The sequence below is a fragment of the Streptomyces sp. NPDC014907 genome, from assembly GCF_055562975.1.
The window spans coordinates 344783-459153 of record NZ_JBVHEG010000001.1 but is presented as its reverse complement, the minus strand read 5'-3'; the positions used below and the strand labels follow the sequence as shown (position 1 = coordinate 459153).

General features: G+C 72.7%; 96 protein-coding genes, 1 tRNA gene and 3 pseudogenes (1 of these 100 cut by a window edge). 62 read left to right on the top strand and 38 right to left on the bottom strand.

Annotation, left to right across the window (positions count from 1 at the left end; translation table 11 throughout):
• Positions 1–784, bottom strand: partial view of a diacylglycerol/lipid kinase family protein gene (locus ACZ3IL_RS01985; protein ID WP_467385620.1) — the 5' portion only. It extends 185 nt beyond the left edge of the window; 784 of the gene's 969 nt are visible here — the first part of the coding sequence; the start codon lies at positions 782–784; its stop codon lies off the left edge, out of view.
• A gap of 223 nt (positions 785–1007) precedes the next feature.
• On the opposite strand from ACZ3IL_RS01985, the gene ACZ3IL_RS01980 reads away from it, so the two are divergent.
• The gene (locus ACZ3IL_RS01980) at positions 1008–1427 is read left to right on the top strand and encodes a hypothetical protein (RefSeq protein ID WP_467385619.1); all 420 of its coding nucleotides are present in this window, start codon (positions 1008–1010) and stop codon (positions 1425–1427) included.
• Positions 1428–1441: 14 nt separating this feature from the next.
• Here ACZ3IL_RS01980 and ACZ3IL_RS01975 read toward each other — a convergent pair whose 3' ends face one another.
• From ACZ3IL_RS01975 to ACZ3IL_RS01965, 3 genes are all read right to left on the bottom strand, one after another.
• Positions 1442–2470 (bottom strand): RNA polymerase sigma factor SigF, encoded by a 1029-nt coding sequence (locus tag ACZ3IL_RS01975; protein WP_467385618.1) that lies wholly within the window; start codon positions 2468–2470, stop codon positions 1442–1444.
• Positions 2467–2880 carry an ATP-binding protein gene (locus ACZ3IL_RS01970; protein ID WP_019889334.1) on the bottom strand — a complete coding sequence of 138 codons (414 nt, stop codon included), beginning with the start codon at positions 2878–2880 and terminating at the stop codon, positions 2467–2469. Before ACZ3IL_RS01970 ends, ACZ3IL_RS01975 begins: the two co-directional genes overlap by 4 nt.
• 272 nt (positions 2881–3152) lie before the next feature.
• Positions 3153–3413 (bottom strand): UBP-type zinc finger domain-containing protein, encoded by a 261-nt coding sequence (locus ACZ3IL_RS01965; protein WP_467385617.1) that lies wholly within the window; start codon positions 3411–3413, stop codon positions 3153–3155.
• A 43-nt stretch (positions 3414–3456) separates the two neighbouring features.
• On the opposite strand from ACZ3IL_RS01965, the gene ACZ3IL_RS01960 reads away from it, so the two are divergent.
• Positions 3457–5055: a Na+/H+ antiporter gene (locus ACZ3IL_RS01960; RefSeq protein WP_467385616.1), complete on the top strand. Its 1599-nt coding sequence runs from the start codon at positions 3457–3459 to the stop codon at positions 5053–5055.
• Here ACZ3IL_RS01960 and ACZ3IL_RS01955 read toward each other — a convergent pair.
• Together ACZ3IL_RS01955 and ACZ3IL_RS01950 are read right to left on the bottom strand one after the other, a co-directional pair.
• Positions 5031–5951, bottom strand: coding sequence for a 1-aminocyclopropane-1-carboxylate deaminase/D-cysteine desulfhydrase (locus ACZ3IL_RS01955; protein WP_467385615.1), 921 nt, complete (start codon positions 5949–5951; stop codon positions 5031–5033). The two genes, ACZ3IL_RS01960 and ACZ3IL_RS01955, sit on opposite strands and share 25 nt — an antisense overlap.
• Positions 5952–6079: 128 nt before the next feature.
• Entirely contained in the window at positions 6080–6670 is a 591-nt protein-coding gene (locus ACZ3IL_RS01950; RefSeq protein WP_467385614.1) for an N-acetylmuramoyl-L-alanine amidase, read from the bottom strand.
• A gap of 255 nt (positions 6671–6925) precedes the next feature.
• Here ACZ3IL_RS01950 and ACZ3IL_RS01945 point away from each other — a divergent pair, with 255 nt between their 5' ends.
• Entirely contained in the window at positions 6926–8341 is a 1416-nt protein-coding gene (locus ACZ3IL_RS01945) for a family 2B encapsulin nanocompartment shell protein (protein WP_467385613.1), read from the top strand.
• A 105-nt stretch (positions 8342–8446) separates the two neighbouring features.
• Positions 8447–9490 carry a family 2 encapsulin nanocompartment cargo protein polyprenyl transferase gene (locus tag ACZ3IL_RS01940; RefSeq protein WP_467386767.1) on the top strand — a complete coding sequence of 348 codons (1044 nt, stop codon included), beginning with the start codon at positions 8447–8449 and terminating at the stop codon, positions 9488–9490.
• A 117-nt stretch (positions 9491–9607) separates the two neighbouring features.
• Here the strand turns inward: ACZ3IL_RS01940 and ACZ3IL_RS01935 are convergent, their stop codons facing one another.
• Positions 9608–10183: a TetR/AcrR family transcriptional regulator gene (locus ACZ3IL_RS01935; RefSeq protein ID WP_467385612.1), complete on the bottom strand. Its 576-nt coding sequence runs from the start codon at positions 10181–10183 to the stop codon at positions 9608–9610.
• A 127-nt stretch (positions 10184–10310) separates the two neighbouring features.
• Between ACZ3IL_RS01935 and ACZ3IL_RS01930 the strand changes: the two genes are divergently transcribed.
• From ACZ3IL_RS01930 to ACZ3IL_RS01920, 3 genes are all read left to right on the top strand, one after another.
• Positions 10311–10892, top strand: coding sequence for a dihydrofolate reductase family protein (locus ACZ3IL_RS01930; protein ID WP_467385611.1), 582 nt, complete (start codon positions 10311–10313; stop codon positions 10890–10892).
• A 114-nt stretch (positions 10893–11006) separates the two neighbouring features.
• The gene (locus ACZ3IL_RS01925) at positions 11007–11264 is read left to right on the top strand and encodes a hypothetical protein (RefSeq protein WP_467385610.1); all 258 of its coding nucleotides are present in this window, start codon (positions 11007–11009) and stop codon (positions 11262–11264) included.
• A gap of 42 nt (positions 11265–11306) precedes the next feature.
• On the top strand, positions 11307–11720 hold the full coding sequence (locus tag ACZ3IL_RS01920) for a DUF6304 family protein (RefSeq protein WP_467385609.1): 414 nt from the start codon (positions 11307–11309) through the stop codon (positions 11718–11720).
• A gap of 117 nt (positions 11721–11837) precedes the next feature.
• On the opposite strand, the gene snpA is transcribed toward ACZ3IL_RS01920, so the two are convergent.
• Complete coding sequence (gene snpA, locus ACZ3IL_RS01915) at positions 11838–12491, bottom strand: snapalysin (protein WP_467385608.1); 654 nt, start codon at positions 12489–12491, stop codon at positions 11838–11840.
• A gap of 183 nt (positions 12492–12674) precedes the next feature.
• Between snpA and ACZ3IL_RS01910 the strand changes: the two genes are divergently transcribed.
• Complete coding sequence (locus ACZ3IL_RS01910; RefSeq protein ID WP_467385607.1) at positions 12675–13643, top strand: LysR family transcriptional regulator; 969 nt, start codon at positions 12675–12677, stop codon at positions 13641–13643.
• A gap of 133 nt (positions 13644–13776) precedes the next feature.
• On the opposite strand, the gene sodN is transcribed toward ACZ3IL_RS01910, so the two are convergent.
• On the bottom strand, positions 13777–14172 hold the full coding sequence (sodN, locus tag ACZ3IL_RS01905; RefSeq protein ID WP_467385606.1) for a superoxide dismutase, Ni: 396 nt from the start codon (positions 14170–14172) through the stop codon (positions 13777–13779).
• 173 nt (positions 14173–14345) lie between these two features.
• On the opposite strand from sodN, the gene sodX reads away from it, so the two are divergent.
• The gene (gene sodX, locus ACZ3IL_RS01900; protein WP_467385605.1) at positions 14346–14780 is read left to right on the top strand and encodes a nickel-type superoxide dismutase maturation protease; all 435 of its coding nucleotides are present in this window, start codon (positions 14346–14348) and stop codon (positions 14778–14780) included.
• Here the strand turns inward: sodX and ACZ3IL_RS01895 are convergent.
• Positions 14684–15313, bottom strand: coding sequence for a CGNR zinc finger domain-containing protein (locus ACZ3IL_RS01895; protein WP_467385604.1), 630 nt, complete (start codon positions 15311–15313; stop codon positions 14684–14686). The genes sodX and ACZ3IL_RS01895 overlap by 97 nt on opposite strands.
• Positions 15314–15407: 94 nt before the next feature.
• On the opposite strand from ACZ3IL_RS01895, the pseudogene ACZ3IL_RS01890 reads away from it, so the two are divergent.
• From ACZ3IL_RS01890 to ACZ3IL_RS01870, 5 genes and pseudogenes are all read left to right on the top strand, one after another.
• Positions 15408–15767: pseudogene (locus ACZ3IL_RS01890) on the top strand (class I SAM-dependent methyltransferase); the annotation flags it as partial.
• 49 nt (positions 15768–15816) lie between these two features.
• Complete coding sequence (locus ACZ3IL_RS01885) at positions 15817–17397, top strand: recombinase family protein (RefSeq protein ID WP_467385603.1); 1581 nt, start codon at positions 15817–15819, stop codon at positions 17395–17397.
• A 274-nt stretch (positions 17398–17671) separates the two neighbouring features.
• A complete protein-coding gene (locus tag ACZ3IL_RS01880) occupies positions 17672–18085 on the top strand; it encodes a hypothetical protein (protein ID WP_467385602.1) in 414 nt (137 codons plus the stop codon).
• 499 nt (positions 18086–18584) lie between these two features.
• Entirely contained in the window at positions 18585–18923 is a 339-nt protein-coding gene (locus tag ACZ3IL_RS01875) for an HNH endonuclease (RefSeq protein WP_467385601.1), read from the top strand.
• A gap of 813 nt (positions 18924–19736) precedes the next feature.
• Positions 19737–20672 (top strand): major capsid protein, encoded by a 936-nt coding sequence (locus ACZ3IL_RS01870; protein WP_467385600.1) that lies wholly within the window; start codon positions 19737–19739, stop codon positions 20670–20672.
• A gap of 69 nt (positions 20673–20741) precedes the next feature.
• Here ACZ3IL_RS01870 and ACZ3IL_RS01865 read toward each other — a convergent pair whose 3' ends face one another.
• Entirely contained in the window at positions 20742–22082 is a 1341-nt protein-coding gene (locus ACZ3IL_RS01865) for a tetratricopeptide repeat protein (RefSeq protein ID WP_467385599.1), read from the bottom strand.
• Positions 22083–22634: 552 nt separating this feature from the next.
• Here ACZ3IL_RS01865 and ACZ3IL_RS01860 point away from each other — a divergent pair.
• The 3 genes and pseudogenes from ACZ3IL_RS01860 to ACZ3IL_RS01850 form a co-directional block, all read left to right on the top strand.
• Positions 22635–23078, top strand: a complete 444-nt coding sequence (locus ACZ3IL_RS01860; RefSeq protein WP_467385598.1) for a glycine-rich domain-containing protein — start codon at positions 22635–22637, stop codon at positions 23076–23078.
• 75 nt (positions 23079–23153) lie between these two features.
• Positions 23154–23981: a protein kinase family protein gene (locus ACZ3IL_RS01855; RefSeq protein WP_467385597.1), complete on the top strand. Its 828-nt coding sequence runs from the start codon at positions 23154–23156 to the stop codon at positions 23979–23981.
• 105 nt (positions 23982–24086) lie between these two features.
• Positions 24087–24491 (top strand): annotated as a pseudogene (locus ACZ3IL_RS01850) (SAM-dependent methyltransferase); the annotation flags it as partial.
• Between the two features lie 126 nt (positions 24492–24617).
• Here ACZ3IL_RS01850 and ACZ3IL_RS01845 read toward each other — a convergent pair.
• From ACZ3IL_RS01845 to ACZ3IL_RS01835, 3 genes are read right to left on the bottom strand one after another with little or no spacing between them, the layout of a single operon-like run.
• Positions 24618–25385 carry an amino acid ABC transporter ATP-binding protein gene (locus ACZ3IL_RS01845; RefSeq protein WP_467385596.1) on the bottom strand — a complete coding sequence of 256 codons (768 nt, stop codon included), beginning with the start codon at positions 25383–25385 and terminating at the stop codon, positions 24618–24620.
• Positions 25382–26329 carry an amino acid ABC transporter permease gene (locus ACZ3IL_RS01840; protein ID WP_467385595.1) on the bottom strand — a complete coding sequence of 316 codons (948 nt, stop codon included), beginning with the start codon at positions 26327–26329 and terminating at the stop codon, positions 25382–25384. The genes ACZ3IL_RS01845 and ACZ3IL_RS01840 overlap by 4 nt, the downstream gene beginning before the upstream one ends.
• A 45-nt stretch (positions 26330–26374) precedes the next feature.
• A complete protein-coding gene (locus ACZ3IL_RS01835; RefSeq protein ID WP_467385594.1) occupies positions 26375–27334 on the bottom strand; it encodes an ABC transporter substrate-binding protein in 960 nt (319 codons plus the stop codon).
• Between the two features lie 536 nt (positions 27335–27870).
• On the opposite strand from ACZ3IL_RS01835, the gene ACZ3IL_RS01830 reads away from it, so the two are divergent.
• From ACZ3IL_RS01830 to ACZ3IL_RS01820, 3 genes are all read left to right on the top strand, one after another.
• Complete coding sequence (locus ACZ3IL_RS01830; protein WP_467385593.1) at positions 27871–29082, top strand: NAD(P)-dependent malic enzyme; 1212 nt, start codon at positions 27871–27873, stop codon at positions 29080–29082.
• Positions 29083–29367: 285 nt separating this feature from the next.
• Positions 29368–30333 (top strand): zinc-binding dehydrogenase, encoded by a 966-nt coding sequence (locus tag ACZ3IL_RS01825; RefSeq protein WP_467385592.1) that lies wholly within the window; start codon positions 29368–29370, stop codon positions 30331–30333.
• 306 nt (positions 30334–30639) lie between these two features.
• On the top strand, positions 30640–31923 hold the full coding sequence (locus ACZ3IL_RS01820) for a cellulase family glycosylhydrolase (protein ID WP_467386765.1): 1284 nt from the start codon (positions 30640–30642) through the stop codon (positions 31921–31923).
• 21 nt (positions 31924–31944) lie between these two features.
• Here ACZ3IL_RS01820 and ACZ3IL_RS01815 read toward each other — a convergent pair whose 3' ends face one another.
• Positions 31945–32898, bottom strand: a complete 954-nt coding sequence (locus ACZ3IL_RS01815) for a PadR family transcriptional regulator (protein WP_467385591.1) — start codon at positions 32896–32898, stop codon at positions 31945–31947.
• Between the two features lies 1 nt (position 32899).
• On the bottom strand, positions 32900–33769 hold the full coding sequence (locus ACZ3IL_RS01810) for a DUF4097 family beta strand repeat-containing protein (protein WP_467385590.1): 870 nt from the start codon (positions 33767–33769) through the stop codon (positions 32900–32902).
• Positions 33770–33918: 149 nt separating this feature from the next.
• Here ACZ3IL_RS01810 and ACZ3IL_RS01805 point away from each other — a divergent pair, with 149 nt between their 5' ends.
• Complete coding sequence (locus ACZ3IL_RS01805) at positions 33919–34773, top strand: hypothetical protein (protein WP_467385589.1); 855 nt, start codon at positions 33919–33921, stop codon at positions 34771–34773.
• 262 nt (positions 34774–35035) lie between these two features.
• Here ACZ3IL_RS01805 and ACZ3IL_RS01800 read toward each other — a convergent pair whose 3' ends face one another.
• Entirely contained in the window at positions 35036–35218 is a 183-nt protein-coding gene (locus ACZ3IL_RS01800) for a DUF6104 family protein (RefSeq protein WP_003961784.1), read from the bottom strand.
• Positions 35219–35355: 137 nt separating this feature from the next.
• On the opposite strand from ACZ3IL_RS01800, the gene ACZ3IL_RS01795 reads away from it, so the two are divergent.
• The 7 genes from ACZ3IL_RS01795 (at position 35356) to fxsT (ending at position 47516) form a co-directional block, all read left to right on the top strand.
• Complete coding sequence (locus ACZ3IL_RS01795; RefSeq protein ID WP_467385588.1) at positions 35356–35958, top strand: CU044_2847 family protein; 603 nt, start codon at positions 35356–35358, stop codon at positions 35956–35958.
• Entirely contained in the window at positions 35955–38000 is a 2046-nt protein-coding gene (locus ACZ3IL_RS01790; RefSeq protein WP_467385587.1) for a VMAP-C domain-containing protein, read from the top strand. The genes ACZ3IL_RS01795 and ACZ3IL_RS01790 overlap by 4 nt, the downstream gene beginning before the upstream one ends.
• A 121-nt stretch (positions 38001–38121) precedes the next feature.
• Positions 38122–39135 (top strand): AAA family ATPase, encoded by a 1014-nt coding sequence (locus ACZ3IL_RS01785; protein ID WP_467385586.1) that lies wholly within the window; start codon positions 38122–38124, stop codon positions 39133–39135.
• A gap of 7 nt (positions 39136–39142) precedes the next feature.
• Positions 39143–42301, top strand: coding sequence for an SAV_2336 N-terminal domain-related protein (locus ACZ3IL_RS01780; protein ID WP_467385585.1), 3159 nt, complete (start codon positions 39143–39145; stop codon positions 42299–42301).
• Between the two features lie 165 nt (positions 42302–42466).
• Complete coding sequence (locus ACZ3IL_RS01775) at positions 42467–42664, top strand: hypothetical protein (protein WP_388698150.1); 198 nt, start codon at positions 42467–42469, stop codon at positions 42662–42664.
• 495 nt (positions 42665–43159) lie between these two features.
• A complete protein-coding gene (locus tag ACZ3IL_RS01770) occupies positions 43160–44437 on the top strand; it encodes an HEXXH motif domain-containing protein (RefSeq protein WP_467385584.1) in 1278 nt (425 codons plus the stop codon).
• Positions 44438–44495: 58 nt separating this feature from the next.
• On the top strand, positions 44496–47516 hold the full coding sequence (gene fxsT / locus ACZ3IL_RS01765; RefSeq protein WP_467385583.1) for an FxSxx-COOH system tetratricopeptide repeat protein: 3021 nt from the start codon (positions 44496–44498) through the stop codon (positions 47514–47516).
• 76 nt (positions 47517–47592) lie between these two features.
• Here the strand turns inward: fxsT and ACZ3IL_RS01760 are convergent, their stop codons facing one another.
• The 5 genes from ACZ3IL_RS01760 to ACZ3IL_RS01740 form a co-directional block, all read right to left on the bottom strand.
• Positions 47593–51393, bottom strand: a complete 3801-nt coding sequence (locus ACZ3IL_RS01760) for a multifunctional oxoglutarate decarboxylase/oxoglutarate dehydrogenase thiamine pyrophosphate-binding subunit/dihydrolipoyllysine-residue succinyltransferase subunit (protein WP_467385582.1) — start codon at positions 51391–51393, stop codon at positions 47593–47595.
• Positions 51394–51662: 269 nt separating this feature from the next.
• The gene (locus ACZ3IL_RS01755; RefSeq protein ID WP_467386763.1) at positions 51663–52715 is read right to left on the bottom strand and encodes a HAMP domain-containing sensor histidine kinase; all 1053 of its coding nucleotides are present in this window, start codon (positions 52713–52715) and stop codon (positions 51663–51665) included.
• A 119-nt stretch (positions 52716–52834) separates the two neighbouring features.
• Complete coding sequence (locus ACZ3IL_RS01750) at positions 52835–53572, bottom strand: response regulator transcription factor (protein ID WP_467385581.1); 738 nt, start codon at positions 53570–53572, stop codon at positions 52835–52837.
• Between the two features lie 71 nt (positions 53573–53643).
• The gene (locus ACZ3IL_RS01745) at positions 53644–54315 is read right to left on the bottom strand and encodes a spermidine synthase family protein (protein ID WP_467385580.1); all 672 of its coding nucleotides are present in this window, start codon (positions 54313–54315) and stop codon (positions 53644–53646) included.
• A gap of 225 nt (positions 54316–54540) precedes the next feature.
• The gene (locus ACZ3IL_RS01740) at positions 54541–55065 is read right to left on the bottom strand and encodes a hypothetical protein (RefSeq protein WP_467385579.1); all 525 of its coding nucleotides are present in this window, start codon (positions 55063–55065) and stop codon (positions 54541–54543) included.
• Positions 55066–55420: 355 nt separating this feature from the next.
• On the opposite strand from ACZ3IL_RS01740, the gene lon reads away from it, so the two are divergent.
• Together lon and ACZ3IL_RS01730 are read left to right on the top strand one after the other, a co-directional pair.
• Positions 55421–57832, top strand: a complete 2412-nt coding sequence (gene lon / locus ACZ3IL_RS01735; RefSeq protein WP_467386761.1) for an endopeptidase La — start codon at positions 55421–55423, stop codon at positions 57830–57832.
• A 195-nt stretch (positions 57833–58027) separates the two neighbouring features.
• On the top strand, positions 58028–58621 hold the full coding sequence (locus ACZ3IL_RS01730) for a DUF4240 domain-containing protein (protein ID WP_467385578.1): 594 nt from the start codon (positions 58028–58030) through the stop codon (positions 58619–58621).
• A gap of 91 nt (positions 58622–58712) precedes the next feature.
• Here ACZ3IL_RS01730 and ACZ3IL_RS01725 read toward each other — a convergent pair whose 3' ends face one another.
• On the bottom strand, positions 58713–59543 hold the full coding sequence (locus tag ACZ3IL_RS01725) for a lysozyme (protein WP_467385577.1): 831 nt from the start codon (positions 59541–59543) through the stop codon (positions 58713–58715).
• A gap of 258 nt (positions 59544–59801) precedes the next feature.
• Between ACZ3IL_RS01725 and ACZ3IL_RS01720 the strand changes: the two genes are divergently transcribed.
• On the top strand, positions 59802–60281 hold the full coding sequence (locus tag ACZ3IL_RS01720) for a MarR family winged helix-turn-helix transcriptional regulator (RefSeq protein WP_467385576.1): 480 nt from the start codon (positions 59802–59804) through the stop codon (positions 60279–60281).
• 57 nt (positions 60282–60338) lie between these two features.
• Here ACZ3IL_RS01720 and ACZ3IL_RS01715 read toward each other — a convergent pair whose 3' ends face one another.
• The gene (locus ACZ3IL_RS01715; protein WP_467385575.1) at positions 60339–61238 is read right to left on the bottom strand and encodes a hypothetical protein; all 900 of its coding nucleotides are present in this window, start codon (positions 61236–61238) and stop codon (positions 60339–60341) included.
• A 359-nt stretch (positions 61239–61597) separates the two neighbouring features.
• Between ACZ3IL_RS01715 and ACZ3IL_RS01710 the strand changes: the two genes are divergently transcribed.
• The 5 genes from ACZ3IL_RS01710 (at position 61598) to ACZ3IL_RS01690 (ending at position 67500) form a co-directional block, all read left to right on the top strand.
• Complete coding sequence (locus ACZ3IL_RS01710) at positions 61598–64624, top strand: sensor histidine kinase (RefSeq protein WP_467385574.1); 3027 nt, start codon at positions 61598–61600, stop codon at positions 64622–64624.
• Positions 64621–65112, top strand: coding sequence for a roadblock/LC7 domain-containing protein (locus ACZ3IL_RS01705; protein ID WP_467385573.1), 492 nt, complete (start codon positions 64621–64623; stop codon positions 65110–65112). The genes ACZ3IL_RS01710 and ACZ3IL_RS01705 overlap by 4 nt, the downstream gene beginning before the upstream one ends.
• Positions 65109–65540 carry a DUF742 domain-containing protein gene (locus tag ACZ3IL_RS01700; protein WP_467385572.1) on the top strand — a complete coding sequence of 144 codons (432 nt, stop codon included), beginning with the start codon at positions 65109–65111 and terminating at the stop codon, positions 65538–65540. The genes ACZ3IL_RS01705 and ACZ3IL_RS01700 overlap by 4 nt, the downstream gene beginning before the upstream one ends.
• Before the next feature lie 154 nt (positions 65541–65694).
• Positions 65695–66234 (top strand): GTP-binding protein, encoded by a 540-nt coding sequence (locus tag ACZ3IL_RS01695; RefSeq protein WP_467386759.1) that lies wholly within the window; start codon positions 65695–65697, stop codon positions 66232–66234.
• A 30-nt stretch (positions 66235–66264) separates the two neighbouring features.
• Positions 66265–67500 carry a styrene monooxygenase/indole monooxygenase family protein gene (locus tag ACZ3IL_RS01690; RefSeq protein WP_467385571.1) on the top strand — a complete coding sequence of 412 codons (1236 nt, stop codon included), beginning with the start codon at positions 66265–66267 and terminating at the stop codon, positions 67498–67500.
• Between the two features lie 18 nt (positions 67501–67518).
• Here the strand turns inward: ACZ3IL_RS01690 and ACZ3IL_RS01685 are convergent, their stop codons facing one another.
• The 4 genes from ACZ3IL_RS01685 to ACZ3IL_RS01670 all read right to left on the bottom strand — a co-directional run bounded on the left by ACZ3IL_RS01685 (position 67519) and on the right by ACZ3IL_RS01670 (position 70764).
• Positions 67519–67944: a HEAT repeat domain-containing protein gene (locus ACZ3IL_RS01685; RefSeq protein ID WP_467385570.1), complete on the bottom strand. Its 426-nt coding sequence runs from the start codon at positions 67942–67944 to the stop codon at positions 67519–67521.
• A 53-nt stretch (positions 67945–67997) separates the two neighbouring features.
• The gene (locus ACZ3IL_RS01680; RefSeq protein WP_467385569.1) at positions 67998–69434 is read right to left on the bottom strand and encodes a C40 family peptidase; all 1437 of its coding nucleotides are present in this window, start codon (positions 69432–69434) and stop codon (positions 67998–68000) included.
• 74 nt (positions 69435–69508) lie between these two features.
• Positions 69509–69808: a hypothetical protein gene (locus tag ACZ3IL_RS01675; protein ID WP_467385568.1), complete on the bottom strand. Its 300-nt coding sequence runs from the start codon at positions 69806–69808 to the stop codon at positions 69509–69511.
• A 233-nt stretch (positions 69809–70041) separates the two neighbouring features.
• Positions 70042–70764 (bottom strand): TetR/AcrR family transcriptional regulator, encoded by a 723-nt coding sequence (locus ACZ3IL_RS01670; RefSeq protein WP_467385567.1) that lies wholly within the window; start codon positions 70762–70764, stop codon positions 70042–70044.
• Positions 70765–70988: 224 nt separating this feature from the next.
• On the opposite strand from ACZ3IL_RS01670, the gene ACZ3IL_RS01665 reads away from it, so the two are divergent.
• A complete protein-coding gene (locus tag ACZ3IL_RS01665) occupies positions 70989–72095 on the top strand; it encodes a ferritin-like domain-containing protein (RefSeq protein ID WP_467385566.1) in 1107 nt (368 codons plus the stop codon).
• A gap of 95 nt (positions 72096–72190) precedes the next feature.
• Here the strand turns inward: ACZ3IL_RS01665 and ACZ3IL_RS01660 are convergent, their stop codons facing one another.
• The 8 genes from ACZ3IL_RS01660 to ACZ3IL_RS01625 form a co-directional block, all read right to left on the bottom strand.
• On the bottom strand, positions 72191–73669 hold the full coding sequence (locus ACZ3IL_RS01660; RefSeq protein WP_467385565.1) for a penicillin-binding transpeptidase domain-containing protein: 1479 nt from the start codon (positions 73667–73669) through the stop codon (positions 72191–72193).
• Positions 73666–75045, bottom strand: coding sequence for an FtsW/RodA/SpoVE family cell cycle protein (locus tag ACZ3IL_RS01655; protein WP_467385564.1), 1380 nt, complete (start codon positions 75043–75045; stop codon positions 73666–73668). Before ACZ3IL_RS01655 ends, ACZ3IL_RS01660 begins: the two co-directional genes overlap by 4 nt.
• 232 nt (positions 75046–75277) lie before the next feature.
• Positions 75278–77401: a HEAT repeat domain-containing protein gene (locus tag ACZ3IL_RS01650; RefSeq protein ID WP_467385563.1), complete on the bottom strand. Its 2124-nt coding sequence runs from the start codon at positions 77399–77401 to the stop codon at positions 75278–75280.
• Positions 77402–77990: 589 nt separating this feature from the next.
• Positions 77991–78557 (bottom strand): hypothetical protein, encoded by a 567-nt coding sequence (locus ACZ3IL_RS01645; RefSeq protein ID WP_467385562.1) that lies wholly within the window; start codon positions 78555–78557, stop codon positions 77991–77993.
• Between the two features lie 131 nt (positions 78558–78688).
• Positions 78689–79258: a hypothetical protein gene (locus ACZ3IL_RS01640; RefSeq protein WP_467385561.1), complete on the bottom strand. Its 570-nt coding sequence runs from the start codon at positions 79256–79258 to the stop codon at positions 78689–78691.
• 4 nt (positions 79259–79262) lie between these two features.
• Complete coding sequence (locus ACZ3IL_RS01635) at positions 79263–79562, bottom strand: hypothetical protein (RefSeq protein WP_467385560.1); 300 nt, start codon at positions 79560–79562, stop codon at positions 79263–79265.
• Between the two features lie 98 nt (positions 79563–79660).
• Positions 79661–86392, bottom strand: a complete 6732-nt coding sequence (locus tag ACZ3IL_RS01630) for a DNRLRE domain-containing protein (protein ID WP_467385559.1) — start codon at positions 86390–86392, stop codon at positions 79661–79663.
• Between the two features lie 933 nt (positions 86393–87325).
• The gene (locus tag ACZ3IL_RS01625; RefSeq protein WP_467386834.1) at positions 87326–87514 is read right to left on the bottom strand and encodes a hypothetical protein; all 189 of its coding nucleotides are present in this window, start codon (positions 87512–87514) and stop codon (positions 87326–87328) included.
• Here ACZ3IL_RS01625 and ACZ3IL_RS01620 point away from each other — a divergent pair.
• Positions 87467–87678, top strand: a pseudogene (locus ACZ3IL_RS01620) (tyrosine-type recombinase/integrase); the annotation flags it as partial. The gene ACZ3IL_RS01625 and the pseudogene ACZ3IL_RS01620 overlap by 48 nt on opposite strands.
• A gap of 56 nt (positions 87679–87734) precedes the next feature.
• Here the strand turns inward: ACZ3IL_RS01620 and ACZ3IL_RS01615 are convergent.
• Entirely contained in the window at positions 87735–88196 is a 462-nt protein-coding gene (locus ACZ3IL_RS01615) for a hypothetical protein (protein WP_467385558.1), read from the bottom strand.
• A 234-nt stretch (positions 88197–88430) separates the two neighbouring features.
• Positions 88431–88502: transfer RNA gene (locus tag ACZ3IL_RS01610), tRNA-Arg, on the bottom strand.
• 160 nt (positions 88503–88662) lie between these two features.
• Here ACZ3IL_RS01610 and ACZ3IL_RS01605 point away from each other — a divergent pair.
• The 24 genes from ACZ3IL_RS01605 to ACZ3IL_RS01490 all read left to right on the top strand — a co-directional run bounded on the left by ACZ3IL_RS01605 (position 88663) and on the right by ACZ3IL_RS01490 (position 114125).
• Positions 88663–89238: a response regulator gene (locus ACZ3IL_RS01605; RefSeq protein ID WP_467385557.1), complete on the top strand. Its 576-nt coding sequence runs from the start codon at positions 88663–88665 to the stop codon at positions 89236–89238.
• Between the two features lie 364 nt (positions 89239–89602).
• A complete protein-coding gene (nrtL, locus tag ACZ3IL_RS01600; protein ID WP_467385556.1) occupies positions 89603–90664 on the top strand; it encodes an ArgS-related anticodon-binding protein NrtL in 1062 nt (353 codons plus the stop codon).
• A gap of 16 nt (positions 90665–90680) precedes the next feature.
• Complete coding sequence (gene lysA / locus ACZ3IL_RS01595; protein WP_467385555.1) at positions 90681–92072, top strand: diaminopimelate decarboxylase; 1392 nt, start codon at positions 90681–90683, stop codon at positions 92070–92072.
• Positions 92073–92216: 144 nt separating this feature from the next.
• Positions 92217–93518, top strand: coding sequence for a homoserine dehydrogenase (locus ACZ3IL_RS01590; protein ID WP_467385554.1), 1302 nt, complete (start codon positions 92217–92219; stop codon positions 93516–93518).
• 6 nt (positions 93519–93524) lie between these two features.
• Positions 93525–94595, top strand: a complete 1071-nt coding sequence (gene thrC / locus ACZ3IL_RS01585) for a threonine synthase (protein WP_467385553.1) — start codon at positions 93525–93527, stop codon at positions 94593–94595.
• Between the two features lie 329 nt (positions 94596–94924).
• Positions 94925–95845 (top strand): homoserine kinase, encoded by a 921-nt coding sequence (gene thrB, locus ACZ3IL_RS01580; RefSeq protein WP_467385552.1) that lies wholly within the window; start codon positions 94925–94927, stop codon positions 95843–95845.
• Positions 95846–96328: 483 nt separating this feature from the next.
• The gene (rho, locus tag ACZ3IL_RS01575; protein ID WP_467385551.1) at positions 96329–98422 is read left to right on the top strand and encodes a transcription termination factor Rho; all 2094 of its coding nucleotides are present in this window, start codon (positions 96329–96331) and stop codon (positions 98420–98422) included.
• A gap of 563 nt (positions 98423–98985) precedes the next feature.
• A complete protein-coding gene (gene rpmE / locus ACZ3IL_RS01570) occupies positions 98986–99207 on the top strand; it encodes a 50S ribosomal protein L31 (protein WP_367822033.1) in 222 nt (73 codons plus the stop codon).
• Positions 99208–99302: 95 nt separating this feature from the next.
• Complete coding sequence (prfA, locus tag ACZ3IL_RS01565; RefSeq protein WP_467385550.1) at positions 99303–100379, top strand: peptide chain release factor 1; 1077 nt, start codon at positions 99303–99305, stop codon at positions 100377–100379.
• Positions 100380–100415: 36 nt separating this feature from the next.
• On the top strand, positions 100416–101297 hold the full coding sequence (gene prmC, locus ACZ3IL_RS01560) for a peptide chain release factor N(5)-glutamine methyltransferase (protein ID WP_467385549.1): 882 nt from the start codon (positions 100416–100418) through the stop codon (positions 101295–101297).
• Positions 101298–101397: 100 nt separating this feature from the next.
• The gene (locus tag ACZ3IL_RS01555) at positions 101398–102045 is read left to right on the top strand and encodes an L-threonylcarbamoyladenylate synthase (RefSeq protein ID WP_467385548.1); all 648 of its coding nucleotides are present in this window, start codon (positions 101398–101400) and stop codon (positions 102043–102045) included.
• Entirely contained in the window at positions 102042–102689 is a 648-nt protein-coding gene (locus ACZ3IL_RS01550; protein ID WP_467385547.1) for an arsenate reductase/protein-tyrosine-phosphatase family protein, read from the top strand. Before ACZ3IL_RS01555 ends, ACZ3IL_RS01550 begins: the two co-directional genes overlap by 4 nt.
• A gap of 114 nt (positions 102690–102803) precedes the next feature.
• Positions 102804–104051, top strand: a complete 1248-nt coding sequence (locus ACZ3IL_RS01545) for a serine hydroxymethyltransferase (RefSeq protein WP_467385546.1) — start codon at positions 102804–102806, stop codon at positions 104049–104051.
• Between the two features lie 107 nt (positions 104052–104158).
• Positions 104159–105478, top strand: coding sequence for an MraY family glycosyltransferase (locus ACZ3IL_RS01540; RefSeq protein WP_467385545.1), 1320 nt, complete (start codon positions 104159–104161; stop codon positions 105476–105478).
• A gap of 262 nt (positions 105479–105740) precedes the next feature.
• Positions 105741–106154: a hypothetical protein gene (locus tag ACZ3IL_RS01535; protein ID WP_467385544.1), complete on the top strand. Its 414-nt coding sequence runs from the start codon at positions 105741–105743 to the stop codon at positions 106152–106154.
• Positions 106155–106376: 222 nt separating this feature from the next.
• Positions 106377–107186: a F0F1 ATP synthase subunit A gene (gene atpB, locus ACZ3IL_RS01530; RefSeq protein ID WP_467385543.1), complete on the top strand. Its 810-nt coding sequence runs from the start codon at positions 106377–106379 to the stop codon at positions 107184–107186.
• Between the two features lie 91 nt (positions 107187–107277).
• Positions 107278–107535: an ATP synthase F0 subunit C gene (gene atpE / locus ACZ3IL_RS01525; RefSeq protein ID WP_093874070.1), complete on the top strand. Its 258-nt coding sequence runs from the start codon at positions 107278–107280 to the stop codon at positions 107533–107535.
• A gap of 41 nt (positions 107536–107576) precedes the next feature.
• Positions 107577–108122 carry a F0F1 ATP synthase subunit B gene (locus ACZ3IL_RS01520; RefSeq protein ID WP_467385542.1) on the top strand — a complete coding sequence of 182 codons (546 nt, stop codon included), beginning with the start codon at positions 107577–107579 and terminating at the stop codon, positions 108120–108122.
• A complete protein-coding gene (locus ACZ3IL_RS01515; RefSeq protein ID WP_467385541.1) occupies positions 108119–108934 on the top strand; it encodes a F0F1 ATP synthase subunit delta in 816 nt (271 codons plus the stop codon). Before ACZ3IL_RS01520 ends, ACZ3IL_RS01515 begins: the two co-directional genes overlap by 4 nt.
• Before the next feature lie 138 nt (positions 108935–109072).
• The gene (gene atpA, locus ACZ3IL_RS01510; RefSeq protein ID WP_388688982.1) at positions 109073–110671 is read left to right on the top strand and encodes a F0F1 ATP synthase subunit alpha; all 1599 of its coding nucleotides are present in this window, start codon (positions 109073–109075) and stop codon (positions 110669–110671) included.
• A gap of 20 nt (positions 110672–110691) precedes the next feature.
• Entirely contained in the window at positions 110692–111609 is a 918-nt protein-coding gene (locus ACZ3IL_RS01505; RefSeq protein ID WP_388688984.1) for a F0F1 ATP synthase subunit gamma, read from the top strand.
• A complete protein-coding gene (gene atpD, locus ACZ3IL_RS01500) occupies positions 111609–113051 on the top strand; it encodes a F0F1 ATP synthase subunit beta (protein WP_467385540.1) in 1443 nt (480 codons plus the stop codon). Before ACZ3IL_RS01505 ends, atpD begins: the two co-directional genes overlap by 1 nt.
• Before the next feature lie 110 nt (positions 113052–113161).
• Positions 113162–113536, top strand: a complete 375-nt coding sequence (locus ACZ3IL_RS01495) for a F0F1 ATP synthase subunit epsilon (RefSeq protein WP_388688987.1) — start codon at positions 113162–113164, stop codon at positions 113534–113536.
• Positions 113537–113678: 142 nt separating this feature from the next.
• The gene (locus tag ACZ3IL_RS01490; protein WP_030218852.1) at positions 113679–114125 is read left to right on the top strand and encodes a DUF2550 domain-containing protein; all 447 of its coding nucleotides are present in this window, start codon (positions 113679–113681) and stop codon (positions 114123–114125) included.
• The last annotated feature ends 246 nt before the right edge of the window (positions 114126–114371 follow it).

The following is a 114371-nucleotide window of genomic DNA, read 5'->3' as shown; positions in this document are numbered from 1 at the left end:
GGGTGGCATACCGGGCGACCGCGGGGGTAGAGAGACGCCTCAGCCCGAGCACGTCCAGGGCGGTGTCGAAGGAGGCCTCCGGTGACGCGTACACCGGGCGATTGCCCAGGTAGGTCCAGGGAGAGGTGTTGCAGATTATGGAGAGGACCAGGTCCTCGACCGGCTCCGCGCCCGGGCGTTCCAGGGTGATCGTGCCGTGCCGGCGGTTGGGCTCGTTCAGGAACTGGCGCAGCACCTGGCGCAGATAGAGGGCGTGGGTGGATCTCTTCCCGCGCTCCCGCTGCTGTTCGACCCGGCCGATGACGCTCGCGTCGAAACCCAGCCCGGCGCAGAAGGTGAACCAGCGGGACGGGACCGACTCGTCCTCCGTGCCCGGCGTCCCGGAGGCGAGCCCCAGGCTCACCGTGCGTGTCCGCCGCTCACGCAACGCGTCGAGCAGGGCGCCGGTCGCCTCGACCGCGTCGTTCGGCAGACCCAGCGCGCGGGCGAAGACGTTGGTCGAGCCGCCGGGGACGACCGCGAGGTCCGGCAGGCGGTCCGGATCGGGACCGTCGTGCAGCAGTCCGTTGACCACCTCGTTGACCGTGCCGTCTCCGCCGAGGGCGACGACCAGATCGACGTTGCCCGCGTCGGCCGCCCGTCGTCCCAGGTCACGCGCGTGCCCGCGGTACTCGGTGGTGACCGCCTCCAGCTTCATCTCACTGGCCAGCGCGTGGATGAGCACGTCACGGGTGCGGGCACTGGTGGTGGTGGCTGCCGGGTTGACCACGAGAAGTGCGCGCATGGGCGCCAGCGTACCTACCCGGCGGTACCCGCCCCAGCCGGGCCCACGGGACGTCCCGGGACCGGGCCGCGTCCACGGGCGTGCCCGCTCTTCCGCCCGGACCCCTCCCGGCCGGGCTCTCCCGCCCAGGCTTCCCCGCTCCGGAGCTTCTGCTCCGGCCCGTCCGCTCCGGCCCGGGGCCGGGCCCGGCCGTACGCCGGCCGCCCCCGCTACCCTGCCTTCCATGAGCAGTGCGGAACAGACCCCCCGTCCCACCCGTCTCACCGCCGCGGCGGCCGTGGCCGGGACCGAGGCGCTCGGACTCGTCGCCGGGGGCGTGTACATGCTGGTGAGAGCTCTGACCGGCGAGCCCGGGGACCTCACCGGCGCCCTGACGGGCGCCGTGACGCTCGTCCTCCTCGGCATGATCCCGCTCGCCGCCGCCCGCGGCCTGTGGCTGCGCCGTTCCTGGAGCCGGGGCCCCGCCGTCATCACCCAGATCCTGGCCCTGCCGGTCGCCTGGCAGATGCTCCGGGCGGGCGGCGCGCTGATCCCGGCCGGCGCCGCCCTCGGCGCCCTCGCCGTCGCGGGGCTCGTCCTCCTCGTGAACCCGGCCACCACCGAGGCGCTCGGCATCCGGGGCCCCGGCCGGGGAACCCCGTAGGGCCGGGACCGGTCCTACTCCTCCACCAGGAGCCTCTCCCGGAGCTGGGCGAGCGTCCGGGCGAGCAGCCGGGAGACGTGCATCTGCGAGATGCCCACCTCCTGCGCGATCTGCGACTGGGTCATGTTCCCGAAGAAGCGGAGCAGCAGGATGCGCTTCTCCCGGGGCGGCAGGTCCTCCAGGAGCGGCTTCAGCGACTCGCGGTACTCGACCCCCTCCAGGGCTTCGTCCTCCGCCCCCAGGGTGTCCGCCACGGCCGGGGACTCGTCGTCGGTGTCCGGGACGTCCAGGGAGAGCGTCGAGTAGGCGTTCGCCGACTCCAGCCCCTCCAGGACCTCCTCCTCCGAGATCCCCAGCCGCTCGGCCAGCTCGTGCACCGTCGGCGAGCGGCCGTGCTGCTGGGAGAGCTCCGCCGTCGCCGTGGTGAGCGAGAGCCGCAGCTCCTGGAGCCGGCGCGGCACCCGGACCGCCCAGCCCTTGTCCCGGAAGTGGCGCTTGATCTCGCCGACCACCGTGGGGGTCGCGTACGTGGAGAACTCGACCCCGCGCTCCGGGTCGAACCGGTCCACCGACTTGATCAGGCCGATCGTCGCCACCTGCGTCAGGTCGTCCAGCGGCTCGCCGCGGTTGCGGAAGCGCCGGGCCAGGTGCTCCACCAGCGGCAGGTGCATCCGTACCAGCCGGTTGCGCAGCTCCGCCTTCTCGGGGGAGCCCTCCGGCAGCTCGCGCAGCTCGACGAAGAGGGCACGGGCACCGCTCCGGTCGTGCGGAGCCGGGACCGCGGGGACGTCCGGGGTCTCGTCGGCCCCCTCCTCGTCCGCGGTCCTCTCCACCGTTCCGACGGCCCCGGCCTCTCCGGAATCCTCCGGCCTCCGCGCCCCGGAAACCCCGGCGGCGCCCTCGGGGGTCTCGGGGGCGGCCGGTGTCCCGGCGGCCTCGTGGTGCTGCTCGTGCTCGCTCATCTGGTCCGCCCGCTCCGTAACGACCTCGTGCGGTCGCGCCTTCTGCCCGGGGATGCCGGCCGTCGCGTCCCCGCTCCTCACGCCGGGCCTGGCCCCGCGCCGCGCTGTTTGTACAGGCTGATCGAGACCGTGCGGTCGTCGGCCACCGACGACTCCACCTTCCCGGCCAGCGCCGACAGCACCGTCCAGGCGAAGGTGTCCCGCTCGGGGGCGCGGCCGTCGGTCGTGGGGGCGGAGACCGTCACGTCCAGCGAGTCGTCGACCAGCCGGAAGACACAGCTGAGGACGGACCCCGGCACGGCCTGCTGGAGCAGGATGGCGCAGGCCTCGTCGACCGCGATCCGCAAGTCCTCGATCTCGTCGAGGGTGAAGTCCAAGCGCGCCGCGAGGCCCGCCGTGGCCGTACGCAACACGGACAGATAGGCACCCGCAGCGGGCAGCCGGACTTCCACGAAGTCCTGGGTCCCGGGCTCGCCTGCGATCTGGGACACCCTCACCTCCAAGGTGGCACAAGCTCATTCGGGGCTCGGGGGAGAGGCCCCCGAACCGGGCGGTACGCAGGGGGCTGCGCGGTCCGCCGTGACGCTATCGCGATCCGTCCCGCCGTGTCGCCGTGGGCCCCGCTCCCCACCGGGGGCCCTCACCCATGGTAAGACCCCGGACGCGGACGGTGGACGGGAGCTGTGGACAACGGAGACGAGCGGCCGACGGAGGGGTGACGTACCCACGCGCGGGCCCGTCGAACCACGCGCCGGCCGAACCGTCAGACGATCGCGCCGTCCACGAAGCACCAGCGCCACCGCTCGCCCGGCTCGAAGGTCCGCATCACCGGGTGCCCGGTCGAGGAGAAGTGGGCCGTGGCGTGCCGTCCCGCCGAGGAGTCGCAGCAGCCCACGTGCCCGCAGCTCAGACAGAGCCGCAGCTGGACCGGGTGCGTGCCGTCCGCCAGGCACTCCGGGCAGGTGGCGGCCAGCGGCTCCGGCTCGGGGCGCGGCAGTTCGGCAAGGTGCGGGCACTCGCTCATGATGGCCAGGTTACTTCGCGGCACGGAACGGGGACGGGCGGACATGGACGCACTACGGCTGGTGGCACTGGTGGCGGCGAGCGCCGCGATCGCGGGGGCCGCCCGCAGGACCCCGGTGCCCGCCCCGCTGCTCCTGGTCGCCGCCGGTCTCGCCGCCGCCTACGTGCCGGGCGTCCCCGACTACACGCTCGACCCGCACGTCGTGCTGCCGCTGATCCTGCCCCCGCTCCTCTACACGGCCGCCGTCGACTCCTCGTACCTCGACCTGCGGGCCAACATCAGGCCCGTCGCCCTGCTCTCCGTCGGCTACGTCCTCTTCGCCACCGTGGCCGTGGGCTGGCTCGCGTACGTCCTCGTCCCCGGCCTGCCGCTCACCGCCGCCCTCGTCCTGGGCGCGGTGATCGCCCCGCCGGACGCGGTCGCCGCCACCGCCATCGCCCGCAGACTGGGCCTGCCCCACCGGATCACCACGATCCTCCAGGGGGAGTCCCTGGTGAACGACGCGACCGCGATCACCGCCTACAAGGTCGCCCTCGCGGCGGCCGTCGGCGCGGGCGTCGGCTGGGCCGGCGGCGTGGGGGAGTTCGCGCTCGCGGCCGTCGGCGGCGTCGGCGTCGGCCTCGTCCTCATGGTCCCCATCCACTGGCTCCGCCTCCACCTGCGGGACTCCCTGCTCCAGAACACCCTCTCCCTCCTCATCCCCTTCGCCGCCTACGCGGCCGCCGAGGAGGTCGGCGCCTCCGGGGTCCTCGCCGTCGTCGTGGTCGGACTCTTCCTCGGCCACCGGGCCTGGCAGGTCGACTTCGCGACCCGGCTCCAGGAGGAGGCCGTCTGGAAGATGGTGGCCTTCGTGCTCGAATCCGCCGTCTTCGCCCTGATCGGCCTCCAGCTCCCGTACGTCGTCCGCAGCCTCGGCCCGTACGGGGTCGGCGAGGCAGCCGGGTACGCGGCCGGGGTCTTCGCCGCCGTGGTCCTCGTCCGGTTCGTCTGGGTCTGGCCGGCGACCTTCCTGCCCCGGTGGCTCTCCGTCCGCGTCCGGGAGCGGGAGCCGGAGGTGGACTGGAGGTCGCCGCTCGTCGTCGGCTGGGCCGGCATGCGCGGGGTGGTCTCGCTCGCCATCGCCTTCTCCATCCCCGCCGTCAGCCACGGGGAGGAGTTCCCGGCCCGCAACCTCGTCCTCTTCCTCACCTTCACCACCGTGATCGGCACCCTCGTGGTGCAGGGCCTCACCCTTCCGCCCCTCATCCGCCTCCTGAAGCTCCCCGGCCGCGACCGGCACGCCGAGACGCTGGCCGAGGCCCAGGCGCAGAGCGAGGCCTCGCGGGCCGCCGAGGAACGCCTCGACGCGCTCCTCGCGGACGGGCGCAACACCCTGCCCCCGCCCCTCGCCGACCGGCTGCGCGCCGTCCTCGAACGACGCCGCAACGCGGTCTGGGAGCGGCTCGGGACGGTCGACGAGGTCACCGGGGAGACGGTGGACGACACCTACCGGCGCCTCTCGCGCGAGATGATCGACGCGGAGCGGAAGGTCTTCGTACGCCTGCGCGACGAGCGCCGGATCGACGACGAGATGATGCGGACCCTGCTCCGCCGGCTCGACCTGGAGGAGGCGGCCGCCTACCGGGAGGAGGCGGACGGCTGACCGCCGCCCGGAGCGCCGGTGACCACCGCCGCGATCCGGGTGCCCGGGGGGAACGCGCCCTCCTCCGCCAGGGTCACCAGACCGTGAAGCATTTTGGCCACATAGAGTCGCTCGATGGCGAGTTCATGCCGTTCTTCGAAATCGCGTGTGAACTCCTCCAGAGCGGGGGACACGCGCGCGTAGCCCCCGCCGTGGAAACGCTCGTCCAGGGACCAGTCGCCGCGCGGACCGCCGAACGCCGCCTCCTGGAGGGCCCGGACCTCCCCGCCCAGGAAGCCCCCCCTGAGCACCGGGACGCCGAGGGCCCGCTGCCCCGGGGCGAGACCGGCCGCGAGGCCCGCGAGGGTGCCGCCCGTGCCGCAGGCGACGGCGACCGTGTCCGCCGCCCCGGCCAGCTCCCGGCCCAGCTCCGCGCAGCCGCGCGCGGCGAGCGCGTTGCTGCCGCCCTCCGGGACCACGTACGCGTCCGCGCGGGTCCGCTCCAGGAGCGCCGCGAGGACGGCGGGGTCGTTCTTCGCGCGGTACGTGGCCCGGTCCACGAACTCCAGACGCATCCCGTCCGCCGCGCACCGCGCGAGGGAGGGGTTGAGCGGGCGCCCGGCCAGCTCGTCGCCGCGGACCACCCCGATCGTGGGGAAACCGAGCAGCCGGCCGGCGGCCGCGGTCGCCCGCAGGTGATGGGAGTACGCCCCGCCGAAGGTGAGCAGGGGGCGCCCGCCCGCCGCGCGCAGGTTGGGCGTCAGCTTGCGCCACTTGTTGCCCGGGAGGTCCGGGTGGATGAGGTCCTCGCGCTTCAGGAGCAGCGTGAGGCCGCGCCGGGCGAAGCGCTCGTCCTCCACCGGCTCCAGGGGTGAGGGCAGCCGGGGGCGCAGCGGCGAGAGGTCGAACGCGTTCACCTGGCCATTGTGCCGCCCGTGCGGCGCGCGGCCCGGTGGCGGGTGCGCGGGCCGGGGCGGTTCCGGCCGGGACCGGGCACCCGGGCCCCGGACGGGCGGAGCACGGGTGCCCGGGGTACGGGCGCCGCCTATCGCAGCAGGTCGGCGACCCGCTCCCGCATGGAGGCCATGCTGAAGCCGCGCGGATCGGACTTCCCCGGCTGCCACTCCAGGTGGCCGATGACCGACCGGTGCGTCCAGCCGTGCGCCCGGCACACGGCGGCGGCCGCCTTCGCGATGGCCTCCAGCTGGACCTTCGGCCACGGGTCCTCGCCGTCCCCGAGGTTCTCGCACTCGAAGCCGTAGAAGTGCCGGTTGCCGTCCGTGGTGGCCTCGTCGTCCACGGGCAGGCGCCGCTCGGCGATGACCGCCCGGAGCACCTCGTCGTCGCCGAGCCCGGCGTGGTTGGCGCGGCCGTAGCCGACGAGGTGGACCCTGCCGTCCTTGGCGATCACGCCGTGGCAGAGCGGTCCCGGCAGGCCCGCGTAGCCGTCGCGGCAGATGCGGACGGTGCCGGCGGTGCCCCGGGTCACGGTGTGGTGGATCATCACGCCGTGCACCGGGCCCCAGGGGCCCTTGTGGTTGCGGTTGTGGGTGGCCCAGTCGCCGACCTGGACGACCGCGAGGCCCTCGCCGCGCAACGCGCCGAGGAACCTGCTCGCGGACATGGGTGAAGCCATGACCGACTCCTTCCGGAGGACGGGATCGAACTTCCGGAGTACCGGAGTCCGCGGATTCGCCGCCATCCGTTCGGGCCGTGTGCGAGCCGATCCGGCCAGGGGGCCGGAAGGGTGCGCCGGACCTCGCCCGTCCGGAGGGGAAACGGGCGGCACGCCCCGGAAGTCGTCGAACAGACCCACTCGATCGTGTAATGGCGCCGACACGGTGAGTAGTGAAAGGCTGATCCCGCAACTCAGGCAACGAGAGGGAGTTCCATGTCCGTAGGTTCGGTTGGCGACGAGATCCGCGCGGAGCAGCAGGCGCCGCAGCAGAGTCTCGGCACCGCCGCCGCGCGGAACCTCGCCACGACCACCAAGTCGGCACCGCAGATGCAGGAGATCACCTCACGGTGGCTGCTGAGGACGCTGCCGTGGGTCCAGGTGCAGGGCGGTACGTACCGGGTCAACCGGAGGCTCAGCTACTCCGTGGGAGACGGTCGCGTCACCTTCGTCCAGACCGGCGAGCACGTCGCGGTGATCCCCGCCGAACTCGGCGAACTCTCCGCCCTCCGGGGCTACGAGGACGAGGACGCGCTGGCCGAACTGGCGGCCCGCTGCACCCAGCGGGAGTACGCGGCGGGCGAGATCATCACCGTCGCGGGTGCCCCCAGCGACCGGGTGTACCTCCTCGCCCACGGCCGGATCGAGCAGATCGGCGAGGGGCCGTACGGTGCCGAGGCCGTCCTCGGCGTCCTCGCCGACGGCGCCCATCTCGGCGGTTCCTCCCTGATCCGCGACGACGCCACCTGGGAGTCGACCGCCCGGGCCGCCACCGCCTGTACGGTCCTGGAGCTCACCCGGGACGACGTGCGGAACCTGGCGGACCGGGTCGACTCGCTCGCCACGCACCTCGCGACCGTCGCCGCGCTGCCCGAGCAGCGCACCAACAAGTACGGCGAGGCCGCCATCGACCTCTCCGCCGGTCACGTCGGCGAGGCCGTCGTCCCCCACACGTACGTCGACTACGACGCCTCGCCCCGCGAGTACGAACTGAGCGTCGCCCAGACCGTGCTCAAGGTCCACAGCCGCGTCGCCGACCTCTACAACCAGCCGATGAACCAGACCGAGCAGCAGTTGCGGCTCACGGTCGAGGCGCTCCGCGAGCGCCAGGAGCACGAACTCATCAACAACAAGGAGTTCGGCCTCCTCTCCAACTGCGACTACGAGCAGCGCATCCAGCCCCACGACGGCGCCCCGAGCCCCGACGACATGGACGAGTTGCTCTCCCGCCGCCGGGGCTCGAAGCTGTTCCTCGCCCACCCGCGCGCCATCGCCGCCTTCGGCCGCGAACTCAACAAGCGCGGCCTGGTGCCCGAGACCATCGACATCAACGGCAACCGCATCCCGACCTGGCGCGGTGTGCCGATCTACCCGTGCAACAAGATCCCGATCTCGGACGCCCGGACCACCTCGATCCTCTGCATGCGTACCGGTGAGGCCGACCAGGGCGTGATCGGTCTGCACCAGACCGGTCTCCCCGACGAGATCGAGCCCAGCCTCTCCGTCCGCTTCATGGGCATCGACGAGCAGGCGATCATCTCCTACCTGGTCACGGCCTACTACTCGGCGGCGATCCTCGTCCCGGACGCGCTCGGCGTCCTGGAGAACGTCGAGATCGGCCGCTGGCGCTGAGGCGGCGGTGCCCGGGGCGGGGAGCCGGCTCCCCGCCCCGGGCACCCTCCCGGCTCGTCGCGGCGAACGATCGCCGCGAAGAACGCGAAGGAAACAACCGTGACCATGACCAGCGCGAACGCCGTCACCGACGGTCTGGGAGCCGTGACGCTCCTGGACCGGACACGGGCGGCCGTCCACCCCCAACTCCGCTCGACCGTCGAGACCCTGCCCGGTTCCGTGCGGCGGGTGGCGATGTACCACCTCGGCTGGGAGCACGCCGACGGCACCCCGGCCGCGGAGCAGGCGGGCAAGGCCATCCGGCCCGCCCTCGTCCTCGCCGCGGCCCGCGCGCTCGGCGCCGAGGAGGCCCGAGCCGTGAAGGCCGCCGCCGCGGTGGAGCTCGCGCACAACTTCACCCTGCTCCACGACGACATCGTCGACGGGGACCCGACCCGGCGCCACCGCCCCACCGCCTGGACGGTCTTCGGCATCCCGGACGCGCTGATCGCCGGGGACGCGATGAGCGCGCTCGCCCTGCGCCTGCTCGCCGAGGACCCGCACCCCTCCTCGGCCGCCGCCTCCGCGCGTCTCGCCGCCTGCGTCATCGAACTCTGCGCGGGACAGCAGGCGGACTGCGCCTTCGAGCAGCGCGGCCCGCGCGAGGTCTCCCTCGACGAGTGCATGGTCATGGCCACCGCCAAGACCGGTGCCCTGCTCGGCTGCGCCTGCGCCCTCGGCGCGCTCTACGCCGGCGCGGGCGAGGAGGAGGTCGCGGCGATGGACGCCTTCGGCCGGGAGGCCGGCCTCGCCTTCCAGCTGATCGACGACCTCATCGGCATCTGGGGGGACCCGGACCGCACGGGCAAGCCGGCCGGGGCCGACCTGGTCGCCCGCAAGAAGTCGCTGCCCGTGGTGGCGGCGCTCGCCTCCGGGACACCGGCCGGGGACGAGCTGGCCGAGCTGTACTCCCGCCCGGTCCTCGACGCGGAGGCGGTCCGGGCGGCGGCGGACGCGGTGGAACGGGCCGGTGGACGCGACTGGGCGCAGGCCCAGGCCGCCGAGCGCATGGGCCGTGCCGTCGAGCACCTGGCACAGGCGGTTCCGGACCTGGCGGCCGCGGGGGACCTCCTCGCCCTCGCGGAGTACGTCACCCGGCGCACGCGCTGAGACCGGAGGGGTTCAGGCGCCCCGGGGACCCCGGGCGCGCCGGGGCCCCGCCGGCCCTTCCGGTCCCGCCGACCCCGCCGGTCCTGCCAACCCACCGGCCCCGGGGGCCGGGCGGGCTCAGGACGGCGGGGCGACGCGGTGGACCACGGTCTCGATCAGGGAGTCCAGGTCCTGATCGCCGTGGAGTTCCGGGACGGTGAAGTGGTCGAGCAGCAGCCCGGTGAGGGCGAAGTAGAGGACCCGCACCGTGTCCGCGTCCCCCGGCATGCCGGAGTCGAGGTGGAGCCGGATGTTCTCGTCGAGGTCGGAGCGGAGCACCTTGGTGAGCTGGGTCCGCAGCTCCGGACGGCGCACGGCCTCCAGCCGCAGCTCGAAGAGCCCCAGGTAGCAGGTGCGTTCCGCCGCCAGGCGTCCGGCGGCCCAGCGCATCAGCTCGACCAGCAGCTCCCGGCCGGGCGCGGGCCGCATGGCGGTGTCGATGGCTCCGGGGGGCGGGGTGAGCCGTACGAAGATCCGGTCTCCCACCTGGGAGAGCAACTGGTCCCGGTGGTCGAAGTAGTTGGACGAGGTGCCCGTCGGGACCCCCGCCCGGGCGTCGACCGCCCGGAAGGTGAGGCCCCGGGCCCCCTCCTCCGCCAGTACCTCGATGGCAGCGTCGAGCAGGGTCGTACGGCGTTCCGGGTTTCTCGCCACGTGGGACTCCCTCTTGTCGGGCGTGTTCGGGTCGGCGGCAGGCCTTGCGCAACCACTACAGGTGAAGCACTATAGCTGTCGTGGTTGCGGCAGTCGCCGTGCCCCACCCCCGAGGAAGAGGACCGGTTTGCGCAAGCTCACCTACTACATCGCCTGCACCATCGACGGCTTCATCGGCGACCCCGAGGGCGACGCCACCTCCATGCACGCGTACGCCGAAGGCGCGTACCTGCGGTGGATGGGGGAGGAGTACCCGGAGACGCTGCCGACCGCCGCCCGGGAAGCCCTCGGCGTCGATGGCCCCCACAGGCACTTCGACACCGTCGTCCAGGGGATGAAGTCCTACCGGATCGCCCTGGACGTCGGCGTCACCAGTCCCTACAACCACCTGCGCGAGTTCGTCGCCACCCGCTCGCTCGCGGAGTCGCCCCACCCCGACGTCGAGCTGATCTCCGACGACCTCGTCGGCCGCGTCCGGGAGCTCAAGGCCGAGGACGGTCCCCTGGGCATCTGGCTCTGCGGCGGCTCCACCGTCGCCGGCGAACTCGTCGAGGAGATCGACGAGCTGATCATCAAGACCTACCCGCAGGTGTACGGCACCGGCATGCCGATGTTCGGCACCGGCTTCGAGCCCCGGGACTTCGCACTGGGCGACGTGCGCGCCTTCGACAACGGCGTGATCGTCCGCACCTACTCCAGGAAGCGGTAGCGCGCGCATCCGGGCCGACGGGAGGGCGTGCGCTCGGGCCGGCGGGAGCGCGCGCACCCGGGCGGACGGAAGCGGCGGGAAGCGCCCCCGCGCCGGGCGTCCTACTCTGGAGACATGGGCGACGAGGCGTTCCGCACGACCCGGGACCCGCGGGCCGAGCATCCCTGCCCGGCCTGTGGCGGACCGCGTGCCGCGCGAGCCGTCCGGCACAAGGTCCTCGGGGCCTGGGTGCCGGAGTGGGAGGTGCGGCCCTGCCGCGACCCGGAGTGCCCGCTCCACGAGGAGGACGAGGATTCCGGAGGCGCGGAAGCCGCGACCGCGCACGTGACCGGCAAGAACGGCGAGACCGGGAGAAGTCCGGCTCCGGGGTGACCGGGTGCGCGGTGGAGCCGGTCATACCGCTACAGTCCGCGCATGTCATCGGAGTCGACAGAAGTCTGGACCGGCTGGTACCGGGACCGCAGCGGCGCGGAAGCGATCGTCATCACGGCCGACGGACGGCGCGTCGCCGTCCGGATCAGGGGGACCGAGTACACGGGCGACAGCTTCGCCTCGCTCGCCGCTCCCGACGGGCAGACCCTCACCGGCTGCGTCCTGGAGTGGGACCTCCCGCTTCCCGTCGTCCTGGACGGGGCCACCCAACAGGCCACGCTGAGTTGTCTCCTGACGCTCGGCGAGCGGCCCGACCTCAGCCTGACGCTGCACTGCGGCGGCGCGGCCTTCGAGGCGTGCGTCGCGGGAGGCGATTTCGAGGGGGCGCTGGACCGGGTCCGACGCCAGCTCCCGCCCGGCGCGGACTTCGGCCGCCGGCTCCTCCCGGCGGCCTGAGACCCGCGCCCGGACGGCCCGGACGGGCACGGGACCGCGACCGGGGGTGTGAACGCGACCGGATGTGCGGACGGCGGCGCCCGGGGAGGGGTGCCGCCGTCCGCGTACCCGTGCCCGTCAGCCCTTGAAGGCGGAGACGAGGCCGTAGCGCCACAGCTGGTCGACGCGGGACCGCTCCTGCGCGTTCGGCTGGGCGTTCTGGCAGGACGTGCCGGGGCCGCCGCCCGACATCAGCTCGCTGCACGGGCCGCTGTAGTGGTCCGGGAGCCCGAGGACGTGCCCGGTCTCGTGGGCCGTGACCCGGGTCGAGTTGTACTGCTGGTTCTGCCGGTAGTCGAGGAAGATGTAACCGCCGCCGTGGCCGTCGGTGCTGGCGTACGAACCACGGGAGTCGTTGCCCTCGTAGTAGCGGAAGTCGGGATTGCTGCCCTCGACGAGCCGGACGTTCACCACCGAGCTGTTCCATATCTGGGCCGAGCGGGCGATCTGGGTGCGGAAGCTGGGCGCGTTGGCGGCGCTGTAGACGACGGTGACGGCTTCCGCGCCGGGAACGGCGGCCCGCTTCTTCGCCACCGACTTCACGACGGCGTCGAAGAAGGCCCGGTTGGCCTTCGCCTCCTCGGCCGAACCGGCGTACCCGGCCACGGCGTTGCCGGCGGACACGGCCCGGTCGTCGGGCGCGGCGGCGGCCGGGGCCGCGCCGAGGGAGGCGGCGAGACCGAGGCCGAGGGCGGCGGTCAGCGCGGAGGTGAGGACCTTGGAGTGACGCATGGGGGGCTCCTCCTGTAGGGGTCGGGGAGAGTCTGGAGGGAACCGGACCGCGCGGGGATGATGTCAACCGCCGATAACCCCGTCGCATCACCCTCCGCCGCCCTCCAACGCCCTTGGAAAGGAAGGGAATCGAAGGGTTCCGGCTATCTGGTGCGTCTCGTGGGGCCGCCCTACCCTCGGGGCATGGAGCTGGAGGTGAGGCATCTGCGCGCGCTCTGCGCCATCGCGGACGCGGGCAGTCTGCACAAGGCGGCGCGCCAACTGGGCATGAGCCAGCCCTCGTTGACGACCCAGCTGCGCCGGATCGAGAACTCCCTGGGCGCCGAACTCTTCTCCCGGGGCCGCACCGGCTGCCGCCCCACCCCGCTCGGCCGCTCCCTCCTCAGCCGGGCCCGCCCCCTGGTCGCGGACATGGCCGCGCTCGTCACCGAGGCCCGGGCCGCCGCCGCCCGCGCCGAAGGCCCCGGGCTCCGCGTCGGCTCCACCGCCAGCCGGGCCCTCCCGGGCTGGCTCCGCCGGCTCCGCCAGCGCCTGCCCGGTACCGAGGTCGGCCTGCGGGTGGACGTCTCCGCCAACGCGCTGTTGCGCACGGTCGCCGCGGGCCGGCTCGACGTGGCCTTCGTGCACGAGGTGGAGGGATGTCCGTTACGGGTCCCCGAGGGACTCACGGAACGGGTCCTGGTCGCCCGCGAACCGCAGTTCGTCTCCATGGCCCGCGACCACCCGGCCGCCGCCCGGCCCGTCGTGGACCTCACCGACCTCGCGGACGACCACTGGATGGTCGACCCGACCGTCGACGGCGAGTGGGACGGGCTCCGCCGGGTCCTGGACGCCGCCGGAATCGACCCGCCGCTGCTGCACGGCGACTACCACACGGCCGCCTCGCTCATCGTCCTCGGCGAGGCCGTCGCCCCCTGCCAGCCGACCTCGGGCCCGCGCGAGGACATGGCCGTCCGCCCGCTGCGCGGCGACCCCCTGGCCGTCCGGCTCCTGCTGTACGGGCGCCCCGGCGCCCCCCTGGACACGCTGTACGCGGAACTCTCCGCCGCCTACCGCGAGGTCGCCCTCCGCGCGGCCCCGTACCGCGAGTGGCTGCGGGGACAGGGGGCGGCGGCGGGACGGTCGGTGGGACCGTGCATGACGGCGGTGTGAGCGCCCACGACACGCCCCGGAAACCCCCGGCACGGCCCCCGCACGACGACGTGCCCCCTCCGCCCGCCCCCCGGAACGCCCGAAGGGGCACGACCGGCGGGCGGTCGTGCCCCTTCGGAGCGGGGGAAGAAGGTCAGGCCTTCTTCGTCTCCCAGAAGATCCGGTCGATCTCGGCGATGAGCTCCAGCGCCTTCTCGCCCGTCTTCGGGTCCGTCGACGCCTTGGCGGCCGAGAGGGCCTTCAGGGTGTCGTTGACCAGCTGGTTGAGCTGCGGGTACTTCTCGAAGTGCGGGGCCTTGAAGTAGTCGCTCCAGAGCACCGAGACGTGGTGCTTGGCGAGCTCCGCGCGCTGCTCCTTGATGACCGTGGCGCGGGCCCGGAAGTGCGGGTCCTCGTTGGCCTGGTACTTCTCCTGGACGGCCTTGACGGACTCGGCCTCGATACGGGCCTGGGCCGGGTCGTACACGCCGCACGGGAGGTCGCAGTGGGCGCTGACCTTCACCTTGGGGGCAAACAGGCGGGAGAGCATTGAGCCGTCCTTCCTCGTGATCGTCTTCTCAGGTGGGACATTACTCGGTGAGAAGGGCGTTTTCGCGGGCGCCCCCTGGTGCTTAGGCCAAAAGTCCGGGGGCACCGTGGGACTCGTGGACGAGTGGACGGGCGGACGCGCGCGTGCGTACGGTCCGGCCGGGAGGTGGCGTGATGAGGGAACCGGGACGGGAACCGGTGGGCGAGGCCGGTGCTCCGTTCGGGATCGCCGAGGTGACGGGGCTGTCGATGGTGCCCACGCTGCTCCACGGCGATCAGCTGCTCGTGCGCTACGGGGGGCGGCTGCGGCCCGGGGACGTGGCCGTGCTGCGCCATCCGCTCCAGCAGGATCTGCTCATCGTGAAGCGGCTGATCGAGCGACGCGACGGCGGCTGGTGGGTGCTGGGCGACAATCCGGACGCCGAGGGGGACAGCCGGGTCTTCGGAGCCGTACCGCCCGAACTGGTGCTCGGGAGGGTGCGGGCGCGGTACCGGCCGGTGACGCCGGGGCGTCAGCGTTCGGCCGGGACGGTGCTCTCCTGGCTGGTCTCGGCGGTCAGGCCGGTGCGGTCCTCGCGCTCGGCCTCCAGGCGTTTGCGGGCCCGGTAGGCGGCCACGTTGGCGCGGGTCGCGCAGCGGTCCGAGCAGTAGCGCCGGGAGCGGTTGGTGGAGGTGTCCAGGTACGCGTTGCGGCAGGGCGCGGCCTGGCACAGGCCGAGCCGGTCCGCGCCGAACTCGGTCAGGTGGAAGGCGAGCCCCATCGCGCAGATGGCCGCGTACCCCGTGGTCGCGTTCGAGGAGTGATCGGCGAGGTGCATGTGCCACCGGGGGCGGCCCTCCTCGTCGAGGAAGTCGTGGCCCGAGATCTGGGGGCTGACCGGGAACTCCAGGAGGAGCGAGTTGAGGAGGTCGACGGCGCCCGTCTGGTCGCCCTCGTCGGCCGCGGTGAAGACCGCCCGCAGCCGGGTCCGGACCGTGCGGAAGCGGGGCAGGTCCGCCTCGGTGACCCGGCGGGCCATCTGGGACGCCTCGCCGAAGAGTTCCCTGACCGCCTCCACGGAGGTGAGGGAGTCCTTGCTCCGGGCCGGCTCCTCGGTGTTGACCAGGCGCACGGCGAAATCCGAGTAATGGGCCAGTTCCACTTGTAGTCCTTACTTCGGCGGGCTAGGGTCACGAGCAGGAGGGGTAACGGCTGTCTCCCCTCCGAGGGTATTACGAAGTGGGGAGGGCACGGCGATGACCGGAACCGACTGGGCGGCCTGGCAGCAGAGCTGGGACCGTCAGCAGGAGTGGTACATGCCGGACCGCGAGGAGCGGTTCCGCGTGATGCTCGACATGGTCGAGGCGCTGGTGGGGCCGGAGCCCCGCGTCCTCGACCTCGCGTGCGGTACGGGAAGTATCACGGATCGGCTCCTCAAGCGGTTCCCGGAGGCGACCTGTACCGGTGTCGACCTCGACCCCGCCCTCCTCGCCATCGCCGAGGGGTACTTCGCGGGCGACCGGCGCGTCACCTTCGTGACCGCCGACCTCAAGGACCCGCGGTGGACCGCGGCCCTGCCGTACGACTCGTACGACGCGGTCCTCACCGGGAGCGCCCGCAAAACGCACATGCGTGCGGAAGCGGAGTTCGCGCAAGATGGATCGCATGATTACGACGGAGTACGACGGGTGCGGTAAGTGCCTGCTAGGGGTGCGTCGCCTCTCTCGCAAGTCTGACTCCACCAACAGTCCGGAAAAGCAGCTCGGCCAGGTGCTCAGCGCTGTGGAGGCTATCGGCGGGCACGTCATCGCATGGGCGGACGACTGGGAGGTATCGGGTGCGACCGACCCCGTCACACGTCCGAAGCTCGGCCCGTGGCTCCGTGACGAGATGGGCCCGTACGACGGGATCGCCGGCTCGGCGGTCGACCGGATCGGGCGCAACCAGCGGGATGTACTGAACACGGCGTACATGGTCCACGAATCGGGTCGCCTGTTGATTACCTACGGCCACGACGGGCCGTGGAACCTGGACGACCCCGCCGATGAGATGCGGCTCTCCATGGAGTCCTTCGGCGCTCAGATGGAGCTTCGCGCGATCCAGAAGCGCAACCGGGACGAGACGAAGCGGGCGCGCAGCGCTGGACAGCCGAAGCAGAAGCACCGGTACGGGTACCAGTTCGTGCGGCTCATTCCCACGGGCAACGTCGACCGGGTGGAGCTGGACCCCGTGGCTTCCCTCATCCTCCGCGACGTCGCGGAACGCATCCTCACCGACGAGACCGGAACGGTGACCGTCCATACCGAGGCCGCGCGCCTGAATCGCGCGGGCGTGCTGTCGCCTGCCGACCACCGCGCCGTGATGTACGGACGCAAGCCAAAGGGGACCTTGTGGAACGCCAAGGCTCTCAAGCGGATGCTCACCAGCGAAGCGTCCTTGGGCTACCTCATGCACGACGAGCGCCCCGTGATCGGCCCGGACGGGCACGCGGTGCGGATCGCCGATCCGTTGTGGGACCACGCCACCCGTGACGCGCTGATCAGGAAGACCGCTCCGAAGTGGACGGGAACCCGGGCGCCGAAAGGGGTGCGTCTGCTCTCGGGTATCGCGTTCTGCGGTGGGTGCGGTCAGAGGCTCTACATGGTGGCCCGGACGGGACAGAACCCGTCCTATGGCTGCACGGCGCGTACACGTGGCATCCCATCGTCCGTCGGGTGCAAGCCCGCCCCCACCATGTCCGTCCCCATGCTGGACGAGCACGTGTCGGTGTGGTTCCTGGCCGAGTACGGCGACCACCAGGTGATGCGCAAGGAATTCGACCCCGGCACCGGCTACGCCACTCGTATCGCCGAGATCGAAGCGGACCGCACGCGGCTCCGTGGAGACCGGCAGGCGGGTCTGTACGAGTCGGAGAGCGACACCGAGTGGTACCGCACCGAGTACGCCCGGATGACGCGGGAGATCGAAGCTCTCAAGCGGCTCCCTGAACGGCCGGCGGGGATGCGATGGATGCCCCTGGGGCGGACGATTGCTGATGACTGGAAGACCGCCCCGGACGACGTCGCCCGCAGGGAGATCCTGAACGAGTACGACGTACGGGTGACGCTGCACCCGCGTGGTGCCAAGCACCGTGTGAGGGTGACCGGGCTCGACCCGGAGCAGAGGGCGAAAGAACAGCGCACGGCGCGAGACCGCGCCGAGACGGCTGCGTTGGCTGAGTTGGAGGATGCTCCGGACGCCCTCTGATTCCTGACGTTCTTACCCATCGAAGCCCCGGTAGTCCCTCACGGACCGCCGGGGCTTTCTGCTGCCCGCAGCGGGCGGAGCATGACGACATGGTGATTTAGGACTGTTGTTTGTACGAACACAAAAAATAAGAGAGATACCGAAGGCGCCACCAAAATGCCATGCCGTCATGGTCGGCCCCTCGGGAATCTCTCCGTCCCTACTAGGGGCCCTCCTGCCTCTGGCTGGACACATCTCAGTCGCCCGGACAGATTCGGCATGAGAACCTCCACCCGTGGCTACGGAAACCGAGGTCGGAGAGCTGCTGCATCAGCGCGGCTGGCGGACGGCATTCACGGTCCCTGAAAGGGTGAACGCGTGGGCCGCCCTGGTGAGCGCCATCGAGCGCGGCTACGGCGACTACATCCACGAGTACACCAACGACCTGTACTGCCGAAACTGGCTGCACGAGGCGTGGCTCCTGCTGGACGAACACGTCGTCCAGCTCTGGACCCCGCAGATCAAAGCTCTGGACGAGCGGTACAAGGCCGCGACCATCGACGACGACGGCATAGCACTCGACCAGTTCCACAGGCTCCCCGGCCCCGACCTGTGGTGGTGGCGGCGACACCCCCGCATCCTCACCGGAGATCTCGGGCGTTCGCTTCGCTCGGCCGGCGCCATTGGTACCGCCCCGGACACAGTTTGACCCTCAGCCTCACGGGATAACGGGACAGCTCTTAGTCCCGGAAGCAAGTGAAGGCGCGGGACGACGCCCCCCGAGGGGGTGCGGGAATCTCTCCGTCCCTACTACTTCCGAGAGAGGAAGCCGGGACTACCGCGCACCCCGCCGACCCGGAACGGGCGGTCCGAGTGCCCGGCCCTCTCCGATGCTCTGCCCGTGCAGTACGCACCCTCACGGGGTGGCCGCAGTGGTCGTGAGGCAGAGCGCGGGGGATCACACCGCCCACCAGTAACTGCCCCTTGACCGGGGGCGCCGAACGGGGTCGTAAGTCCGTGTGATCCCCCACCGTGTCCGGACCGGCCCCGCCGGCGAGGACGACCAAGCCCACTGACCCAACGGCAGAGGTGCGCGGTACCGGCCCCGCGAGGGAGACCCGGAGGAAACCCGCAGAGTTCCCCGGTTCGAGTCCGGGGGTGGGCACGCCGAGAACGACGACCAGGCCGACGACATCGAGGGGGCGCACATGCGCTGTACCGACTGCCAGGCACCCGCGACCCATCGAGGCCGCTGCGAGACCCACCACGGGGCGTACGAGGACCGTCCGGCCGTCCGGCAGCGTCGAGCACGGGGACGACGCCGAGCGGCCCGGAACGACGCTGCGGCACGGCTCCGCCGGGTCATCGAGCGGAAGGGGACCGCATGGTGTGACTGGTGCCTGAACGACTTCCCCACGGTGGACGTGGACGTGGACCACGTGCGGCCCCTCGCGATGGGAGGGACCGACACGGACGGCAACGTTCAGGTCTTGTGCCGGGGGTGCCACCGGTTCAAGACGAGCACGGAGTTCGGGCGCGCGGTTTAACGCTGCGCCCACCACGTTCCGGCTGCCCCGCCGACTGTTGTAACCACAGCGACGAGCCATCCGGGGATGCGCTGCACAGTCAAGTGAAGTCCACCTAAGCGAAGTTCGATCGCGGGGCGGATGTCGGTCATGGGGTTCATGGCTGCCTGCCTTTCGTCTCAGTTGCGGCGTGCAGTCATGACACCAGTCATTCCGTGGCTCGGGTTCACCGCTGTGAACCCTCGCGGTGAAACTTCCACTCGCTCCCGGGCAGTAGACCTCACCGAAGATCAACAAGGGGGTTCGTCGCATGCCCCGTAGACCCCGCCCCCCGTGCTCGGTACCCGGGTGCCCCGAACTGACGGCCCGTGGTGGTCGGTGTGCCGCTCACGAGCGTGAGGCGAACGCACTGCGGGAGACACCGGGGACGAGTGCGTACGGGCGACGGTGGCCGAACATCCGGCGCCGCTACCTCTATGCCCACCCGTGGTGCGTGCTGTGCGGCAGGCCGGCGACGGTGGCCGACCACTTCCCCGACTCGCGTCGTTCGCTGCTGTCTCGGGGCGTGACCGATCCGGACGCGTGGTCTCGGCTCCGTCCGCTGTGCACGTCGTGCCACTCGCGGGAGACGGCGAAGCATCAGCCCGGCGGGTTCGCTGCCGAGCACCGGTCCCAGCGCGAGGCCGAGCGCCCGCCGTTCTGACCGACCAGGGGGACTCCCCCTGCCCCTCGCCTGATTGCACGGCAGGGAGGCAAAGAACTCGCATGGCTCATTTGAGCGTTTCTGTGGAGAGCCATGCGCTGATCGATTAACCAATTATGGAAGGAATTTACTTGACTCTCACTCTTGCCGAATCGGCCAAGCTCACCCTTGACCAGCTTCAGCGCGGCGTAATTGAGACGTTCGTTCAGGAGTCGTCGATTCTCGACCGGCTTCCCCTTGTTCAGGTGGAGGGAAGCGCGTTCAAGTACAACGAGGAGTCCAGCCTTCCCGGTGTGGCCTTCCGTGCGATCAACGAGGCGTACCCGGAGAGCACCGGAACGCTGAACCAGCGCATTGAAACCCTGGCCATTCTGGGTGGCGACGCGGACGTGGACAAGTTTATCGTCCAGACGCGCGGAAACCTCAACGATCAGCGTGCGATTCAGACCCACATGAAGGTAAAAGCCGCTTCTATCCACTTCGCCGACCAGTTCTTCAACGGAGACGTCGAGGTGAACCCGAAGGGGTTCGACGGTCTGCGCAAGCGGCTGGTTGGGCGCCAGGTCATCGATGCCAAGGGCAAGGGCGCAGTCACCCACGGGCACGACTTCTTCGATCTGCTCGACACCCTGACGAGCCAGGTGCGTAGCATCGACGGCAAGAATGGCGCGCTCTACATGAACGCCGCGCTGCGTGCCAAGATCGCATCCGGTTTCCGGCGGCTCGGTGGCAGTGAGCTGCTGAGCACGGACATCGGCGGAAAGCCCACGGTCATGTGGAACGGCATTCCGCTGCTGGACGCCGGCCAGCGTCTCGACGGCACGGACGTGCTGCCGCTGACGACCGGGGCCGGTGGTGCGGAGACTGGTGACATCTACGCTGTCCGCTTTGGTGCGACCGAGGCGGACGCCGGTGTCTCAGGACTTACCAACGGTGGCGTTCAGGTCACCGATTTGGGCGAGTCCCATGACAAGCCGGTCTACCGAACTCGTATCGACTTCTACTGTGGCATCGCACTCTTCGGCGGCAAGGCAGCCGCACGCCTCACCGGCGTACTGAACGGCTGATGTGCCAATGTGCAGACTTCCCCGCGCTTGCTACCTTCCCCGGGTGGCGAGTGCGGGGATTTTTTCGTTTCACTGGGGAATCAGCCTTCTTGGGGTCACCAAGCGGGCTTGCTCGAACAGATCCCTTGCCGCATGGTTCTTCAAGTAAGGCCGAATCCGACTATGCATGGCTGTGATGTTGCGGTCGCACTGCCCGGATTGGACGAGTGGGTATATCTCCAGGACGCGACCCCAAGTTTTGCACGCCGCCTCCAAGTGTCCGATCTCTAGTTGACGTTCGGCAAGCATGGATAGATAGCGAATGCTTGTGCGTCGAAACGTGCTAGGGCGAAGACGATCTGATTCCTCCAGTGAGTGGATGGATCCGGCCAGGTCTCCCAGTTCGTAACGTACTTGGCCGACGTGATAGGCCAGCGATGAAGGGTTGTAGGACCCGAACGTCTTCGACTGTGACTCGGCCTTTTCCATCGCAGTCTCTGCTTCCCGGATGTGCTGTAGGGCCATGCGCCTGTTGCCTTCTTGTGCAGCAGCGTGGGCCTGCTGTCCGGCGAGGAACGCGCGCATTCGGGGGCCTGCCTGAGGTGAAGCGGCGGCGGCAGCGTCAGCAAGTCGCAATGCCTCAGCCCCATGTCTGAGGTCTACGGCTTGCACGCTCATCCCGCGCAGTGTGGTGCAAAAGGTTAGATGATCCTCGGATGCCCCGGCGAGTTCGAGTGCCTTGAGGTAATAGTGCTGCGCCATTCCGTGGACACCCTCGTCCACGGCCATGTACCCCGCGAGGTATGCGAGATCCGACGCGGCAGCCATCATCGCCTTGCGAACATCTGCCGGCGCGTCGGCGCGCAGATAAGGTCCCACGGTATTGACCAGATAGGCGGCTGCCATGGGCCGGGCCGTTCGACCGCCGAACTGGTCATCAATGTCCGAGAGTCGTTCAGTCATGGCGATGACCGATTGAACGTCGGACATTCCTATGCGCTGCGTTTCACCCTTTTGGACGGCGTCCATTCGGCCAATCACGTCCGGCCAGTTGGGAACGGTGAGGGCGACAGAGAACAGACCTACTCCAAGCACACTCCGGCGCGATGGGTCCATGTCCTGCCTCCCCAGGTCTAGCAGTCCTTCCACGGTACTGGGGAGGGTGCTCGACTCTTCGGTGGGAGGGGCCGGGAAACCCGCCTCGCTGCGTGTGACAGGTCTGCCGAGTTTCCGGGCCAATGCTTCCAAGATCAACGGGCGGACGGTCTCTTTCGGCATGTGGCCGTTGAGCCACTGGTGCACCGAGGGCTCTCGGTATTTGAGAGGCGTTCCTTGCTCAGTCCCCAGCTTGTTGACCTCTTGGGCGAACTGGCGGAGCGTCCACCCGGTTTCCCGGTGCAGTCGGGAAAGCGCCGCGTTGGGACTGGTCACCGGTCATCAACTCCCCGCGTCTTCAGGCCGCTTAAAGCTCTTAAGTCCTGGTGCTGTCGCAACGGTACCTCTCGGCTGTGGTTACGCGGTTGCCTTCTGTGAGCAGCCGAACGAGCACGAGAGGTGCAGCCATGAGCAGCCCTGAGAGCGCACGTGAGCACCCCCGGGACTGGGAGGCGGGGGAAACGGTACTGGACGTCTCCACGGGCCGCGTGGGCCGCGTTATGGGCCACGTGGGACCGCGCTACCAACTTCGCCCGCTGAACGGTGGTCGGGAGTGGGAGGCGGATCCGGCGAACCTGCGGGAGGCGTACCAGTCGGACGCCCTGAGCGCCGCTGTGGTCACGGCCAACACGAGCCAGCGGATAAGGGAGCGGATGTGAGAGGCGGTCCCAGGTTCACCCCCGAGCAGCGCGCGGAGATCGACGCCGGATTGGTGCGCATCCTCGCGGAGCGGGAGGCCCGGGAGTGGGAGGCGGCCATATGGCGTGCGGCTCCCGTCCTCGTTCGGAGCGCTGCGGAACAGCTCACCCCAACCAAGGAGGCACAGCCATGACGGCAACCGCGAACGACCTTCGGACCGGCCGCGCGCTGGTCAGCTCGGACCTGTTCGACAGCATCGCCGAGTTCACCGTGACCCACTTCGGCTACGACCGCGACAAGGCGGAGCGCGCCACGGATCAGGCACTCGCGTTCCTCGCCACGGTCGGCACGGCCACGGTGAAGATGGTCCCGAGCGACGACGTGGACGGCGCGCTTCACTCGTTCATCCTGCACACCGCCGACTACCGCGAGTTCTGCGACAAGTACGCGGGCCGGTTCCTGGAGCACAACCCGCGCCCCGGCGGCGGAGGCCGGGTCCTGGAGGAGGTACAGGCGACCGCCCACGCGATCAAGGCCAACGGGTTCATGGTCCTGGACGACCTGTGGACCGTGAACGGCGAGAACGCGGCACAGTGCGACTCGGACTGCGGGCGCGACTACCGGGCCGCTTAACCGCCGGCTCGGCCACACAGAGGAAGGGGTCGGCCCTCAACTACGAGGGTCGGCCCCGCTGTTGGAAGGCTAATCATGATCTTTGAAGGTCCGTACGATCCGCCGTCCGGTGGGCTGCAACTCCTGAATCCGGGCCCCGCCGAACTGGTGCTCAACCGGCGTGGATCGTCCGTGTGGAAGGTCGAGACCGAGGCCGGTCCCTACGCGGTGAAAGTCGGCTATCCGAGCCGGACGCACGCATGGACCGCGCTTGCCCCCGCCCGTGAGGCGGCCGTCCTGCGTCAGCTCACCCATGAGCGGATTTTCAGCGGGGAGTGGGAAAACGGCACGTGGGGCGCGCAGCCGTGGCGACGCGGGGACAGCCTCTATGACCGGTGGGCACCCTGCCGGAAGGGGGAGGCTCAACCCGATCTCGGAGAAGCCCTGTCCTGCGCTGTCGCCCTGTCGGGACTGCACGGCAGGGGGTGGGTGCACGGGGACGTTCAACCCGCACACTTCCTCGTGGGGGAGGCGGGCGGCGCGTTCCTGATCGATCTTGCGCTGTCCAGCGGCGGACGGGTTCCCCGCGCCTACGACTTCCCGTACCGGGGCTGTCTCGTCCACTACGAAGCACCGGAGATCTCAGCCAGCGTGTTGGATACGGGAACGGCCACGCCGACACAGGAAGCGGACGTGTACGCGCTGGGGGCGGCGCTGTTCATCAGTGCAACGGGGTGGCGGCACGTGGCCTATCCGGACGACGCGTCCCGGGACGAGCAGAGGCGTGCCATTGTGGCGGGTCCGCACCGGCCCGTGCGTGTCCGGGGACCGCTGGGAGGTCTCATCCTCCACATGCTCAGCCATGCGCCCGCCGACCGGCCCACCAGCGCCGAGGTCTGCGAAAGGTTGAGCGCAGCTCTGTAGGCGACCGCCGACAGGTCCCGTCCGAGCCTGCTCCAGAAGGCATGGACGGGGCTCTGCTGTGCCCGGACAGGCTCCTTGGCTAGAGTGTGTGTTTAGAGGGTGTTCCTGACCGCCACCGCCCTCCACTGGCTCCACAGCGAACCCCTCGCGGCCCTCTACGGGCAGATCTCCGGGCTCGTCCGCGACGGCGGCGTCTTCATGAACGCCGACCACATGACCGACGAGACCACTCCCCGGATCAACGCCGCCGAGCGCGCGCGGCGGCACGCCCGGATGGACCGCGAGAAGGCCGCCGGAGTCCTCGACTGGGCCGACTGGTGGGCCCTCGCCGCCGCGGACCCCGTCCTGGCCGGGCCCACCGCCCGCCGCTTCGCGATCTACGGCGAGCACGCCGACGGCGACACGCCCTCGCCGCGCTGGCACGCCGACGCCCTCCGCGCCGCCGGCTTCGGCGAGGCCCGGCCCGTCTGGGCCTCGCCCTCCGACACCCTGCTCCTCGCCGTGAAGTAGCCGGGTACGGGGAAGGGGCGGTACGGAGCCTTCCGTACCGCCCCTTCCCGCGCGCCTCGGGACACCTCCGCGCGCCTCAGGACACCGGGGCGCCTCCGCGGCGCCGCGGAGGCGCCCCCGCGCGCCTCACAGCACCTTGGACAGGAACGCCTTCGTCCGGTCGTGCTGCGGATTGCCCAGGACGTCGCGCGGGTTGCCCGACTCGACCACCACGCCGCCGTCCATGAAGACCAGCGAGTCGCCGACCTCGCGGGCGAAGCCCATCTCGTGCGTGACGACGATCATCGTCATGCCCGACTCGGCCAGGTCACGCATGACGTCGAGGACGTCGCCCACCAGCTCCGGGTCGAGCGCCGAGGTCGGCTCGTCGAAGAGCATCAGCTTCGGCTCCATCGCCAGCGCGCGGGCGATGGCCACGCGCTGCTGCTGGCCGCCGGAGAGCTGCGCGGGATAGTTGCCCATCTTGTCGCGCAGGCCGACCCGGTCGAGCAGGCGCTCGGCGCGCTCGCGCGCCACCGCCTTCGACTCGCCCTTCACCTGGAGGGGCGCCTCCATGACGTTGGCCAGGGCCGTCATGTGCGGGAAGAGGTTGAAGCGCTGGAAGACCATGCCGATGTCGCGGCGCTGGAGCGCGACCTCGCTGTCCTTCAGCTCGTGGAGCTTGTCGCCCTTCTGGCGGTACCCCACCAGCTGTCCGTCGACCGAGAGCCGTCCGGCGTCGATCCGCTCCAGGTGGTTGATGCAGCGCAGGAAGGTCGACTTGCCGGAGCCGGACGGGCCGACCAGACAGAAGACCTCGCCGTTGCGCACCTCCAGGTCGATGCCGCGGAGGATGTGGGCGGCGCCGTAGGACTTGTGGACGCCCTCGGCCTTGACCATGGGCTCGCCGGTCATCCGGTCACCGCCGATCGCTTGAAGGTGGTCAGGTTCGCACGGACCCGCTGCCAGGGGGTGGGCGGCAGGCTGCGCGTGGAACCGCGGGAGAAACGGCGCTCCAGGTAGTACTGGCCGACGCTGAACACGCTGGTCAGGGCCAGGTACCAGAGGGAGGCGACGAAGAGCATCTCCATCACGGCGCCGGCCGTGTTGCCGATGTTCGAGGAGGCCCGCAGCACCTCGGTGTACTGCACGGCCGAGACCAGCGACGAGGTCTTGAGCATGTTGATGAACTCGTTGCCCGTCGGCGGCACGATCACCCGCATGGCCTGCGGCAGCACGACCCGGCGCATCGTCTTCGCCTGGGACATGCCCAGCGCGTGCGCCGCCTCGGTCTGGCCCTCGTCCACCGACTGGATGCCGGCCCGGACGATCTCCGCCATGTAGGCGCCCTCGTTCAGGCCGAGGCCGAGCAGGGCCACCATGAACGGCGTCATGACGTCCACGGTCTCGTTCTTGTAGATCGGCCCGAGGTCGATGTACTGGAAGATCAGCGACAGGTTGAACCAGACGAGCAGCTGCACGTAGACCGGCGTGCCGCGGAAGAACCAGATGTAGAGCCAGGCCACCGCGCCGGTGACCGGGTTCCTGGAGAGCCGCATCACGGCGAAGAGGACGCCGAGGACGAGTCCCAGCGCCATGGAGGCGACGCTGATGAGGACCGTGGACCACAGGCCGCTGAGGACCGAGGGGTCGAACAGCTTGTCCCACACCGTGTCCCAGATGATGTTGCCCTGGGAGAAGGCGTAGGCGAGCCAGCCGAGGAGGACGACGACCACCACGGCGCTGACCCAGCGCCCGTAGTGCCGTACGGGAACGGCCTTGATCGCCTCGTAGGGGACGCCCGTGGCGCCGGTCCCGGCCGGAGCGGCGGCCGGGACCTTGCGGATCTTGTCAGTCATGACGACTGCCCTTCAGTGGAGCGGGGAGCCAGTGGAGCGGGGCGGTCACTTGCCGGCGTTGATCGTGGCCGACTTGACCGCGCTGTCCTCGACGTCCCACTTCTTCAGGACCTCCGCGTAGGAGCCGTCCTTGATGATCGCGTCGAGGGCTTCCTTGATCGCGTCGCGCAGCTGGGGCTTCGTCTTGGAGACGCCGATGCCGAAGAGGCCGACGTCGCTCTGGCTGCCGACGACCTCGAAGTCCTTGCCGCCGCCCGAGGTCTTCGCGATGTACGCGGCGACCGGGTAGTCGTTCAGGTCGGCGACCGCGCCGCCCGCCTTGACGCGGGTCTGGGCCTCGGCGTCGCTGTCGAAGGCCTGGATGGTCAGCTTCTTGTCGCCGCACTTGGTGGCCTGCGCCTTGAAGGTGTCCTCGTAGATCGTGCCGCGCTGGACGGCCACGGTCTTGCCGCAGAGGTCGTCGAGGGAGTTGACGCCCTGCGGGTTGCCCTTCTTGACCAGGAGGGAGACGCCGGAGCTGAAGTAGTCGACGAAGTCGACGCCCTTGCCGATCTTCTTCCCGTTGTCGTCCAGGCCCTCCTGGCGCTTCTTGTTGTCGGTCATGGAGGACATGACCAGGTCCTGGCGGCCGGAGTCGAGCGAGGTGATCAGGCCGTCGAAGGTGCCCGAGGCGAACTCGAACCTGACGCCCAGCTGCTTGCCGAGGGCCTGGGCCAGGTCCGGGTCGACACCGACGATCTTGCCGCCCTCGGTGAACTCCATGGGGGCGTACGAGGCGTCCGTGCCGACCTTGATCACGCCGGCCTTCTGGATGTCGGCCGGGAGCTTGGAGAAGAGCGGGGCCGCGTTGGAGGGCGAGCCGCCCTCCTTCGTCGTGCCGCCCTCGGTCTGGTCGCCACAGGCGGTCAGCAGCATGGAGCCGGCGACCGCGATGGCGGCGACCGCGGCAAGACGGGAGGTGCGGGTCTTGGCGGCGGTCGTACAGCGCGTGGAGCGTGCGGTCATGGTCGGGTTCCTCCGGCGTGTGAGGGGGTGCCAGACGGCCACGTACTCACCTTTGAGTGTCGTGGCCTTGTGCGATTACGGCATCTTGCCATTCGGACTGCTCCGAAAAGGCGGCCGTGGATGTCAAAATCGGATAACGGGTGACTTCCGAAACCCGACAGGCCGGTACATCAGGGCCGGATCTTCTTCGGTATATCCCTCCCGGTGCCGAAGGATCTCCTCCTTGTCTCACCATTCGAGCGAGAAGAAGGGTGCCAATCGGAGAGGGAGCGCATCTATCGGGACATCATGTGACGTGTCGCTCTCCGTCCCCGTCCGGATGCGCTCGGTATGAGTCGCGTCACCGAGCGGTCATGGACTCGTCTGCGGTGCCGTCCGTCCGGTAAGAAGGACCCTTACACCCCTCATCCGGGGCTCAGGGCGCGTTGTGCGGCGTGCCCGAGCGGCTGCCCGACAAGGCGGCCGCGGTGCCTCCCCACCCCTCCTCAACCGGGAGCGGCCACCCTCAAATGAAACAGACTTAAGGGGTCAACCCAATGGCAGCGGAGATCGTCAATCCTCGCAATGACAGCGGTACGGAAGGAGCTCCCGAGGAGCCCTTCGATCCTGTCTTCGCCCTCCACCGGGGCGGCAAGATGGCCGTGCAGGCCACCGTCCCCCTGCGGGACAGGGACGACCTGTCCCTCGCGTACACGCCCGGCGTCGCCAAGGTGTGCACCGCGATCGCCGAGCAGCCCGAGCTGGTCAACGACTACACCTGGAAGTCCCAGGTCGTCGCGGTCGTGACCGACGGCACGGCGGTGCTCGGCCTCGGCGACATCGGCCCGGAGGCCTCCCTCCCGGTCATGGAGGGGAAGGCCATCCTCTTCAAGCAGTTCGGCGGCGTGGACGCGGTCCCGCTCGCCCTCGCCACCACCGACACCGACGAGATCGTCGAGACCGTCGTCCGGCTCGCCCCGTCCTTCGGCGGAGTGAACCTGGAGGACATCTCGGCCCCGCGGTGCTTCGAGATCGAGCGCAAGCTCCAGGAGCGCCTCGACATCCCCGTCTTCCACGACGACCAGCACGGCACCGCCATCGTCACCCTCGCCGCCCTGCGCAACGCGGCGAAGCTGACCGGCCGGACCCTCGGCGACCTGCGCGCCGTCATCTCCGGCGCCGGCGCGGCCGGGGTCGCCATCGCCAAGTTCCTCCTGGAGGCCGGCCTCGGTGACGTCGCCGTCGCCGACCGCAAGGGCATCGTCAGCCGCGACCGCGAGGACCTCACGGACGTCAAGCGCGAGCTGGCCGAGCTCACCAACAAGGCCGGCCTGACCGGCTCCCTGGAGAGTGCCCTCGCCGGCGCCGACGTCTTCATCGGCGTCTCCGGCGGCACGGTCCCCGAGGCCGCGGTCGCCGCCATGGCGCCGAACTCCTTCGTGTTCGCGATGGCCAACCCGAACCCCGAGGTCCACCCCGACGTCGCGCACAAGTACGCGGCCGTCGTGGCGACCGGCCGTTCGGACTACCCGAACCAGATCAACAACGTCCTCGCCTTCCCGGGCATCTTCGCCGGGGCGCTCCAGGTCCGGGCCTCCCGGATCACCGAGGGCATGAAGATCGCCGCGGCCGACGCGATCGCGGACGTGGTCGCCGACCGGCTCGCCGCCGACTGCGTGATCCCGTCGCCGTTCGACGAGCGGGTCGCCCCGGCCGTCGCGGCCGCGGTGGCCGCCGCCGCCCGCGCCGAGGGCGTCGCCCGCCGCTGACGCGGTCCCGGCACCGGCACGCCGGAAGGGCCCCGCCCCCGATCCGTTCGCGGACCGGGGGCGGGGCCCTTCCGGGTGTACGGGGCCCCGTCCCGGGCTGGTGCGTGGTACGCGGCCGTCCGGGTGGCCACCGGGGCCCCGGACGCGCGCCGTCCGGGTGCGGACCGTCCGGCCGCCCGGGTTCCCGAGGGGCCGGACCGGGCCGGTGTCCGGGGCGGACGGGCGACACGGGTCACACCGGAGTGCGGTTCCCCCGCCGGCCCGAGGCCCCCTAGGGTCGGGGCCATGTTCGCTGCCTATGCTGCCCGAATCGATCGTGACCAGCCGCTGAACGGCCTCGAGTTGGGCGAACGCCCCGCGCCCGGCGCACGGGACGGATGGACCACCGTCACCGTCAGGGCCGCCTCGCTCAACCACCACGACCTGTGGTCGCTGCGCGGGGTGGGACTGCCCGAGGAGAGGCTGCCGATGATCCTCGGCTGCGACGCCTCGGGCGTCGACGAGGACGGCAACGAGGTCGTCCTGCACTCCGTGATCGGCCAGACGGGTCACGGTGTCGGCCCGGACGAGCCCCGGTCCATCCTCACCGAGCGCTACCAGGGCACCTTCGCCGAGCAGGTGACCGTCCCCCGCTGGAACGTGCTGCCCAAGCCCGCGCAGCTCTCCTTCGAGGAGGCCGCCTGCCTGCCCACCGCCTGGCTGACCGCCTACCGCATGCTCTTCACCAACGCCGGCGTACGGCCCGGGGACTCGGTCCTCGTGCAGGGCGCGGGCGGGGGCGTGGCCACCGCCGCGATCGTCCTCGGCAAGGCGGCCGGCCTGCGGGTCTTCGCCACCAGCCGCGACGAGGCGAAGCGCAGGCGGGCCGTCGAGCTGGGCGCCGTCGAGGCGTACGAGCCGGGCGCGAGGCTTCCCCGGCGGGTGGACGCGGTCATCGAGACCGTCGGCGCCGCGACCTGGTCGCACTCGGTCAAGTCGCTGCGGCCGGGCGGCACGCTCGTCATCTCGGGCGCCACGAGCGGGGACCGTCCCCCGCACGCCGAGCTGACCCGGATCTTCTTCCTGGAGCTGAAGGTCGTCGGCTCCACGATGGGCTCCAAGGACGAGCTGGAGGACCTGCTGTCCTTCTGCGCGGCCACCGGCGTCCGGCCGGTGATCGACGAGGTCCTGCCGCTGGACCGGGCGCGGGAGGGCTTCGAGAAGATGGCCTCCGGCGAACTCTTCGGAAAGATCGTGCTCACGACCTCTTGATGGGCCGTCAGGGCGACTGATGGGATCTCCGGCACTGCGAACACACCGTCGTGCCGGAGGTTTCCCGTGCTCCCCGTGGTTCCCGCGCGTTCCCCCCGTCCCCCGTCCTCCCGGCGCCCCTCGCGCCGGGCGCTCCCCGTCCGCCGTTCGGTCCTGGCGGCGGGCGCCGTCCTCGCCGCCCTGCTCGTCCCGGCCACCGCCCGTGCCGACGTCCCCGGCGCCACCGGCGCCCGTGGGGTCGCCGGTGCCGGCGCGACCGCGGCCACCGCCCGGGCCGGGGGCCCCGCGGGGGCGCCGGCGGGCGGAATACCCGCCCTCACCGACGACCGTGGCCGCGTCCTCACCCTGCGCGGCTGGAACGTCGAGGACAAGGCGAACCGAGGAGACGCCGCCCTCTCCGCCGTCACCGAGAAGCACTTCCGCGACATGCGGGCCAAGGGCTTCAACTTCGCCCGTCTCCTGGTCTTCTGGGACGACCTGGAACCCCGGCCCGGCCGGTACAGCCAGGACTACCTGCGGAAGATCGGGCGGATCCTGGACTGGGCCGAGAAGCACGACGTCAAGGTCCTCGTCGACGCCCACCAGGACGTCTTCGGGCCCGCGTTCGGCCACCGGGGCGTTCCCGCCTGGGCGACCAGGACCGACGGCCTGCCCTTCACCCCGCACCCGGACGACTGGTTCGCCGAGTACTTCGAGCCCGCCGTCCAGCGGGCCTTCACCCACCTGTACGAGGACGAGGACCTCCGGCGCGCCCAGGCCCGCATGTGGCGGCTGCTCGCCGACCGCTTCGATGACCACCCTGCCGTCCTCGGCTACGACCTGATCAACGAGCCGATGGGGGAGATCCGGGAGGGCGAGGACCTGGCGACGGCGGCCCGGCGCATCGAACGGGACCAGCTCACCCCCCTGTACAACCGGCTCGCCGACGCCGTCCGCCCGGTCGACCGCGACGCCTGGATCTTCGTCGAACCGACCCCGATCGTGGGCGAGGGCGTGCCCACCGGACTCGGCCGGATCCACGACCCTAAGGTCGTCTACGCCCCGCACTTCTACAACACCGGCATGGAGGCGGGTGCCGACTACGACCCCGCCGCCGGATGGATCGAGAGCTACGAGCGGGCCGTCACCCAGTACCCCGCGGAGTACGGCGTGCCCGTGGTGGTGGGGGAGTGGGGCCCGCTCAACAACACCCTGCCGAACATGAACCGCTTCTACCGCGAGGCGATGTCCTCCCTCGGCCGGTACGGCTCCGGCTGGGCGGGCTACGTGTGGTGTTACGGCGGCGGCTACTGCGCCGTCGACGGCACCGGGGCCTTCCGCACCAACAAGGAGCTGACCGCCGAGCCGTACGCCGAGGCGGTCGCGGGCCGCGTCCGCTCCACCGCGTACGACCGGGAGGCCGGGGTCTACCGCCTGTCGTACGACGCCGCCGGGCCGCGCGGCTCCCGGGTCACCGAACTCTCCCTGCCGCCCGGCGACTGGCGGGTGACGGCCCGGGGCGCGGCCCTCGTCCTCCGCCAGGACCGGGGCAGGGCCCGGGTCCTCGCGGCCCCGGGCGCCCGGGTGACGGTCACGGTCACCCGGCGCTGACCCGGGGTCCGGCCGGTCCTCTCACTTCTTCTCCGCCCCGGGACGCAGCAGGCCCGTGATCCGGACCGCCGCCGCCGAGAGGTGGTGGCGGGTCTCGGTCAGCTGCTCCCGGGTCACCCCGTGGTCGCGGGCCGCGTCCCGGATCTCGTCGCGGAAGCGGTCGAGGAGCCGGTCGAGGTCGCGGACCGGGTCACCGGAGCCCTCCGTGTCCCGCGCCCACTCCGGCACCTCGCCGGCCGGGCCGTCGGCGGAGACGCCGGCGGAGGCGCCGGCCGGGGCCGTCGTGGACGGCGGCTCCGGCGCGGCGCTCCTCGCCGCCCTGGCTTTGGGGTGGGCCGTGCCGTTCACCAGATCGCCGAGCTGGGCCGTGATGCCGGAGACGCCCTCCCAGACCCCCGTGGGCCAGTCGCCCCGCGAGAAGCGCTCCTGGACCTCCTTCTGGACCTGCTGGGCGATCCGCTGGAACTCCTTCGCCTGGCGGCGCGCGGACTGGGCCTCCTCGTGGGCCTCGCGGGCCTGCCGCTTCCACTCCTGCTTGATCCGGTGCAGCTCCTCCTTGGCGTCGGCGAACGAGGAGGCCTCGGCCGTCCGGGTCCGGCCCGCCGCCGCGCGCATCTCGCTGCGGACCCGGCCGGCCGCGCCCCGCACGTCGTCGCGTATCTCCGCCGCCAGCTCCGAGACCGACTCGCGGATCTCCCGCTCCAGGTCGTCCAGTTCGGCGCCGCGTCCGGCCAGTTCGGCGCGGCCGGCGTCGGTGATCGAGTAGACCTTCCGGCCCCCCTCGCTGGCGTGGGTGACGAGGCCCTCGGCCTCCAGCTTGGCCAGGCGCGGATAGACCGTGCCGGCCGAGGGGGCGTACAGGCCCTGGAAGCGTTCCTCCAGGAGCCTGATCACCTCGTAGCCGTGGCGGGGCGCCTCGTCGAGCAGTTTGAGCAGGTAGAGGCGCAGGCGGCCGTGGGCGAAGACGGGCGGCATGTCAGAGCACCTTTCCGGACGGGGAGGAGGCGGAGGCGGGGGCGGCGTCCTCGTCCGCCTCGGGACGGCGGAGCAGGGCGATGGAACCGGACAGGGTGGTGGCCTTGAGCGTGCCCCGGCCCGAACCGAGGGTGCCGGTGACGGTCTTGGCCCCCCACTGGCCCCCCACGCGCAGGTCCTCGAAGGCGTTCGACACGGAGCCGCTCGTGGTGCTCGCCTCGACGCGGGCGTCGGCCGGGTGCGGAAGCCGGACGGCGACCTCGCCGGAGACGCTGGTGAGCCGGATGTCGGCGGGCGGCCCGTCGGTCCCGGCCGTGTCGAGGTCGACCACCATGTCGCCGCTGACCGTCTCGGCCCTCACGGAGCCGCCGGAGCCCTCGATCACCGTCACGTCCCCGGTCACGGAGTTGACCCGCAGGGAGCCCGTGACCGACTGCGCCTCCAGGTTCCCCGAGACGCTCTCGGCGCGGACCGGGCCGGAGAGCCCGAGGAGGGTGGTGTCGCCGGTGACGCCCCGCACCTCCGTACGTCCTCCGACGCCGGAGACGACCGCCTCGGCGCCGACCACGCCCACCTCGACGTCGACCCCCGCGGGGACGGCGACGGAGACGACGGCCCGGCGCCGGTGCTCCTTGCGGTCGAGCCACTTGAGGATGCTCTTCCACTGGAGGTCCTCGTAGCTCACGGTCAGGGTGGAGCCGTCCTGCGTCACGATCAGCGGCGGGCCCTCGATCTCCGAGATCTCCACGCGGGTGGAGTCCTCGTCCGTCCCCACCACGTTCACCGCGCCGTTGACGATGCGGACCCGCAGGCGCTTCACGGGGCCGGTAGGGGTCAGTTTCGTCGGCTCGGTGACGGACCACTCTGTCATGGTGCTGACCTCCCGTGTCGGCGGTGCGACATATCGCGTTTCCTGAGGGACACGATATATCGCGGTTCGGTGAAGTCAACCCCGACTCTCCCCCGAGACCGGAGGTTCAATCACCCCCTCAAGCGGGTGAACTGTCCTAGTTTGGGGAGATGAACGCGACATCCGGACCGAGCCCCGCCGGGGCGCTGCTGCTCTGCCGTGCCGACCCCCCGGCGGTCAGGCCCCCGGCCCTGCTCCTCCGGGAAGAACTGCTCCTCGCCCCCGCCGGCACCGGCTGGAGCGTGCTCGTACCGGAGGGGAAGCCCTGGACCCACGGCGGGGAACCCGTCGAACGGGTCGTCACCGGCTGGGCGACCGCCCTCGCCGTCTCGGCCGTCGTCTGGCCCGTCGTCGCGCTGTGGTGGGACCGCGACCGGGCCGGTTTCACCCTCGCCGCCGGTTTCCGCCGCACGGTCGGCTACACCTGGCTCGCGGACGGCACCCCCGCCGGAGAGGACGAGGCCATGCGGACCTTCGCCGCCCGGCTCGCCCTCGATCCGGTCCTGGACGTGCAGGCGCTCGAACCGCTCACCCGGCCCGACCCGGAGGCCGACGCCCACCGCCGCCTCGTCGGGGTCGCCGCGGTCCTCGCCCGCACCGGGCTCGACCTGCCCGCCGGTCTCACCCCCGGCGACAGCGCCGACCGGCTCCGCTCCGTCGCCCTCGCGCACGGCGCCGAACAGCTCGGGCACCCCGGCGACGGGGCCTTCCCGGCCCGGACGGGGCAGAAAGTCCGGGGGAGCGACGTCGTGCGCGCCGAACTCGACGCGATGGAGGACGGCCCCCTCGGCCCGTACCTGCGCGGCCCCCGGGCGCGTTTCCTGGGCGGGGCGCAGCTCGCGGCGGGGGTGCCGCTGCTGTTCTGGGGGGCCGCCCGGCGCAGCGGCGGCTGGGCGGCGGCCGGCGCCCTGCTCGTCCTCCACGGCGCGCTCGGGCTCGCCTACGACCGGCTGCGGGAGCGGTGACCGCGCGCCCCCCCGGCCGTGTTCACCGCTCCGGACGGGACCCGCCGGAGCGGGCCGCACCCGCCGGAGAGGCCGGGTCCAACGGCGCGGTCGTGTCCACCGGCGTGATCGTGTCCACCGGCGCGGTCGCGCCCCCCGGCGTGGTCGCATCCCCGGTGCGGTCGTGCCCACCGGCGCGGTCGTGTCCACCGGTGCGGCGCGGGGCCGGGGCCGGGGGAGCGCGGCCGTCCGCCCGGCGCGTCCCGCCCGCCCCTGCGCGTCCCTACTCGTCCTCGTCCTCGTCGTCCAGGCGGGCCAGCCAGGTCGCGAGGCGCTCGACGGGCACCTCGAAGTCGGGGTTGAGGTCGACGAACGTCCGCAGCTGCTCGGCGAGCCACTCGAAGGTGACCTCCTCCTCGCCCCGCCGCTTCTCCAGTTCCTCGATGCCACGGTCCGTGAAGTACATGGGATCAGGATAGGTCGTGGGCCCCGCGGACCCCGCCGTCCCCCTGTCGCCCGTCAGGCCCACCGATTAGCCTTCTGGGTCCAACATCGCTTCGGGGAGCGGGGGCCGCTGTGGCACATGGGATCGCTCGGGTCCGGATGGAAGACGGCACGGCCGTGTGGGCCCGGGTCCGTGACGCGGAGGAACTCGGCAGGGGCGGGGGGTTCCAGGACACCGGCGTCCGGGACCGGGTGGTCTCGATGGCCGGAGGGCTCACGGACGTCGTGCGCGGAGTGGTCGGCTCGCTGCGCGCCGGGCTCGAACCCCGGGGGCCCGTGGAGGTCGCCGTCAGTTTCGGCATCGAACTGTCCGCGCAGTCGGGCAAGGTGATCGGGGTCCTCGCGGACGGGTCGGGCACGGCCTCCGTGAACGTCTCCCTCACCTGGACCGAACCGGGACCGGAGACCGCACCGGAACCGGGCCCCGCCGCCACGGCCACGGACGCGGGCACAGGCGCAGGCGCAACGACAGGCACAGGCGCAGGCGCAACGACAGGCACAAGCGCAGGCACGGGTACGGACGCGGGCGCGGTCACCGGGACCGTCCCCGCGCACCGGACGCCGGCCGCGCCCCCGGCGCCGCCCGTGCCCCCCGCCCCGCGCACGCCCCCGTCCGTCCCGCCGGCGCGCACCCCGGACGCGGAGGACGCCCCGCCCGGCAGCGCCCCGCGCACGGGTCCGGCGGCCGACGGGCCGGCATGAGCGCCTTCGACGCTCTCGTGCGCCCCGCACTGGTACGCATCGCGGCGCCCGGCGGCGGGTATGACCCGCACGGCGACCGGTACTGGGGCACCGGCTTCTTCATCGCCCCCGGCTGGGTGCTGACCTGCGCCCATGTCGTGGCCGAGGGGGGAAGCGCGGTGTGGAGGAGCGAGCCGGCCGTCGGCATCACGTGGGAGGACGGCAAGAAGACCCGCGAGGCCACCGGCACCGTCGTGCTCGCCCTGCCGCGCCCCGACCGCCCCGAGGACCCGCCCGACCGGTGGGCCTTCCCCGACGTCGCGCTGCTCCGCGTGCCCGGCACGCAGAAGGCGTCCTGCGTGCGCCTCGGCGAACGCCCGCCCGTCCCGCCGACCGCCGTCGGACTGCACGGCTGGTCCCGGGAGACCGGCGAACTCGGCGTCCGCCACGTCCGGGGCTCCCTCATCGGCAGCGACGGACAGGCCCTCGTCACCGACTGGGTCATGCCCGTCGAGGGCTGCTCCGGCGGCCCCGTCGTGGACCTCGCCCAGGGCGCCGTCGTCGGCCTCAACAAGGGACGCGGACGCGACGGCGGCGCCGTCGTCCCCGTCACCGCCCTGCGCCGGCTCCACGACCTCCCCGGCGGCGAGGCCATGGGCGAGGCGCTGCGCGCCCACGACCGCCACCACCTCGCCCGCTACCGCTCGCTCGACGACCGCCCCGACTGGACCCGCGCGCAGCGGCTGCTGCCCGTCCCCCACGGCGTCAGCCCCGGCCTGCGCACCCAGCTGTACGGACACTTCGCGGAACTCCCCGCGCCCACCGCCCCCGGCGAGATCATGGACCTGATCGACCGGGTCAAGGCCTGGATCAGGGACGACGACCTGCCGGACGCCCTGGAGGACGACCCGCGCACCTGGAGCGAGGGCGCCGGACTCCTCCGGGGCCTGCGCGCGCCCCGCGGGGACGGCGTCCGCGACCTCGACCTCGACGCCGTCCTGCTGTACGCGGCCCACGTCGTCCGGCACCTCTCCGAGCGGTACGGCGACCGCGCCGACACCGCGGCCCTCACCCGCTGGATCGTCGACGAGTCGGGCGACGCCGACCGCCACCTCCGGCGCGAGATCCAGGGGCTCGTCGGCCCCGGCCGCCGGACGCCCCTCTCCGTGCGCGAACCCCGCGCGCGTGCCGACGTCCTCCTGGAGATCGACACCCCCCGCTACGACCGGCGCTACCCGTGGCGGGTCAAGCTCCTCCTGGACGGGCACACCGTCAGCCCGCTCCACTGCGACGACCGGGGCGTCGAGCGGGCCGCGCTCCGGGAGACCCTGCGCGAACCGCTCGCGGACGCCCTCCGGCGCGGCGACAGCGGACCGCACCTGGCGGCCGTGGAGGCGGTGCTGCCGCGCGAACTCTTCGACGAACCCCTCGACACCTGGCGGCTCGAACCGCCGCAGGGACCCGAGGACGCCTGGGCGACCACCCTCGGGCAGCGCCGGATCGTGGTCATCCGCGACGCCCGCCGCCACGCCCGCGAACCGGCCCCCGAGTGGCGCGAGCGCTGGGCGGCGGGAGAACGCGGACCGCTGCGCGCGGTCCCGCTGCGCGCCGAGGTGCCCGGGGCGGGACCGGACGCCCACACCGCGCGCGTCCGCCGGGAGACCTGGGCGGAGACGTACGACCGGCTGCGCGACGCCGAGGGCGGCGCCGTCCCCGTCCACTGCGGCCCGGTCGGCAGCGGCGACGGGCTCATGGCCATGAACGCGGCCCTGGCCGCGGGGCATCCGCTGGCCCTCTGGCGGACCGGCGCCCACGACCACACCGACTGCGCGGAGTTCCACGAACGGGCCGACCGGCTGCTCGCGGACGCCGCCACCGCCTGGGGCGTGCGCGGACCGGTCCGCTCCCTGCGCACCCGCGCGCCGGACCGGGCGGCGGGACCCGAGGCGCGGGCCGCCTACGCGTGGGCCGAGACCATCGCCGTCCTCCTCGACCCGCCCGACCGGCCCCCGCACGGCGGACGCCTGGAGGCCCCGCCCCTGCTCGGCGAGGGGGAACAGTGACCGCGACGACCGGCGGGACGACGGCACCGCGATCCGTCCGGAACGGGCATCGGCAGGGCCCGCCCCCGGACGGTACCTTCGACGGGCCCGGCACCGACACCACAGCCAGGAGGAGTCCATCGTGAACGATTGGCGGATCTACCGTGGTGCCGGTCTTCCGCACGACGGGATACGACGCCTGCCCGCCCCGCCGCCCTGGCGCGACTTCTCGGCGGGCGGCGCGGACGACACCCTGGCCGGCTCCGACCGGAGGCTCGGCGTCCGCCGCAGGCTCGTCCAGAACCACCACCCCCGGCCCGCCGAGACCGACGCGGTCAACGCCGCCCTGTACCTGCGGCGACCGCTCCTCGTCACCGGGAACCCCGGCACCGGCAAGTCCACCCTCGCCCACGCCGTCGCCCACGAACTGGGCCTCGGGCGCGTGCTGCGCTGGCCCATCGTCAGCCGCACCACCCTCCAGGACGGCCTCTACCGGTACGACGCCATCGGCCGCCTCCAGGACGTCCAGCTGGAGCGCGCCCGGCCCGACGCGGCCGGCACCGCCGCGACCCCGGCCGGCATCGGGTCGTACATCCGGCTCGGGCCGCTCGGCACCGCGCTGCTCCCCTCCGAACAGCCCCGCGTCCTGCTCATCGACGAACTCGACAAGAGCGACCTCGACCTGCCGAACGACCTCCTGAACGCCCTGGAGGAGGGCGAGTTCGCCATCCCCGAACTGGAACGGCTCGCCGACCGGGAACCCGTCGTCGAGGTGCTGAGCGACGACGGACGCAAGGTGCGGATCTTCGGAGGCCGGGTCCGCTGCACCACCTTCCCCTTCATCGTCCTCACCTCCAACGGCGAACGGGACTTCCCCGCCGCCCTGTTGCGCCGCTGCATCCGCCTGGAGCTCGAACCGCCCGGCGAGGAGCAGCTCGGCGCCATGATCGAGGCCCACCTCGGTGCCGAGGCCGCCGCCGGCGAGGGGGAGCGGAACCTCGTCCAGCGCTTCCTCAACCGCGAACCCGGCGAGGTGATCGCCACCGACCAGCTCCTCAACGCCCTCTACCTGACCCAGCACGCCTCCCGCGCCGAACGGGTCACCAGGGAACGCATCGCGGACATGCTCATGCAACCGCTCGATCAGCCGAGGTGATGACCGGATGCACCGGCCGCACCTGGAGGAACTCACCCGCAGACTGCGGGCCGGCGGCCAGGACCCGACCGCCGAGGACATCGCGGACGCCCTCTGGCTGGCCCGGTGGCTCCCCGGCCCCCCGCCCGGCGCCCCGGAGGCCGCGCCGCCGCCCGGGACGGACGGGGACGGAACCGGCGGCCGGACCGGGCCGCCGGGAACGCGGGACGCGGACGGCCCCGCCGCCGGGAACGGTTCCGTACGGGGAGGGGGCGCGGGCGCGCGGGAGGACGGGACGGCACGGGGAGAGGGCGCCGCGCCCGGCGGCCCCGGCCCGGCCCGCGACTCCGTGGCGCTGCACATGGAGTCCGGCGCGCGCGGGAGCGCGGGACGCGCGGAACGCGGCGCCGTCCTGCCCGTCCGCGCCCCCGGCGCCAACGCCCTGCCCGGACTCCTCGGCCTCCAGAAGGCGCTGCGCCCCCTGCGCGGCTACGCCCTCGCGCCGCACCGTCCCGGCGAGGGCGCCCTGGACGAGGAGGCCACCGCCGAACGCAGCGCCGCCGCCGGCATCCTCACCCCCGTCCTGCGCCCCGCCGCCGGCCGCCGCCCCGACATCCAGCTCCTCATGGACACCGGACCCGCCATGGTCGTCTGGAGCCGGATGGTCGAGGAACTCCGCCAGGCCTGCCAGCAGTCCGGCGCCTTCCGGGACGTCCAGGTCCACCGCCTGTACGACACCGGCGACGGCCCCCCGCTCGTCACCACCACCTCCGGAGCCGACGGCCGGCCCCGGCTGCGCCCCGTCGACCAGCTCCACGACCCCACGGGCCGCCGGCTGACCCTCGTCGTCAGCGACTGCGTCGGCCCCCTCTGGCAGCGCGGCGCCGCCCAGCGCTTCCTGCGCCAGTGGCCCCGCCACTCCCCGCTCGCCCTCGTCCAGCCCCTGCCGCCGCGCCTCTGGCCCCGTACCGCGCTCCCCGCCGAACCCGGCACCTTCCAGCGCTCCGCGTCCCCCGGCGGCCACACCGTCTTCCGCTCCGACGACGAACCCTGGGGCGCCCCCGAACCCGGCCGCCGCGCCGTCCCCGTCCTCACCCCGACCCCCGAGGCCTTCGACTCCTGGACCCGGCTCCACACCGGCCACGGAGGCGACGCCGTACGCGGCTGGGCCGCCTGGCTGGACCCCGCCGCCCCCGGAGCGCCCGGGGCCCCCGGGGCGGCCGGGGCGCGCGCCCCCCGCTCCCCGCGCGGCGAGGAAGAACTCCTCCGCTCCTTCCGGGCGGGCGCCTCGCCCGGCGCGCTCCGGCTCGCCGTCCACCTCGCCGCCGCCCCCCTGACCCTGCCCGTCATGCAGCTCGTGCAGCGCGCCATGCTCCCGGACACCGGCCCCATGGAGCTGGCCGAGGTCCTGCTCAGCGGGCTCCTGCGACGCCTGCCCGGGCCGACCCCGTACCCCTGCTTCAGCTATCCGCCGGGCATCCAGCGCCACCTCCTGGGGTCGCTCGACCCCAGCGCCGCCGCCCTCGTCCTCAAACACTGCTCCGCCTACGTGGAGCGGAACTTCGGCCAGGGCACGCGCAACTTCCCGGCGCTCGCCGCCGCCCGCCTGGCCGGGGCGGGCGCGGGGGAGGAACCGGCGCACGAGCCGGGGCGCGACCCCGGGCGGCCCGCCGCCCCGTCCGACGCGACCGACGAACCCCTCGGCACCGAGGGCGCCGAGACGGAACTCTTCGCCCGCATCCCCGCGCGCGTGCTCCGCTTCTACCACCCCGACCTGATCACCCCCGACCCGCTCACCGAGGCCCGCCGCCTCCTCGGCCAGGGCCGCGGCCAGTCCGACCCGGCCCTCCTCGCCGACGCGCGCGAACGCGCCGAGGCCGCCCTCCCCGCCGAACCCGTCGAAGCCCGGATCGTCCTCGCCCGCGTCCTCCTCGCGGAGGCCGGGACCGCGGCCGCCCGGCGCTCCGGCCGGCGCGCGGAACTCCTCGGGCGGGCCGCCGACGCCCTCGTACGGGCCGGGGAACTGACCCGGCCCGGCGACGAGACGTGGGCGGAGGCCCGCCTCGAACTCGCCGTCGTCCACCACGCGCTGTGGCGCGACACCGACGACCCCGGCCACCTCGACGCCGCTCTCACCGCCCTCGCGGAGCCCCCGGAGCGCTGGCCCGGGACCACCCGCCACACCCTCCACCTGCGCCGGGGCCGGCTCCTCCTGGCCCGGGGCGACGGCGACGCCGCCGCGGCGGAACTCACCGCCGCCCTCGGCCTCCGGGAGAGCGCCGTCGTCCTCCTCGACCTCGCCGACGCCCTGCGCCTCGCCGGGGCGGGGCCGGACCGCGTCGCCCCCGTCCTCGACCGTGCCGAACCCCTCCTCGGCGACGGGCGCGCCCTGCGGCTCCGCTTCACCACCGCCCGCGCCCGGCTGCACGACGCGGCCGGTGACGGGGCCGCCGCCGACGCGGCGTACGAGGAGGCCACCCTGCTCGCCCCCGCCGACAGCGGACAACGCGGCCTGACCCTGCTGACCTGGGGCGGGTCCCTGCTGCGCCGCGCCACCGCCGACACCGGCACGGCCCCCGTCGACCGGGCCGAAGGGGTCCTGCGCGAGGCCCTCACCCGGCTGCCCGCCGACGCGCCCGAGCGGGCCGGGGCGCGGGCCCTCATCGGCAGCGTGCTCGCCCTCCGCTTCCACCGGGCCGGTTTCCTGCCCGACCTCTTCGAGAGCCGCCACCTCCTGGAACAGGCCCTGCGGGGCACCGCCGACCCGGGAGAACGCGCCGAGATCTGGCTGCAGCTCGGGCGGGTGAGGCTCGAACTGGCCGAAACGGGACGGGACGGCGTGATCGGCGACGCGCTCGCCGCCTACCGCAACGCGGGAGAGGAGTCCCGCACCGCCGACGGGGACGACCCGGGCACGGTCACGGGCGCCCGCGCGTTCCACGCGCAGGGGGCCGTCCTCCTCCTGATGGACCGTCCGGGCCGGGCCAGGGCCGCGCTGAGCACCGCCGCCGAACGGTGGAGCCGGCTCGCGGGGTACCTCGTGGAGGTGGACCGGGCCGACGCGGAGCGGACCAGGAGCCTGCTGGAGGAGGCCGGGAGGGCGACGGGCGGGGGGTACGCGAGGAGGTCCGGCGAGGAGCGGCGCCGCATCCTGCCGCCCTGGTGGGCCTGGGGCGGTACCACCTGATGGGGCCGCGACGGCACCGCCCGGCGGGCCCCTTCCGGACGGCCGGACGACGGGGGCGCACATGGCCGCAGTTGAATCGAAAGGGTTTCCGATCCGGTGGCGTCGGGAAGAACCGCTGCGCCGCTACGACCGTGGGGGACAGGCGCCGGTGAGGAGGAGCCGAGAGTGTTCGAGCGTACGGAGTGGGCGACCGGTGTCGGCCGCGGGGCCGGCCGGCCGCCGCGACTTCCCGACCTCGCCGCCGTTGACCTGCGAACCCTGCGCGTCACCGACGACGCCGCCCTCGGCGCCGCCGTCGAGCACGTGCTCCGGCACCCCTCGGACCTCGTGGTCTCCTGGCCCGAGGACGCCGTCCTCGACTGACCCCGGGCGGCCCCCGGCCGCCCGCCCGCGACCGCCCGGCACCCGCGCCCACCGATCGTTTCCGGCCGAATGTGCCGGTGGGCGGCCGACGGCCCCCGCCCCCGGCGGGACCGGCGGACCGGAGACCGCGCCCACCCGCCGCCCGGCGGCCGTCCTCGCCCGCCGGTCCCGTTGCCCGGTGGCCGTGCCCGCCCGCCGGTCCCGTTGCCCGGTGGCCGTGCCCGCCCGCTGGTCCCGTTACCCGGTGGCCGCGCCCATCCGCCGGTCCCACCGCCCGGCGGCCGCCCTCGCCCGCCGGTCCCGCCGCGCGGCGACCGCGCCCGTCCGCCCGTCCCACCGCCCGGCGGCCGCGCCCACCCGCCCGTCCCGCCGGCCCGCACCCGTCCTCGTCCGCCCGTCCCACCGTCCCGTGGCCGCTCCTCCCCGCCCACGCCACCGGCCCGCGACCGCCCCTCCCCGCCCGTCCCGCCGCCCGGCCGGCTTCAGGGGCCCGGCGTGATCGCCGCGTCGCCGCGGGCCGCGGCCTTCGAGGCGCTGGCGTCCACCCGGCCCGCCGCCGCCGGGGCGGCGTTCCTGCGGTCCGGGGCGCACGCGCGCCGGCTGCTGCTGCTCAAGGCCCTCCTCGTACGGGTGCGGCGCCACCGGGAGGAGATCGACCCCGGGACCCTGCGCGGCTTCGAGGAGGCCTGGCGGCTCCTCGAACGGACCGAGCGCGCCCACCCCGCCGCCGTCCGCGCCGTCCTCGACTACCCGACCACCGGCGCCTGGCTCGCCGCCGCCCTGACCGCCCCCGCGGGTCCCGCCCTCGACGGCCACCTCGCCCGCCTGACACCGGTCGCCACCACCGCCGCCCTGCGCGCGGGCCGGCCGCTCGACCTCGTCGTCCGGGCCCCCGGCGGCGTCCTGTCGCTGCCCGGCCTCGGGAGCGTCCTGACCGGGCCCGGACCGGTCCGCGTCGCCTCCCGCTCCCACGTCGTACGCGTCCACGCCGAGGCCGTCTCCGGCGCCCCGGCCGCGATCCTCCGGCTCGCCGACGCCCGTTCCGGCACCCTGACCGGCAGCGGCCCCGGCTGGCGCGGCCTGCGCCGCCTGTCCGGCGGAACCGCCCGCCTGGACGACCTGGACCCGTACCGGGTGCCGCCCGGCGGGGTGGGGACCCCCGCCCGGCACGCGGCCGACCGCGCCGACGTCGACCACGCCGTCTGGTCCGGGCACTGGCGCGCCGCCCGGGACCTGCTCCGGCGCACCGACCGGGAACGGGCGGCGGAGGTCGGGCGGACGGTGGGCGCGCTCGTCCCCCTGCGCCCGTACGGGCCGCGTTCCGTCGGCGCCACCCTGAGCGTCGCCCCCGGGGCCGTCCTCATGACCCCTTCGGCCGGTGCCTGCGACATGGCCGAGACCCTCGTCCACGAGCTGCACCACAGCAAGCTCTCCACCCTCCACGAACTGGTCCCCCTCTACCGGCACGGGAGCACCGCGCTCCACCGGGTCGGCTGGCGCGGCGACGAGCGCCCGGTCGCCGGGGTGTTCCAGGGGGCCTACGCGCACCTGGCCCTCGCCGATCTGTGGCGGCGGGCGCGGGACGCCCCCGGCGCGCCCCGGGCGTGGCGCACCCGGGCCGCGCACCAGTTCGACCACATCCACGATCAGGTGGGCGACGCGCTGGCGATCCTGCTTGAATCCGATGAACTGACGGACGAGGGCAGGGAGTTCGCCCGACACATGCGGCGGCTCCACGCGAGCCTCGGCGCGAGTCCGAAGGCCCGTGGGTAACACTGTGCCCACGGCACATGACACTGCGTTGCGCGCGAGCGGGACGGGAGACGTACAGATGGCGGAACAGCGGTCGGGCGGAGGCGGGGAGAACCACGGCGGCAGGTCCGCCCCCGAGCACGTCCTGGTGGTCTTCCCCGGCTACCACCGCCCCTGGGCGGCCTGGATCACCCAGCGCCTCGAAGCCCACGGCGTGCGCGCCACCCTCCAGCGCTGGGACCCGCCCCGCGAGGTCCCCCTGGAGGACTCCCTCGGCGATCTGCTCCTCGCCCGCGGACAGGTCCTCCTGGTCCTCAACGACTGGTTCTTCGAACTCGGCCCCCGCCCGGCCGGCGAGTGGAACGACGTCCTGCGCGGCTTCGTCGCCGCCCACGCCGACCGGTTCGCCGCCGTCAACCTCACCAACCGCACCCTGCTCCCCGCCACCGCCGTCCTCGAACCCGTCGGCCTCTGGGGCGTCGGCGAGGAGGAGGCCGAGGCCCGGCTGCTCAGCAGGCTCGCCGTCGAACCCCGCCGCGCGGGCCGCCGCACCCCGCCCGGCACCCCCGCCCGCTACCCCGAGACCCCACCGGAGATCTGGGGCGACGTCCCGCGCCGCAACCACCGCTTCACCGGCCGCGACGACCTCCTCACCGAACTCCAGGAACGCCTCATGGACGCCGAGCGCGGCAACGCCGCGTGCACCCTCCTGGGCATGTCCGGCATCGGCAAGACCCAGATCGCCGCCGAGTACGCCCACCGCTTCAGCCCCGACTACGACGTCATCTGGTGGGTCAGCTCCGACGACCGCAACGTCCAGCGCGACCGCTTCGGCGAACTCGCCGTCGAACTCTCCCTGCCCACCGGCAGCGAACCCGGCGAACGCATCCGCGCCGTGCGGGAGGCGCTCCGCCGCGGCGACCCGCACTCCCGCTGGCTCGTCGTCTTCGACGGCTGGGACGCCACCGAGGGCGTCGACGTCATGCTCCCGCAGGGCCCCGGCCACGTCCTCATCACCTCCCGCAACCGCGCCTGGCGGGAACACACCGACGTCCTGGAGATCCCCGGCTTCGACCGCGCCGAGTCCACCGGCTACCTGATGCGCCGCGCCCCGCACATCACCGCCGCCGAGGCCGACGAGGTCGCCGCCGAGTTCGGGGACGTGCCCCTGCCGCTCGTCCAGGCCGCCGCCTGGCTCGGCGAGTCCGGCATGGAGGCCCCCGAGTACCTGCGCATGGTCCGCGAGGGGCGCCTCTCCAGCGTCGACGAGCCCCCGGCCGGCGACGGCATGCCCAACGCCTCCCTCACCTCCTGGTCGATACTGATCAACCGGCTCCGCCGCGCCCAGCCGCAGGCCATCGACATCCTCAGCCTGTGCGCCTCCTTCGCGCCCGGCCGCATCCCGCTCGGCATCGTCCGCGCCTACCCCCAGGCCCGGCTGCCCGAGGACCTGCGCTGGATGGCCACGGACCTGCCCGCCTGGACCCGCGCCCTCGACACCCTCGTCAACTACTCCGTCCTCACCCGCGAGTCCCGCGGGCCCGTCGGCGGCGACGAGACCGGCCCCCACCAGGAGTCGATCCACATGCACCGCCTGGTGCACGACATCGTCTCCCGGCTCACCGACGGCGAACACCGCGACGCCCACCGCAAGGCCGTCCGCACCCTCCTCGCCGAGGCCGACCCCGGCAACCCCACCGACAGCCGCCACTGGCCCCGCTACTCCGAACTCCTGCCCCACCTCGAACCCTCCGGGGCGCTGCGCAGCACCGACCCCCGCATCCAGGTCGCCGTCCTCAACTGCCTGCGCTTCTGCGAGCGCAGCGGCGAGTACAAGGCGGGCGTCCGGCTGGCCCAGCGCATCCGCAGCGAGTGGACCTCCTTCATGGACCCGCTCGCCCCGCACATGCAGGAACTGACCACCCTGGAGGGGGACATCCTGCGCCGGTACGGACGCTTCCGCGAGGCGTACGAACTCGACCTCGTCCAGCGCGACCGGCTCGCCGCCGCCCCCGTCAGGAACGAGCTCGGCGAACTCCAGACCAAGATCTCCCTCGCCCGCGACCTGCGCTTCCTCGGCCACTACCAGGAGTCCGAAGGCCTCCAGCGCGAAGCCCTGGAGGAGGCCCGGAACCTGCTCGGCGAGGCCCAGGGCCTCACCCTCGTCGCCCGGCACAACCTCGGCGTGGTCCTGCGCATGCTGGGCCGCTACCAGGAGGCGTACGAACAGGACGTGGACACCCTCGCCCGCTGCGAGAACGTCCTCCGCCCCCGCCACGCCTCCACCCTCAACTCCAACAACGCCGTCGCCCAGGACCTGCGCCTGCTCGGCCGCTACCGCGAGGCGCTGGCCCGCCAGGAGGCCAACGTCCGGCTGCACGTCAAGATCCTCGGACCGCAGCACCTCCACACCCTGTACGCCCGCAGCCAGCTGGCGCTCTGCCGTCGGCGGGAGGGCGGCTTCAAGGAGGACATCGGCACCATGATGGCCGGCGTCCTCGAACACCTGGAGCAGGCGTACGGCCGCGACCACTACGTGACGCTCTCCGCCGTCACCAACTACGCCAACTTCCTGCGCGAGCACGGCGACCTCGACCTGGCCAGGGAGCTCATCACCGAGGCGGAGGCGGGCTACCGCGCCCTCCTCGGCCCCGCCCACCCGGTCTCCACCGGTGTCCTCGCCAACACGGCCCTGGTCATGCAGGCCTCCGGCGAGCGGGCGGCGGCGATGACGATGCTGGAGTCCGCCCTCGCCGGCCTCACCGCCACCCTCGGCCCCGACCACCCCTGGGTGCTCGGCTGCGCCCTCAACGCGAGCGCCGCCCGCAACTTCAACGGGCGCGTGGCCGAGGCCGCGGAACTCAGCCGCGAGACCCTCCGCCGGGCCCGGCACGCCATGGGCCACGAACACCCGCTGACCCTCTCCTGCCAGATCGCGCTCGCCACCGACCTGCGCGGCCTGCGGGAGACGGAGGAGGCCGGGAAGCTGGAGGCGGACGCCCTGCTCGCCCTCTCCCGCTCCCTGGGCGCCCAGCACCCGCACACCCTGTCGGCCCGTCAGCGCAACCGGCCCTACTGGGACTTCGAGGCCAACCTCTGATCGTCCCGGAACGCCGGAGGCCCGGCACCCCTGGTGGGGTGCCGGGCCTCCTTCCGTACGCGTACGGAGCGTCCGGTCAGGCCTCGAAGACCTCGTTGACCAGCTGCTGCTGCTCCGCCTGGTGGCGCTTGGCCGAGCCGACCGCCGGGGAGGAGGAGTGCGGACGCGAGATCCGGCGCAGGCGCTCGCCCGCCGGGATGTCCGCGCCGACCGCCAGGTCCAGGTGGTCGATCAGGTTGAGCGCGATGAACGGCCAGGCACCCTGGTTCGCCGGCTCCTCCTGGGCCCAGATGTACTTCGCGGCGTTCGGGTACTTGGCGATCTCGGCCTGGAGCTCGGCACCCGGCAGCGGGTACAGGCGCTCCAGGCGGATGATCGCGGTCTCCTTGTCGCCGCGCTTCTGCCGCTCGGCCTCCAGGTCGTAGTAGACCTTGCCCGCGCAGAAGACGACCTTGCGGACGTCGGCCGGCGCGACCGTCGAGTCGCCGATCACCGGGCGGAAGCCGCCGGTGGTGAACTCCTCCACCCGGGACGCCGCGGCCTTCAGGCGCAGCATCGACTTCGGGGTGAAGACGATGAGCGGCTTGTGGTGCGGGTTGTGCACCTGCCAGCGCAGGAGGTGGAAGTAGTTCGACGGCAGCGTCGGCATGGCGACCGTCATGTTGTCCTGGGCGCACATCTGGAGGAAGCGCTCCGGGCGCGCGGACGAGTGGTCCGGGCCCTGGCCCTCGTAGCCGTGCGGCAGGAGCAGCGTGACGCCGGAGGTCTGGCCCCACTTCTGCTCGGCCGAGGAGATGAACTCGTCCACGACGGTCTGCGCGCCGTTGACGAAGTCACCGAACTGGGCCTCCCAGATGACCAGGGAGTCCGGGCGGGCCAGCGAGTAGCCGTACTCGAAGCCCATCGCCGCGTACTCGCTGAGCAGCGAGTCGTAGACGTTGTAGTGGGCCTGGTCCTCGGTCAGGTAGAGCAGCGGGGTGTAGTCCTCGCCGGTCTCCTGGTCCACCAGGACCGCGTGGCGCTGGCCGAAGGTGCCGCGGCGGGAGTCCTGGCCCGAGAGCCGGACCGGGGTGCCCTCCATCAGAAGGGAGCCGATGGCGAGGGTCTCGCCGAAGCCCCAGTCGATGGTGCCGTCGTCGATGGAGGCGGCGCGGCGCTGCATCTGCGGCAGCAGACGCGGGTGGACCTTGATCCGCTCCGGGATGTTGACCTGGGACTCGGCGATCCGCTTCACGACCTCCTGGGAGACCGCGGTGGTGACGGCGACCGGGAACTCCGCCTGGGCGTCCGGGACGTGCACCGAGGACGGCGTGGCGGTGGTGGCCTCGCGGACTTCCGCGAACACCTTCTCCAGCTGGCCCTGGAAGTCCTGGAGCGACTGCTCCGCCTCCTCCAGGGTGATGTCGCCGCGACCGATGAGCGACTCGGTGTACAGCTTGCGCACCGAACGCTTCTTGTCGATCAGGTTGTACATCTGCGGGTTGGTGAACGAGGGGTTGTCGCCCTCGTTGTGACCGCGGCGGCGGTAGCAGATGAGGTCGATCACGACGTCCTTGTTGAACGTCTGGCGGAACTCGAAGGCGAGCCGCGCGACGCGGACCACGGCCTCCGGGTCGTCGCCGTTCACGTGGAAGATCGGCGCCTCGATCATGCGGGCCACGTCGGTCGCGTACATCGAGGAACGCGAGGACTCCGGGGCGGCGGTGAAGCCGACCTGGTTGTTGATGACGACGTGGACCGTGCCGCCGGTGCGGTAGCCCCGCAGCTGCGACATGTTCAGCGTCTCGGCGACGACGCCCTGGCCGGCGAAGGCCGCGTCGCCGTGGAGGGCGATCGGCAGGACGGTGAAGTCCGTGCCGCCCTTGTTGATGACGTCCTGCTTGGCGCGGACGACGCCCTCCAGGACCGGGTCGACCGCCTCCAGGTGCGAGGGGTTGGCGGTGAGCGAGACCTTGATCTGCTCGCCGTCCAGGCCGGTGAAGGTGCCCTCGGCGCCCAGGTGGTACTTGACGTCGCCGGAGCCGTGCATCGACTTCGGGTCGAGGTTGCCCTCGAACTCGCGGAAGATCTGCGCGTACGACTTGCCGACGATGTTCGCCAGGACGTTCAGCCGGCCGCGGTGGGCCATGCCGATGACGACCTCGTCGAGGCGCGACTCGGCGGCCGAGTCGATGACCGCGTCGAGCAGCGGGATGACGGACTCGCCGCCCTCCAGGGAGAAGCGCTTCTGGCCGACGTACTTCGTCTGCAGGAAGGTCTCGAAGGCCTCCGCCGCGTTCAGGCGGCGCAGGATGCGCAGCTGCTCCTCGCGCTCCACGCGGGAGTGCGGGCGCTCGACGCGGTCCTGGATCCACTTGCGCTGCTTCGGGTCCTGGATGTGCATGAACTCGACGCCGGTGGTGCGGCAGTACGAGTCGCGCAGCACGCCGAGGATGTCGCGGAGCTTCATCATCGACTTGCCGGCGAAGCCGCCGACCGCGAACTCGCGCTCCAGGTCCCACAGGGTGAGGCCGTGCTCGGTGATGTCCAGGTCGGGGTGCTTGCGCTGCTTGTACTCCAGCGGGTCGGTGTCGGCCATGACGTGGCCGCGGACCCGGTAGGAGTGGATCAGCTCGAAGACGCGCGCGGCCTTGGTGACGTCGTCGTCGTGCGAGGCGTCGATGTCCTTGAGCCAGCGGACCGGCTCGTAGGGGATGCGCAGGGCCTTGAAGATCTCGTCGTAGAAGCCCTCCTCGCCGAGGAGCAGGTTCGCGACGATCCGCAGGAACTCGCCGGAGGCGGCGCCCTGGATGACCCGGTGGTCGTAGGTCGAGGTCAGGGTCATGACCTTCGAGATGCCCAGCTTGTTCAGGGTGTCCTGGGAGGTGCCCTGGAACTCGGCCGGGTAGTCCATGGAGCCGACGCCCATGATGACCGACTGTCCGGGCATCAGGCGCGGCACGGAGTGGACGGTGCCGAGGCCGCCGGGGTTGGTCAGGGAGACCGTGACGCCGGAGAAGTCCTCCATCGTCAGCTTGCCCACGCGGGCGCGCTTGACGATGTCCTCGTATGCCTGCCAGAACTCGAAGAAGTTGAGCGTCTCGGCCTTCTTGATGCCCGCGACGACGAGCTGGCGGTCGCCGTTGGGCTTCACCAGGTCGATCGCGAGGCCGAAGTTCACGTGCTCCGGCTTGACCAGGGTGGGCTTGCCGTCCTTCTCCGCGAAGGAGTAGTTCATCGACGGCATGGCCTTGATCGCCTGCACCATCGCGTAGCCGATGAGGTGGGTGAAGGAGATCTTCCCGCCCCGGGCGCGCTTCAGGTGGTTGTTGATCACGATCCGGTTGTCGAAGAGCAGCTTCACCGGGACGGCGCGGACGGACGTGGCCGTCGGCACCTCCAGGGAGGCGTTCATGTTCTTCGCGACCGCGGCGGCGGGGCCGCGCAGCGTGATCAGCTCGGGGCCGGCCGGGGCCTCGGAGGCCGGGGCGGCCGCGGGCTTGGCGGCGGGCTTCGCGGGCTCGGCCGGGGCGGCGGGCGCCTGCTTCACCGCGGCGGGGGCCGGAGCGGCGGGCGCCGGAGCGGCGGCCGCTGGAGCCTGGGCGGGAGCGGGCACGGACGCCGGGGCGGCAGGCGCGGCCTGTGCGGGGCCCCCCTGCGGCGCGGCGGGCGTGCCCTGAGTGGCGGGCGCCGGTGCGGCCGGGGTCTCCGACGCTCCGGGCTTGTAGTCGGCGAAGAAGTCCCACCAGGCACGATCGACCGAATTCGGGTCCTGGAGGTACTGCTGGTAGATCTCGTCGACGAGCCACTCATTGGCACCGAAGGCGGTCGCAGGGTTCTGGCCCTGCCCGCCTTGGTCGGTCGGGGAGCTCGGGGTACTGGGGGACTGAGACGACACGGCGGCAACCGCCCTCTTCCGCTTCACAAGGTGATGGACAGCGGAAATAAAGGCTACGCCTGTCCGGCCGGGAGGTGCAGGCCGGGCACTCCAACGTCGTGCAAGTCACACTTGACGGGGTGTTTCGGAGCCCTGAATGGCGGGAAACAACCGTGGTTTCGCGGGTGTGAGGGTACGGAAAAGCGCGAGTACGGCCCCCCTCGGCCGCACCCCTGTTCACGTCCTGCCCGCGTACACGCAGAACGTGCCCTTCCGGTTCGAACCCTACGTCAATCTCTCGACGGTCGACTGCCCGGAAGAGTGACTCTGATGCGGCAGCCGCGTGATGATTCGGCCACACCGATCCCGCCGCCGTGCAGATCCACCGCCCAGCGCGCGATCGCGAGCCCGAGGCCCGTGCCGCCGTCGCTGCCGGGCCCCTGCCGGCGCGACGCCGGACCCCGGTTGAACCGCTGGAAGACCTTGTGCCGCTCCGACTCGGGGATGCCGGGACCCTCGTCCTCGACCTCCAGCTCCAGCGAGTCCGGGCGCGGGCCGCGCCGGGCCCGCACCGTGACCCGGCCGTGCGGCGGCGAGTGCTTCACCGCGTTGTCGATCAGGTTCGCCATGACCTGGTGCAGCCGCTCCACGTCCGCGTGGGCGACCAGATCGGTCGGCGAGACGTCCAGGTGCAGGTGGACGTCCGTGCGGTTGTGCAGGCCCGAGGTGGACGACAGGCCGCGCTGGGAGGCGGCCAGGTTCGCCTCCCGCAGCACCCCCGACAGGTACGGCCACACCTCGAAGCGGGTCGTCCGCAGGGCGACGACACCGTTGTCGAGACGGGACAGGTCGAGCAGCGTCTCCACCAGGCGGCCCAGCCGCTCGGTCTGCCGGAGGGCCGACCGCATCGTCTCCGGATCGGCCTCGGACACCCCGTCCACGACGTTCTCCAGGACGGCCCGGAGCGCGGCGATCGGGGTCCGCAGCTCGTGCGAGACGTTGGCCACCAGCTCCTTGCGGTGCCGGTCCACGGCCTCCAGGTCGTCCGCCATGCGGTTGATGGTGGAGGCGAGGTCGCCCAGCTCGTCCCGCCGGTCGGCGCCCCGCACCCGGCGGGAGAGGTCGCCGCGCGAGATCGCGCCCGCCACCGTGTTCATCTCGTCCAGCGGCGCCGTCAGGGACTGGGCCACGAACTGGGTGATCAGCAGGGTCGCGATCATCGCGAAGACCGTGATGTACCGGAACTCGGTGGAGGTCCGGATCGCCACCAGGGCGAGACCGGAGGTCAGCAGGACCGCCCCGACGACCAGCGCGCCCAGCTTGGTCTTGATCGAGACCGTGATCCTGCGCGCCCGGCGCCCGGCCCCCGGCTCCTCCGCCCCGCGGGCCTCCCCCGCCTCCCGGGACCCCTCCGCCCCACCGGCCTCCCCCGCCTTCCGGGGCCCCTCCGGCCCGCGCGGGCTCACGGCGCCGGGGTCTCCAGCGCGTAACCGACGCCGTGGACCGTGCGGATGCGCTCGGCCCCGATCTTCCGGCGCAGCGCCTTGATGTGGCTGTCCACGGTCCGGGTGCCCGACGCGTCCGCCCAGTCCCACACCTCGGCCAGCAGCTGCTCGCGGGACAGGACCGCCCGGGGGCTGCTCGCCAGGCAGACGAGGAGGTCGAACTCCGTCGGGGTCAGGTGCACGTCCTCCGCCCGGACCCGGACCCGCCGCTGGGCGTGGTCGATCTCCAGCTCGCCCAGGCGCAGGATGCCGCTGCGCGGGGCGGCCGCCGCGAGCGCGGCCCGCTCGACCCGGCGCAGCAGCACGTGCACCCGGGCGGCCAGCTCGCGCATCGAGAACGGCTTGGTCATGTAGTCGTCCGCGCCGACGCCGAGACCGACCAGCATGTCGGTCTCGTCGTCGCGGGCGGTCAGCATGAGGACGGGGACGGGCCGCTGCGCCTGGACCCTGCGGCACACCTCCAGACCGTCGAAGCCGGGCAGCATCACGTCCAGGACCATCAGGTCGGGCTGCCAGGTCTCGGCCGCCTCCACGGCGGCCGGGCCGTCGGTCGCGGTCTGCACGAGGAAGCCCTCGGCGCGCAGCCGGGCGGAGATCGCCTCCACGATCGTCGTGTCGTCCTCCACCACCAGGACGCGCCGCTGGGGCCCCGGAGTGGCCGCCGCACCGTGGTGAGTGGTGTGTGTCTGCTCCATTGCCCCGCCTCGCGTCGCCGATGTCGGTGAAGCAGCCTAGAGGTAGCGGAGGCGTCCCGGCCATCCGGGCGTCAGCCGGGGCGGACCGCGAGGTGGACCGCGTCCGGGACGCCCCGGGCAACGGGCACCTCTTCCGTCCGTACCCCGCTGAAACCGGCATTCCGCAAGGTTCCTTCGAAATCGGCGGAGGGGCGCGCGGACCACACGGCGAGGATTCCGCCGGGGGCGAGGCGGGCCGCGCACACGGCCAATCCCTCGGCGGAGTACAGGGATTCGTTGTCCTCGGTCACGGTCCAGTCGGGGCCGTTGTCGATGTCCAGGCAGAGGGCGTCGTAGGTGTCGCTGGAGCGGCGCAGGTGGTCCAGGAGGTCCGTGTGCAGGATCACGGCGCGCGGATCGGCGAGCGCGGTCCCGGAGATCGCGGCGAGCGGGCCCCGCCGGTGCCAGTCGATGATGGCCTCCTCGCGCTCGACGACCACGATCCGGCCCCAGCGCGGATCGGCGGTGGCGTGGGCGAGGGAGAAGCCGACGCCGAGGCCGCCGACGAGGACGGAGGCACCGGCCCTGCGTTCCTCCGGCAGGGCGCCGAGGGCCGCGTCGATCAGGAGCCGCTCGGAGCGCCCGTCGGACGTGTCCATCAGGAAGGTGCCGTTGGCGATGATCTCGTAGTGCTCGTCACGGCGCCGCAGGACGACCTCCCCGTGGGGTCCTTCGCGGCGGTCGAGGGTCACGGGGCTGGACATCGTCGTTCACTCCGCTCTCGTCGGGCCGTCCCGCCCCCGCGGCGGACGGTCCGGGCCATCCTGGCCGGACATCCGCGACCGGGACAAACCCGTTCGCGGGAACGGGTGGTGACGGCCCGCGCCGGCCCCTCGCCGGAGTGCTCCGGGCTCACCGCCCGGGGCCCTCCGTCGGCGTGCCGCGGCCCGTTCGTTCACGGGCTCGCCGGCGTGCCGCGGCCCGTGCGCTCACGGGCTCGTCGGCGGGCCGCCCCCGGGGAGGGCGTCGAAGACGCGCTGGAGCGCGGGCGGGCGTTCGCCGTCGTCCGCGACGACGAGGCGGTGGCGGTACGTCACCCGGTACTGGAAGCCGTCGGCGACCGGCCTGCCGGTCGGCCGCGCCGGGACGAGGGCGTACGCGGGGTCCTCCAGGGCCGCGCGCAGCTCGGCGGCCTCGGCGGGGGTCTGCCGGCCGGTCCGGGGCGGCTCGGTGCCGGAGCGGACGGTCCAGCCGCCGTCCTGGCGGACGACGAGCCGGTTGTTCACGCCGGCGAAGCCGCCGGTGACGGTCACCTCGACCAGGACCCGGCCCGGCAGGGGGTCGGAGGGCGGGGTGCCCGGCTCCGTCGTGACGCCCGGTGTGCCCGGTGTGCCCGCGGGGCCGGGCGAGCCCGGCGCGGGCGGGGCCCCGGAGCCGCAGCCGGTCGCGCCGCCCATCAGGACCGCCGCCAGCAGCAGGGCCCCGCACCACGTTCCCCGTACGCCTCGTCTCATGGGAGGAGCATGCCCCCGGGCGCGCCCGGCCGCAGCCGGAGCGCCCGGTTCCGCCCGCCCGGCCGAGCGGCCCGGCGGGCCCGGCGGGCCACGGAGCGCCAGGTCGCCGGCGGTCGCGGCCGGGACTCCGGTCCGGGCGGGGACGCGGCCGTCCGGGGTACCCCGGGGGCGAGGGGGCCGTAGTCCGCCCGGCCGCCCGCGCCGGCGCGGGGCCGGCGTGCCGGTGCGGGCGCCGCTCCGGCGATCGCCGCGCCGTGCGACGGCGATCGCTCAGAGCGAACAGAGTGTCGGGAACACTCGCGGGCTCATGAGCATTGAGCCAGTACAGCTCAACTTCACTGCCGAAAGGGAGATCATGGCTTCTGAGTCCATGGCGTCCGTGCCGCTCACCCTGCCCGTGCTGCCGCTCGACGACGAGGTCGTGCTGCCCGGAATGGTGGTGCCGCTGGATCTGTCCGACAGCGAGGTGCGGGCCGCCGTCGAGGCCGCCCAGGCCGCCGCGCGGCCCGGGGAGGGGAAGCCGAGGGTCCTCCTCGTGCCCCGCGTCGACGGCACCTACGCCGGGACCGGCGTGCTCGGCACCGTCGAGCAGGTCGGGCGCCTGTCGGACGGCGACCCCGGCGCGCTCGTGCGCGGCCGCGGCCGCGTCCGCATCGGCGCCGGTACGACGGGCCCCGGCGCCGCCCTGTGGGTCGAGGGGACCGTCGTCGAGGAGACCGTGCCCGACCCGCTGCCCGGCGCCGTGACCGAGCTGGTCAAGGAGTACAAGGCGCTGGCCACCACCTGGCTCAAGAAGCGCGGCGCCTGGCAGGTCGTGGACCGCGTCCAGCAGATCGAGGGCGTCGGCGCCCTCGCGGACAACTCCGGGTACTCGCCCTTCCTCACCGTCGCCCAGCGGGTCGAGCTCCTGGAGACCGCCGACCCGGTCGCCCGCCTCCGCCTCGCCACCGCCCAGCTCCGCGAGCACCTCGCCGAACAGGACGTCGCCGAGACCATCGCCAAGGACGTCCAGGAGGGCGTCGACAAGCAGCAGCGCGAGTTCCTGCTCCGCCGCCAGCTCGAAGCCGTCCGCAAGGAGCTGCGCGAGCTCAACGGCGAGTCGGAGGGCGACGAGTCCGACGACTACCGCGCCCGCGTGGAGGCCGCAGACCTGCCCGGGAAGGTCCGGGAGGCCGCCCTCAAGGAGGTCGAGAAGCTGGAGCGGGCCAGCGACCAGTCCCCCGAGGGCCCGTGGATCCGCACCTGGCTCGACACCGTCCTCGAACTGCCCTGGAACGAGCGGACCGAGGACCGGTACGACATCAGGGGCGCCCGCGAGGTCCTGGACGCCGAGCACGCGGGCCTGGACGACGTGAAGGAGCGGATCACCGAGTACCTCGCGGTGCGCAAGCGGCGCGCCGACCGGGGGCTCGGCGTGGTCGGCGGGCGCCGCGGCGGGGCCGTCCTCGCCCTCGTCGGCCCGCCCGGCGTCGGCAAGACCTCCCTCGGCGAGTCCGTCGCGCACGCGATGGGCCGCAAGTTCGTCCGCGTCGCCCTCGGCGGCGTACGGGACGAGGCGGAGATCCGCGGCCACCGCCGCACCTACGTCGGCGCCCTGCCCGGCCGGATCGTCCGCGCGATCAAGGAGGCCGGGTCCATGAACCCGGTGGTCCTCCTGGACGAGATCGACAAGGTCGGCTCCGACTTCCGCGGCGACCCCGCGGCGGCCCTCCTGGAGGTCCTCGACCCGGCGCAGAACCACACCTTCCGCGACCACTACCTGGAGGTCGAGCTCGACCTCTCCGACGTGGTCTTCCTGGCCACCGCGAACGTCCTGGAGTCCATCCCGGAGGCCCTGCTCGACCGGATGGAGCTGGTCAGGCTCGACGGCTACACCGAGGACGAGAAGATCGTCATCGCCCGCGACCACCTGCTGCCCCGGCAGCTGGAGCGCGCCGGCCTGGAGTCCGGCGAGGTCGTCCTCGAAGAGGCGTCGCTGCGGAAGCTGGCCGGCGAGTACACCCGCGAGGCGGGCGTCCGCACCCTGGAGCGGTCCATCTCCCGGCTGCTGCGGAAGGTCGCGGCCCAGCACGAGCTGGGCGACCGGGAACTGCCGTTCACGATCCGACCGGAGGACCTGCGGGAGCTGATCGGGCGGCCGCACCACGTGCCCGAGTCCGCGCAGGACCCGGCGGAGCGCCGGACGTCCGTGCCGGGCGTCGCCACCGGGCTCGCGGTGACCGGCGCGGGCGGTGACGTCCTCTTCGTGGAGGCGTCCCTGGCCGACCCGGAGACCGGCGCCGCCGGCCTCACCCTCACCGGCCAGCTGGGCGACGTGATGAAGGAGTCGGCGCAGATCGCGCTCTCCTTCCTCCGCTCGCACGGCGCGGAGCTGGAACTGCCCGTCACCGGCCTCAAGGACCGGGGCGTGCACATCCACTTCCCGGCGGGCGCGGTCCCCAAGGACGGTCCGAGCGCGGGCATCACCATGACGACCGCCCTCGCCTCCCTGCTGAGCGGCCGGCTCGTCCGCACGGACGTGGCCATGACCGGCGAGGTCTCCCTCACCGGCCGGGTCCTCCCGATCGGCGGCGTGAAGCAGAAGCTGCTCGCCGCGCACCGGGCGGGCATCACGACGGTGGTGATCCCCAAGCGGAACGAGGCCGACCTGGACGACGTCCCGGCCGAGATCCTGGAGAAGCTGGAGGTCCACCCGGTGACGGACGTCCGGCAGGTCCTGGAGATCGCCCTCGCCCCGGCGGAGGTGCCGGTGGGCGTGGCCGCCTGACCCCGGCCGTACGGGCCGCCCGGCGCGGGCCTCCCGGCCGCACGGCCGCCCGCCGTGCCGCGCGGCCCTCCCGGCCGCGCGACCCCTCCGCGAGGAGCGGGGCGCTCCCTCCGGGGGCGCCCCGCTCCGGCGCGTCCGGAGGGCCGTTCCGGACGCCGGTTCCCGGTGCCGGTCCGGGCTGTCATGCTCGTACGCATGAACGAAGACGCCTTCTGGGCCCTCATCGACGAGCTGAGCCGCCGTCCCGGTCACCGGGACGAGCGGCTGGACTGGCTGGAGGGGGAGTTGACGCGGCGCCCGGCCGCCGGGGCCGTGGCGTTCCAGGTCCGCCTGGAAAGGGCGTGCGAGGCCGCCGACACGCGCGCGGTGTGGACCGCGGCGAACCGGATCGAGGGCGGCCTCTCCACCGACGACGGCTTCCACTACTTCACGCTCTGGCTGGTGGGCCAGGGACGGAAGGTGTACGAGTCGGTGCTCGCCGACCCGGACGCGCTGGCCGACGTGCCCGGCGTACGGGCCCTCGTGGGCCGGCACCACCGCGAGTGGGGCGACGACGAGTGGCCGGAGTGGGAGGAACTCGACTACGTCGCCCAGGACGCGTACGACGAGCTGACCGGCCGGCGGGACGACGACGGGGAGGCGTTCCTCGACGCCGTCGAGGAGGCGGCCGAGGCCGTCGACGAGGAGGAGGGGGAGGGGGACGAGGAGGAGCGCGGGGCGTTCCGGTCCGGGGTGCGGCCCCTGCCCCGGCTCACCGCCCTCTTCCCGCCCGCTCCGTCCGCCTCCTGAGGCCCGCCCGGCGGCGGCCCGGGGACCGTGCCCCGGGCCCGGCCCCGACCGGGCCGCCGCCGGGCGCACGGGCCCGCCGCGCGGGAGGGACTCAGCCGTTCGCGAGCGCCTGCACGCGCGAGAGGTCCCCGTTGAAGTGGTTGTGGTCGCCGACCGTGGGACCGGACGAGGTGTACTGCCACATCGTGTAGTACAGCCATCCCGCCGGGAGTTCGCCCACCGTCGACGCGTACCGCGCGATCCACAGCGGGTTGGTCGCGGCGAAGCCGGAGTAGTTGCCGGTGCACTGGGTCCACCAGCTCGTCGCCGTGTAGATGACGGCGTCCCGCCCGGTGCGGGCCTTGTACCGGGCCAGGAAGTCGCGTATCCAGGCCACCATCCCGGACTGGGTCTTGCCGTAGCAGGCCGCGCCGTACGGGTTCCACTCGATGTCGAGCACGCCCGGCAGGGTCTTGCCGTCCTTCGACCAGCCGCCGCCGTTGTTGACGAAGTAGTCGGCCTGGGCGGCGCCGGTCGTGGTGTCCGGGGTGGCGAAGTGGTACGTGCCCCGGATCATGCCGACGTTGTACGAGCCGTTGTACTGCTGCGTGAAGTAGGTGTTCTTGTAGTAGGTGCCCTCCGTCGCCTTGACGTAGGCCCACCGGACGCCGCTGTTCCACAGCGTGGACCAGGCGACGTTCCCCTGGTGGCCGGAGACGTCCACGCCCTCCGTCTGGACGGCCTGGGCGGACGTGCCGCCGGGCACGCCGTCGTGCCCGTCGTGCGCGAGGACGCCCATGCCCATGCTGGCGGTGCCGCGGGCGGGGACCCGCCGGGCGTCCGGGTCGGGGGCGGCCCCGGCGGAGCCCGCGAGGGGGGCGAGGAGGACGAGTGCCGCGAGGGCGGCGCCGATGAGGGTCGTTCCGGATCTGTGCACACGCATCGCGTGCCTCCGAAAGGCTCGTGGGGAGAGGGCAGGGAGCGACAAGTCCTGGTGTGGACATGTCATTGGGGGGTGCCGGGAACGACGCTACGCACGTAGACCCGTCCGTGGAAGAGGAGTCGGCCGCCGCCGTTGGTCTACGCCTGCGAAATACTGAAAGAGCTGCGGAAACGGCCGCGGCCGGAAGAAACTTTCAGCGGCCGGAAAGCGGCCGGTGTGGCGACGGCACGCCACAGGGAACACGGGGAAGGTGCTGACGTGCGCGAAGACGGTACGGGGAGTGAAGGCGGGTCCGTCCCGGCGGCCGTGGACCGGGAGTTCCTGGCCCTCGAACGCGAACTCGCGGTCTTCCTGCGCCGCGCCCGCGCCCAGTCCGGCGAGATGGCCCGCGAGGTCCACCCCGAACTGGAACCCGCCGCCTACGGCCTCTTCGTGCGCCTCGACGAGGCCGGGCCCCAGCGGGCCACCGAACTCGCCGGGTACTTCGGCGTCGGCAAGGCGACCATGAGCCGCCAGCTGCGCGCCCTCGAAGACCTCGGGCTCGTCGCCCGCGACCCCGACCCCGCCGACGGCCGCGCCTCGCTCGTCCGCCTCACCGAGGAGGGCCGGAACCGCTTCCGCCGCGTCCGCGACGCCCGGCGCGAGCGCTACGTCCGCAAGCTCGCCGACTGGGACCGCGCCGAGGTCGCCGAGCTGGCCCGCCTCCTGAACCACTTCAACGTGCGCGCCGAGGGCTGACGGCGGGACCACGCGGAAGCGGCCCCGGCCGGGGGAGGGGAGCCGGTCCGGGGAGGCTCAGAGCGCCGTCGGCCTCTCGCGCGCCGCCGTTCCCGCGTACATCGCCGGCTCGTCGTCCACCGCCGCCCCCGCGTACACCGCCGGCTCGTCGTACGTCCCCGGCACGTCGTGCGCCCCCGGCTCCACGTACGCCGCCGTCGCGTCGTCGTGCGTCTTCCGGCGCCGCAGCCCGCCCGCCCGCGCCTCCTCGGCCTCCCGCCTCCGCACCCGGCGGAGCAGGCCGAGGGGTCCCTCCGTCCGCAGGACTCCGAAGCAGTCCGTCCAGTCGCCCTCGCCGAACAGGTCCACCCAGCGGCTCGCCCCGTCCGTGAGGGCCGCCAGGGCCCGCACCTCCGCGCGCGGGGTCGTCCCGGTCACCGCGAGGTCCGCGACCGCCGGGTCGGCCGCCGCCGTGAAGAAGCCGCCCTCCCGGTTCCGCAGCCGGTCCGTCGCCGTCACGGAGCGCAGCACCTCGGCCGGCACCCGGTCGAGCCGGTCGTCGAGCACCGCCCGCACCGCTCCGTCCGGCCGCTCCAGGAGGAGCACCGAGTCGGAGAGGACGAGGTGCTCGACCAGTGCCCCGCCCCAGCGGACGAGGACGACGGTTGCCTGAGGCGTCCTCGCGTGAGAAAGGTCACAGGTGTCCCGGTGGGCTTCCGCGGTGCGCCGGATTGCCCGCGCGAGGATCTCGGACAGGGGGACGTCCGGCCGGGAAGCGGACAGTTCGGTCAAAGCCCCGCCGAGATGGGCGGTGAACCACGGCACGGTGTGCACACAACCGTCATCACCCGCGGGCGGCGTGACGCCGTCGAGCAGGACGAGCGTCCCCCCGGCCCCCGACGCGGGCAGGGCGGTGGCCACCCAGTCCTCGTTGGGGCGTTCGGGGCTGCCGGGAAGGGAGGCGACGTCACTGCGCATGGCGGCCAGTCTGCCCGCCCCGGCGCGCTCCTTCACCGAACCCGCGAATGACGGAAAAAGGCCTGTACCAAAGGTGTGGAAACGGTGTGCGGGGGGAAACGGGCGGTGTGACGGAGCTGCGGGCGGGCATCCTGCCAAAGGCCGCCCGGAAGATCCAACCGGGGGCCGCCGGAGGTCGCCGGAGGCCGTCCGGAGGAGTTGTTCGCCAACTCGGGAGTGTTGTTCACTCGTTCGGGTGGCGGAGCGGCCGATGCCCGTCCCCTTCCCGAAAGCGCTGGAATGGTCGGAAGCCGTAACAGGGGTGGGGGCGCTCCATGTGACCGGCCGTCACCTCTGCTTTGTGGGTGGACGAGTCAAGAATGCGAGCACCGGTGCAGATGAAGCGGCCTCGGAGCAAGAACGGCGCGCAGAGCCGGACCCCCGGCGCACCGCCGTCCCCGAACGGCGCCGCCGAGGCACCCGCCGGAGGCCCCGCCGAGCCCACCGGGCGCCCCGCGCCGGCCGCCCCGGAGCGACCCGCGGGCCGCTCCAGGCGCGTCCGCAACCGCCTCGTCGCCGGAGTCGCCCTCGTGGGCGTCACCGTCCTCGCCGCCGGAACCCCCGCGGTCCTCACCGCCTCCGCCGAGCTGACCGAATCCCAGCGCCTGGTCACCCTCGCCGAACTCGACCGGCAGGCCGTCACCCTCGCGCACTCCCTCGCCGACGAGCGCGACGAGGTCGTCGCGTACATCGCCGCCGGCCGGGACGCCCAGACCGGCGACACCAAGAAGAAGCGCCAGATCACCAGCGTGCGCTCCACCCGCGTCGACCGGCAGATCGACGAGATCCGCCCCGCCGCCTCCCCCGAGCTCCGCCGCGACCTCGCCGGGGTCCCCTCCCTGCGCCGCACCGCCCTCACCGGCAAGGGCGCCGCCCTGGAGGCCCACAAGGCGTACTCCGAGGTCATCGACAAGCTCCAGGCCCTCGCCGACGAGCTGGCCGACAGCACCCCGGCCCGCGCCGCCGGCACCGCGCCCACCGAGGCCACCCGCGCGCCCGCCGCCCTCGGCCGCGCCGTCGAACAGGCCTCCGCCACCCGGGGCCTGCTCGTCGCCGCCCTCTCCGTGCCGCGACCGGAGCCCACCGGCGAGACCCACTACGACCCCACGACCGGCACCTACGTCCCCGACGAGCCCGCGGGCGCGGCGGAGGCCGACCGGGCCCGCGACCGCCTCACCGCCGAGGCCCAGCAGGCCCGCGTCCGCGAACTCGCCGCCCTCGCCGACTTCGACCAGGCCGCCGGCTCCGCCGCCCGCGACTCGCTCGCCGGCACCGTCGCCGGCCCCGACGTCAAGAACGCCGAACGCGCGCTCGCCTCCCTCACCGACCAGCCCCGGCTGACCACCGCCGAGCGCAGGACCGATCCGGCCGCCCTGGAGGCCACCCTCTCCGCCCGCATCGAGCAGATGCGCGGCGTCGAGTCCGCCCTCGCCACCCAGCGGGTCGACCGCCTCGCCGCGCTCCGCGACGACGACGTCACCGCCCTGGAACTGCGCCTCGCCTTCCTCGGCGGCTGCCTCCTCTTCGCCGTCGGCGTCTCCACCTACGTCGCCCGCTCCCTCACCCGGCCGCTCGCCGCGCTGCGCATCGGTGCCGCCCGGCTCGCCGCCGCCCCCGCCCCGCACACCGAGGAGCCGGTCCGCTTCACCGGCCGCAACGACGAGTTCGCCCAGACCGTCCGCTCCCTCAACACCCTGCACGCCAAGCTCGCGGACCTGGCCGCGCACGCCGACCGCCTCACCGGCGAACGGGCCGGCCTGGCCGCCGCCAAGGAGACCCTGGCCGCCGACCTCGCCGCCCAGCGCGCCGAGCTCCAGGGCCGGGTCGCCCTCCTCACCGCCGACCTCGAACGGCTCCGCGACTCCGTCGGGCACACCTTCGTCAACCTCTCCCTGCGCAACCTCGGCCTGGTCGAGCGGCAGCTCGGCGTCATCGAGAAGCTGGAGGAGCGCGAGCAGGACCCGGACCGCCTCGGCACCCTCTTCAAGCTCGACCACATGGCGACCGTCATGCGCCGCCACAGCGAGAACCTCCTCGTCCTCGCCGGCCACGAGCACGTCCACGGCCACGCCGGGCCCGTCCCGCTGGTCGACGTGCTGCGCGCCGCCGTCAGCGAGATCGAGCGGTACGAGCGGGTCACCATCCAGTCCCTGCCGTCGCACACCCAGGTCGCCGGCTTCGCCGCGGACGACCTGAGCCACCTGGTCGCGGAACTCCTGGAGAACGCCACCTCCTTCTCGCCGCCCGACGCCGAGGTCCAGCTCTCCGGCTGGCTCCTGGAGACCGGCGAGGTCATGCTCTCCGTGCAGGACGCGGGCATCGGCATGGCCCCCGCCCGCTCCGCCGAGCTGAACGCGCGCCTGGCCGGGGCCGACCCGGAGGCCTTCGAGGGCGAGGGGCTCGGCATGCGGGTCGTCGCCCTGCTCGCCGCCCGCCACGGCATCCGCGTCGAACTGCGGGAGCAGCAGCCGGGCGGCACGACCGCCGTCGTGGTCCTGCCGCCGGCCCTGCTGCCCGCCGCGCCGCCCGCGGCCGCCCCGGAGCCCGTACGGGTGGCGGGCGCGGCTCCCGCGCTCCAGCTGCCCGGTTCGGTCGCGGAGGCCAACTCCAACACGCTGCCGTCCCGCACCCGCGACCCCCTCGTGGAGGCGGCGGAGCGGACCCTGGCGGAGGCGGAACGGGAGGGGACCCCGGAGCCCGCGCCGCAGGAGACCCGCGCGGCGGAGCCCGCCCCGGAGGAGGCGCACGCCCCGGAGCCCGCGCCCCGGAGCCACCCCGCGCCCCTCGGCGAGTCCCTCTCCGAGACCACCCTCCAGGTCCGGCTGCCCTCTCCGCCGCCGGAGCCGGAGACCCACGAGCGCGCGGCCGACACGGCCGCCGCCCCCGAGACCCCGGCGGAGGCCCGGCCCGCCGAACAGCGGGCCGCCGAACCGCCGGTCACCGGCACGCCCGCCCCGGAGCCGGGGCCGCGGCCGGAGACGGAGCCGCAGCCGGCTCCCGGCCGGCCGGCCGGGGACCGCACCGTCCCCGAACAGGCCGTCCCCGATCAGACCGCCCCCGACCCCACCGTTCCCGGCCCGCGCCCCGCGCAGTGGGAGCGGGTCACCGACAAGGGCCTGCCCAAGCGCACCCCCCAGGTGGTGCGCCAGACCGGCCCCTCCACCACCCCCCGCAAGGGCGGAGTGGACGCCGAGGCCCTGCGCCGCAGGCTCGGCGGCTTCCACCGGGGCGCGGAGGCCGGGCGCCGCGACGTGGAGGCGGAGGTGGGCACGGGACGGACGGAGAGCGCACCACCCGCACGTACAGAGGAGAAGACGGGGGACACAGTCGAGGAGGCACGCAGTTGACCGCGACGGGAACGTTCGGACTGAGCACGGAAGCCCGCAACCTGCAATGGCTGCTGGGGAATCTGGTCGAGGAGGTACCGGGAGTCCGGTCGGTGGCCGTCGTCTCCTCGGACGGCCTCATGCTGCTCTCGTCGGACCCGGCCACCGGGCAGGGCGCCGCGGCCGCCGATGAGGCCGGCCGCTCCGGGGGGCCGCGCGGCTCCAGCGCCGACCTGGCCACCATCGTCTCCGGCATCGGCAGCCTCACCATCGGCGCCGCCCGCCTGATGGACGGCGGCGGGGTCAAGCAGACCATGGTGGCGATGGACGAGGGCAGCGTCTTCGTCATGTCGATCAGCGACGGCTCCCTGCTCGGCGTGCACGCCGAGCCCGACTGCGACATGAGCGTGGTGGCGTACCACATGGCGCTCTTCGTGGGTCGCGCCGGCCATGTCCTCACCCCCGAAGTCCGCAGTGAACTGCGCAAATCGATGGAGAGCGCCCAGTGACGTCTGTGTCCTCGGTGTCCGCGGTGTCCCCCTCCTTCAAGCTGCCGGTACGAGGAGAGGGGCGCCGCCCCGCGCGCGTGCGCCCCTACTCGCTGACCGGCGGCCGTACCCGCTTCGGTCACGTCCTGCTGGTCGAGACCTTCGTGGCGGCGCTCGAAGCGCCCGCCGCGCGCAAGGTCCTGACGGACGGCGGTCCCGGCGCCCGCGGTCTGATGCCGGAGATGCGGGCCATCGTCGAGATCTGCCGCCGGATGCGGACGGTCGCGGAGATCTCGGCGCTCCTGAAGATGCCTCTGGGAGTCGTCCGGGTGCTCCTCAGCGACCTGGCCGACCAGGGAAAGATCCGTGTGTACGGGACCGGCCACGACGCCGGCCGGCCCGACCGCGCGCTCCTCGAAAGGGTGCTGAGTGGACTCCGTCGTCTCTGACGCCTCCGCCGTCTCCGAATCGCCGGCGGTCACCGGCGTCCCCGCGCAGCCCCAGGCCGCCCCGACCGGACGGACGGCCCCGGAGGCGTCCGTCCCCGGAGCGGACCCCGAGGACGGCGCCCAGGACTGGCAGCTCGACCACACCCGGGCCCCGATCGCGACGAAGATCGTCGTCGCGGGCGGCTTCGGCGTGGGCAAGACCACCTTCGTCCGCGCGGTCTCCGAGATCACCCCGCTGCAGACCGAGGCCCTGATGACCCGGGCCAGCGAGGACACCGACGACCTCACCGCCACGCCGGACAAGCTCACCACCACGGTGGCGATGGACTTCGGCCGGATCACGCTCGACAACGACCTGGTGCTCTACGTCTTCGGCACGCCGGGACAGCAGCGCTTCTGGTTCATGTGGGACGACCTGGTGCGCGGCGCGATCGGCGCGGTCGTGCTCGCCGACACCCGGCGGCTCACCGACTGCTTCCCGGCCCTGGACTACTTCGAGAGCTGCGGCCTCCCGTACGTCGTGGCGGTCAACCACTTCGAGGGCAGCGAGCCGTTCGAGGCGGAGGACGTCCGGGAGGCGCTGACCGTGCCCCCGCACGTCCCCGTGGTGATCATGGACGCGCGCAAGCGCTACAGCGTCGTCGAGACCCTGCTCGCCATGGTCGCGCACGCGCTCGAAGCCACCCCCGAGTAACCTCCCCCCGTCACGCCAGGAGCACCACCCATGCGGAAGATACTCATAGTCGGGGCCGGGCAGTCCGGTCTCCAGCTCGCCCTCGGCCTCCAGTCGCGGGGGTACGAGGTCACCCTCATGTCGAACCGGACGGCGGACGAGATCCGTTCCGGCCGGGTCATGTCCACCCAGTGCATGTTCCACACCGCCCTCCAGCACGAGCGGGACCTCGGGCTCAACTTCTGGGAGTCCCAGGCCCCCCGGATCGAGGGCCTCGGCGTCTCGGTCGCGGGCCCCGACTCCTCCCGCGCGATCGACTGGGTCGGCCGCCTCGACGGGTTCGCCCAGTCCGTCGACCAGCGGGTGAAGATGGCCGGCTGGATGGAGACCTTCGCCCAGCGCGGCGGCCAGCTCGTCATCCACGGCGCGGCCGTCGGGGACCTCGACTACTTCTCCCGCTCCTACGACCTGGTGCTCGTCGCGGCCGGCAAGGGCGAGCTGGTCTCGATGTTCGAGCGGGACGCCTCCCGTTCCCCGTACGCCGAGCCGCAGCGGGCGCTCGCCGTCGCGTACGTCCACGGCCTCGGCCCGCGCCCCGAGCACCCGGACTTCGACGCGGTCCGCTGCAACGTCGTCCCGGGCGTCGGCGAACTGTTCGTCATGCCGACCCTCACCACCGGCGGCCGCGCCGACATCCTCTTCTGGGAGGGCGTCCCCGGCGGCCCGCTCGACGCTTTCCAGGGCGTCAAGGACCCGTCCGAGCACCTGGCGCTGACGCTGGAGCTGATGGAACGGTTCACCCCGTGGGAGTACGCGCGGGCCACCAAGGTCGAACTGACCGACGCGGGCGGCACCCTCGCCGGCCGGTACGCCCCGACCGTCCGCAACCCGGTCGGCCGGCTGCCCGGAGGCGGCCTGGTCCTCGGCGTCGCGGACGTCGTCGTCGCCAACGACCCGGTCACGGGCCAGGGCTCCAACTCGGCCTCCAAGTGCGCGGCCGCGTACCTCGCCGCGATCGTCGAGCGCGGCGAGGAGCCCTTCGACGAGGAGTGGATGCGCACCGCCTTCGACCGCTACTGGCAGACGGCGCGGCACGTCACCAAGTGGACGAACGCGATGCTGGCCCCGCCGCCGGAGCACGTCCTGAACCTCCTCGGCGCGGCCGGACAGCTCCAGCCCGTCGCGGACCGCTTCGCCAACGGCTTCAACGACCCGTCCGACTTCGAGAACTTCTTCTACGACCCGGAGAAGACGGGCGCGTACCTGGCGTCGGTCACCGGGAGCTGACGGAGGGCTGACGGTCGGTCAGCTCTGCTGGGGGGACATCTCGGAGAGCAGGGCGAGGGCTTCACGGCGGACACCGGCATCGGGGTCGGCCGTGAGGTCCCGCAACCGTGCGAGCAGCCGGTTCGTTCCCCCTCCGGTCGTCCACTCCGGGAAGTGGACGGCGGCGGCCAGTTCGTCCGCGGTGCACTCCGAGGTGGCGCGGTCCAGGGCCAGGAGCACCTGGCGAAGGCCGAACGCGTCGCCGCGCCGGAGCAGGGCGTTCGCCGTATCCTGCGTGACGGCGGTGTCGTGAGGGTCCAGGAGCAGGCGGAGAAGCACCTCCGTTCCCTGCTCGGCCTCGTCCGAAGCGGCGAGTCGCCGCCCGGCGGCGGCGCGGACCGACCAGTCAGGGGAATCCGCGTGCTCCGTGATCGTGCCGGACCGCCGGGCATCGGAGGGTGTCATGGCCCCAGTCTGTCATCGGACCGGGTGCGGGTGTCCCGCGCCCGGGGGCGCGTTCAGCCGCGGTCGAAGCCCTCGTCCCCGCCGTCCCTCGCGCCCTCCGGGAGGTCCGGCGGCGTGTACGAGGCCAGGGCGGTGCCGTCCGGATCCGGGCGCACGGCCCCGAGCAGCGGGTTCGCCGCGACGGGGGAGACCTTCACCTTCGCGCCGGGACGCGGCGCCTGCACCACCAGGCCCCCGCCGAGGTAGAGCGCCACGTGCGTGGCGCCCGGGAAGTAGACCACCAGGTCCCCGGGCCGCAGCTCCGGCAGCGGCACCCGGGGGAGCGTCGCCCACTGCTCCTGGCTGGTCCGGGGGATCTCCCGGCCCGCCGCCGCCCACGCCCGCTGCGTCAGCCCCGAGCAGTCGTACGCGTCCGGGCCCTCGGCCCCCCACTCGTACGGCTTGCCGAGCTGTTCCACCGCGAACCGCACGGCCTCCGCGCCCGCCCGGGACGGGGTGCGCCGACCGTCCAGGGCCCCGGAGTCCAGCAGTTCGCGCTGCGCGCCGGCGGTCTGTACGCGCTCCAGCTCGGTGAGCCGTGCGAGCTGCCCCCGCGAGAGTCCGGCCAGCAGCCTCTCGACCTCCCCCAGCCTCGTCCGCACCTCGTCGCGCCGGGCACGCCGCTCGGCCGCGAGGCGCCGCTGCCGGTCGAGGGCCTCGCGGGAGGCGCCGGCGAGGGCGTCGGCCCGCTTGGCGGCCCCTTCGAGCAGGGAGACGGCGGTGGCGCGGCTCCGCCCGGCGCGGGCCACCAGTCTTCCCCGGTCCAGGGCCGCCCCGGGGTCCGGTGCGAAGAGCACGTCCAGGTACGAGGAGAGCTCCGACCTCCCCTGGTACTGCTCCCGGGCGATCCGGCCCGCCTCGGCCCGGCCCCGGGCGAGGTCGGCCCGTGCGGCGGTGAGCCGGTCCGTGACCTTCCGCGCGTCCGAGGCCTGGCGCTTCAGCGCCTCCTCGGCGGCGTTGTACCGCTCGGTGGCCTCCTCCGCCTGCCGGTAGAGCGTGCGCAGCCGGGCGAGGAGGCCGGAGACCGAGTCGCCGCCCGGGGGCGGGAGCGCGGCGGCGTCGTCGAGGGGGAGCCCTTCGGCGGGACCGGCCGGACCGGTGGAATCGGCCGGGCCGGCCGGGTCGGAGGAGTCGGCGAGACCGGTCGATCCGGTCGATCCGGTGGGTTTCGGGGTTTCCGTGGCGTCCGGGGTCTCCGTCGGGCCCGTGGTGTCCGGTGGTTCCGTTCCGGCGGGTGCTCCGGCGTCCTGGGAGGTGCCGGGGGCCGGGAGCGCGTCCGGGTCCACGGGGCCCACCGGTTCGAGCGCCGGGTCCGCCCAGGCGATCGGGGCCTCCATCGGAGGTTCCACGGGCGGGTCCGCCGGCCGGGCGGCGGCCGGGGCCGTTCCCGCGAGCGCCGTCGCCGCGGCGAGCGCTCCCGTGCAGACCGTGCGCAGCAGTCGTCGTGACACGTCACCACCTCCAGGGGGATGATGACGGCTCACTTCATCCGATTACCGTACGAACGGGGGCGCGTCCGGCGTCCTCACCCGGTCGGCCCAGCCCCCTCCGCCCCGCCTCCGCCGGGCTTCGACCACGGCCACCTCAGCTCGCGCCGCTCACGTCCTCCGGGGGCGTACACGTAGACCCAGCCGCGCCGGAGTCCCAGCCGCTTCGTGTGACCGGCGGGCTCGCGCAGGTAGGCGTACACCCTCGGCGGATGCCCGTCGTGCGCCGGGACCGGGACCTCGTACCACTTCGGCGGGTGGCCGGTCGGGCCGAGCAGGATCGGCAGGACCCGGCCGTCCAGGGGCCCGCCGCGGAAGGGGGTGTTCTCGCTTCTCACCTCCCCAGTCTCCCCCGCGAACCCGGTGCGCGACGGCCGGACCCGGCGTGCGACGGCCGGACCGGGGCGGATCGCCCGGGCGGGGGAGACGCGCGGCCGGACCGGGCCGGGGAAGGTGCGCGGCCGGGCCGGGGTGAGCGGAGGCGCACGGCCGGGCCGGGGCGGTGGTCCCGGCGCGGGGGCCGGCGAGCGGCGGTCCGGTGCGGGGCCCGGCGCGCCGGGGCCCGCCGGGCTCACAGCAGGTGGGCCGCCCCGCCCACCACCGGGATCAGCCGGTGCGCCAGGGCCGACACCGGCCCGCCGGACTCCTCCTGGGCGAGGAGCCGCCCGGCGACCTCCCCCGTCTCCTCGTCGCCCGCCCCCGTCACGGTGAGCAGGGCGACCAGGTGGTCGACCATCCAGTCCCGCAGCTCCGCCGCCGGCGGCCGTTTTCCCTCGCCGAGCCAGATGAGCGAGGCGGCCTCCACGGCGGCGATCCACGTCCGGACCAGCATGCCGAGCCGGAGGCCCGGCCGCTCCACCCCCAGGTGGAGGAGGATCTGCTCGGCGGCGGCCCGCCGCACCTCGTCCACGATCGCGGAGGTCTGCGGGGTCTCCACCACGCTGCCGCCGCGCAGCAGGGCGCTGAACCCGGCGTCGTGCCCCTCCACGAAGAACAGGTACCGGTCGAGCACCCGGCCGAGCCGCTCCGTCGGGGGCCCGGCGAGCGGCTCGGCGAAGCAGCGGTTCAGGGCGTCGGCGGAGGACCGCAGGGCGGCTTCGTACAACTGCTGTTTCCCGCCGGGGAAGTAGCGGTAGACGAGCGGCCGCGAGACGCCGGCGGCTTCGGCGACGTCGTCGAGGGAGACGTCCTCCGGCGTCCGGTGGGCGAAGAGTCCCAGGGCCGCTTCGATGAGCTGGCCGCGCCGCTCCTCGACGCTGAGCCTGCGGTACGCGGGGGTGGCGGGACTCGTCATGCCCGCAGCGTAACGGCGGACCGCCCGGCGGTGCGCCCCGTGCGCGGGTTCCGGTCGCACCGGGCGCCGGCGCGCGGCACCCCTCTGCCTTACCCTGGGTAACCGCATGTCGGAGCACGCGCGCCCGGCGCGGCAATCCCTCGTGCTCGGCCGGTTGACGGGCCGTCACCTCCGTGTGAGCCTGCTGGGAACGGACGGAAGAAGGCCGGAAGAAGGAGTCGTCAGTGTCGACGCACGACCTCTATGTGAACGCCCCCGCCGAAGCCGTCCGGGACGTGCCCGCCACCGGCGCCGCCCGCTTCACCTGGGACTACGACGACGGCCGCGACCGCCTCCTCGCCCTCTACCGGAAGGGCAAGGACAAGCAGTGGGACGGCGCCACCCGCGTCGACTGGGACCTGGAGGTCGACCCGTACGACCCGCTCGGCACCCCCGACGAGGTCCTGGACCTGTACGGCACCCGCCACTGGGCGAAGATGACGGAGAAGGACAAGGGTGAACTGCGCCGGCACTACGCCTCCTGGCAGTTCAGCCAGTTCCTCCACGGCGAACAGGGCGCGATGATCTGCGCCGCCCGGATCGTGGAGTCCGTCCCCGACCTCGACGCCAAGTTCTACTCGGCCACCCAGACCATGGACGAGGCCCGGCACGCCGAGATCTACGGCCGCTTCCTCCACGAGAAGATCGGCATGCTCTACCCGATCGACGACAACCTCCAGGGCCTCCTCGACGACACCCTGCGCGACTCCCGCTGGGACATGCCCTACCTCGGCATGCAGGTCCTCATCGAAGGCCTCGCCCTCGCCGCCTTCGGCATGATCCGCGACACCACCGACAAGCCGCTGCCGAAGCAGATCCTCGCGTACGTGATGCAGGACGAGGCCCGGCACGTGGCCTTCGGGCGGATGGCCCTGCGCGACCACTACCGGCAGCTCTCGGACGCCGAACTCCGCGAGCGCGAGGAGTTCGTCATCGAGGGCTGCCACCTCATGCGCGACCGGCTGAAGCCCCTCGACGTCCTGGAGAACTTCGGCGTCCCGCGCCAGGAGGCCCGGGAGCTGACCGAACGCAGCGAGTTCCTCCGGCTCTTCCGCAAGCTCCTCTTCAGCCGGATCGTCCCCTGCGTCAAGGACATCGGCCTCTGGGGCCCCCGCCTCCAGAAGGCCTACCTGGACATGGGCGTCTTCGACCTCGGCGACTCCAGCCTCGACCTGCTGATGACCCAGGACGAGGAGGCCGCGGAACGCCTCGACGCCGAGCGCTTCGCGGCGGAGGAGCGGGCCCGGGCGGCGGAGGTGACGGCCGCGATCGAGGAGGGGGCGACGGAGTAGGCCCCCGGGCCCCCGGGCCGGGCCCCCGGACCCCGCCCGATCAACACCTCCCCGCCCCCCGGGCCCCGCCCGATCCGCGCCGCCCCTTCCCGCCCCTACCCCCGCCGGTCCTCCGCCTCCAACCGCAGCGCCTCCTCCATCACCGCCCTCGCGATCGGCGCCGCGTTCCCGCCCCCGCTGATGTCCGTGCGGGAGGCCTCCGCGTCCTCGACGACCACCGCCACCGCCACCGCCGGCCGCGCGGAGTCCCGGCCCTGCGCCCAGGCGATGAACCAGGCGTACGGCGTGCCGGTGTTGCCGAAGCCGTGCTGCGCGGTGCCCGTCTTGCCGCCGACCCTGGCCCCCGGGATCGCCGCGTTCGTCCCCGTGCCCTCCTCCACCGCCCGCACCATCAGCTCCTGGAGCCGCAGCGCCGTCGAGGGGGTCATCGCCTGCCGGTAGCTGCGGCGGACGGTCCGCTCCACGGTCGTGCCGCCGGCGGTGGTCGTGCGGTCGACCAGGTACGGGCGGGCGATCTCCCCGTCGTTGGCGACGGCCGCCGCCACCATCGCCATCTGGAGCGGCGTCGCCGCCGTGTCGAACTGCCCGATCGAGGACAGGGCCAGCTGGTCCGGGCTCATCTCCCGGTCGAAACGGGACTCCGCCACCCACGACGGGACCCGGAGCCCCGTGTCGTTGAAGCCGAACCGCTCCACCGCGTCCACCATCTCCGTCAGGCCCACCTCGACCCCGAGGCCGGCCATCACCGTGTTGCACGACCACCGGACGGCGTACGCGAGGGACGCGCCGTCGCACCCCTCCGTCTCGTTCGGCAGCACCTGCCGGGTGCCCGGCAGCACGAACGGGTCGGGGATGCCCGTCGGCGCGTCCACGTCCCGCACCACCCCCGCGTCCAGGGCCGCCGCCGCCGTCACGATCTTGAACGCGGAGCCCGGCGGGTACGTCTGGCGCAGTGCCCGGTTCAGCATCGGCCGGCTCCGCGAGGAGTTGAGCCGCCGCCACGCCTCCCCGACCTTCCCGCCCGTCCCGGAGAGCACCCCGGGGTCGTACGAGGGAGAGCTGACGAGCGCCAGGATCCGGCCGCTGGACGGTTCGAGGGCCACCACCGCCCCCCGCTTCCCGGCGAGCCCCCGGTAGGCCTTCTCCTGCAGGGGCCCCCGGATCGTGGTGATCACGTCGCCGCCGGGCTGCCGTCCCCGGGTGAGGCCGTTCCAGAGCGGAAGCGGCGCCAGCATCGGCTCCGTCCCCGCGAGGACCGCGTCCTCGGCGTTCTCCAGGAGCGTCGTGCCGTACGTCTGGGAGGCGTAGCCCGTCACCGGCGCGTACAACGGGCCCTGCCGGTAGGTCCGTTCCCAGCGCAACTGCTGTCCGCTGTCCCGGGAGCCCGTCACCGGCCTCCCGTCCACGACGATCTCGCCGCGCGGCTGCGCGTACCGGCCGATCGCGATCCGCCGGTTGGCCGGGTTGTCGTCCAGCGAACCGGCTTCGACCACCATCACGCGGCCCGCGTTCACGAGCAGCGCGGCCAGGAGGACGAGACAGAGCCCGGCGGCGCGCCGGATGCAGCGGATCACGCGGCGCCCTCCCTGACCGGCGTGCGCGTCGCGGCACCGGTGGCGTCCGGCCGCGGCGCGCGCGCCGAGTCGCTGACCCGGATGAGGAGCGCCACGATCACCCAGTTGGTCACCACCGAGGAACCTCCCTGCGCGAGGAACGGCATCGCCATGCCGGTCAGCGGGATCAGCCCCATCACCCCGCCCGCGATCACGAAGACCTGGAGCGCCACGATCGAGGCGAGTCCGGTCGCGAGCAGCCGCCCGAAGGGGTCGCGCAGCGCGAGGCCGGCGTGGTAGCCGCGGCCGACGAGCAGCGCGTACAGGAGGAAGAGCGCGGTCAGCCCGGCGAAGCCCAGTTCCTCGCCGGCCGTCGCCAGGATGAAGTCGGACTTGGCGGCGAAACCGATGAGCACGGAGTGGCCGAGGCCGAGGCCCGTGCCGGACGTCCCCCCGGCGGCGAAGGCGAACAGCGACTGCGCGAGCTGCCCCGGGCCCTCGCCCGCCCGGATCGTGGCGAACGGGTCGAGCCAGTCCTGCACCCGCCCGTGGACGTGCGGTTCGAGCGAGCCGACGAGGAAGGCCCCGGCGGAGGCGAGCACCAGGCCGACCGCGACCCAGCCGGTCCGGCCGGTCGCCACGTACAGCATGATCACGAAGAGGCCGAAGAAGAGCAGCGAGGTGCCCAGGTCCCGCTCCAGGACGAGGACCCCGACGCTCAGGAGCCAGATCGCCACGACCGGCCCGAGCACCCGCCACGACGGGAACCGGAGCCGCCGGAAGCGGCGTCCGGCGTACGCGAGGGCGTCGAGGTTGGCGGCGAGGTACGCGGCGAAGAAGACCGCGAGCAGGATCTTGGCGAACTCGCCCGGCTGGAAGGAGAGCCCGCCGGCCCTGATCCAGATCCTGGCGCCGTTCACGGCGGGGAAGAAGATCGGCAGGGTCATCAGGGCGAGCGCGGCGGCCACGCAGGCGTACGCGTACCGCTGGAGCGTGCGGTGGTCGCGCAGGAGCAGCACGACCACGATGAAGAGCGCCACCCCGAGCGTCGACCAGACGAGCTGCGTCGCCGCCGCCCGGTCGTCCGGCGTCTCCAGGTCGAGGCGGTAGATCAGGACCAGACCGAGGCCGTTGAGCAGGACCGCGATCGGCAGCAGCAGCGGATCGGCGTACGGGGCGCGGAAACGGACCGCGAGGTGGGCGACGAGCGCGAGCAGGCCGAGCCCGGCCCCGTAGCGGGCGGCGTCCGGGGGCACGGCGCCGCTGCGGGCGAGGCCGACCGCCGCGTAACCGTAGACGGAGATGAGGACGGCGCAGACGAGGAGGGAGAGTTCCACGCCGCGACGCTTCGGAACGCCCGCCCCGGGCGGGAGTGCGTCCGTTCGCGGTGCGGTCATGGCCGCAACGTAGCAAGCGGTATGCGGTATGTCCCTTTTGTGTGACGGTGTGCCGTGTGATGGTGTGCACGGAGGAGCCCCGCCGGGGCCGGGCGGGCACGACGGCGGTACGGCGGTGACGGACCGGACGGGTGACGGTCGCGCGGACGGCGGACCGCGCGGGCGACGGACCGGACGGGCGGCAGACGTACGGGTGGCGGACCGCGCGGGCGGCGGTCGCGCGGACGGCGGCTCAGTACGTCCCGTGCTCCATCCGCGCCAGGGCGGCCCGGCACAGGGTCAGGAGCTTCTCGTCCTCGTGGATGTCGTGGCTGCCCGAAGCGCCCTCGCGGGCGTTGTGGCGGCGCCTCCGCGTCAGCTCGGTGAGGACGGCCAGCTGCGCCTCCGAGGCCGCCGGTCCCATCTCCGCCAGGCACTCCGCGACGTCCACGCGCGCGTGCCGGTCCTCCTCCCAGGCCGCGAGCAGCACCGGCAGGGCCGTCCGTGCCTCGCCGGTCACCCGCCACAGGGCCGCCGCGCCCCGGACCCGCACCCACAGGTCCCGCGAGACCAGCCCCGGCCGCAGGGCCGGGGCCGCCGGGGCCGCCGCCGGACCGATCTCGCCGAGGACCCGGGCGGCGGCGCACCAGTCCGCGCCCGGCACGCCCGGCCGCAGCCACCGCTCCAGGACCGGCAGCACCTCCGCCGGGTCCCCTCCAGCCGCCCACAGGGCGCGCGCCGCCGCCGTCGCGACGGCGGCCGACCCGTCGTCCAGGAACCCCCGCAGCTCCGGTACGGCCTCCCGGGCGGCGGGCCCGAAGGCCGCGAGGGCGCGCAGGGCCGCCTCCCGCACCCGGTCGCGCCGGTTCCCCGGCGCCCCGCGCAGCACCCGCAGCACCTCCGGGAGCGCCTGCGCGCCCCGCACGGCCGCCAGCGCGTGCAGCAGGGGCGCCGCCCGGTCGTACAGCCGCTCGTCGAGCTCGATCCCGGCGAGCCGGCGGCGCAGCGGCGGCGTGAGCGCCGTGCCGGAGGGGCCGAGGCCGTCCACCGCGTACAGCAGCTCCCGCCGCACCTCCCCCTCCTCCAGGGCGCGGGCCAGCGGCGGCACCGCGCGGGGGTCCCCGGCGCGGGCGAGCGCGAGCAGCGCCCCGTCCCACCCGGACCGCCCGTCCTGCCAGGACCGTCCGTCCCACCCGGGCCGCCCGCCGGGCCCGCCCCGCCCGGGCGGCGGCCCCTGGGCCAGGTGTGCCGCGAGCGCGTCGGCGGCGGGCGCGCCCAGTTCGAAGAGCCGCTCCAGGAAGGAGACGGCGGCCTCGCGGAGACGGGGCTCGGGATCGTCGAGCTGGGCGCCGACGAGCCGGACGACCTCCTCGTACCGCCCGCGCCAGACCCGTATCAGCCCGCCGCACAGCCGGATCGCGTCCGAACGCTGCCCCCAGTCGGGGCTGCGCAACTGGGCGAGGACCAGCGCGATCCGGTCGTCCACGCGGTCGTCGAGCGCGGCGTGCAGCGTCCTCAGCAGCTCCTCGGTCCAGGGGGCGGGCCGGCCGGCCGCGTGCTCCTCGAGCAGTTCCCGCACCTGACCGATGAGCGTCGGGGCGGCGGCCCGGAAGGCGTCCTGGCCCGGCCCGGGGGCCGCCGTGGCCCTGATCTCCTCCAGGAGCCCCGCCACCCACGGCACGACGTCGTCGGGGATCTCGGCCGGCGCGCAGCGCGCCCGCTGGGCCAGGGCCGCGAGCCGGAGCCCCGGGTCCTGGGCGGCGCGGGCGAGCCAGCCGAGCCAGTCGACGGTCTCGGCGCGCAGCGACGCGTGCCGCAGGGCGATCCGCCCCACGGCGGCCACCAGGGCGAGCCGCACCTCGGTGTCCCGTTCGACGGTGAGCCGCTCCCGCAGCAGGGTCAGCACCCGGGCCGGCTCGGGGTGCAGCGAGGCCAGCGCGCACGGCGCGGCGAGCCGCACCTCCGGGTCGGCGTCCGAGACGAGCCCGAGGAAGACGTCGGCCCCGGCGGCGACGGCGGCGGCGGCCATCGCGTAGTTGGCGGCGGGGGTGAACCCGTCGCCCGCCTCGTCGGGCAGGTCCAGCTCCTCGTCGTCGTCGAGTTCGATCCCGCCGATGCTGGTGAGCAGTTCGACGATGCCGCCCCGGTCCTGGACGCCGGGATCGGCGACGAGTTCGAGGAGGAAGGGGATGCAGGCGAGCGTCGAGTCGTAGACGTCGCCCTGGTGGTGCACGGCGCCGTACATGCCGTCGAGGGCCGTCTCCCGTTCGGCGGGATCGGCGGAGGCGAGTCCGCGGAGCAGCTCCGGCACGTCGTCCGCGGGGCCGTACGCGTGCCCCAGCGAGGCCCAGTCGACCTCCTCGATCCCCGTCAGCATGGCCGGCCGCCTTCCCCGTGAGCGCTGTACCAGGCAGCAAGTGTGCACCACGGGGCCGACAGCGAGGCCGTACCTCCGAGACCCGCCGCACCCACGGCCTCCCTTGCGGTCTGTTTGCGCCATGTACGGTGCGGGGCGGGCCCGTTGCTCTGGGTGCCCGGCCGGGCGGGGCGTCCTCCTCCCGCCTCCGGGCGCGCCTTCCCCGCCGTCCCGCGCCGCGTCCCGGACCCCGGCGGGCGGCCCCGCCCCCGGCCTGCCGCGACCGCACAGGGAGAAGACGGTCGGGGCACGCCGCCCGGGAGGGACGGGGACCCGCGGCCGCGCCACCGGGCCGGGTCCGCCGCCGTGCGTACGGCCCGGCCGCCCCCGCCCCGCGCGGTCGGCCGCGGACCGCTCCGGCGGGGCGAGGCGGCACCGGAAGCTCCCGGGACCGCTCCAGACGTGGCGCGATGTCGTCCATGAGGGGAACGGCCCGGCGGGACGGGACGGGACGGGACGGTGGAGAATCCCTGTCCCGCCGTTCCTCCCTCACCTCCCGTCGGCACCGGCGTCCTCCGGCACCGTCGGCACCGCGTCCTCCGACGCGGTTTCAGCCGCGGTGCTCCCCGTCCGCCGTCTCGGACAGCGCCTCGGGGACCTGCTCGATCACCCATTCCCGGCCGCCGTCGGCCAGGCCGTGCCGCGTGAAATCGTGGAAGGGCTCCTCGTGGGCGAGGAGCCCGTGCATCGCCTGCGCGGCACTGTTCAGCTCCACGACGCAGTCGCCGGCACCGAGATCGTCCAGCGTCCGGGTGACGTGCACGAACCATGCCTCCCGGTCCGTCACGACGAAGTCCCAGCGGCCCGTGACGCTGACGCGCTCGGCCGCCCCGGGCACCGGGCCGTCACCGGACGCGTTCCCCTCCGCGTCCTCGGCCTCCGGGCCCTCGTCCCCGTCCTCGTACCCGCCGTCCCCGTCCTCGTCCTCGAAGAGATCGGAGAAGGGGCTTCCCCAACCCGAGGCCGCGAAGGTCTCGTCGGAGTAGCGCGCCGCCGCGGCACGCACCCGCTCGATGACGCGGACAGCCGTTGCGGGCGCGACGTCCCGGCCGGACATCACCTCGGCGTGTTCGGCCAGGGCGGCCACGAGTTCGTTCAACGCGGCGGGGATGCTCATGGGCTCGGTTCCGCTTCCCGTCGTTCCTCTTGTTCTCGTTCTCCGGTCGCTTCCGGTCGCTTCCGGTTTCCGGCCGGCCCGGTGGCGACGGTCCGGAACGAAGCGGTGGCCTCCGGCCGCCGCTTCCCGGCTCATTCGTCTTCGGCGTCCGGATACTCGTCGAGGCCGTCCAGCGTGTCGCCGACGCCCCACTCCTGGTGTGTCGGCACGGCCCCGTGCGGGGCGAAGGCCCGGGTGAGGACGCCGCTCGACAGCAGGGCGGCGGCGGCCTCGGCCGGGGCGACGTCCGTCCGGCCCTCCAGCAGCCCGGCGGCGCCGGGCTGTCGCGTCACGAACTCCGTCCAGGCGGCCCGGTCGGTCACCTCGAACGCCCAGGAGCCGGAGACCGCGAAACCCGTGCCGGAGCGGTCTTCCGAACGGATCGGCTCACCGGACTCACCAAACTCACCGGGCTCACCGGACTCGCCGGACCCACCGGACTCGTCCGTCCCGCCGCCGAACTCCTCGACCTCTTCCAGTTCGTCGAACGGGCTGTCCCAGCCGGTCGTCTCCCGCACGGCCCTGCCGTAGGAGACCGCCGCGGACCGCACCTCCTCGAAGGCGTCGACGCCCGCTTCCCCCGCCGGGCCCGGCCCGGACATCAACCGGGCGTGCTGCCGCAGAGCGGTGATCAACCGTTCCAGGGCAAGGGGAACGTCCATGGGGTCACTCCTTTCCGCCGTGGGAGTTCGGAACCCACGGCGCGTCACTTCCGAAACGCTTGCGGAAAACCGTCCCGGGCGTCGCGAACGCCACTTCCGCCGCACCGTGGTCGACGGTGTCGCGGGCGGGGCGCCGGGGAACCTTCCGGTATCCGCACGCGCGCAGGAGGTCGGTGGCCGATTTCCAGCTGTCGGCGGCCACCACCACTTCGTCGACGGCGTCGCAGGCGTTGCTCGCGTCGGCCAGGACCGCGTACGCGATCACCGTGTCCCCGATCGTGGTCCTGGCGCTCATTCCGCCCATGCGCACTCTCCTCGGTGACGGCGGGGCCGCGGTGCGGCCCCGCCGTCTCGTCTCCCCGTCAGGAGACGGTCACTTCCGGTCGGTTCGGTGGGGCCGGATCAGCCCATGCGGCCGAGACCCCGACCGTGCCAACGGTAGTGGATCGTTCCCCTCCGGCCGTTCTTGCTCCACGACAGGTGGGCGTGACCGCCGCTGCTGCACGGACCCCGGAGTTCACAGGAGTAACCCCGCCGCGTCAGCCTCTTGTAGTCCTTCCTGCGCTGCTGGTACGCCTTCCGGCGGTTGCTGAACCACTTGCTGCTGTTGCGCGAGCAGTTGTGGACGAGGACGGGCTGCCCGTCGGCCACCACGAAGTAGGTGTGGGAGCCGGCGACGGTCAGGTTGAAGACGGTGCGGACCGCCTGCGCGCGGTGGGAGGCCGTGACCTCGGGCGCGTTCCCGCCGGGGTTCGACAGGCGCGAGCCCGGGGTCAGCCCGACCGCGTCGACCCATCCGCGTCCCTGGACGAAGAAGGGGTGGTGGGCGGTCGCGGTGATCTCCTTCGACCGGCCGTCGCCGTCCGCGTCCACGGACAGGGTGACGAGGTCCTTGGTGCCGCTGCCGACGATCACGTCGGTGACGGGGGAGACCTTCGCCTCGCCGGTCACCTCGTCCACCGCCCGGACCAGGTCCCCGACCTTCACCAGGCTGATCGGCTTGGTGCTGCCGTCGGCCATGACGACCGGCGTCTCGGGCAGGAAGGAGTTCCGGCGGCAGCTCCGGGCGATGGTCCGCGCGGCCCGCAGGGCCCGGTAACCGCGGTAGGCGCGGTAGCCCCAGGCGGCGGCACCGAGACCGGGGATGAAACCGGCCGCGGTGATCGCGATGTCCCACTTGTTGCGCCAGGCCCAGCGCTTGGCCTTCTTGAAGAACTTCTTCCAGCCCCACTTGCCGTCCAGGTCGAAGCAGTTGACCGGGTCGGCCGAGCAGTACTCGTAGGCGTTGGCGTTGCCGCCCTGCTCGGGGTCGGTGGACAGGAAGCGGCCGGTGGCGGGGTTGTACTGGCGCACGCCCATCAGGGTGTAGCCGGCCACCGTCTCGCTGGAGCGCTGCTTTCCGCCCAGCCAGCCGTAGCGCACGGCCTGCTGCTTGTCGCGCGGGTTGCCGTACTCGTCGGTGTCCAGGACGATCGGCGCCTCGCCCGAGGCGAGCGGGAGCTGGAGCGCCACGTCACCGTGGATGTCGGTGAACTGGAGCACCGTGTCGCCGGTGGCGCTGGTGATCGCACCGAGGTTCCCGGAGAGGGCGTCCACGTTGCGGGTCAGGGCACCGGTGGCGGTGTTCTCGACGATCCAGCGCGGGTTGTCGCCGTCGCCGTCGTAGTGGTTGAGCTTGTTCTCGGTCGGCGACCAGGTCCCGCCGCTGTTGCTCTCCACGGTCCAGCCGCGGAAGCGCAGCGCGGCGTCCAGGGTCCACGTCTGCCGCTTGGCGCCGACGGTCTGCTGGTGGGCGAGGTCGTTGGCGTAGTAGCCGACGGTCACGCCGCCCGGCAGGGCGGTGGTGCGGCCGAACGCGTCGTAGGCGTAGCCCGCGTCGGTGATGCGGTCGGCGCTGTCGAACGTCGAGGTCTTGGCGGTCCCTCCGGTGGTGGGGCAGTCCAGGCCGGGCGTCGAGGCGGCCGTGGTCAGGGACGTGCGGTTGGCGTGCTTGTCGAACCCGTAGGTGCGCCGGGTGCAGACCGTCTCCACCGTGTCGTCGACCTGCACGAGGCGGCCGACGGCGTCGTAGCGGTAGGTCTGGTCCGACCAGCCGGCGTGGCTGGTCGTCTGTCCCTGCGCGGACTCGGTGACCGTGTCGGACATGACCACGGTGCCGTCGGCGTCACGGGTGTAGGTGCGCCTGACCGGGGCGCCGGTGGTGTCCTCGGTCTGGGTGAGGGTGTACCCGCCGGGCAGCTTCTCCGTGGCGACCGAGCCGTCCGCGTCGTACGTCGCCTGGAAGACTCCGGCGATCGAGTCCGTCGCCTTCGTGGCCAGACCGCGCGGCTCGACGGCGTGGTCGTAGGTGAAGGAGACCGTGGACGGGACGGTGTCGCCGACCTTGACCGGACGGTCCAGCAGGTCGTATTCGGTCGTGGTCCTGCCGCCGTCGGCGTCCGTGTACGAGGCGAGCCGGCCGAGCTTGTCGTAGACCCGCGTGATGGTGCCGCCGGTGGGCGACGTCGTGCGGATCTCCTGCCCGGTGGCCGGGTCGTACTCGGTGGTGGTCTCCGGGACGGCCTGACCGCTGCCGCCGGTGACCTTCACCGTGACGGGGCGGCCCGCCGCGTCGTACGTGGTGGTCGAGGTCCGCGTGACGCCGTTCGCGGTGTCGGTGCCGACCGTGGCGTTGCCCCACCAGTCGTACTGGGTGGTGGTGGTCGGCAGCTGCGCCGGGTGGGAGCCGCCGCCGGTGATGGCGCCCCCGGGGCCGGTGGAGCACACCAGGTCGGCCCACTCAGGACGGCCGCCGCAGGCACCGGTGCCCGTCGCCGACCAGTAGGTGGTCACCACGGTGCCCGCGTCGGCCCCCGTGCTGCCCGTGTTGTACGTCTTGGTGACGCGGCCCTGGGCGTCGTACTCGGTCGTGGTCGTGACGGCCAGCCCGGCCGGGTCCTGGACGGACTTCGTCGGAAGGCCCCTGGCCCAGTCGTACTGGGTCTCGGCGACGCGCTTCTCGCCGTGGACGCCGGGGTGCTCGCGGACCTGGGCGCCGGTGGTGACCCGGGTGACCTGGTCCTTGACCGTGGCGGTCCCGTCGGTGGGGCGGCCCGCGTCGTACTCGTTGACGGTCCAGGAGCGGGCCACGACCGAGGTCCCGGCCGCGACCAGGGTGGTCGTGCCCGACTTCAGGTCCGCGGTCAGGTCGACGCGCCGCAGCGGGCCGAACTCCTCCAGCTCGCGGGTGCCGTCGGCGTTGTACACGGACTTGGTGGCGAGCAGGTCGGCGCGCTCGGACGGCGCCAGGGAGGCGATGCCCAGCTCCGCCTGCGCGGCACGGTCCGCGGCGGTCGTGCCGAGCGCCACGGCCCGGTTGGCCGCCGTCAGCTCGCGGACGGTGTTGCCGAAGCGGTCGTACTCGGTCGTCGTGATGTGCCCGCCGGGCGTGGCGGCGTTCACCGCGCGGCCCGAGGCGCCCATGTAGGTGACGTCGGCGCGCCGGTAGGAGGCGGCCGTCAGGGCACCGCCGGCGTTCGACGCCGGGACGGCGTCGGCGGGGAACACGGCGGTCGCGTCGGTCGGCGCGTCCGTCTGGCCCCACGCCTTCACGTCGGCGGCGCCCATCCCGTACGGGGCGGTGGTGCCGGTCAGCGGCACGTCGTAGACGACGCTGGTGGCGGCCGTCCCCTCGACCACGTCGAGGGTGCCCTGCCGCAGCGCGGGCCGCGACGCCTTGAGCAGCATGCCGTCACCGGCCGCGCTGCCGGAGCCCGCCCTGCCGTAGGTGAACGTCCACGGCAGCTGGCCGGCCGGGGTGACCTGGGTGACGCGACCCTCGGCGTCGTACGCGTACTGCGTCTTCAGCGCGGGGCTGATCAGCGGGTTCCAGGTCTCGATGAGCCGGCCCGCGGCGTCGTACCGGTAGGTCTGCACGGCCTTGGAGGTCGCGGAGGCGGCACCGGGCTCGGTCGACCACAGGCGGATCTCCTTCACCTGTCCGGCGAAGTCGCCGAGCGCCGAGGCGCTCGCGGTGGTGGCCGTCGCGTACACGAACTCCAGCGCGCGGCAGCCCTTGGTGGCCGGCGTGGCCGTGCAGGTCGCGGCGGACGCGGCCGAGGTCGGCGCGATGACCCGCTTGGGGCGGGCCAGCGTCTTCCCGTCGACGTTCACGGTCTCGGAGACGACGGTCGTGGTGGTCTGCGCCATGCCGTTCAGCAGCGCGCTGGAGACCTGCCAGGTCGTCGCGGCCGGGTCCGGCCTGGTGAACTCGGTGACCGTGCCCTCGGTGTCGGAGAGGGTGAAGGCGCCGGTCACGCTGCCGGTGAGCGTCAGCTCCTCCGAGCCGGGCTCCGGTATCCAGCCGTTCCTGGCCGCGTTCGCGGTGAAGGACGTCTCCTCGCCCTCCACGTCGACCACGGCCACGGCCGTGTCCGAGATCCTCCGCAGGTGCGAGTAGTCGGAGTCGGTGGCCTCGGCGGCCGTGCCCGACACCCACTCCTTGCCGAAGATGGCCGCCTGCCCGGTCTGCCGCGCCCCGGCGTCCGGCTTGCGGGAGGACGCGGTGCGGGACACCGACAGGTCGAAGTGCGTGGTGTCGGTGGCGGACAGGCTGTAATCACCGGTGAGCAGGTTCAGCGAACCCGGCCCGATCTCGTCCGTCGCGGCACCGGAGGCGCTGCGGTCGACGACGACGGACAGGGGCTGGGTGCTGCCGGCCGCGGAGTTCGGGCCGGTGAAGTCGGCCTTGATCTGGACGGTGCCGTCGGGGTCGACGGTGTCGGTGGCGTTCCACACCAGCGGGGCGTTCCTGCCGCCGGTCACCGGGACGGGCCACGCGGTCAGCGGGGTGCCGCCGGAGGTGACCTGGCCGGCCGGGATCGTCACCCAGGGGTCGGCCTCGGAGCGGCGCCAGGAGAAGGACACCTTGTCGTACCTGCCGCCGTCGGCCTCGGCGACCAGCGGCAGACGGCGGGCGGTGCGCTCGCCCTCGCTGGGCTGGACGAACCCGCCGGGTCCGGCGTGGAAGGTGTACGCGACCGGCTCCGACTTGTTGTCGGCCTTGTCGACCTGCCGCACCTGGAGGGTGTGGGTGCCGTCCTTGGGCGGGGCGACGGAGAGGGCCTTCGCGGCGGTGGACCCGCTGGTGGCGACCTTGGTCCACGTCACGCCGTCGAGGGACCACTCCAGCCAGTTGTGGTCGGTGCCGTTCGGCGTGACGGTGAAGGCGCCGGCCTGGCCCGCGCCCTTGACCCACGCGTTCGACGGGTAGTCCGCCGAGGTGACGCCGGCCGGGGCGGAGGGGGCGGTGGTGTCGACCGTGAAGGTCTTCCACTCCGACCAGCCCAGGTTGTAGTGGGCCCCGTCGTAGGGGGAGGTGCGGAACTTGTACGTCTTGCCGTTGGCCAGCACGCCGGCCGGGACGGTCACGGAGGCGACCTGGCCGGAGTTCACCCACGGGGAGACGATGACGTCGCCGACCTGCGCGTTGGTGGCGGAGTCGAAGATCTGGAAGGTGCCGTTGACCTTGTCGCCGTTGGCGTCGACGAAGGTGTCCCGCAGCGTCGGCGTGAGCGTGTTGACGACGTAGGAGCCGCTGTAGGAGAAGTACGGCGGGCCCGCCTCCTGCTTGGTGCCCGTGCGCGGCCGGTAGTTGTAGGTGACGGTCAGCTTGGGGACGTTGGAGGCGGCGTTGGCGGAGTTGACCCGCTTCCACTCCTTGGTGTCGTTCTCGTCGGTGGCCTTCAGGCCCATGCCGGAGTGGGACCACTTGTTGTTCGCCCAGTGCTGGACCAGGTCGGTGACGTCGGCGTTGATCCACCCGTCGGGCTGCGTGGAACAGCCCGCGTTGCCCCGGGTCTGGGTGGAGGTGGCCATCTTGGCCGTCATGGCCGGCCGGTTGGTCCAGCGCGAGGCGGTGGTGGCGTTGTTGGCCGTCCACACCTCCCACGGCTGGGCGGTGCAGTCGGTGTTGCCGGAGTGGAAGTTCCACAGGCTCAGGGTGGCGCTGGAGACCAGGGCGTCGGAGACCGGCGCGGTGTTCCAGGTGATGTACGACTGGGCGATGCGGTAGGTGCCGTCGGCGTTCTTGGTGCCGGGGTTGCCCAGGTCGAGCTCGACGTCGTTGGACCAGTCGACGGTCTCGCCCTGCTGGACGTAGGTGTCGAACAGGTTGCCCAGGGCCGACGTGGACGGGTCGACAGTGACTGGGTACCGGGTGGCCGGGTCGGCGAGGAAGGCGGCGTCCGGGGTGATGACCAGATCGACACCGCCCTTCGTCTCGACGACCTTCATCGCGACCCGGGAGCGGCGGGTGTGCTCGCCGGACACCTCGTCGACGGTGGCGTCCCACATCACCGGGGCCGGCATGACCGCGGTCCTCTTCGACTTCTTGTCGGTGAACAGCACGCTGCCGTCGGCCTGCTGCTCGGCCTTCAGGCCCTTGGTCCGCAGCGGCAGCGTGTAGGAGAAGCCGCCGGCGGCGGGCCGCTGCCGCAGCTCGACGAACTGCTCGAAGCCGGTACGGGTGGCCTCGACCACCACGTCCGCGCCGGGCACCGCGTTCACGTAGGTGGCACGGGTGCCGTCCAGCTTCGGCGCGGGCAGCCCGCCCCGCCACTGGAGGGTGATCTGCTCGTCGCCCTGGCCGAGGGTGACGAGATCGGTGGCGGGCGCGGCCTGGGCCGCGCGCAGGGAAGACGCCGCGGCGCCCTTCCTGCCCGACAGCCTCAGCCCCGCCGGATGCGCCTTGGCGGCGACCGAACCGTCGGGCTGGGCGGCCAGGGCGACGTCCACGTCGCGCCAGGCGCCCGTGGCGGAGTCCTGGAAACGCACCGGCCCGGCGGTCAGTTCGGTGGTGAGGGACCCGTCCTTGTTGACCCAGGTGGTCGAGGTCTCGGTCCGCTCGGAGAGCGCCTCGACCCTCTTTCCGGACAGCTTCGCGGCCACGCGCGCCGACGCGATGTCGGCCGCCTGCGTCACCGTCTCCTGCTTCGGCCCGGCAGCGGGCGCCGCCTGCGGCCGGGCCGCGGCGGAACCGGTGCCGTCGAGCACGGTGATGGCCAGGGCGAGGGCGAGACCCCCGGCGATGTGCCGCAGGCTTCTCCCCGTCCAAGGCCGCCCCCGCTCCTCCGGAGCGGGTATGTGAATCGTCATGATTCCTCGGTCTCGTAGTTCCTGACGCACCGTCTGGCGGTGCCTCCGAGAACATACAGAGGGATAAATCGACAAAGTTTTCGCAAAGCTTACGCAAGGTGACGGCGCGGTTCCGTTTCGTCGAGTGATGTACGGCACTCTTCGCCGCGCATTCACGCACCGGACCCGAAGGCGGGAGGGAACTCCCGCTCGCGCGGCGGAGGGAGCCCACGCCCATGGCATCGGGGTGGGGACGGCGGCGGTGCCGCGCGGGTGGAAGTCCCGGGCAGGGGGCGACCGATAGGTGAACCGCACAGGGACGGCGGGCGCTCTCTCCGCGCCGCCCTCCTGCGAGCGGTGGGCGGCTCTCGTCGCACGGGTCGCGGCGGGGGCGACGGCCGGCCGGGTCGGGACGGCGGCCTGCGGCGACCACGGCGACGGCGAAGGCGGCGGACGCGCCATTCGCGGCACCGGCCGCGAGACGGCACGGGCGACGGACGCCGCCTGGGACCCCGGGCGTCATGCAGGAGGGGATGGGCGAGCGGAGGAGCGGACGGATGAGTGGGTGGAGGGGGGATGAGCGATTGGATGGGCCTCGGGGTGCCGGCCACGGCGAAGCGGGCCGGGGCCGCGTACGGAACCACCCCCGCTTCGGCGCGGGCCCGCCGCCTTCACGCCGATCAGGCCCGAGGTCGACGCGTACGGCATGCCCGATGGACGCCGCACCCGTCTGTACGTCCACGAGCGCATCCCGGACGGCACCCGCCTCCGGCCCCACCGCGAACTCGGGACCGGTTACCCACCCGACGACTGGGCCCCACCGAGTCGAGAAGGACTTCGGGCCGACGACCCCGCTTGCGCATCCGGTAGGTGACCGTAGCCCGAGAACACCTGCTCCTCGTGGGGAAAGAGTCCGGCGTACCCCTCTCCCGGGGTGTCGTGCCGCGATCGGAGTCAGATCGTGATGATCGTGGTGTGTCCGCCGCAGAGGAGAGTGAGGTCCTCCGGGTCCGAGGTCAGGACGGCGACCGGTCCGGGCGCGGCGAGGGCGGTGGCGGCGAGCATGGCGTCGATGGCGTGTTTGTGGCCGTGCAGGCCGTCGCCGCCTCGCCGTTCGCCCGGCGGCCGTACGACCTCCGGCACTCCGCGCTCTCCACGTGGCTCAACGTGGGGTGGACGCTGCCGAGGTCGCCGAGTGCGCCGGCGACGGCGTGGAAGTTCTGCTGACCCGGTACGCGAAGTGTCTCGACGGCCGTCAGGAGGTGACCAACAGGCGCATCGAGGACCTGCTGCGCGAGTACGAGTGAGAGTCCCTGATCGCTAGGCTTTGTGGCCCCTGGACCTGTCCAGGGGCCTTCGTCGTTCAATGCGGTTGCCTGAAGACCGTGTTGCCGAGGTCGGTACCTGGCTGGGGTCTGTCCAGTGGGTCAGACGCGATCGCCCTGTCTCGAAAGGCCTGGAAGTCTGCCCAGCTGGCGGAGGTGTCGTCCTTGAGCAGTTCGCCGGTCGAGCAGTCGAAGGGGCGACAGCCGAGGGTTCGGGAGATGTGGAAGATCACGGGGAGCACGTCGTTCTCCCCGCCCCGGACATGGAGCATGACCGACTCGACGGGGTCGCCTTCGCCGATGCCGATTTCGATCACCCAGGTAGGGCCGAGCAACTCGCCCCAGGTGGGATCGGTGAGATCGACGTCGCCAGCGGCTGACCTGAGTGCCTTGTGAACGCTGGACCGGCTGCCGATGGGAGGGGGCTCGTGATCGGCGGGGAGATCCTCGATCGATGCGAGGCCCGCAGGTAGCGGCAGCAGCAGAACGTCCCAGCTCATGGCACTCCCCACCCGAGGTTCGCGGGAGAAGCTATCTGCCGGCGCTGGCGCTCGTCTCCACGAGCCCTCGTCGCTCCTGGGGTTGACCTGCGCCGATGCCCCAAGAATCTGTCCACGAATAGTCCACGGACCCCGACATACGGCGGCTCAGGGCGGCACGCGCCTGCACATGCAACAAGACCCCGCGTCCAGCGTTTCCGCTGATCACGGGGTCTTTTGGCACTTCCTGCGAAGTGCCCCCGGCAGGATTCGAACCTGCGCACACGGCTCCGGAGGCCGTTGCTCTATCCCCTGAGCTACGGGGGCGTCCGCCGCGTTCGGCGGCGACGGGTAGAACCCTACCAGCTCCCGGGGTGTGCCCGTGAACAGGTATTTCCGGGGTGTCATCGGGGGAGAGGTCCCCCGCACGGGGCGGAAGTGGGTAAAACCCGGACGCGGCCGTCGGGGGCGGCCTACTCTCGTTCGTGTGTCAGGCGCGTCCGGCCGGGTGCTCGTTGTCGACGACAACAAGGTGATCCGGCAGCTGATCAGGGTCAATCTCGAACTCGAGGGGTTCGAGGTCGTGACCGCGGCCGATGGTGCCGAGTGTCTGGATGTCGTGCACCGGGTCCGTCCCGATGTCGTCACCCTCGATGTCGTCATGCCCCGCCTCGACGGGATCAGGACGGCCGAGCGGTTGCGCGCCGACGCGCGGACCCGGCACCTTCCGGTCGCCATCATCAGTGCCTGTGGTGAGCGAGAGGCCGCCGAAGCGGTCGCCTCCGGCGTCGACGCCTTCCTCCCCAAGCCCTTCGAGCCGACCGAACTCATCCGTCTCGTCCGCCAGTTGTTGCTCCGCGAGCGCCGGGAGCGTTCCGTCGCGGCCGGGCAGGACGGCGGGGAGGAGCCGGCCGCGGCGGTCGGCGGGCTGCGGTCCGCCCTGGCGGACGGGTCCCGGGACGGCCTCCACGGGTCCTGGGAGGCTTCTCACGGACCCAACGACGGCCCTCTCGGCCCCCGTGACGGTCTCCTCGACGGACCGGCCGAGCCCGGTTCCGACTGAGTCCCGTTCCGGCTGAGCCCCTTCCGGCTGAGGCCGGCCCGATCGTCCGCCGGTCCGTGCGGTCGATCCTCTTCCCGGCCGGTCCGACCCGGTCGGCGTCTCCGCCGGTCCATCGGCCGGCATCCCCGTCGGCCCACCGGTCGACGTCCCGCCGCCCGGCCGTCCGGTCACCCATCCGCCCTGCTGATCACCCGGCCGTCCGGTCACCCGTCTGCCCGGCCGTCCGGTCACCCGCCCACCCGACCGACCGAACGTCTCCGCCTCCTCCCCGCCACCCCCGCCGGACCCGGTCCCTCCGCCGCCCCCTGCCCGCATGGCGAAACCGGTTCGCGTCGGTACCCCCCTCCTCCCCTAGGCTTGACCCGTGACCCCCGCGGACCTCTCCCTCACCGTGCTGCGCGCCGTGCGCCGCGCGGTCGACGACGGTGCCCTGCGGGTCGAGGTCCCTCCCCGGGTGAAGGTCGAGCGGGCCCGGCCCGGTGGCGCGGGGGAGTACGCCAGCAGCATCGCCCTCGTCCTCGCCCGGCCCGCCGGGCGCAGCGCCCTCGACGTCGCCGGGATCATCGAGGAACGGCTCCGAGACGTCCCGGAACTCCGGCGCGTCGAGATCACCGGGCCCGGATTCCTGAACTTCACCCTCCGGGGAGACGCCGACGCCGACCTCGTACGGGGGATTCACGAGGCCGGCCCCTCCTACGGGCACAGCGACGCCCTCGCCGGGACCACCGTCCGCTTCGCCCGTACGACCGAGCCGCGCGCCGCGCTCGTGACCGGAACCCTCGTCCGGCTGCTGCGCACCCAGGGGGCCGACGCCGGAGTCGGCGAGGACAACGAGGACGGCGAACGGCCGTACGTGCACCCCGCCACCCCCGACGGCGACAACGAAAACGGCGACAGCGACAGCAACGACGGCGGCACCGGCACCGACGTCCTCCGGTGGGCCTTCCTGCGCCCCGCCCCCCACGACCGGCCCCTCGACCCCGCCCCCCTCCTCGTCCAGCACGAGCGCAACCCCCTCTTCCGGGTGCGGTACGCGTACTCCCGGACCCGTAGGCTGCTCGTCAACGCACAGCAGCTCGGGTTCTCCCCCTCGTACGGCGCACACGGCACGCACGACGCGCGCGGCGCACACGACGCGCACGAGCCGTACGGGGCCCCCGCCGGCGCGGCCGTACTCCTCGGCCTCCTCCGCGACCACCCCGTCGTCCTCCTCGCCGCCGCCCGCCACCGCGCCCCCGACCGGGTCGCCCGGCACCTGGAAGCCGTCGCCGACGCGCTGCTCGCGTTCCAGCACACCGTTCTGCCGCTCGGCGACGAGAAACCCTCGGCCGCCCACCGTTCCCGGCTCGCGCTCGCCGAAGCCGCCGGGACGGTGCTCGCCGGTGGCCTCTCCGTGCTCGGCATCAGCGCACCCGACCGGATCTGAAAGAGCAGACACAGACATGAGCCGTTCCGCCCACCCCGCAGGGCCCCGCCACGCCGACGTCCTCCCCGAGGGCCACTACTCCGCCCCGCCCGCCGACCTCAACGCCCTCGACCCGAAGGTGTGGTCCAGGACCGTCGCGCGGGACGAGCGCGGGATCGCCACCGTCGGCGGGATCGGGGTCGACGCGCTCGCCGAGGAGTTCGGCACGCCCGCCTACTTCCTCGACGAGGCCGACTTCCGCGCCCGCTGCCGTGCCTGGGCCGACGCCTTCGGCAAGGACGCGGACGTCTTCTACGCCGGGAAGGCGTTCCTCTCCCGGGCCGTCGTGCGGTGGCTCGCGGAGGAGGGGCTGAACCTCGACGTCTGCTCCGGCGGCGAGCTCACCACCGCCCTCTCGGCCGGCATGCCCGCCGACCGCATCGCCTTCCACGGCAACAACAAGAGCGAGCAGGAGATCGAGAAGGCGGTGAGCGCCGGTGTCGGCCGCATCGTCCTCGACTCCTTCCAGGAGATCGTCCGCGTCGCCCACGTCGCCCGGGCCCTCGGCAAGCGCCAGCGCGTGCAGATCCGGGTCACGGTCGGCGTGGAGGCCCACACGCACGAGTTCATCGCCACCGCCCACGAGGACCAGAAGTTCGGCATCGCGCTCGCCGGGGGACAGGCGGCCGAGGCCGTGCGGCGGGCCCTGCAGCTCGACGGGCTCGAACTCGTCGGCATCCACTCGCACATCGGCTCCCAGATCTTCGACATGGCCGGTTTCGAGGTGTCCGCCCGCCGCGTCGTCCAGCTCCTCGCCGAGGTGCGCGACGAGCACGGCGTCGAGCTGCCCGAGATCGACCTCGGCGGCGGCCTCGGCATCGCCTACACCTCCGGGGACGACCCGCGCGAGCCGCACGAGATCGCCAAGGCGCTGAGCGAGATCGTCACGCGGGAGTGCGAGGCCGCCGGGCTCCGCACCCCCCGGATCTCCGTCGAGCCCGGGCGGGCCATCGTCGGCCCCACCGCCTTCACCCTCTACCGGGTCGGCACGATCAAGCCGCTCGACGGGCTGCGGACGTACGTGAGCGTCGACGGCGGCATGTCGGACAACATCCGCACCGCCCTCTACGACGCCGAGTACAGCGTCGCCCTCGTCTCGCGGACCAGCGACGCCGAGCCGATGCTCTCCCGCGTCGTCGGCAAGCACTGCGAGAGCGGCGACATCGTCGTGCGGGACGCCTTCCTCCCCGCCGACCTGGCGCCCGGCGACCTCCTCGCCGTGCCGGCCACCGGCGCGTACTGCCGCTCCATGGCGAGCAACTACAACCACGCGCTCCGCCCGCCCGTCGTCGCCGTCCGCGACGGCGAGGCGCGCGTCATCGTCCGCCGCGAGACGGAGGAAGATCTCCTGCGCCTGGACGTCGGGTGATGAAATAGTCGGGTGATGGAATTCATGTCTCACGATCCGGACGAGGGGCGGAATCCCCCGTCCGGTGAGTGAGACTGGTCCTCGCCGTAGAGACCGTAGAGATACGAACGCAGAACTACGAAGCAGTACGAGAAACGAGGTCGGATGATGCGTACGCGTCCGCTGAAAGTGGCGCTGCTGGGCTGTGGAGTGGTCGGCTCAGAGGTGGCGCGCATCATGACGACGCACGCCGACGACCTCGCCGCGCGCGTCGGCGCCCCGGTCGAGCTCGCCGGCGTGGCGGTCCGCCGCCCGGACAAGGTCCGCGAGGGCATCGCCCCGGAACTCGTCACCACCGACGCCGCCGCCCTGGCCGCGCGCGAGGACATCGACGTCGTCGTGGAGGTCATCGGCGGGGTCGAACCGGCCCGCACCCTGATCACCACCGCCTTCGAGCACGGCGCCTCCGTCGTCTCCGCGAACAAGGCGCTGCTCGCCCAGGACGGCGCGACCCTCTACGCCGCCGCCCAGAAGTACGGGCAGGACCTGTACTACGAGGCCGCCGTCGCCGGCGCCATCCCGCTGCTCAGGCCGCTGCGCGAGTCCCTCGCCGGCGACAAGATCAACCGCGTGATGGGCATCGTCAACGGCACGACCAACTTCATCCTCGACAAGATGGACACCTCCGGCGCCGGCTACTCCGAGGCGCTCGACGAGGCCACCGCCCTCGGGTACGCCGAGGCCGACCCGACCGCCGACGTCGAGGGCTTCGACGCCGCGGCCAAGGCCGCCATCCTCGCCGGGATCGCCTTCCACACGCGGGTGCGCCTGGACGACGTCTACCGCGAGGGCATGACCGAGGTCACCGCCGCCGACTTCGCCTCCGCCACGCGCATGGGCTGCACCATCAAACTGCTCGCCATCTGCGAGCGGGCCGCCGACGGGGGCTCCGTCACCGCGCGCGTGCACCCCGCGATGATCCCGCTCAGCCACCCGCTGGCCTCCGTCCGCGAGGCGTACAACGCCGTCTTCGTGGAGGCGGAGGCCGCCGGACGGCTCATGTTCTACGGTCCCGGCGCCGGCGGTTCGCCCACCGCCTCGGCCGTGCTCGGCGACCTCGTCGCCGTGTGCCGTAACAAGCTCAACGGGGCCAACGGCCCCGGCGAGTCCGCGTACACCCAGCTGCCCGTCAGCCCCATGGGCGAGGTCGTCACGCGCTACCACATCAGCCTCGACGTGGCCGACAAGCCGGGCGTCCTCGCCCAGGTCGCGACGGTCTTCGCCGAGCACGGCGTATCCATCGACACCGTGCGCCAGCACGGCCGTCAGGACGGAGGCGGCGAGGCGTCCCTCGTCGTCGTCACCCACCGCGCGCCCGACGCCGCCCTCTCCGGGACCGTCGAGGCACTGCGCAAGCTCGACACCGTGCGCGGTGTCGCCAGCATCATGCGTGTTGAAGGGGAGTAAGGACCCATGACCAGCAAGGGCACCCACCAGTGGCGCGGCATCATCGAGGAGTACCGGGACCGCCTTCCGGTCACGGACACGACGCCGGTCGTCACGCTCCGTGAGGGCGGTACGCCGCTCGTTCCCGCTCAGGTCCTCTCCGAGCGCACGGGCTGCGAGGTGCACCTCAAGGTCGAGGGCGCCAACCCCACCGGCTCCTTCAAGGACCGGGGCATGACCATGGCCATCACCCGGGCCAAGGAGGAGGGCGCGCGGGCCGTCATCTGCGCCTCCACCGGCAACACCTCCGCCTCCGCCGCCGCCTACGCGGTGCGCGCCGGCATGGTCTGCGCCGTCCTCGTGCCCCAGGGCAAGATCGCGCTCGGCAAGATGGGCCAGGCCCTCGTGCACGGCGCGAAGATCCTCCAGGTCGACGGCAACTTCGACGACTGCCTCACCCTGGCCCGCGCCCTCTCCGACAACTACCCGGTGGCGCTGGTCAATTCGGTCAACCCGGTCCGCATCGAGGGCCAGAAGACCGCCGCGTTCGAGATCGTGGACATGCTGGGCGACGCGCCCGACATCCACGTCCTGCCGGTCGGCAACGCGGGCAACATCACCGCGTACTGGAAGGGGTACGGGGAGTACGCCGCCGACGGCACGGCCACCCGCCGGCCGCGCATGTGGGGCTTCCAGGCCTCGGGTTCCGCCCCGCTCGTGCGCGGCGAGGTCGTCAAGGACCCGTCGACGATCGCCACCGCGATCCGCATCGGCAACCCCGCCTCGTGGGAGTACGCGACCGCCGCGCGCGACGAGTCGGGCGGCTTCATCGACGAGGTGACGGACCGTGAGATCCTGCGCGCCTACCGCCTGTTGGCCGCGCAGGAGGGCGTCTTCGTCGAGCCCGCCTCGGCCGCCTCGGTCGCCGGCCTGCTGAAGGCCGCCGAGCAGGGCAAGGTCGACCCCGGCCAGCGGATCGTCTGCACCGTCACCGGCAACGGCCTCAAGGACCCCGACTGGGCCGTCGCCGGCGCGCCGCAGCCGGTCACCGTCCCGGTCGACGCCGTGGTCGCCGCCGAGCGGCTCGGCCTGGCCTGATCCCGACCCCCGCGGGGCCCTCGTCCGGGCCCCGCGCGCGGAGGAGCCCCGCTCTCCGCACGGAGGAGCGGTACCGCTCGAAACCCGATCAGGAACGTACATAGGCGCACAGGTTGGCGCGCGACACGCATCGTGCGCCTCCTGTGCGCCCTATGTCGCCGCGGAACCTTCCTTCGATAGGCTGTACCGACCCGCCCCGACGCATATGCGCGGTGTCGTTGCCGTTGTCGCCCCCGTGGCCGAAACGGCCCCCGGGTCCCGGTGTACTTCTCTTGAAATACCCGTTGTCCGACATACCCGTTGCCGCAATCAAGGAGAGTCAACGAGCGATGGCCGGTCCAGCGTTCCGCGCCGCCGCCGTACGGGTGCGCGTTCCCGCCACCAGTGCCAACCTCGGCCCCGGCTTCGACGCCTTCGGGCTGTCGCTGGGCCTCTACGACGACGTGGTCGTCCGGGTCGCCGACTCCGGGCTGCACGTCGACATCGCGGGCGAGGGGGCCGAGACGCTCCCGCGCGACGAGAGCCACCTGCTCGTGCGCTCCCTGCGCACCGCCTTCGACCTGCTCGGCGGGCAGCCGCGCGGCCTGGAGGTCGTCTGCGCCAACCGCATCCCGCACGGCCGGGGCCTCGGCTCCTCCTCCGCCGCCATCTGCGCCGGCATCGTCGCCGCCCGCGCCGTGACCATAGGCGGCGACGCCCGGCTGGACGAGGCCGCCCTGCTTGAGCTGGCCACCGAGATCGAGGGCCACCCCGACAACGTCGCCGCCTGTCTGCTGGGCGGTTTCACCCTCGCCTGGACCGATTCCGGCGCCGCCCGCGCGATCAGGATGGACCCTTCGGATTCCGTCGTTCCGGTGGTTTTCGTCCCCGGGAAGCCGGTCCTGACCGAGACCGCGCGCGGACTCCTCCCGCGCACCGTCCCGCACGTGGACGCCGCCGCCAACGCGGGCCGCGCCGCCCTCCTCGTCGAGGCCCTGACCCGCCGCCCCGAACTGCTGCTCGCGGCCACCGAGGACCGGCTGCACCAGGAGTACCGGGCTCCCGCGATGCCCGAGAGCGTCGCGCTCGTCAACAGGCTGCGGGCGGACGGCGTTCCCGCCGTCATCTCCGGCGCGGGCCCCACGGTGCTGGCCCTCGCCGAGCCCGGAACGGCCGACAAGGTCGCCCTCCTCGCGGGTGACGGCTGGGCCGCGAACCGGCTCGGCCTCGACGCGTCCGGGGCGAGCGTCCTGCCGCTGGCGTCCCCGTGACGGGGCCGGAACGCGGGGCGGTGCCCCGGACGGACGGGGCGTCCGGAGCACGGGGCGGTGCCCCGGACGGCGGACCGGCCGGGTACGGGAAACCGCCGTCGACAGGAGATTGCCGGTGAGGGAGAGGGGGAATGTTTGTTGGAGCCGGTAGTGTTAACCTCAAGTCTGCACCCGTCCTCCTTGTGGAGCGGTGCGGAGTGTCCCCTCAGGGACCACCCATTCTTCCGGGAGCCTCCCCAACTGCCTGAGCAGCCCGCCTGAGCAGTTTCGAGCACGCTCCGGAACCGGCACGACACCCCTCGCTCTTCTCTCGGTGAGGGCCGAGCAGGGGGCCTCGGGCCGGACCCACAGCACGTTTTCTCTCTTCCGCCGCACCCGGCGGGACCACCGCCCCGGACTCGGTCCACACATCAGGACCCTGCCGGACAGCACAACCGGTCGCCGAGCCAGATGGCCGACGTCCGCTCCAGGGAAGGACCCTTCGTGAGCGACACCACCGATCTGATGGGCGTGACTGCCGACAGCAGTGTCGACAACGCCGCGCCCGCCGCAGGTGCTGCCACCGGCGGCACCGCACGGCGCCGCCGCTCCGGCACCGGCCTCGACGGCATGGTCCTGGCCGAGCTGCAGCAGGTCGCGTCCGGCCTCGGCATCAGGGGCACCGCGCGGATGCGCAAGAGCCAGCTGATCGAGGTCATCAAGGAGGCGCAGGCCGGAGGAGGCTCCGCCGCGCCCGCCAAGACCGACGACGCCGCCGACACCAAGCCGAAGCGCCGCGCCACCTCCAAGGCCCGTACGGGCGAGACCGCCGCGCCCGCCGCCGAGGCCCCCGCCCCCCAGGCGGAGAAGGCCGAGAAGATCGCCGGCCAGCAGCAGATCGAGATCCCGGGCCAGCCCTCCCCCAAGACTCCGTCGGAGCAGGGGAGCGCCGCCGACGAGCAGCCGGCCGGCGAGCGCCGCCGCCGTCGCGCCACGGCCCCCGCCGGTTCGCCGGAGGGCGGGACCGAGGCCGACCGGGCGGTCAGGACCGAGGTCCGCGCCGAGACCCGTACCGAGGCCCGCGAGCCGAGGGCCGACGCGCAGACCGACACCAGGGCCGAGGCCGCCGCGGACGGCGCCGAGGGCCGTGGCCGCCGTGACCGCGGCGAGCGGGGGGAGCGCGGCGAGCGCCGCGACCGCCGGGACCGCCAGCGCGACCGCAAGGGCGACGACCAGCAGGGCGGCGGCCAGGGCCAGCAGGGCGGCCAGCGCAAGGAGCGCCAGGGCCAGGGCGGCGGTCAGGGCCAGCAGGGCGGCGGCCAGCAGGCCGGTCCGCAGGACGACTACGACGACGAGGCCGGTGGCCGTCGCGGCCGTCGCGGCCGCTACCGCGACCGCCGGGGCCGCCGGGGCCGTGACGACTTCCAGGCCGGCGAGCCGCAGGTCGCCGACGACGACGTCCTGATCCCCGTCGCGGGCATCCTCGACATCCTCGACAACTACGCGTTCATCCGGACCTCCGGCTACCTGCCCGGCCCGAACGACGTGTACGTCTCCCTCGCCCAGGTCCGCAAGAACGGCCTGCGCAAGGGCGACCACGTCACCGGTGCCGTGCGCCAGCCGAAGGAGGGCGAGCGCCGCGAGAAGTTCAACGCGCTGGTCCGCCTGGACTCCGCGAACGGCATGGCCGCCGACTCCGGCCGCGGCCGTCCCGAGTTCAACAAGCTGACCCCGCTCTACCCGCAGGACCGTCTCCGCCTGGAGACCGACCCGGGCGTGCTGACCACCCGGATCATCGACCTCGTCGCACCGATCGGCAAGGGCCAGCGCGGTCTGATCGTGGCCCCGCCGAAGACCGGCAAGACCATGATCATGCAGGCCATCGCCAACGCGATCACGGTCAACAACCCCGAGTGCCACCTGATGGTCGTCCTGGTCGACGAGCGTCCGGAAGAGGTCACCGACATGCAGCGGTCGGTCAAGGGCGAGGTCATCTCCTCGACCTTCGACCGTCCGGCCGAGGACCACACCACCGTCGCCGAGCTGGCCATCGAGCGCGCCAAGCGCCTCGTGGAGCTGGGTCACGACGTGGTCGTCCTGCTCGACTCGATCACCCGCCTGGGCCGCGCGTACAACCTCGCCGCCCCGGCCTCCGGCCGCATCCTGTCCGGTGGTGTCGACTCGACCGCGCTCTACCCGCCGAAGCGCTTCTTCGGCGCCGCGCGCAACATCGAGGACGGCGGCTCGCTGACCATCCTCGCCACCGCGCTGGTGGACACCGGGTCCCGCATGGACGAGGTGATCTTCGAGGAGTTCAAGGGCACCGGCAACATGGAGCTCAAGCTCGACCGGAAGCTCGCCGACAAGCGCATCTTCCCGGCCGTCGACGTCGACGCCTCGGGCACGCGCAAGGAGGAGATCCTGCTCGGCAGCGACGAGCTGGCCGTCACCTGGAAGCTGCGCCGCGTGCTGCACGCGCTCGACCAGCAGCAGGCGATCGAACTGCTCCTCGACAAGATGAAGCAGACGAAGTCGAACGGCGAGTTCCTCCTCCAGATCCAGAAGACCACCCCCGGAGCGAACAACAACAACGACTGACGCGGTCCACGAGACCCGCGTCGCACGGCGGAGGCCGGGCCCCGGCCCGTGACTCCGCCGTGGTCCGCGCCGCCCGCCGCGCCCACCGTGTCCGCACGGTGGGCGCGGCGGCGTTTCCGGCCGGTGCCCGGCCGCGTCCGCGCGGTGTCCGGCGGCGGTGTCACGGGCCGGGGCCCGACGGCGGTGTCCGGGGCGGTCGGCCTCCCGCCCGCCGCCCGTGCCCGGGGCCGCGCCCGCCGCCGTGTCCGGGGCCGTGGAGGCCCGGCCCGGAGGACGGCCCCGGGGGGTGCCGCGGGACGGCCCGGAGGGCGGTCGGGATGCCGTGGGACGGGTCGAAGGACGGTCGGGGGGTGCCGCGGGACGGACCGGAGGACGGTCGGGGACGCCGCAGGACGGCCCGGAAGGCGATCGAGGCCGCCGTGGGATGGGCCGGGAATACCTCCGGGCCGCCCCCGGTTTTGGGAGATGCGGCCAGTCCTGGCAGACTGGTACGTCGGCCCCGGTTCACGCATGCCGCAACCCGCGGTAGCGACCCGGTGCCCTCCCGGAACATAGGAGACACCTTGAAGCGCGAGATCCACCCCGAGTACGTCGAGACCCAGGTCAGCTGCACCTGTGGCGCGTCGTTCACCACCCGCAGCACCCTCACCGACGGCACCATCCGTGCCGAGGTCTGCTCCGAGTGCCACCCGTTCTACACGGGCAAGCAGAAGATCCTCGACACCGGCGGCCGCGTCGCCCGCTTCGAGGCCCGCTTCGGCAAGGCTGCCGGCTCCGCCAAGTAGCGAGCCACTGCGCCGGTCCTCGGCTGCCCCGCGCGGGCGGCCGGGACCGGCGCTTTGCCGTCCCGTAGCAACCCACGAAAACCCAGGAGCCCCCGATGTTCGAGGCGGTCGAGGAACTGGTCGGCGAGCACGCCGATCTCGAGAAGAAGCTCGCGGACCCGTCGGTCCACGCCGACCAGGCGAACGCGCGCAAGCTCAACAAGCGCTACGCCGAGCTGACCCCGATCGTCGCCGCCTACCGCTCCTGGAAGCAGACCGGTGACGACATCGAGACCGCCCGCGAGCTGATGCACGAGGACCCGGACTTCGCGGCCGAGGTCAAGGAGCTGGAGAAGCGGCGCGAGGAGCTCACCGACAAGCTCCGCCTGCTCCTCGTCCCGCGCGACCCCAGCGACGACAAGGACGTCATCCTGGAGATCAAGGCGGGCGCGGGCGGCGACGAGTCCGCCCTCTTCGCCGGCGACCTCCTCCGGATGTACCTGCGGTACGCCGAGCGCGTCGGCTGGAAGACCGAGATCATCGACGCCACCGAGTCCGAGCTGGGCGGCTACAAGGACGTCCAGGTCGCCGTGAAGACCAAGGGCGGCAACGGCGCCACCGAGCCCGGCCAGGGCGTCTGGGCCCGGCTCAAGTACGAGGGCGGGGTGCACCGCGTCCAGCGCGTGCCCGCCACCGAGTCGCAGGGCCGCATCCACACCTCCGCCGCCGGCGTCCTCGTCACGCCCGAGGCCGAGGAGGTCGAGGTCGAGGTCCACGCCAACGACCTGCGCATCGACGTCTACCGCTCGTCCGGCCCCGGCGGCCAGTCGGTCAACACCACCGACTCCGCCGTCCGCATCACCCACCTGCCGACCGGCATCGTCGCCTCCTGCCAGAACGAGAAGAGCCAGCTCCAGAACAAGGAGCAGGCCATGCGCATCCTGCGCTCCCGGCTCCTCGCCGCCGCCCAGGAGAAGGCCGAGGCCGAGGCCGCCGACGCCCGCCGCAGCCAGGTCCGCACCGTCGACCGCTCCGAGAAGATCCGGACGTACAACTTCCCGGAGAACCGCATCTCGGACCACCGCGTCGGCTTCAAGGCGTACAACCTGGACCAGGTGCTCGACGGCGAACTGGACGCGGTGATCCAGGCGTGCGTCGACGCCGACTCGGCGGCGAAGCTCGCCGCCGCGTAAGGACCCGAGCCCCACCCCGCACCACGGAGGACCCGCGTGCAGTCACTTTCTGAGGGGCGATCCCCAGGCCCCCGCAGCCTGCTGCTCGCCGAGGTGGCCCAGGCCACCCGGCGGCTGGCCGACGCCGGCGTCCCCTCCCCGCGCTTCGACGCCGAGGAACTCGCCGCGTTCGTGCACGGCGTCAAGCGGGGGGAGCTGCACAACGTCAAGGACGCGGACTTCGACGCCCGCTACTGGGAGACGATCGCCCGCCGCGAGGCCCGCGAACCGCTCCAGCACATCACCGGGCGGGCGTTCTTCCGCTACCTGGAGCTCCAGGTGGGGCCCGGCGTCTTCGTGCCGCGGCCGGAGACCGAGTCGGTCGTCGGCTGGGCCATAGACGCCGTGCGCGCCATGGACGTCGTGGAACCGCTCATCGTGGACCTGTGCACCGGCTCCGGGGCCATCGCCCTCGCCATGGCGCAGGAGGTGCCGCGCTCCCGCGTGCACGCCGTCGAACTGTCCGAGGACGCCCTCGTCTGGACCCGGAAGAACGCCGAGGGCTCCCGCGTCACCGTCCACCGGGGCGACGCGCTGACCGCCCTGCCGGAGCTGGACGGCCAGGTCGACCTGGTCATCTCCAACCCGCCGTACATCCCGCTCACCGAGTGGGAGTACGTGGCGCCCGAGGCCCGTGACCACGACCCGGAGATGGCGCTCTTCTCCGGCGAGGACGGCCTCGACACCATCCGCGGCATCGAGCGCACCGCCCACCGTCTGCTCCGCCCCGGCGGCCTCGTCGTCATCGAGCACGCGGACACCCAGGGCGGACAGGTGCCGTGGATCTTCAACGAGGAGGCCGGCTGGACCGACGCCGCCGACCACCCCGACCTGAACAACCGGCCTCGCTTCGCGACCGCCCGCAAGGCGACGCCGTGACGGCCACCACTGCCCTGACCGCGGCCTCCGCGACGAGCGCCGCGACCGCGACGACTGTGACGACCGCGACGAACCACGCGTACGAGGAGGCCGGGAACTGATGGCACGGCGATACGACTGCAACGAGGCGACCGACCGCGTGACCGGCCTGCGCGAGGCCGCGTCCGCCGTCCGCCGGGGCGAACTGGTCGTGCTGCCGACCGACACCGTGTACGGGATCGGCGCGGACGCCTTCAGCGGCGAGGCCGTGGCGGACCTCCTCGCGGCCAAGGGACGCGGCCGCAACATGCCCACGCCCGTGCTCATCGGCTCCCCGAACACCCTCCACGGCCTCGTCACCGACTTCTCCGAGCAGGCCTGGGAACTGGTCGACGCCTTCTGGCCCGGCGCGCTCACCCTCGTCGCCCGGCACCAGCCGTCCCTCCAGTGGGACCTCGGCGACACCCGGGGCACCGTCGCCGTCCGGATGCCGCTGCACCCGGTCGCGATCGAGCTGCTCACCGAGGTCGGCCCGATGGCCGTCTCCTCGGCGAACCTCACCGGCCACCCGTCGCCGGAGGACTGCGACGCGGCGCAGAACATGCTCGGCGACTCCGTCTCCGTCTACCTCGACGGCGGCCCCACGCCCGGCATCGTCCCCTCGTCCATCGTGGACGTGACCGGCCCGGTGCCGGTGCTGCTGCGCCAGGGCGCGCTCTCCGCGGAGGAGCTGCGGAAGGTCGTACCCGACCTCGAGGTGGCCAGTTGACGGCCCCTGAGGGGCGTGGCATAGCGGGGTACGACGACAGCGACACCTTCCGCATCCTCCACGTCAGCACCGGCAACGTCTGCCGCTCGCCGATCACCGAGCGGCTGACCCGCCACGCCCTGAGCGACCGCCTCGGCGATCCCCTCGGCGGCGGCCTGATCGTGGAGAGCGCGGGCACCTGGGGCCACGAGGGCGCCCCGATGGAGGCCAACGCGGAGCTGGTCCTCGCCGACTTCGGCGCGGACTACAGCGGCTTCGTGGGCCGTGAGCTCCTCGACGAGCACGTCATCCGCGCGGACCTCGTCCTGACGGCGACCCGCGACCACCGGGCGCAGGTCATCTCCATGGGCCACTCGGCGGGCCTGCGCACCTTCACCCTGAAGGAGTTCACCCGCCTGGTCCGCGCCATCGACCCGGCCACGCTCCCGGACCCGCGCGACGAGGGCATGGTCGAACGCGCCCGCGCCCTGGTCCGCGCCGCCGCCGCCCTGCGCGGGTGGCTCCTGGCCCCGTCCCCGGACGCGGACGAGGTCAACGACCCGTACGGCGCCCCGATCACGTTCTTCCGTTCGATCGGGGACGAGATCAACCAGGCGCTCGACCCGGTGGTGACGGCGCTGACGGGGGTCGCGGCCCGGCACTGACGGGGCCCGGCGCGGGGTCTCCGCGGGCTCCGGCGCGGGCGCCGTTCCCGGCGCGCGCGTCCGGCGCGAGGTGCCTACATTGGTGCTGACACCCCTCCACGCCCGGAGTCAGCCATGCAGGTCACCGCGCCCCCCGACGAGGCACTCGACGTCCTGCGCCGGCAGGACCCCGAGGTCGCCGACGCGCTGCTCGGGGAGGGACGCCGGCAGGCCGAGGACCTCCAGCTGATCGCGGCCGAGAACTTCACCTCGCCCGCCGTCCTCGCCGCCCTCGGCTCGTCCCTCGCCAACAAGTACGCCGAGGGCTATCCCGGCGCCCGGTACCACGGCGGCTGCGAGTACGCCGACGCCGTCGAGCGGATCGCCGTGCGGCGGGCCACCGCGCTCTTCGGGGCCGGCCACGCGAACGTCCAGGCGCACTCCGGCTCCTCGGCCGTCCTGGCGGCGTACGCGGCCCTCCTCAGGCCCGGTGACACGGTCCTCGCCATGGGCCTCGAACACGGCGGGCACCTCACCCACGGTTCGCCCGCCAACTTCTCCGGCCGCTGGTTCGACTTCGTCCCGTACGGCGTCGACGCCGAGACCGGGCTCGTCGACTACGAGCAGGTCGCCGCCCTCGCCCGCCACCACCGTCCCAAGGCGATCGTCTGCGGCTCCATCTCCTACCCCCGCCACCTCGACCACGCGCTCTTCCGCGAGATCGCCGACGAGGTCGGCGCCTACCTCGTCGCCGACGCCGCCCACACCATCGGCCTGGTCGCCGGGGGAGCGGCGCCCAGTCCCGTCCCGTACGCCGACGTCGTCTGCGCCACCACCCACAAGGTCCTGCGCGGCCCGCGCGGCGGGATGATCCTGTGCGGGGAGGAGCTGGCGGACCGGATCGACCGTGCCGTGTTCCCGTTCTCCCAGGGCGGCGCCCAGATGCACACGATCGCGGCCAAGGCCGTGGCCCTGGGCGAGGCCGCCGCCCCCGCGTTCACCGCGTACGCCCACCGGGTGACCGGGAACGCCCGCGTCCTCGCCGCCGCGCTCGCCGCCGAGGGCTTCGCGGTCACCACCGGCGGCACCGACACCCACCTCGTCACCGCCGACCCCGCCCCCCTCGGCGTCGACGGCCGCGCCGCCCGCGCCCGGCTCGCCGCCGCCGGGATCGTGCTCGACACCTGCGCCCTGCCCCACGGGCGGGGGCGGGGCGTCCGGCTCGGCACCGCCGCCGTCACCACCCAGGGGATGGGCTCCCCCGAGATGGCGAGGATCGCGGGACTGTTCACCGCGGCGCTCCGGGACGACCCGGCCGGGACGGCCCGGGTGCGGGCGGAGGTCCGCGCGCTGACCGGCCGGTTTCCCCCGTACGGCCGTTGACCCGACGCCGGACGCAACCGTTCGGGCGACCGGGGTGTCTCCCAGCACATGGACGGCACGGCTAGGGTGTGGGGCTGAGATGGCCAGCGATTCCTGTGGGGCAGCCCGTGCGTGATTACCTGCTGACGCTCTGTGTCACGGCGGCGGTGACCTACCTCCTCACCGGCCCGGTGCGGAAGTTCGCCATCGCGACCGGGGCGATGCCGGAGATCCGCGCCCGCGACGTGCACCGAGAACCGACTCCGCGGCTCGGTGGCATCGCCATGTTCTTCGGGCTGTGCGCCGGGCTGCTCGTCGCCGCGCACCTGCAGAACCTGGGCAGCGTCTTCGATCTGTCCAACGAGCCCCGCGCCCTGCTCTCCGGCGCCGCCCTGATCTGGCTGATCGGCGTCCTGGACGACAAGTTCGAGCTGGACGCGCTCATCAAGCTGGGCGCGCAGATGATCTCGGCCGGCGTGATGGTCGCGCAGGGCCTGACGATCCTGTGGCTGCCGATCCCCGGCGTCGGCGTCGTCTCCCTGACGCCCTGGCAGGGCACGCTCCTCACGGTCGCCCTCGTGGTCCTCACCATCAACGCCGTGAACTTCGTCGACGGCCTCGACGGCCTCGCCGCCGGCATGGTCTGCATCGCCGCCACGGCCTTCTTCCTGTACGCGTACCGCCTCTGGTACGGCTACACGATCGAGGCCGCCGCCCCCGCGACGCTCTTCACCGCCATCCTCATGGGCATGTGCCTGGGCTTCCTGCCGCACAACATGCACCCGGCGCGGATCTTCATGGGCGACTCCGGCTCGATGCTGATCGGCCTGATCCTGGCGGCCTCCGCCATCTCGATCACCGGCCAGGTCGACCCCGACGTGCTGAAGATCTTCGAGGGCTCGACCCGCGAGGCGACGCACGCCGCCCTGCCCGTCTTCATCCCGCTCCTGCTGCCGCTGACGATCATCGCGATCCCCATGGCGGACCTGTTCCTGGCGATCGTGCGCCGTACGTGGAAGGGCCAGTCGCCGTTCGCGGCGGACCGGGGGCACCTGCACCACCGGCTCCTGGAGATCGGGCACTCGCACAGCCGCGCGGTGCTGATCATGTACTTCTGGTCGGCGCTGATCGCCTTCGGGACGCTGGCGTACTCGGTCCACTCGACCTCGATGTGGATCGTCCTCGGGGTGGTCGCGCTCAGCGCGATCGGTCTGGTGCTGCTCCTGATGCCGCGGTTCACGCCCCGCGCGCCCCGCTGGGCGCAGTCGGTGGTGCCGCCCCGCTACCGGCGCCGCAAGCCCGCCCCCGTCGCCGCGGAGGGGACCGGGCCGGAGCCGGCCGCGATCGAGGAGGAGCGGATTCCGGTGCCCGCAGGGCTCCACGGCTCCACCGCCATCGGCAACCGCGCCCGCTTCACCGACAGGCGGAAGGCCGGAACGCCGAGTTGACGTAAGCCGCGAGGGCGGTCAATACCAGACAAGCCGCCTTCGCGTCGCGCACACACGCGCGAAGTAACTCTCATGTGTGACTGTTGGCACACCTTATGGGTAAAGACCTATTCAAATAGTTTGTGATACGGTTCACGAGACCCGGCGACAGTGCCGAAAGACCGTAGTGCGACGGTCCGTTGGCCCCGAGACCCACCTCGGACCGGGATTACGCTCGTCCACGACGACACCACCGCCCCCTCCAGCAAGCGGAGACACCGCCATGCCGTCCAACGACGCACGCATCCTCCTGCACACCGTTGTACCCACCGCAGCCGTCGGCGTCGTCGCCACGGTCGTCAGCGGGGTGGTCGCCGGTGGCAAGGGCGCGCTCGGCGGAGCCGTCGGCACCCTGGTCGTCCTGCTGTTCATGGGGATCGGGCAGGTGGTCCTCCAGCGGACGGCGAAGTCGCTGCCGCACCTCTTCCAGGCCATGGGGCTGCTGCTCTACACGGCCCAGCTGCTGGTGCTCTTCGTCTTCCTCGCCCTGCTCAAGAACACGACGCTGTTCCACTTCAAGGCCTTCGCCTTCACGCTCCTTGCGACGACCATCGTGTGGGTCGCCGCACAGGCCCGTGCCTACATGAAGGCGAAGATCGCGTACATCGACCCCGGAAACAAGGGGTCCACGTCGTGAAGGGTAGGGCCGGGATAAAGCCGTGCCCGGCTTCCTGCTATCGTCCGGTGCCAACTGCGGCACTGCGGACGCGGGCAACCGAAACGCCTGTCCCAGCGCGAGGCTCGACGCCGAACCGCCGCCCCCTTATCCGTAAGACCAGTCCAGTGCCGACCCGCGGCCGCGTGCCGCGCCGACACAACGAGGTTGCCGTACCTATGCGCCACGCTGAAGGAGCCCGCGGTGAGTGCTGACCAGACGCTTGCCTTCGACCCGGATTGCCACATCTTCAGTGGATGTGGCTTCCCGGCGCCGGGCCTGCACACGTTCATGTACGAGCCCATCGCCACGGTGGCCGGCATCGAGATCACCAAGCCGATGCTGCTCGCCGTCCTCGGCTCCATCGTGGTCGTCGGGTTCTTCTGGGCCGCCTTCAACAAGCCCAAGCTGATCCCCGGCAAGATGCAGATGGTCGGCGAGGCCGGTTACGACTTCGTGCGCCGCGGCATCGTCTACGAGATCATCGGCAAGAAGGACGGCGAGAAGTACGTCCCCTTCATGGTGTCGCTGTTCTTCTTCGTCTGGATCATGAACCTCTGGTCGATCATTCCGCTCGCCCAGTTCCCGGTCACCTCGCTGATCGCCTTCCCGGCCGGTCTCGCGCTGATCGTGTACGTCATGTGGATCTCGCTCACCTTCAAGAAGCACGGCTTCGTGGGCGGCTGGAAGAACATCGTCGGCTACGACAAGTCCCTCGGCGCGATCCTCCCGATGGTCGTCGTCCTCGAGTTCTTCTCGAACCTCCTCATCCGGCCCTTCACGCACGCGGTCCGACTGTTCGCGAACATGTTCGCCGGTCACCTGCTCATCGTGATGTTCTCGCTGGCCACCTGGTACCTCATGAACGGCCTGGGCTTCGTCTACGCCGGCGCCTCGTTCGTGATGGTCCTCGTGATGACCGCGTTCGAGCTCTTCATCCAGGCCGTCCAGGCGTACGTCTTCGTCCTCCTGGCCTGCAGCTACGTCCAGGGCGCGCTCTCCGAGCACCACTGAGCCCCGCCCGTACCGGCTGCTCCCCACCCAAGCCAACAGTCGTCCGGTGGCCAACCCCCACCGGGTCATTGAAAGAGAAGGAAGTAACGGCATGTCCGCTGCTCTCGACATGGTCAACCTCGCCGCCGGCGCCAAGGAGAACGTCGTCGGCAACGTCGCCTCGATCGGTTACGGCCTCGCCGCGATCGGCCCCGGCGTCGGCGTCGGCATCATCTTCGGCAACGGCACGCAGGCCCTCGCCCGCCAGCCCGAGGCCGCCGGTCTGATCCGCACCAACCAGATCATGGGCTTCGCCTTCTGTGAGGCGCTCGCGCTCATCGGCATCGTCATGGGCTTCGTCTACCAGTAAGCCGGACCGACAGCCCGATTCTTTTTACGGAAGGCACTGATGTGAACGCTCTGCTTCTTGCGGCGGCGGAGGAGCCCCAGCCTCCTCTGATCCCGCATCTTGACGAGCTCGTCATCGGCCTGATCGCCTTCGTCATCGTCTTCGGCTTCCTCGCCAAGAAGCTCATCCCGAACATCAACAAGGTTCTGGAAGAGCGCCGCGAGGCCATCGAGGGTGGCATCGAGAAGGCCGAGTCGGCCCAGATCGAGGCTCAGAGTGTGCTGGAGCAGTACAAGGCCCAGCTCGCCGAGGCCCGCCACGAGGCCGCGCGTCTTCGCCAGGAGGCGACGGAGCAGGGCGCCGCGATCATCCAGGAGATGAAGGCGGAAGGCCAGCGCCAGCGCGAGGAGATCATCGCGGCCGGCCACACGCAGATCGAGGCCGACCGCAAGGCCGCGGCCGCGTCGCTGCGTCAGGACGTGGGCAAGCTCGCCACGGACCTGGCCGGCAAGCTGGTCGGCGAGTCCCTCCAGGACAGCGCTCGCCAGAGCCGCACGATCGACCGTTTCCTCGACCAGCTCGAGGAGAAGGCCGAGGCCGTCCGATGAACGGAGCGAGCCGTGAAGCACTGGCAGCCGCACGCGAGTCCCTCGACGCGCTGACCGACAACACGTCGGCCGACGCGACGAAGCTCGCGGACGAGCTCGCCTCCGTCACCGCGCTGTTCGACCGTGAGGTGTCGCTGCGCCGGGTCCTGACCGACCCCGCCCAGCCGGGTGAGGCCAAGGCCGAACTCGCGCAGCGACTCCTGCGCGGTCAGGTGGGCGGCGAGACCGTCGACCTGGTTTCGGGCATGGTCCGTTCCCGCTGGTCCGGTTCGCGCGACCTGGTCGACGCGACCGAGGAGCTGGCGAACACCGCCGACCTCACCGCGGCGCAGAAGGCGGGCACGCTGGACGACGTCGAGGACGAGCTGTTCCGCTTCGGCCGGATCGTGTCCTCCAGCACCGAGCTCCGCTCGGCGCTGACGGACAAGGCCGCCACGGCCTCCGCCAAGGGCGCGCTGCTCCGCAGCCTGCTCGGCGGCAAGGCCCACGCGACCACCGAGCGCCTGGTCGTCCGTCTGGTGACCCAGCCCCGGGGACGTAGCCTGGAAGCGGGACTCGACTCCCTGTCCAGGCTCGCCGCGGCGCGCCGGGACCGGATGGTCGCCGTCGTCACCTCGGCGGTGCCGCTGTCGGACGGGCAGAAGCAGCGCCTCGGTGCCGTACTGGCCAAGCTGTACGGCCGCGAGATGCACCTGAACCTGGACGTGGACCCCGCGGTCCTCGGCGGGATCACGGTGCGGGTCGGCGACGAGGTCATCAACGGCACCATCGCGGAGCGCCTCGACGAGGCGACCCGTCGACTGGCCGGCTGACGGCCACCACAGCAGAAAAGCATCACAGCATCACCAGCGGCCCGGTTGGGCCGTGCAGAGATTGCAGAAGATTCCTGGGGGTCGGCCCCCAGACCCCTTAAGAAACTTCGGGCCCAACAAGGAGAGCAGGGAACCCAGATGGCGGAGCTCACGATCCGGCCGGAGGAGATCCGGGACGCACTGGAGAACTTCGTCCAGTCGTACCAGCCGGACGCGGCCTCGCGCGAGGAGGTCGGCACGGTCAGCCTGGCCGGCGACGGCATCGCGAAGGTCGAGGGTCTTCCCTCGGCCATGGCGAACGAGCTGCTGAAGTTCGAGGACGGCACCCTCGGTCTCGCGCTGAACCTCGAAGAGCGCGAGATCGGTGCGATCGTCCTCGGCGAGTTCAACGGCATCGAGGAGGGACAGTCGGTGCAGCGCACCGGCGAGGTCCTCTCGGTCGGTGTCGGCGAGGGTTACCTGGGTCGCGTCGTCGACCCGCTCGGCAACCCGATCGACGGTCTCGGCGAGATCGCGACCGAGGGCCGCCGCGCCCTCGAGCTGCAGGCCCCGGGCGTCATGGCCCGCAAGTCCGTGCACGAGCCGATGGAGACGGGCTACAAGGCCGTCGACGCCATGACGCCGGTCGGCCGGGGTCAGCGCCAGCTGATCATCGGTGACCGCCAGACCGGCAAGACCGCGCTGTGCATCGACACGATCATCAACCAGCGCGACAACTGGCGCTCGGGCGACGTGAACAAGCAGGTCCGCTGCATCTACGTCGCCGTCGGCCAGAAGGGCTCGACCATCGCGTCCGTCCGCGGCGCCCTGGAAGAGGCCGGCGCGCTCGAGTACACGACGATCGTCGCCGCCCCGGCGTCCGACCCGGCCGGCTTCAAGTACCTGGCGCCGTACACCGGCTCCGCCATCGGTCAGCACTGGATGTACCAGGGCAAGCACGTCCTGATCGTCTTCGACGACCTGTCGAAGCAGGCCGACGCCTACCGCGCCGTGTCGCTGCTGCTGCGCCGTCCGCCGGGCCGTGAGGCCTACCCGGGCGACGTCTTCTACCTGCACTCGCGTCTCCTGGAGCGCTGCGCGAAGCTCTCGGACGAGCTGGGTGCCGGTTCGATGACCGGTCTGCCGATCGTCGAGACCAAGGCGAACGACGTGTCGGCGTTCATCCCGACCAACGTCATCTCCATCACCGACGGCCAGTGCTTCCTGGAGTCCGACCTGTTCAACGCCGGCCAGCGCCCGGCCCTGAACGTCGGCATCTCGGTCTCCCGCGTCGGTGGCTCCGCCCAGCACAAGGCGATGAAGCAGATCTCCGGCCGCCTCCGCGTGGACCTCGCCCAGTTCCGTGAGCTGGAGGCGTTCGCCGCCTTCGGTTCGGACCTGGACGCGGCCTCCAAGGCGCAGCTGGAGCGTGGACAGCGCATGGTCGAGCTGCTCAAGCAGCCGCAGTACCAGCCGATGCCCACCGAGAACCAGGTCGTCTCCGTCTGGGCCGGCACCACCGGCAAGATGGACGACGTCCCGGTCGTCGACATCCGCCGCTTCGAGGCCGAGCTCCTGGCGTACCTGCGCCAGAACCACTCGGGCCTCATGACCTCCATCCGTGAGGGCGGCAAGATGTCGGACGACACCCTGCAGGCCGTGGGCGACGCCATCGCGGAGTTCAAGAAGCAGTTCGAGACCTCTGACGGCAAGCTGCTGGGCGAGGACGCTCCTGCCGCCGTCAACGTCTCGAAGTGACGACGGAAGGGACCTGACTCATGGGAGCGCAGCTCCGGGTCTACAAGCGTCGCATCAAATCCGTCACCGCGACGAAGAAGATCACCAAGGCGATGGAGATGATCGCCGCCTCGCGTGTCGTCAAGGCGCAGCGCAAGGTGCAGGCGTCGACTCCGTACGCGACCGAGCTGACGCGCGCGGTCACCGCGGTGGCCACGGGTGCCAATGACAAGCACCCGCTGACCACCGAGGCGGAGAACCCGGTCCGTGCCGCGGTCCTGCTCCTTTCGAGCGACCGCGGTCTGGCCGGTGCCTTCAACTCCAACGCCATCAAGGCGGCGGAGAAGCTGACGGCGAAGCTGGAGGGCGAGGGCCGCGAGGTCGTCGTCTACGTCGTCGGCCGTCGCGGCATCGCGCACTACAACTTCCGTGAGCGGAAGCTGGCCGGCACGTGGACCGGGTTCACGGACCAGCCGACGTACGGCGACGCCAAGACGGTCGCGGCTCCGCTGATCGAGGCGATCGAGAAGGACACGGCGGAGGGCGGCGTGGACGAGCTCCACATCGTCTACACCGAGTTCGTCTCGATGATGACGCAGACGGCGGTCGAGGCCCGGCTGCTGCCCCTCAGCCTCGACGAGGTGGCGAAGGAGGCGGGCGAGCCGGACACGCTCCGTCCGCTGTACGACTTCGAGCCGTCGGCGGAGGACGTCCTCGACGCCCTGCTGCCCCGGTACGTCGAGAGCCGGATCTACAACGCGCTGCTCCAGTCGGCCGCCTCCAAGCACGCCGCCACGCGCCGCGCGATGAAGTCGGCGACCGACAACGCGGGAGACTTGATCAACAACCTCTCCCGACTTGCCAACGCGGCCCGCCAGGCCGAAATCACCCAGGAAATCAGCGAGATCGTCGGCGGCTCGGCAGCCCTGGCCGACGCGACCGCGGGGAGTGACAAGTAATGACGACCACTGTTGAGACGGCCGCCGCCACGGGCCGCGTCGCCCGGGTCATCGGCCCGGTCGTCGACGTGGAGTTCCCCGTCGACGCGATGCCGGAGATCTACAACGCGCTGCACGTCGAGGTTCCGGACCCGGCCGAGGCGGGCGCGACCAAGACGCTGACCCTCGAGGTCGCCCAGCACCTCGGTGACGGCGTCGTCCGCACCATCTCCATGCAGCCCACCGACGGTCTGGTCCGCCAGGCCCCGGTGACCGACACGGGCACGGGCATCACCGTCCCGGTCGGCGACGCCACCAAGGGCCGCGTGTTCAACACGCTGGGCCAGGTGCTGAACGCCGACGAGTCCACCGTGGCCGACGCGCCGCGCTGGACGATCCACCGCAAGGCCCCGGCCTTCGACCAGCTCGAGTCCAAGACCGAGATGTTCGAGACCGGCCTGAAGGTCGTCGACCTCCTCACCCCGTACGTCAAGGGTGGAAAGATCGGTCTGTTCGGTGGTGCCGGTGTCGGCAAGACCGTTCTGATCCAGGAGATGATCGTCCGTGTGGCCAAGCTGCACGACGGCGTGTCGGTCTTCGCGGGCGTCGGCGAGCGCACCCGTGAGGGCAACGACCTCATGGTGGAGATGGAGGAGGCCGGCGTTCTCGACAAGACCGCGCTGGTCTTCGGCCAGATGGACGAGCCCCCGGGCACCCGTCTGCGCGTGGCCCTCGCCGGTCTGACCATGGCGGAGTACTTCCGCGATGTGCAGAAGCAGGACGTGCTGTTCTTCATCGACAACATCTTCCGCTTCACCCAGGCCGGTTCCGAGGTGTCGACCCTGCTCGGCCGCATGCCCTCCGCGGTGGGTTACCAGCCGAACCTGGCCGACGAGATGGGTCTCCTCCAGGAGCGCATCACCTCGACCCGCGGTCACTCGATCACCTCGATGCAGGCGATCTACGTCCCCGCCGACGACCTCACCGACCCGGCGCCGGCGACCACCTTCGCCCACCTCGACGCGACGACGGTTCTCTCCCGTCCGATCTCCGAGAAGGGCATCTACCCGGCCGTGGACCCGCTGGACTCCACGTCCCGCATCCTGGACCCGCGCTACATCGCGCAGGACCACTACGACGCCGCCACGCGCGTCAAGGGAATCCTGCAGAAGTACAAGGACCTCCAGGACATCATCGCGATCCTCGGTATCGACGAGCTGAGCGAGGAGGACAAGCTCGTCGTCCACCGTGCCCGGCGCGTCGAGCGCTTCCTGTCCCAGAACACCCACGCGGCGAAGCAGTTCACCGGTGTGGACGGTTCGGACGTTCCGCTCGACGAGTCGATCGCCGCGTTCAACGCGATCTGCGACGGTGAGTACGACCACTTCCCGGAGCAGGCCTTCTTCATGTGTGGTGGTCTCGAGGACCTCAAGAAGAACGCCAAGGAGCTCGGCGTCTCCTGAGCCCCGTGCTCGCCCGAGGGGGCGGGATGCGTCCCGCCCCCTCTCCACGCCCCCTAGAATTGATCCCAACACCCGGCACGACCGCCGGGTGGTGACCCGAGGAGCCACCCTTGGCCGCTGAGCTGCACGTCGAGCTGGTCGCCGCGGACCGGAGTGTCTGGTCCGGCGAGGCCACCCTGGTCATCGCGCGTACCACCTCCGGCGACATCGGCGTCATGCCCGGCCACCAGCCGCTGCTCGGTGTGCTGGAGTCGGGCCCGGTGACCATCCGTACGAGCGAGGGCGAGACCGTCGTCGCCGCCGTCCACGGCGGATTCATCTCCTTCGCCGACGACAAGCTGTCCCTGCTCGCGGAGGTCTGCGAGCTGGCGGACGAGATCGACGCCCAGCGCGCCGAGCGTGCCCTCGAGCGCGCCAAGACGGACTCCGACGCCGCCGCCGAGCGGCGCGCCGAGGTCCGGCTGCGCGCGGTAGCGGTCCGCTGACGGTCCGCACGGAGCAGTGCCCTCAGCCGCGGCACGGCTGGAATTTTCCAGACCGTGCCGCGGCTGAGGCGATGCAGATGCAGGTGGTATTCGGTTCTGCCGGCCGGTCCGGCTACGGGACGCAGCGAGGAGGTCGGTGAAGATGTTCCTCGCTCTGCTCGTGTGCGGCCTGGTCGTCGCACTGGTGGTGATCGGGCTCTTCGTCTTCGGTTTGCGCCGGAGACTGATCCAGCGGGCCGGAGGCACCTTCGACTGTTCCCTCCGCTGGAACGTCCCCGACGAACCGGACCCGGCCGGCAAGGGCTGGGTGTACGGCGTCGCCCGCTACAGCGGTGACGAGATCGCCTGGTTCCGCGTCTTCTCGTACGCGCCCCGGCCGCGCCGGGTCCTGGAGCGCTCCTCCATCGTGGCCCTGGAGCGCCGGATGCCGGAGGGCGAGGAGGAGCTGGCGCTGCTCTCGGACGCGGTGATCCAGCCCTGCATGTACGAGGGCGTCCGCCTGGAGCTCGCGATGAGCGAGGACGCCCGGACGGGCTTCATGGCCTGGCTGGAGGCGGCGCCGCCCGGCCAGCGGGTGAACGTCGCCTGACGTCCCCGCCCGCCGGACGGGGGCGCCCCGGACGGAGCCCGGGGAGGGTGAACGTCGCGCGAGTTCCCCGCCCGCCGGGCGGGAGGGCGGGTACCGCGCGGGACAGGACGGAGGCGGGGGGCGGCGGGGGGGGCCCGCCCCCCCCCCCCCCCCCCGGGGGGGGGGGGCGCCCCGGCCGCGGTTGTTCGCGCCCCCCAGCGCGCCGGTGGGGGGGTCACCCCGCGACACCCCGAAAAAAACCCCGCC

What these genes read in the sequence shown, in the direction of transcription:
- ACZ3IL_RS01980 (WP_467385619.1), top strand. Translation starts at nt 1,008, where the DNA reads ATGAGCAGTGCGGAACAGACCCCCCGTCCCACCCGTCTCACCGCCGCG.
- ACZ3IL_RS01965 (WP_467385617.1), bottom strand. Translation starts at nt 3,413, where the DNA reads ATGAGCGAGTGCCCGCACCTTGCCGAACTGCCGCGCCCCGAGCCGGAG.
- ACZ3IL_RS01960 (WP_467385616.1), top strand. Translation starts at nt 3,457, where the DNA reads ATGGACGCACTACGGCTGGTGGCACTGGTGGCGGCGAGCGCCGCGATC.
- ACZ3IL_RS01950 (WP_467385614.1), bottom strand. Translation starts at nt 6,670, where the DNA reads ATGGCTTCACCCATGTCCGCGAGCAGGTTCCTCGGCGCGTTGCGCGGC.
- ACZ3IL_RS01945 (WP_467385613.1), top strand. Translation starts at nt 6,926, where the DNA reads ATGTCCGTAGGTTCGGTTGGCGACGAGATCCGCGCGGAGCAGCAGGCG.
- ACZ3IL_RS01940 (WP_467386767.1), top strand. Translation starts at nt 8,447, where the DNA reads ATGACCAGCGCGAACGCCGTCACCGACGGTCTGGGAGCCGTGACGCTC.
- ACZ3IL_RS01925 (WP_467385610.1), top strand. Translation starts at nt 11,007, where the DNA reads ATGGGCGACGAGGCGTTCCGCACGACCCGGGACCCGCGGGCCGAGCAT.
- ACZ3IL_RS01920 (WP_467385609.1), top strand. Translation starts at nt 11,307, where the DNA reads ATGTCATCGGAGTCGACAGAAGTCTGGACCGGCTGGTACCGGGACCGC.
- snpA (WP_467385608.1), bottom strand. Translation starts at nt 12,491, where the DNA reads ATGCGTCACTCCAAGGTCCTCACCTCCGCGCTGACCGCCGCCCTCGGC.
- ACZ3IL_RS01910 (WP_467385607.1), top strand. Translation starts at nt 12,675, where the DNA reads ATGGAGCTGGAGGTGAGGCATCTGCGCGCGCTCTGCGCCATCGCGGAC.
- sodN (WP_467385606.1), bottom strand. Translation starts at nt 14,172, where the DNA reads ATGCTCTCCCGCCTGTTTGCCCCCAAGGTGAAGGTCAGCGCCCACTGC.
- sodX (WP_467385605.1), top strand. Translation starts at nt 14,346, where the DNA reads ATGAGGGAACCGGGACGGGAACCGGTGGGCGAGGCCGGTGCTCCGTTC.
- ACZ3IL_RS01885 (WP_467385603.1), top strand. Translation starts at nt 15,817, where the DNA reads ATGATTACGACGGAGTACGACGGGTGCGGTAAGTGCCTGCTAGGGGTG.
- ACZ3IL_RS01875 (WP_467385601.1), top strand. Translation starts at nt 18,585, where the DNA reads ATGCGCTGTACCGACTGCCAGGCACCCGCGACCCATCGAGGCCGCTGC.
- ACZ3IL_RS01860 (WP_467385598.1), top strand. Translation starts at nt 22,635, where the DNA reads ATGACGGCAACCGCGAACGACCTTCGGACCGGCCGCGCGCTGGTCAGC.
- ACZ3IL_RS01855 (WP_467385597.1), top strand. Translation starts at nt 23,154, where the DNA reads ATGATCTTTGAAGGTCCGTACGATCCGCCGTCCGGTGGGCTGCAACTC.
- ACZ3IL_RS01845 (WP_467385596.1), bottom strand. Translation starts at nt 25,385, where the DNA reads ATGACCGGCGAGCCCATGGTCAAGGCCGAGGGCGTCCACAAGTCCTAC.
- ACZ3IL_RS01840 (WP_467385595.1), bottom strand. Translation starts at nt 26,329, where the DNA reads ATGACTGACAAGATCCGCAAGGTCCCGGCCGCCGCTCCGGCCGGGACC.
- ACZ3IL_RS01835 (WP_467385594.1), bottom strand. Translation starts at nt 27,334, where the DNA reads ATGACCGCACGCTCCACGCGCTGTACGACCGCCGCCAAGACCCGCACC.
- ACZ3IL_RS01830 (WP_467385593.1), top strand. Translation starts at nt 27,871, where the DNA reads ATGGCAGCGGAGATCGTCAATCCTCGCAATGACAGCGGTACGGAAGGA.
- ACZ3IL_RS01825 (WP_467385592.1), top strand. Translation starts at nt 29,368, where the DNA reads ATGTTCGCTGCCTATGCTGCCCGAATCGATCGTGACCAGCCGCTGAAC.
- ACZ3IL_RS01815 (WP_467385591.1), bottom strand. Translation starts at nt 32,898, where the DNA reads ATGCCGCCCGTCTTCGCCCACGGCCGCCTGCGCCTCTACCTGCTCAAA.
- ACZ3IL_RS01810 (WP_467385590.1), bottom strand. Translation starts at nt 33,769, where the DNA reads ATGACAGAGTGGTCCGTCACCGAGCCGACGAAACTGACCCCTACCGGC.
- ACZ3IL_RS01805 (WP_467385589.1), top strand. Translation starts at nt 33,919, where the DNA reads ATGAACGCGACATCCGGACCGAGCCCCGCCGGGGCGCTGCTGCTCTGC.
- ACZ3IL_RS01800 (WP_003961784.1), bottom strand. Translation starts at nt 35,218, where the DNA reads ATGTACTTCACGGACCGTGGCATCGAGGAACTGGAGAAGCGGCGGGGC.
- ACZ3IL_RS01795 (WP_467385588.1), top strand. Translation starts at nt 35,356, where the DNA reads ATGGAAGACGGCACGGCCGTGTGGGCCCGGGTCCGTGACGCGGAGGAA.
- ACZ3IL_RS01790 (WP_467385587.1), top strand. Translation starts at nt 35,955, where the DNA reads ATGAGCGCCTTCGACGCTCTCGTGCGCCCCGCACTGGTACGCATCGCG.
- ACZ3IL_RS01780 (WP_467385585.1), top strand. Translation starts at nt 39,143, where the DNA reads ATGCACCGGCCGCACCTGGAGGAACTCACCCGCAGACTGCGGGCCGGC.
- fxsT (WP_467385583.1), top strand. Translation starts at nt 44,496, where the DNA reads ATGGCGGAACAGCGGTCGGGCGGAGGCGGGGAGAACCACGGCGGCAGG.
- ACZ3IL_RS01750 (WP_467385581.1), bottom strand. Translation starts at nt 53,572, where the DNA reads ATGGAGCAGACACACACCACTCACCACGGTGCGGCGGCCACTCCGGGG.
- ACZ3IL_RS01745 (WP_467385580.1), bottom strand. Translation starts at nt 54,315, where the DNA reads ATGTCCAGCCCCGTGACCCTCGACCGCCGCGAAGGACCCCACGGGGAG.
- ACZ3IL_RS01740 (WP_467385579.1), bottom strand. Translation starts at nt 55,065, where the DNA reads ATGAGACGAGGCGTACGGGGAACGTGGTGCGGGGCCCTGCTGCTGGCG.
- lon (WP_467386761.1), top strand. Translation starts at nt 55,421, where the DNA reads ATGGCTTCTGAGTCCATGGCGTCCGTGCCGCTCACCCTGCCCGTGCTG.
- ACZ3IL_RS01730 (WP_467385578.1), top strand. Translation starts at nt 58,028, where the DNA reads ATGAACGAAGACGCCTTCTGGGCCCTCATCGACGAGCTGAGCCGCCGT.
- ACZ3IL_RS01725 (WP_467385577.1), bottom strand. Translation starts at nt 59,543, where the DNA reads ATGCGTGTGCACAGATCCGGAACGACCCTCATCGGCGCCGCCCTCGCG.
- ACZ3IL_RS01715 (WP_467385575.1), bottom strand. Translation starts at nt 61,238, where the DNA reads ATGCGCAGTGACGTCGCCTCCCTTCCCGGCAGCCCCGAACGCCCCAAC.
- ACZ3IL_RS01710 (WP_467385574.1), top strand. Translation starts at nt 61,598, where the DNA reads ATGCGAGCACCGGTGCAGATGAAGCGGCCTCGGAGCAAGAACGGCGCG.
- ACZ3IL_RS01690 (WP_467385571.1), top strand. Translation starts at nt 66,265, where the DNA reads ATGCGGAAGATACTCATAGTCGGGGCCGGGCAGTCCGGTCTCCAGCTC.
- ACZ3IL_RS01685 (WP_467385570.1), bottom strand. Translation starts at nt 67,944, where the DNA reads ATGACACCCTCCGATGCCCGGCGGTCCGGCACGATCACGGAGCACGCG.
- ACZ3IL_RS01670 (WP_467385567.1), bottom strand. Translation starts at nt 70,764, where the DNA reads ATGACGAGTCCCGCCACCCCCGCGTACCGCAGGCTCAGCGTCGAGGAG.
- ACZ3IL_RS01655 (WP_467385564.1), bottom strand. Translation starts at nt 75,045, where the DNA reads ATGACCGCACCGCGAACGGACGCACTCCCGCCCGGGGCGGGCGTTCCG.
- ACZ3IL_RS01650 (WP_467385563.1), bottom strand. Translation starts at nt 77,401, where the DNA reads ATGCTGACGGGGATCGAGGAGGTCGACTGGGCCTCGCTGGGGCACGCG.
- ACZ3IL_RS01645 (WP_467385562.1), bottom strand. Translation starts at nt 78,557, where the DNA reads ATGAGCATCCCCGCCGCGTTGAACGAACTCGTGGCCGCCCTGGCCGAA.
- ACZ3IL_RS01640 (WP_467385561.1), bottom strand. Translation starts at nt 79,258, where the DNA reads ATGGACGTTCCCCTTGCCCTGGAACGGTTGATCACCGCTCTGCGGCAG.
- ACZ3IL_RS01635 (WP_467385560.1), bottom strand. Translation starts at nt 79,562, where the DNA reads ATGGGCGGAATGAGCGCCAGGACCACGATCGGGGACACGGTGATCGCG.
- ACZ3IL_RS01630 (WP_467385559.1), bottom strand. Translation starts at nt 86,392, where the DNA reads ATGACGATTCACATACCCGCTCCGGAGGAGCGGGGGCGGCCTTGGACG.
- ACZ3IL_RS01615 (WP_467385558.1), bottom strand. Translation starts at nt 88,196, where the DNA reads ATGAGCTGGGACGTTCTGCTGCTGCCGCTACCTGCGGGCCTCGCATCG.
- lysA (WP_467385555.1), top strand. Translation starts at nt 90,681, where the DNA reads ATGAGCCGTTCCGCCCACCCCGCAGGGCCCCGCCACGCCGACGTCCTC.
- ACZ3IL_RS01590 (WP_467385554.1), top strand. Translation starts at nt 92,217, where the DNA reads ATGATGCGTACGCGTCCGCTGAAAGTGGCGCTGCTGGGCTGTGGAGTG.
- thrC (WP_467385553.1), top strand. Translation starts at nt 93,525, where the DNA reads ATGACCAGCAAGGGCACCCACCAGTGGCGCGGCATCATCGAGGAGTAC.
- thrB (WP_467385552.1), top strand. Translation starts at nt 94,925, where the DNA reads ATGGCCGGTCCAGCGTTCCGCGCCGCCGCCGTACGGGTGCGCGTTCCC.
- prfA (WP_467385550.1), top strand. Translation starts at nt 99,303, where the DNA reads ATGTTCGAGGCGGTCGAGGAACTGGTCGGCGAGCACGCCGATCTCGAG.
- ACZ3IL_RS01555 (WP_467385548.1), top strand. Translation starts at nt 101,398, where the DNA reads ATGGCACGGCGATACGACTGCAACGAGGCGACCGACCGCGTGACCGGC.
- ACZ3IL_RS01545 (WP_467385546.1), top strand. Translation starts at nt 102,804, where the DNA reads ATGCAGGTCACCGCGCCCCCCGACGAGGCACTCGACGTCCTGCGCCGG.
- ACZ3IL_RS01535 (WP_467385544.1), top strand. Translation starts at nt 105,741, where the DNA reads ATGCCGTCCAACGACGCACGCATCCTCCTGCACACCGTTGTACCCACC.
- atpE (WP_093874070.1), top strand. Translation starts at nt 107,278, where the DNA reads ATGTCCGCTGCTCTCGACATGGTCAACCTCGCCGCCGGCGCCAAGGAG.
- ACZ3IL_RS01515 (WP_467385541.1), top strand. Translation starts at nt 108,119, where the DNA reads ATGAACGGAGCGAGCCGTGAAGCACTGGCAGCCGCACGCGAGTCCCTC.
- atpA (WP_388688982.1), top strand. Translation starts at nt 109,073, where the DNA reads ATGGCGGAGCTCACGATCCGGCCGGAGGAGATCCGGGACGCACTGGAG.
- ACZ3IL_RS01505 (WP_388688984.1), top strand. Translation starts at nt 110,692, where the DNA reads ATGGGAGCGCAGCTCCGGGTCTACAAGCGTCGCATCAAATCCGTCACC.
- atpD (WP_467385540.1), top strand. Translation starts at nt 111,609, where the DNA reads ATGACGACCACTGTTGAGACGGCCGCCGCCACGGGCCGCGTCGCCCGG.
- ACZ3IL_RS01490 (WP_030218852.1), top strand. Translation starts at nt 113,679, where the DNA reads ATGTTCCTCGCTCTGCTCGTGTGCGGCCTGGTCGTCGCACTGGTGGTG.